This is a genomic window from Azotobacter salinestris (genome assembly GCF_009363155.1).
Taxonomy (GTDB): domain Bacteria; phylum Pseudomonadota; class Gammaproteobacteria; order Pseudomonadales; family Pseudomonadaceae; genus Azotobacter; species Azotobacter salinestris.
On sequence record NZ_CP045302.1, the window covers coordinates 2,363,494 to 2,472,982 of the forward strand.

At 65.6% G+C, this 109,489-nt stretch carries 108 protein-coding genes, 3 pseudogenes and 1 riboswitch (1 of these 112 cut by a window edge); of the genes and pseudogenes, 55 read left to right on the forward strand and 56 right to left on the reverse strand.

The window, feature by feature from the left end; genetic code table 11:
• Positions 1–140 precede the first annotated feature (140 nt).
• Complete coding sequence (gene ligB, locus GCU53_RS11005; protein WP_152387653.1) at positions 141–1,814, forward strand: NAD-dependent DNA ligase LigB; 1,674 nt, start codon at positions 141–143, stop codon at positions 1,812–1,814.
• Positions 1,815–1,909: 95 nt separating this feature from the next.
• Here the strand turns inward: ligB and GCU53_RS11010 are convergent, their stop codons facing one another.
• The gene (locus tag GCU53_RS11010) at positions 1,910–2,353 is read right to left on the reverse strand and encodes a c-type cytochrome (protein ID WP_208845478.1); all 444 of its coding nucleotides are present in this window, start codon (positions 2,351–2,353) and stop codon (positions 1,910–1,912) included.
• A gap of 152 nt (positions 2,354–2,505) precedes the next feature.
• A riboswitch (S-adenosyl-L-homocysteine riboswitch) is annotated at positions 2,506–2,594 on the forward strand.
• A gap of 21 nt (positions 2,595–2,615) precedes the next feature.
• Here GCU53_RS11010 and ahcY point away from each other — a divergent pair.
• The 6 genes from ahcY to GCU53_RS11040 all read left to right on the forward strand — a co-directional run bounded on the left by ahcY (position 2,616) and on the right by GCU53_RS11040 (position 9,616).
• Positions 2,616–4,025, forward strand: a complete 1,410-nt coding sequence (gene ahcY / locus GCU53_RS11015) for an adenosylhomocysteinase (protein ID WP_152387655.1) — start codon at positions 2,616–2,618, stop codon at positions 4,023–4,025.
• Between the two features lie 203 nt (positions 4,026–4,228).
• Positions 4,229–5,074, forward strand: a complete 846-nt coding sequence (gene metF / locus GCU53_RS11020; protein ID WP_152387656.1) for a methylenetetrahydrofolate reductase [NAD(P)H] — start codon at positions 4,229–4,231, stop codon at positions 5,072–5,074.
• A gap of 224 nt (positions 5,075–5,298) precedes the next feature.
• A complete protein-coding gene (gene rhlE2 / locus GCU53_RS11025; RefSeq protein ID WP_152387657.1) occupies positions 5,299–7,086 on the forward strand; it encodes an RNA helicase RhlE2 in 1,788 nt (595 codons plus the stop codon).
• Positions 7,087–7,303: 217 nt separating this feature from the next.
• Complete coding sequence (locus tag GCU53_RS11030) at positions 7,304–8,290, forward strand: hypothetical protein (RefSeq protein WP_152387658.1); 987 nt, start codon at positions 7,304–7,306, stop codon at positions 8,288–8,290.
• The gene (locus GCU53_RS11035) at positions 8,253–9,305 is read left to right on the forward strand and encodes a phosphoribosyltransferase (RefSeq protein ID WP_152387659.1); all 1,053 of its coding nucleotides are present in this window, start codon (positions 8,253–8,255) and stop codon (positions 9,303–9,305) included. Before GCU53_RS11030 ends, GCU53_RS11035 begins: the two co-directional genes overlap by 38 nt.
• A gap of 17 nt (positions 9,306–9,322) precedes the next feature.
• The gene (locus GCU53_RS11040) at positions 9,323–9,616 is read left to right on the forward strand and encodes a hypothetical protein (protein ID WP_152387660.1); all 294 of its coding nucleotides are present in this window, start codon (positions 9,323–9,325) and stop codon (positions 9,614–9,616) included.
• Here the strand turns inward: GCU53_RS11040 and GCU53_RS26075 are convergent.
• Positions 9,525–9,881 (reverse strand): BRO-N domain-containing protein, encoded by a 357-nt coding sequence (locus GCU53_RS26075; protein ID WP_280115876.1) that lies wholly within the window; start codon positions 9,879–9,881, stop codon positions 9,525–9,527. The genes GCU53_RS11040 and GCU53_RS26075 overlap by 92 nt on opposite strands.
• Before the next feature lie 596 nt (positions 9,882–10,477).
• Here GCU53_RS26075 and GCU53_RS11050 point away from each other — a divergent pair.
• From GCU53_RS11050 to GCU53_RS11075, 6 genes are all read left to right on the forward strand, one after another.
• Positions 10,478–10,669 (forward strand): hypothetical protein, encoded by a 192-nt coding sequence (locus tag GCU53_RS11050; protein ID WP_061291112.1) that lies wholly within the window; start codon positions 10,478–10,480, stop codon positions 10,667–10,669.
• A 71-nt stretch (positions 10,670–10,740) separates the two neighbouring features.
• On the forward strand, positions 10,741–13,761 hold the full coding sequence (locus GCU53_RS11055) for a type I restriction endonuclease subunit R (RefSeq protein ID WP_152387661.1): 3,021 nt from the start codon (positions 10,741–10,743) through the stop codon (positions 13,759–13,761).
• A 3-nt stretch (positions 13,762–13,764) separates the two neighbouring features.
• Positions 13,765–15,057 (forward strand): restriction endonuclease subunit S, encoded by a 1,293-nt coding sequence (locus GCU53_RS11060; protein ID WP_152387662.1) that lies wholly within the window; start codon positions 13,765–13,767, stop codon positions 15,055–15,057.
• A 3-nt stretch (positions 15,058–15,060) separates the two neighbouring features.
• Positions 15,061–16,227, forward strand: a complete 1,167-nt coding sequence (locus GCU53_RS11065) for an AAA family ATPase (RefSeq protein ID WP_152387663.1) — start codon at positions 15,061–15,063, stop codon at positions 16,225–16,227.
• Positions 16,224–16,403 (forward strand): virulence RhuM family protein, encoded by a 180-nt coding sequence (locus tag GCU53_RS25730; RefSeq protein ID WP_208845479.1) that lies wholly within the window; start codon positions 16,224–16,226, stop codon positions 16,401–16,403. The genes GCU53_RS11065 and GCU53_RS25730 overlap by 4 nt, the downstream gene beginning before the upstream one ends.
• The gene (locus GCU53_RS11075) at positions 16,400–18,052 is read left to right on the forward strand and encodes a type I restriction-modification system subunit M (protein WP_152387664.1); all 1,653 of its coding nucleotides are present in this window, start codon (positions 16,400–16,402) and stop codon (positions 18,050–18,052) included. Before GCU53_RS25730 ends, GCU53_RS11075 begins: the two co-directional genes overlap by 4 nt.
• Positions 18,053–18,360: 308 nt before the next feature.
• On the opposite strand, the gene GCU53_RS11080 is transcribed toward GCU53_RS11075, so the two are convergent.
• The 16 genes and pseudogenes from GCU53_RS11080 to GCU53_RS11145 form a co-directional block, all read right to left on the reverse strand.
• Positions 18,361–18,585 (reverse strand): hypothetical protein, encoded by a 225-nt coding sequence (locus GCU53_RS11080; protein ID WP_152387665.1) that lies wholly within the window; start codon positions 18,583–18,585, stop codon positions 18,361–18,363.
• 249 nt (positions 18,586–18,834) lie between these two features.
• Complete coding sequence (locus GCU53_RS11085; RefSeq protein WP_152387666.1) at positions 18,835–19,047, reverse strand: hypothetical protein; 213 nt, start codon at positions 19,045–19,047, stop codon at positions 18,835–18,837.
• 100 nt (positions 19,048–19,147) lie between these two features.
• The gene (locus GCU53_RS26080) at positions 19,148–19,519 is read right to left on the reverse strand and encodes a hypothetical protein (RefSeq protein ID WP_244307123.1); all 372 of its coding nucleotides are present in this window, start codon (positions 19,517–19,519) and stop codon (positions 19,148–19,150) included.
• Positions 19,520–19,859: 340 nt separating this feature from the next.
• Positions 19,860–21,665 (reverse strand): DUF927 domain-containing protein, encoded by a 1,806-nt coding sequence (locus GCU53_RS11095; protein WP_152387667.1) that lies wholly within the window; start codon positions 21,663–21,665, stop codon positions 19,860–19,862.
• Positions 21,652–22,635 carry a toprim domain-containing protein gene (locus tag GCU53_RS11100; RefSeq protein WP_152387668.1) on the reverse strand — a complete coding sequence of 328 codons (984 nt, stop codon included), beginning with the start codon at positions 22,633–22,635 and terminating at the stop codon, positions 21,652–21,654. Before GCU53_RS11100 ends, GCU53_RS11095 begins: the two co-directional genes overlap by 14 nt.
• Positions 22,628–22,867, reverse strand: coding sequence for a hypothetical protein (locus GCU53_RS11105; protein ID WP_152387669.1), 240 nt, complete (start codon positions 22,865–22,867; stop codon positions 22,628–22,630). The genes GCU53_RS11100 and GCU53_RS11105 overlap by 8 nt, the downstream gene beginning before the upstream one ends.
• Positions 22,868–22,870: 3 nt before the next feature.
• Positions 22,871–23,149, reverse strand: a complete 279-nt coding sequence (locus GCU53_RS26085; RefSeq protein WP_244307173.1) for a hypothetical protein — start codon at positions 23,147–23,149, stop codon at positions 22,871–22,873.
• 23 nt (positions 23,150–23,172) lie between these two features.
• Positions 23,173–23,346, reverse strand: a complete 174-nt coding sequence (locus GCU53_RS26090) for a hypothetical protein (RefSeq protein WP_167520111.1) — start codon at positions 23,344–23,346, stop codon at positions 23,173–23,175.
• Between the two features lie 79 nt (positions 23,347–23,425).
• Positions 23,426–23,728, reverse strand: a pseudogene (locus GCU53_RS26095) (hypothetical protein); the annotation flags it as partial.
• Positions 23,725–24,555, reverse strand: a complete 831-nt coding sequence (locus GCU53_RS11115; protein ID WP_152387671.1) for a phage antirepressor KilAC domain-containing protein — start codon at positions 24,553–24,555, stop codon at positions 23,725–23,727. The gene GCU53_RS11115 and the pseudogene GCU53_RS26095, both read right to left, overlap by 4 nt.
• Before the next feature lies 1 nt (position 24,556).
• Positions 24,557–24,793, reverse strand: coding sequence for an AlpA family phage regulatory protein (locus tag GCU53_RS11120; protein ID WP_152387672.1), 237 nt, complete (start codon positions 24,791–24,793; stop codon positions 24,557–24,559).
• A 111-nt stretch (positions 24,794–24,904) separates the two neighbouring features.
• Entirely contained in the window at positions 24,905–25,414 is a 510-nt protein-coding gene (locus tag GCU53_RS11125) for a hypothetical protein (protein WP_152387673.1), read from the reverse strand.
• 99 nt (positions 25,415–25,513) lie between these two features.
• Positions 25,514–26,761: a tyrosine-type recombinase/integrase gene (locus tag GCU53_RS11130; protein WP_152387674.1), complete on the reverse strand. Its 1,248-nt coding sequence runs from the start codon at positions 26,759–26,761 to the stop codon at positions 25,514–25,516.
• 220 nt (positions 26,762–26,981) lie between these two features.
• Positions 26,982–27,560, reverse strand: coding sequence for a YceI family protein (locus tag GCU53_RS11135; protein ID WP_152387675.1), 579 nt, complete (start codon positions 27,558–27,560; stop codon positions 26,982–26,984).
• Between the two features lie 16 nt (positions 27,561–27,576).
• Positions 27,577–28,131, reverse strand: coding sequence for a cytochrome b (locus tag GCU53_RS11140; protein ID WP_152387676.1), 555 nt, complete (start codon positions 28,129–28,131; stop codon positions 27,577–27,579).
• Between the two features lie 159 nt (positions 28,132–28,290).
• Positions 28,291–29,781: pseudogene (locus GCU53_RS11145) on the reverse strand (flavin monoamine oxidase family protein); the annotation flags it as partial.
• A gap of 159 nt (positions 29,782–29,940) precedes the next feature.
• Between GCU53_RS11145 and GCU53_RS11150 the strand changes: the two are divergent.
• Complete coding sequence (locus GCU53_RS11150) at positions 29,941–31,347, forward strand: adenosylmethionine--8-amino-7-oxononanoate transaminase (RefSeq protein ID WP_152387677.1); 1,407 nt, start codon at positions 29,941–29,943, stop codon at positions 31,345–31,347.
• A gap of 64 nt (positions 31,348–31,411) precedes the next feature.
• Here the strand turns inward: GCU53_RS11150 and GCU53_RS11155 are convergent, their stop codons facing one another.
• Positions 31,412–31,951, reverse strand: a complete 540-nt coding sequence (locus GCU53_RS11155) for a DUF3087 family protein (protein WP_152387678.1) — start codon at positions 31,949–31,951, stop codon at positions 31,412–31,414.
• Positions 31,952–32,091: 140 nt separating this feature from the next.
• Here GCU53_RS11155 and GCU53_RS11160 point away from each other — a divergent pair, with 140 nt between their 5' ends.
• The gene (locus tag GCU53_RS11160) at positions 32,092–32,811 is read left to right on the forward strand and encodes a 16S rRNA (uracil(1498)-N(3))-methyltransferase (RefSeq protein WP_152387679.1); all 720 of its coding nucleotides are present in this window, start codon (positions 32,092–32,094) and stop codon (positions 32,809–32,811) included.
• 30 nt (positions 32,812–32,841) lie between these two features.
• Here GCU53_RS11160 and GCU53_RS11165 read toward each other — a convergent pair whose 3' ends face one another.
• The 8 genes from GCU53_RS11165 to pilG form a co-directional block, all read right to left on the reverse strand.
• Positions 32,842–33,309 carry a chemotaxis protein CheW gene (locus GCU53_RS11165; protein ID WP_152387680.1) on the reverse strand — a complete coding sequence of 156 codons (468 nt, stop codon included), beginning with the start codon at positions 33,307–33,309 and terminating at the stop codon, positions 32,842–32,844.
• A gap of 43 nt (positions 33,310–33,352) precedes the next feature.
• Positions 33,353–34,363: a chemotaxis protein CheB gene (locus GCU53_RS11170; RefSeq protein ID WP_152387681.1), complete on the reverse strand. Its 1,011-nt coding sequence runs from the start codon at positions 34,361–34,363 to the stop codon at positions 33,353–33,355.
• Positions 34,360–41,202 (reverse strand): hybrid sensor histidine kinase/response regulator, encoded by a 6,843-nt coding sequence (locus GCU53_RS11175; RefSeq protein WP_152387682.1) that lies wholly within the window; start codon positions 41,200–41,202, stop codon positions 34,360–34,362. The genes GCU53_RS11170 and GCU53_RS11175 overlap by 4 nt, the downstream gene beginning before the upstream one ends.
• Positions 41,203–41,223: 21 nt before the next feature.
• Positions 41,224–42,093, reverse strand: a complete 870-nt coding sequence (locus GCU53_RS11180) for a CheR family methyltransferase (RefSeq protein ID WP_152389863.1) — start codon at positions 42,091–42,093, stop codon at positions 41,224–41,226.
• 85 nt (positions 42,094–42,178) lie between these two features.
• A complete protein-coding gene (locus GCU53_RS11185; RefSeq protein ID WP_152387683.1) occupies positions 42,179–44,227 on the reverse strand; it encodes a methyl-accepting chemotaxis protein in 2,049 nt (682 codons plus the stop codon).
• A 183-nt stretch (positions 44,228–44,410) separates the two neighbouring features.
• Positions 44,411–44,953, reverse strand: coding sequence for a chemotaxis protein CheW (locus GCU53_RS11190; protein WP_152387684.1), 543 nt, complete (start codon positions 44,951–44,953; stop codon positions 44,411–44,413).
• Between the two features lie 44 nt (positions 44,954–44,997).
• Positions 44,998–45,363 carry a twitching motility response regulator PilH gene (gene pilH / locus GCU53_RS11195; protein WP_152387685.1) on the reverse strand — a complete coding sequence of 122 codons (366 nt, stop codon included), beginning with the start codon at positions 45,361–45,363 and terminating at the stop codon, positions 44,998–45,000.
• Positions 45,364–45,409: 46 nt separating this feature from the next.
• Complete coding sequence (gene pilG, locus GCU53_RS11200; RefSeq protein ID WP_039808301.1) at positions 45,410–45,817, reverse strand: twitching motility response regulator PilG; 408 nt, start codon at positions 45,815–45,817, stop codon at positions 45,410–45,412.
• 230 nt (positions 45,818–46,047) lie between these two features.
• On the opposite strand from pilG, the gene gshB reads away from it, so the two are divergent.
• The 7 genes from gshB (at position 46,048) to GCU53_RS11235 (ending at position 51,922) form a co-directional block, all read left to right on the forward strand.
• A complete protein-coding gene (gshB, locus tag GCU53_RS11205) occupies positions 46,048–47,004 on the forward strand; it encodes a glutathione synthase (protein WP_152387686.1) in 957 nt (318 codons plus the stop codon).
• 92 nt (positions 47,005–47,096) lie between these two features.
• Positions 47,097–47,990 carry an energy transducer TonB gene (locus GCU53_RS11210; protein WP_152387687.1) on the forward strand — a complete coding sequence of 298 codons (894 nt, stop codon included), beginning with the start codon at positions 47,097–47,099 and terminating at the stop codon, positions 47,988–47,990.
• Between the two features lie 87 nt (positions 47,991–48,077).
• Entirely contained in the window at positions 48,078–48,644 is a 567-nt protein-coding gene (locus GCU53_RS11215; protein WP_425278167.1) for a YqgE/AlgH family protein, read from the forward strand.
• On the forward strand, positions 48,641–49,069 hold the full coding sequence (gene ruvX / locus GCU53_RS11220) for a Holliday junction resolvase RuvX (protein WP_152387689.1): 429 nt from the start codon (positions 48,641–48,643) through the stop codon (positions 49,067–49,069). The genes GCU53_RS11215 and ruvX overlap by 4 nt, the downstream gene beginning before the upstream one ends.
• A gap of 43 nt (positions 49,070–49,112) precedes the next feature.
• Positions 49,113–49,622: a bifunctional pyr operon transcriptional regulator/uracil phosphoribosyltransferase PyrR gene (gene pyrR / locus GCU53_RS11225; protein ID WP_152387690.1), complete on the forward strand. Its 510-nt coding sequence runs from the start codon at positions 49,113–49,115 to the stop codon at positions 49,620–49,622.
• Positions 49,623–49,634: 12 nt separating this feature from the next.
• Positions 49,635–50,651, forward strand: coding sequence for an aspartate carbamoyltransferase catalytic subunit (locus GCU53_RS11230; RefSeq protein ID WP_152387691.1), 1,017 nt, complete (start codon positions 49,635–49,637; stop codon positions 50,649–50,651).
• Complete coding sequence (locus tag GCU53_RS11235; RefSeq protein ID WP_152387692.1) at positions 50,651–51,922, forward strand: dihydroorotase; 1,272 nt, start codon at positions 50,651–50,653, stop codon at positions 51,920–51,922. The genes GCU53_RS11230 and GCU53_RS11235 overlap by 1 nt, the downstream gene beginning before the upstream one ends.
• A gap of 72 nt (positions 51,923–51,994) precedes the next feature.
• On the opposite strand, the gene GCU53_RS11240 is transcribed toward GCU53_RS11235, so the two are convergent.
• From GCU53_RS11240 to GCU53_RS11250, 3 genes are all read right to left on the reverse strand, one after another.
• Entirely contained in the window at positions 51,995–52,396 is a 402-nt protein-coding gene (locus GCU53_RS11240; RefSeq protein WP_152387693.1) for an NINE protein, read from the reverse strand.
• An 81-nt stretch (positions 52,397–52,477) separates the two neighbouring features.
• Entirely contained in the window at positions 52,478–53,623 is a 1,146-nt protein-coding gene (locus GCU53_RS11245; protein ID WP_152387694.1) for a PilT/PilU family type 4a pilus ATPase, read from the reverse strand.
• A 44-nt stretch (positions 53,624–53,667) separates the two neighbouring features.
• Positions 53,668–54,702: a type IV pilus twitching motility protein PilT gene (locus GCU53_RS11250; protein WP_152387695.1), complete on the reverse strand. Its 1,035-nt coding sequence runs from the start codon at positions 54,700–54,702 to the stop codon at positions 53,668–53,670.
• A 71-nt stretch (positions 54,703–54,773) separates the two neighbouring features.
• Between GCU53_RS11250 and GCU53_RS11255 the strand changes: the two genes are divergently transcribed.
• The 10 genes from GCU53_RS11255 to GCU53_RS11300 all read left to right on the forward strand — a co-directional run bounded on the left by GCU53_RS11255 (position 54,774) and on the right by GCU53_RS11300 (position 61,686).
• Positions 54,774–55,466 (forward strand): YggS family pyridoxal phosphate-dependent enzyme, encoded by a 693-nt coding sequence (locus GCU53_RS11255; RefSeq protein WP_152387696.1) that lies wholly within the window; start codon positions 54,774–54,776, stop codon positions 55,464–55,466.
• Between the two features lie 17 nt (positions 55,467–55,483).
• Positions 55,484–56,302: a pyrroline-5-carboxylate reductase gene (gene proC / locus GCU53_RS11260; RefSeq protein ID WP_152387697.1), complete on the forward strand. Its 819-nt coding sequence runs from the start codon at positions 55,484–55,486 to the stop codon at positions 56,300–56,302.
• A gap of 13 nt (positions 56,303–56,315) precedes the next feature.
• The gene (locus tag GCU53_RS11265; protein ID WP_152387698.1) at positions 56,316–56,909 is read left to right on the forward strand and encodes a YggT family protein; all 594 of its coding nucleotides are present in this window, start codon (positions 56,316–56,318) and stop codon (positions 56,907–56,909) included.
• A complete protein-coding gene (locus GCU53_RS11270) occupies positions 56,909–57,208 on the forward strand; it encodes a DUF167 domain-containing protein (protein WP_152387699.1) in 300 nt (99 codons plus the stop codon). Before GCU53_RS11265 ends, GCU53_RS11270 begins: the two co-directional genes overlap by 1 nt.
• A 71-nt stretch (positions 57,209–57,279) precedes the next feature.
• Entirely contained in the window at positions 57,280–58,419 is a 1,140-nt protein-coding gene (gene metX / locus GCU53_RS11275) for a homoserine O-succinyltransferase MetX (protein ID WP_152387700.1), read from the forward strand.
• A gap of 7 nt (positions 58,420–58,426) precedes the next feature.
• Positions 58,427–59,020 (forward strand): methionine biosynthesis protein MetW, encoded by a 594-nt coding sequence (gene metW, locus GCU53_RS11280; protein WP_152387701.1) that lies wholly within the window; start codon positions 58,427–58,429, stop codon positions 59,018–59,020.
• A gap of 62 nt (positions 59,021–59,082) precedes the next feature.
• On the forward strand, positions 59,083–59,502 hold the full coding sequence (locus GCU53_RS11285; RefSeq protein ID WP_152387702.1) for a DUF4426 domain-containing protein: 420 nt from the start codon (positions 59,083–59,085) through the stop codon (positions 59,500–59,502).
• The gene (gene rdgB / locus GCU53_RS11290; RefSeq protein WP_152387703.1) at positions 59,499–60,095 is read left to right on the forward strand and encodes an RdgB/HAM1 family non-canonical purine NTP pyrophosphatase; all 597 of its coding nucleotides are present in this window, start codon (positions 59,499–59,501) and stop codon (positions 60,093–60,095) included. Before GCU53_RS11285 ends, rdgB begins: the two co-directional genes overlap by 4 nt.
• A complete protein-coding gene (gene hemW, locus GCU53_RS11295; protein ID WP_152387704.1) occupies positions 60,092–61,288 on the forward strand; it encodes a radical SAM family heme chaperone HemW in 1,197 nt (398 codons plus the stop codon). Before rdgB ends, hemW begins: the two co-directional genes overlap by 4 nt.
• Positions 61,289–61,362: 74 nt before the next feature.
• On the forward strand, positions 61,363–61,686 hold the full coding sequence (locus tag GCU53_RS11300) for a DUF3392 family protein (protein ID WP_152387705.1): 324 nt from the start codon (positions 61,363–61,365) through the stop codon (positions 61,684–61,686).
• A gap of 113 nt (positions 61,687–61,799) precedes the next feature.
• Here GCU53_RS11300 and trmB read toward each other — a convergent pair whose 3' ends face one another.
• From trmB to GCU53_RS11320, 4 genes are all read right to left on the reverse strand, one after another.
• Positions 61,800–62,522, reverse strand: coding sequence for a tRNA (guanosine(46)-N7)-methyltransferase TrmB (trmB, locus tag GCU53_RS11305; protein WP_152387706.1), 723 nt, complete (start codon positions 62,520–62,522; stop codon positions 61,800–61,802).
• A gap of 89 nt (positions 62,523–62,611) precedes the next feature.
• Positions 62,612–63,406 (reverse strand): thiazole synthase, encoded by a 795-nt coding sequence (locus GCU53_RS11310; RefSeq protein ID WP_152387707.1) that lies wholly within the window; start codon positions 63,404–63,406, stop codon positions 62,612–62,614.
• A gap of 90 nt (positions 63,407–63,496) precedes the next feature.
• Positions 63,497–63,697 (reverse strand): sulfur carrier protein ThiS, encoded by a 201-nt coding sequence (gene thiS / locus GCU53_RS11315; RefSeq protein WP_152387708.1) that lies wholly within the window; start codon positions 63,695–63,697, stop codon positions 63,497–63,499.
• 86 nt (positions 63,698–63,783) lie between these two features.
• Positions 63,784–64,161, reverse strand: a complete 378-nt coding sequence (locus GCU53_RS11320; RefSeq protein ID WP_152387709.1) for a DUF423 domain-containing protein — start codon at positions 64,159–64,161, stop codon at positions 63,784–63,786.
• A 69-nt stretch (positions 64,162–64,230) separates the two neighbouring features.
• Between GCU53_RS11320 and mtgA the strand changes: the two genes are divergently transcribed.
• The gene (gene mtgA, locus GCU53_RS11325; protein ID WP_208845511.1) at positions 64,231–64,944 is read left to right on the forward strand and encodes a monofunctional biosynthetic peptidoglycan transglycosylase; all 714 of its coding nucleotides are present in this window, start codon (positions 64,231–64,233) and stop codon (positions 64,942–64,944) included.
• Positions 64,945–64,956: 12 nt separating this feature from the next.
• Here mtgA and radC read toward each other — a convergent pair whose 3' ends face one another.
• A complete protein-coding gene (radC, locus tag GCU53_RS11330; RefSeq protein ID WP_152387711.1) occupies positions 64,957–65,631 on the reverse strand; it encodes a RadC family protein in 675 nt (224 codons plus the stop codon).
• A gap of 155 nt (positions 65,632–65,786) precedes the next feature.
• Here radC and coaBC point away from each other — a divergent pair, with 155 nt between their 5' ends.
• The 4 genes from coaBC to argB all read left to right on the forward strand — a co-directional run bounded on the left by coaBC (position 65,787) and on the right by argB (position 70,071).
• On the forward strand, positions 65,787–66,995 hold the full coding sequence (gene coaBC / locus GCU53_RS11335; protein ID WP_152389864.1) for a bifunctional phosphopantothenoylcysteine decarboxylase/phosphopantothenate--cysteine ligase CoaBC: 1,209 nt from the start codon (positions 65,787–65,789) through the stop codon (positions 66,993–66,995).
• A gap of 7 nt (positions 66,996–67,002) precedes the next feature.
• Positions 67,003–67,458, forward strand: a complete 456-nt coding sequence (gene dut, locus GCU53_RS11340) for a dUTP diphosphatase (protein WP_152387712.1) — start codon at positions 67,003–67,005, stop codon at positions 67,456–67,458.
• A gap of 176 nt (positions 67,459–67,634) precedes the next feature.
• Positions 67,635–69,032, forward strand: a complete 1,398-nt coding sequence (algC, locus tag GCU53_RS11345) for a phosphomannomutase/phosphoglucomutase (RefSeq protein ID WP_208845480.1) — start codon at positions 67,635–67,637, stop codon at positions 69,030–69,032.
• 136 nt (positions 69,033–69,168) lie between these two features.
• Positions 69,169–70,071 (forward strand): acetylglutamate kinase, encoded by a 903-nt coding sequence (gene argB, locus GCU53_RS11350; protein ID WP_152387714.1) that lies wholly within the window; start codon positions 69,169–69,171, stop codon positions 70,069–70,071.
• Between the two features lie 119 nt (positions 70,072–70,190).
• Here argB and GCU53_RS11355 read toward each other — a convergent pair whose 3' ends face one another.
• Together GCU53_RS11355 and pyrE are read right to left on the reverse strand one after the other, a co-directional pair.
• Entirely contained in the window at positions 70,191–71,645 is a 1,455-nt protein-coding gene (locus GCU53_RS11355; RefSeq protein ID WP_152387715.1) for a DUF3360 family protein, read from the reverse strand.
• A gap of 366 nt (positions 71,646–72,011) precedes the next feature.
• Positions 72,012–72,653: an orotate phosphoribosyltransferase gene (pyrE, locus tag GCU53_RS11360; protein WP_152387716.1), complete on the reverse strand. Its 642-nt coding sequence runs from the start codon at positions 72,651–72,653 to the stop codon at positions 72,012–72,014.
• 80 nt (positions 72,654–72,733) lie between these two features.
• On the opposite strand from pyrE, the gene GCU53_RS11365 reads away from it, so the two are divergent.
• Positions 72,734–73,513, forward strand: coding sequence for an exodeoxyribonuclease III (locus GCU53_RS11365; protein ID WP_152387717.1), 780 nt, complete (start codon positions 72,734–72,736; stop codon positions 73,511–73,513).
• Positions 73,514–73,564: 51 nt separating this feature from the next.
• Here the strand turns inward: GCU53_RS11365 and GCU53_RS11370 are convergent, their stop codons facing one another.
• Positions 73,565–73,933 carry a DUF4870 domain-containing protein gene (locus GCU53_RS11370; RefSeq protein WP_152387718.1) on the reverse strand — a complete coding sequence of 123 codons (369 nt, stop codon included), beginning with the start codon at positions 73,931–73,933 and terminating at the stop codon, positions 73,565–73,567.
• A 16-nt stretch (positions 73,934–73,949) separates the two neighbouring features.
• Entirely contained in the window at positions 73,950–74,669 is a 720-nt protein-coding gene (gene rph / locus GCU53_RS11375) for a ribonuclease PH (protein WP_152387719.1), read from the reverse strand.
• Positions 74,670–74,810: 141 nt separating this feature from the next.
• Here rph and GCU53_RS11380 point away from each other — a divergent pair, with 141 nt between their 5' ends.
• On the forward strand, positions 74,811–75,674 hold the full coding sequence (locus GCU53_RS11380; protein ID WP_152387720.1) for a YicC/YloC family endoribonuclease: 864 nt from the start codon (positions 74,811–74,813) through the stop codon (positions 75,672–75,674).
• A 40-nt stretch (positions 75,675–75,714) separates the two neighbouring features.
• Positions 75,715–76,332, forward strand: a complete 618-nt coding sequence (gmk, locus tag GCU53_RS11385) for a guanylate kinase (RefSeq protein WP_152387721.1) — start codon at positions 75,715–75,717, stop codon at positions 76,330–76,332.
• A gap of 36 nt (positions 76,333–76,368) precedes the next feature.
• Here gmk and GCU53_RS11390 read toward each other — a convergent pair whose 3' ends face one another.
• Positions 76,369–77,172: a sulfite exporter TauE/SafE family protein gene (locus GCU53_RS11390; protein ID WP_152387722.1), complete on the reverse strand. Its 804-nt coding sequence runs from the start codon at positions 77,170–77,172 to the stop codon at positions 76,369–76,371.
• Positions 77,173–77,572: 400 nt separating this feature from the next.
• Between GCU53_RS11390 and rpoZ the strand changes: the two genes are divergently transcribed.
• Genes rpoZ through GCU53_RS11405 form a run of 3 tightly spaced genes read left to right on the forward strand, consistent with a single transcriptional unit; the run spans position 77,573 to position 80,443 of the window.
• Positions 77,573–77,836: a DNA-directed RNA polymerase subunit omega gene (rpoZ, locus tag GCU53_RS11395; RefSeq protein ID WP_152387723.1), complete on the forward strand. Its 264-nt coding sequence runs from the start codon at positions 77,573–77,575 to the stop codon at positions 77,834–77,836.
• A 60-nt stretch (positions 77,837–77,896) separates the two neighbouring features.
• Positions 77,897–80,005, forward strand: a complete 2,109-nt coding sequence (gene spoT, locus GCU53_RS11400) for a bifunctional GTP diphosphokinase/guanosine-3',5'-bis pyrophosphate 3'-pyrophosphohydrolase (protein WP_152387724.1) — start codon at positions 77,897–77,899, stop codon at positions 80,003–80,005.
• Positions 80,006–80,059: 54 nt separating this feature from the next.
• Positions 80,060–80,443, forward strand: coding sequence for a RidA family protein (locus GCU53_RS11405; RefSeq protein ID WP_152387725.1), 384 nt, complete (start codon positions 80,060–80,062; stop codon positions 80,441–80,443).
• Positions 80,444–80,675: 232 nt separating this feature from the next.
• Here GCU53_RS11405 and GCU53_RS11410 read toward each other — a convergent pair whose 3' ends face one another.
• The 6 genes from GCU53_RS11410 to GCU53_RS11435 form a co-directional block, all read right to left on the reverse strand.
• A complete protein-coding gene (locus GCU53_RS11410; protein WP_152389865.1) occupies positions 80,676–81,194 on the reverse strand; it encodes an aspartate carbamoyltransferase in 519 nt (172 codons plus the stop codon).
• A gap of 116 nt (positions 81,195–81,310) precedes the next feature.
• Positions 81,311–81,583: a MoaD/ThiS family protein gene (locus GCU53_RS11415; protein ID WP_152387726.1), complete on the reverse strand. Its 273-nt coding sequence runs from the start codon at positions 81,581–81,583 to the stop codon at positions 81,311–81,313.
• Between the two features lie 16 nt (positions 81,584–81,599).
• Complete coding sequence (locus GCU53_RS11420) at positions 81,600–82,364, reverse strand: HesA/MoeB/ThiF family protein (protein ID WP_244307126.1); 765 nt, start codon at positions 82,362–82,364, stop codon at positions 81,600–81,602.
• Between the two features lie 82 nt (positions 82,365–82,446).
• The gene (gene moeB / locus GCU53_RS11425) at positions 82,447–83,580 is read right to left on the reverse strand and encodes a molybdopterin-synthase adenylyltransferase MoeB (protein ID WP_152387727.1); all 1,134 of its coding nucleotides are present in this window, start codon (positions 83,578–83,580) and stop codon (positions 82,447–82,449) included.
• Between the two features lie 635 nt (positions 83,581–84,215).
• Positions 84,216–85,577: a 4-hydroxybenzoate transporter PcaK gene (gene pcaK, locus GCU53_RS11430; protein WP_152387728.1), complete on the reverse strand. Its 1,362-nt coding sequence runs from the start codon at positions 85,575–85,577 to the stop codon at positions 84,216–84,218.
• A 354-nt stretch (positions 85,578–85,931) separates the two neighbouring features.
• Entirely contained in the window at positions 85,932–86,150 is a 219-nt protein-coding gene (locus tag GCU53_RS11435) for an HP1242/YdcH family protein (RefSeq protein WP_152387729.1), read from the reverse strand.
• Between the two features lie 279 nt (positions 86,151–86,429).
• Between GCU53_RS11435 and GCU53_RS11440 the strand changes: the two genes are divergently transcribed.
• From GCU53_RS11440 to GCU53_RS26535, 4 genes are all read left to right on the forward strand, one after another.
• On the forward strand, positions 86,430–86,987 hold the full coding sequence (locus GCU53_RS11440; protein ID WP_152387730.1) for an AAA family ATPase: 558 nt from the start codon (positions 86,430–86,432) through the stop codon (positions 86,985–86,987).
• Positions 86,988–87,481: 494 nt separating this feature from the next.
• On the forward strand, positions 87,482–88,462 hold the full coding sequence (locus tag GCU53_RS11445; RefSeq protein ID WP_152385958.1) for an IS5 family transposase: 981 nt from the start codon (positions 87,482–87,484) through the stop codon (positions 88,460–88,462).
• Positions 88,463–88,762: 300 nt separating this feature from the next.
• Positions 88,763–89,260 carry a hemolysin E gene (locus GCU53_RS26530; RefSeq protein WP_208845481.1) on the forward strand — a complete coding sequence of 166 codons (498 nt, stop codon included), beginning with the start codon at positions 88,763–88,765 and terminating at the stop codon, positions 89,258–89,260.
• Positions 89,261–89,375: 115 nt separating this feature from the next.
• Entirely contained in the window at positions 89,376–89,789 is a 414-nt protein-coding gene (locus GCU53_RS26535) for a hemolysin E (protein WP_152387731.1), read from the forward strand.
• Positions 89,790–89,921: 132 nt separating this feature from the next.
• Here GCU53_RS26535 and GCU53_RS11460 read toward each other — a convergent pair whose 3' ends face one another.
• The 3 genes from GCU53_RS11460 to GCU53_RS11470 all read right to left on the reverse strand — a co-directional run bounded on the left by GCU53_RS11460 (position 89,922) and on the right by GCU53_RS11470 (position 93,060).
• A complete protein-coding gene (locus GCU53_RS11460; RefSeq protein WP_152385958.1) occupies positions 89,922–90,902 on the reverse strand; it encodes an IS5 family transposase in 981 nt (326 codons plus the stop codon).
• A gap of 217 nt (positions 90,903–91,119) precedes the next feature.
• Positions 91,120–92,100, reverse strand: a complete 981-nt coding sequence (locus tag GCU53_RS11465; protein ID WP_152386229.1) for an IS5 family transposase — start codon at positions 92,098–92,100, stop codon at positions 91,120–91,122.
• 348 nt (positions 92,101–92,448) lie between these two features.
• Positions 92,449–93,060, reverse strand: coding sequence for a helix-turn-helix transcriptional regulator (locus tag GCU53_RS11470; protein WP_152387732.1), 612 nt, complete (start codon positions 93,058–93,060; stop codon positions 92,449–92,451).
• A gap of 313 nt (positions 93,061–93,373) precedes the next feature.
• Here GCU53_RS11470 and GCU53_RS11475 point away from each other — a divergent pair, with 313 nt between their 5' ends.
• Positions 93,374–94,408, forward strand: a complete 1,035-nt coding sequence (locus GCU53_RS11475; RefSeq protein WP_152387733.1) for an IS630 family transposase — start codon at positions 93,374–93,376, stop codon at positions 94,406–94,408.
• Positions 94,409–94,440: 32 nt separating this feature from the next.
• Here GCU53_RS11475 and mgtA read toward each other — a convergent pair.
• A pseudogene (gene mgtA, locus GCU53_RS11480) lies at positions 94,441–97,029 on the reverse strand (magnesium-translocating P-type ATPase); the annotation flags it as partial.
• A gap of 748 nt (positions 97,030–97,777) precedes the next feature.
• Between mgtA and GCU53_RS11485 the strand changes: the two are divergent.
• Together GCU53_RS11485 and GCU53_RS11490 are read left to right on the forward strand one after the other, a co-directional pair.
• Complete coding sequence (locus GCU53_RS11485; RefSeq protein WP_152387735.1) at positions 97,778–99,508, forward strand: glycoside hydrolase family 13 protein; 1,731 nt, start codon at positions 97,778–97,780, stop codon at positions 99,506–99,508.
• Positions 99,509–99,562: 54 nt separating this feature from the next.
• Complete coding sequence (locus GCU53_RS11490; RefSeq protein ID WP_152387736.1) at positions 99,563–100,780, forward strand: aldose 1-epimerase family protein; 1,218 nt, start codon at positions 99,563–99,565, stop codon at positions 100,778–100,780.
• 156 nt (positions 100,781–100,936) lie between these two features.
• Here the strand turns inward: GCU53_RS11490 and GCU53_RS11495 are convergent, their stop codons facing one another.
• Positions 100,937–102,973 carry an AsmA family protein gene (locus GCU53_RS11495; protein WP_152387737.1) on the reverse strand — a complete coding sequence of 679 codons (2,037 nt, stop codon included), beginning with the start codon at positions 102,971–102,973 and terminating at the stop codon, positions 100,937–100,939.
• Positions 102,974–103,200: 227 nt separating this feature from the next.
• Here GCU53_RS11495 and GCU53_RS11500 point away from each other — a divergent pair, with 227 nt between their 5' ends.
• Entirely contained in the window at positions 103,201–104,025 is an 825-nt protein-coding gene (locus GCU53_RS11500) for an alpha/beta fold hydrolase (RefSeq protein ID WP_152387738.1), read from the forward strand.
• Positions 104,026–104,148: 123 nt separating this feature from the next.
• Here the strand turns inward: GCU53_RS11500 and GCU53_RS11505 are convergent, their stop codons facing one another.
• The 3 genes from GCU53_RS11505 to GCU53_RS11515 form a co-directional block, all read right to left on the reverse strand.
• On the reverse strand, positions 104,149–104,340 hold the full coding sequence (locus GCU53_RS11505; protein ID WP_152387739.1) for a CsbD family protein: 192 nt from the start codon (positions 104,338–104,340) through the stop codon (positions 104,149–104,151).
• Positions 104,341–104,550: 210 nt separating this feature from the next.
• Complete coding sequence (locus tag GCU53_RS11510) at positions 104,551–104,802, reverse strand: hypothetical protein (RefSeq protein ID WP_152389868.1); 252 nt, start codon at positions 104,800–104,802, stop codon at positions 104,551–104,553.
• 151 nt (positions 104,803–104,953) lie between these two features.
• On the reverse strand, positions 104,954–105,433 hold the full coding sequence (locus GCU53_RS11515; protein ID WP_152387740.1) for a DUF3429 domain-containing protein: 480 nt from the start codon (positions 105,431–105,433) through the stop codon (positions 104,954–104,956).
• Positions 105,434–105,619: 186 nt separating this feature from the next.
• Here GCU53_RS11515 and GCU53_RS11520 point away from each other — a divergent pair, with 186 nt between their 5' ends.
• A complete protein-coding gene (locus GCU53_RS11520; RefSeq protein ID WP_152387741.1) occupies positions 105,620–106,426 on the forward strand; it encodes an endonuclease in 807 nt (268 codons plus the stop codon).
• Positions 106,427–106,470: 44 nt separating this feature from the next.
• On the opposite strand, the gene GCU53_RS11525 is transcribed toward GCU53_RS11520, so the two are convergent.
• The gene (locus GCU53_RS11525) at positions 106,471–106,698 is read right to left on the reverse strand and encodes a hypothetical protein (protein ID WP_152387742.1); all 228 of its coding nucleotides are present in this window, start codon (positions 106,696–106,698) and stop codon (positions 106,471–106,473) included.
• A 433-nt stretch (positions 106,699–107,131) separates the two neighbouring features.
• Between GCU53_RS11525 and GCU53_RS11530 the strand changes: the two genes are divergently transcribed.
• Together GCU53_RS11530 and GCU53_RS11535 are read left to right on the forward strand one after the other, a co-directional pair.
• Positions 107,132–107,419: a con-10 family general stress protein gene (locus tag GCU53_RS11530; RefSeq protein ID WP_152387743.1), complete on the forward strand. Its 288-nt coding sequence runs from the start codon at positions 107,132–107,134 to the stop codon at positions 107,417–107,419.
• A gap of 270 nt (positions 107,420–107,689) precedes the next feature.
• Positions 107,690–108,241 carry an ATP-dependent Clp protease proteolytic subunit gene (locus tag GCU53_RS11535; RefSeq protein WP_152387744.1) on the forward strand — a complete coding sequence of 184 codons (552 nt, stop codon included), beginning with the start codon at positions 107,690–107,692 and terminating at the stop codon, positions 108,239–108,241.
• Between the two features lie 51 nt (positions 108,242–108,292).
• On the opposite strand, the gene GCU53_RS11540 is transcribed toward GCU53_RS11535, so the two are convergent.
• Positions 108,293–108,454 (reverse strand): hypothetical protein, encoded by a 162-nt coding sequence (locus GCU53_RS11540; RefSeq protein ID WP_244306731.1) that lies wholly within the window; start codon positions 108,452–108,454, stop codon positions 108,293–108,295.
• Positions 108,455–108,748: 294 nt separating this feature from the next.
• Between GCU53_RS11540 and GCU53_RS11545 the strand changes: the two genes are divergently transcribed.
• Positions 108,749–109,489, forward strand: the 5' portion of a protein-coding gene (locus GCU53_RS11545) for a hypothetical protein (RefSeq protein ID WP_244306732.1). The gene runs 87 nt beyond the window's last position; 741 of the gene's 828 nt are visible here — the first part of the coding sequence; the start codon lies at positions 108,749–108,751; its stop codon lies off the right edge, out of view.

Below are 109,489 nucleotides of genomic sequence, written 5' to 3' on the forward strand. Positions count from 1 at the left end.
TCCCCCCTGCCAGGCCGTGACGCCCGTCAAGACTTCGGCAGCCGCGCCTTCGGGCGCGCGGCGCCAGTGCCTAGACTGGAGCGCTCCGCCCGCCGCCGGACCGCCGCGGCGATCGCCCCCTGCCGAGCAAGGATGCCTCGATGACCCGCCGGATCGCGCTTTCCGTTCTTTGTCTGTTCGCCCTCCCCGCGCTCGCCGCGCCCTGCCCCGACTGGCCGGAGTCGCGCGCCGGCGCCGAGCTGGCGGCGCTCGCCGAGCGCCTGCGCCTGTGGGACGACGCGTACCACCACGAGGGCCGCAGTCCCGTGGCGGACGAGCTCTACGACCAGGCCCGCGCCCGCCTGGCCAGCTGGAACCGCTGCTTTCCGCAGCAGGCCGTCGCCGCACCCGAACCGCTCGCCGCCAGCGGTGGGACGCTCCCCCACCCGCTGCCGCACACCGGTCTCGCCAAGCTCGACGAGGGCGCCGTGCAGAACTGGATGGCCAGCCGCGAGGGACTCTGGATCCAGCCCAAGGTGGACGGCGTGGCGGTCAGCCTGGAATACGTCGGCGGACGCCTGCGCCGGGCCATCAGCCGGGGTGACGGGCAGCGCGGGCAGGACTGGACGGTCCACGCCCGCCGCCTGCCGGCGGTGCCGCAGGAAATCGCGGACCGGCGCCATCTGATCCTGCAGGGCGAGTTCTACTGGCGGCTGTCCGGCCACGTGCAGGCCGAGGCCGGCAGCCGGGGTGCACGGGCCAGGGTCGCCGGCCTGCTGGCACGCGACACGCTGGATGAGGCGACGGCCGCCGGGATCGGCCTGTTCGTCTGGGACTGGCCGAACGGTCCGGATGAAATGACGGAGCGGCTGGACGGCCTGGAGCGCCTCGGCTTCGCCGACACGCGCCGCTACAGCCACGCCGTGGCCGACTTCGCCGCGGCGCGCCAGTGGCGCGAGCGCTGGTACCGCGAGCCGCTGCCCTTCGCCAGCGACGGCGTGGTGCTGCGCCAGGGCCGGCGTCCGCCGGGCGAGCGCTGGCGGGCCGAGCCGCCGCACTGGGCGGTGGCCTGGAAATACCCCCTCGCCCAGGCCTTGGCCGAGGTACGGGCGGTACGCTTTCGCATCGGCCGCAGCGGGCGCATCACCCCGGTCGTCGAGGTGCAGCCGGTGCGCCTGGACGACCGGCAGATCCGCCGGGTCGCCCTCGGCTCGCTGCGCCGCTGGCAGGCGCTCGACATCCGTCCCGGCGACCAGGTGGCGATCCGCCTGGCCGGATTGAGCATTCCGCAGGTGGAAAGCGTGGTCTGGCGCGCCGCCGAACGCCCGGCGCAGCCTTCGCCCGATCCGGCCGCCTATCACGCGCTGAGCTGCTGGCGGCCGGTGGCAGGCTGCGAGGAGCAGTTCCTCGCCCGCCTCGACTGGCTGGGCGGCCGGCACGGCCTGGCCTTGGGCGGGATCGGCCGCGGCACTTGGGAAGCCCTGCTGGAAAGCGGCCGGCTCGAGGATCTGCTCGGCTGGCTGGCGCTGGACGAGGCAGAGCTGGCCGAGCTGCCCGGCTTCGGCGAGCGCAGCGCCAGCCTGCTCGCCGAGCGTTTCCGCACGGCCCGGCAGCGCCCCTTCCCGGTGTGGCTGCGGGCCCTCGGCCTGCCGCCGGCCGGCGAGGCGGCGCTGCCGCTCTCGTGGGACGAGTTGGCCGGACGCAGCCAGGAGCAGTGGCAGCGCGAGCCGGGCATCGGCCCCGGCCGCGCCCGCCGGCTGCAGGCCTTCTTCCGGCATCCGGAGGTGCAGGCGCTGCGGCAGCGATTGCAGGCGGCAGGCGTCGAGGGCTTCTAAAGCATGCGCTGGAAAGCGCTGCGACGCCGGGCCGAGCCGCAGGGTGGATAACGGCGCAGCCTTATCCACCAGACACGGTTTCCCCCACGCACCCCTCAGTAGGCGCGGAACTCCCGGTGGCAGGCCTCGCAGGCATCTTCCACGCGCTGCACGTGCGGCGCCAGGGCCCTGGGTTCCAGCGGCCGGGCGGCGGTCGCCGCGACCAGCGCCGCGGTGCTCCGCTCCAGGTCCTCGGCCAGCTGGCGGAAGCGCTCCTGGCGCTGCCAGACCTCGTCGCGGGCGCTGCTGTCCTCTTCCCTGATCTGCGGGAAGTGCTGCCAGGGCTGGCGCGACAGCGCATCGAGGCGCGCCGCGCCGTCGGCGAAACGCTGCTCGTCGAAGCTCAGCCGGCCGCGCAGCATGCCGCCGAGGTCCTCGCTGGTCTTGAGCATCTGCTTGAAGATCGCCTGGCGCTTGCCGAGCGGCGAGTTGGGGTCGACACCGTTGCAGGCGACCAGGGCCAGGGCGATCACGCCCAGCAGAATCGGCTTGAAAGTCATGGCTCGTTCAGGGATGGCTGGCGAAGGGCGGCGATTATCCTCCGCCTCGCCGGCCATTGCACGACCTGCCGCCCCCTTGGGGTTTGCCGGCACAGGCGGCTATAATCGGACGGGTTTTCCACGGCCGACTCCGCTTCGGCCGTTCCCGCCACCCTTCCGAGGGGCGCTGCAGCAGGCCTGCCATCGGCCTGTCAGGCTCGGAAGGGGCGTTTTTCGAACGCATCAACGGCGCCCATTCGCACATTACGAATGGAGACTCTGCATGAGCGCTGTCATGACGCCTGCCGCTTTCACCGATTACAAGGTCGCCGACATTGCCCTGGCCGACTGGGGCCGCAAGGAAATCATCATCGCCGAATCCGAGATGCCGGCGCTGATGGGCCTGCGTCGCAAGTATGCCGCCGAGCAGCCGCTCAAGGGCGCGAAGATCCTCGGCTGCATCCACATGACCATCCAGACCGCAGTGCTGATCGAAACCCTGGTCGCGCTCGGGGCGGAAGTGCGCTGGTCGTCCTGCAACATCTTCTCGACCCAGGACCAGGCTGCCGCGGCCATCGCCGCCGCCGGCATCCCGGTGTTCGCCTGGAAGGGCGAGACCGAAGCCGAGTACGAGTGGTGCATCGAGCAGACCATCCTCAAGGACGGCAAGCCGTGGGACGCCAACATGGTGCTGGACGACGGCGGCGACCTGACTGCCATCCTGCACCAGAAGTACCCGCAGATGCTGGAGAAGGTCCACGGCATCACCGAGGAGACCACCACCGGCGTGCATCGCCTGTACGACATGCTCAAGGCCGGCACCCTGAAGGTCCCGGCGATCAACGTCAACGACTCGGTGACCAAGAGCAAGAACGACAACAAGTACGGCTGCCGCCACAGCCTGAACGACGCCATCAAGCGCGGCACCGACCATCTGCTGTCCGGCAAGCAGGCGCTGGTGATCGGCTACGGCGACGTGGGTAAGGGCTCGGCGCAGTCGCTGCGCCAGGAAGGCATGATCGTCAAGGTCTCGGAAGTCGACCCGATCTGCGCCATGCAGGCCTGCATGGACGGCTTCGAGCTGGTCTCCCCCTACCTGAACGGCGAGAACGACGGCAGCGAGGCCAGCATCGACAAGGCGCTGCTCGGCAGGATCGACCTGATCGTCACCACCACCGGCAACGTCAACGTCTGCGACGCCCACATGCTCAAGGCGCTGAAGAAGCGCGCCGTGGTCTGCAACATCGGCCACTTCGACAGCGAGATCGACACCGCCTTCATGCGTGCCAACTGGGCCTGGGAAGAGGTCAAGCCGCAGGTGCACAAGGTCCACCGCACCGGCCGCGACGGCTTCGATCCGCACAACGACGACTACCTGATCCTGCTCGCCGAGGGCCGCCTGGTGAACCTGGGCAACGCCACCGGCCACCCGAGCCGGATCATGGATGGCTCCTTCGCCAACCAGGTGCTGGCGCAGATCCACCTCTTCGGCGCCCGCTTCGCCGACCTGCCGGCGGCCGAGAAGGCCGGGCGCATCTCCGTCGAGGTGCTGCTGAAGAAGCTCGACGAGGAAGTGGCGCTGGAGATGGTCAAGGGCTTCGGGGGCGTGGTCACCCGCCTGACCGGCCAGCAGGCCGAGTACATCGGCGTGAACGTCGACGGTCCGTTCAAGCCGGACAGCTATCGCTACTGATTCCGTAGGCTGGAAAACGGCCAACGGCCTTTTCCACCTGCCATACCAAGGCGGTGGAAAAGCGCTCCGCGCGTTTTCCACGGGGTGGCCATCCACCCTACGCACAGATGCGACCCCACAGGGTGGACGACCGCAGTCGTCCACCATGACTGTGGCGGCGAACAGCTCCGGCTTTCCGCCCTACACCCGAACGGATCGACTCCATGACACAAGAACGTCGCTACAGCTTCGAATTCTTCCCGACCAAGACCGAGGCCGGGCACGAAAAACTGATGGCCGTGGCCCGCCAGTTGGCCGGCTGCAGCCCCGATTTCTTCTCCTGCACCTACGGCGCCGGCGGCTCGACCCGTGACCGCACCCTCGATACCGTGCGGCAGCTCGACGGCGAGGTGAAGGTGCCGACCGCGCCGCACCTGTCCTGCGTCGGCGACAGCAAGGCCGAACTGCGCAGCCTGCTGAACACCTACCAGGACGCCGGCATCCGCCGCATCGTCGCCCTGCGCGGCGACCTGCCCTCGGGCATGGGCATGGCCAGCGGCGAGCTGCGTCATGCCAGCGACCTGGTGGAGTTCATCCGCGCCGAAACCGGCGGGCACTTCCACATCGAGGTCGCCGCCTACCCGGAGATGCACCCCCAGGCGCGCAACTTCGAGGACGACCTCCGCCACTTCGCCGCCAAGATGAAGGCCGGAGCGAACAGTGCCATCACCCAGTACTTCTTCAACGCCGACAGCTACTTTTACTTCGTCGAGCGGGTACGCAAGCTGGGCGTGGAACAGCCGATCGTCCCGGGCATCATGCCGATCACCAACTACAGCAAGCTGGCACGCTTCTCCGATGCCTGCGGCGCGGAACTGCCGCGCTGGGTGCGCAAGCAACTGGAGGCCTACGGCGACGACCTGGAGAGTATCCAGGCCTTCGGCGAGCAGGTGGTGACCGAGATGTGCGAGAAACTCCTCGCCGGCGGCGCGCCGGGCCTGCACTTCTACACCCTGAACCAGGCCGAACCCAGCCTGGCGATCTGGAACAACCTCGGGCTGCCGCGCTGAAACGCATGCCCGGCACCGCGCGCCCCGACCGGGGCGCCGGAAGCCGTCTGCAACGCACTTCCCAAAAGCGCAGCTCTGTTATACTCCAAGCTTCCGCCAGGCTTGCGCCCGGCTGCTCGGCCGACGCAGGCCCAGCAAGACCGGTCGGGGTCACGCGCTCTCGCGTGATTCGCGCCCGGCACGTTCGTACCTTCGGGCCCCGCCCTAACCAGACAGGATTTCCCATGTCCTTTGCTTCCCTCGGGCTCTCCGAGGCATTGGTCCGCGCCATCGAGGCCGCCGGCTATGCCCAGCCCACTCCCGTGCAACAGCGGGCCATTCCCGCCGTGTTGCAGGGCCGCGATCTGATGGTTGCCGCCCAGACCGGTACCGGCAAGACCGGCGGCTTCGCCCTCCCCGTACTCGAACGACTGTTCCCCGGCGGCCACCCGGACAAGGAACACCGCCATGGTCCGCGCCAGGCCCGCGTGCTGGTGCTGACCCCGACCCGCGAACTGGCCGCCCAGGTGCACGACAGCTTCAAGCTCTACGCCCGTGACCTGAAACTGGTCAGCACCTGCATCTTCGGCGGGGTCGGCATGAACCCGCAGGTCCAGGCCCTGTCCCGCGGCGTCGACGTGCTGGTGGCCTGTCCCGGACGCCTGCTCGACCTGGCCGGCCAGGGCAGTGTCGACCTCTCCCACGTGGAGATCCTGGTGCTCGACGAAGCCGACCGCATGCTCGACATGGGCTTCATCCACGACGTCAAGAAGGTGCTCGCCAAGCTGCCGGCCAAGCGCCAGAACCTGCTGTTCTCGGCGACCTTCTCCCAGGACATCATCAACCTCACCAACAAGCTGCTGCACGATCCCGAGCGCATCGAGGTGACCCCGCCGAACACCACCGTGGAGCGCATCGAGCAGCGCGCCTTCCGCCTGCCGGCCAGCCACAAGCGCGCCCTGCTCGCCCACCTGGTCACCCAGGGCGCCTGGGAGCAGGTGCTGGTGTTCACCCGCACCAAGCACGGCGCCAACCGTCTCGCCGAGTATCTCGACAAGCACGGCCTGCCGGCCGCGGCGATCCACGGCAACAAGAGCCAGAACGCCCGCACCAAGGCCCTGGCCGACTTCAAGAGCGGCGCCATCCGCCTCCTGGTCGCCACCGACATCGCCGCCCGCGGCCTGGATATCGACCAGTTGCCCCATGTGGTCAACTTCGAGCTGCCCAATGTCGAGGAGGACTACGTCCACCGCATCGGGCGCACCGGCCGCGCCGGGCGCAGCGGCGAGGCGATCTCGCTGGTCGCGCCGGACGAGGAAAAACTGCTCAAGTCCATCGAGCGTATGACCCGCCAAAGCATCCCGGAAGGCGACTGGGCAGGCTTTGACCTCGGCGCCGTCGAGGCGGAGAAGCCCGAGCCCCACGAGCCGCGCCCGCCGCGCAACGCCAACGCCGGCCGCAAGGACAAGGGCAAGGACAAGGGCCAGGAAAAACCCCGGGGAAAAACCCCGGGGAAAAACCCAGGAGAAGGCCCGCGGCAAGGACCAGAACCAACAGGCCAAGGGCGCCGTCCGCAGCAAAAGGCCAAGGCGCAGCCCGCTCGCCAGCCGACGGTGCCCAATCTGCCGCCGGATCGCGATCCCGAGGAGTTTCTCGACGACGAGATCGACAACTTCGGCAACCGTGCCGACTACGTCAGCCCCTACCAGAACAAGTCGCAGCGCGGACGCCGTCCGGGCGCGAACGGCCAGCCGGCCGGCGCCAACCGCGGCCAGGCTCAGAACCAGGGTCCGCGCGCTCCGAAGCGCCAGGGCCAGGGCTCCGGCCACGGCCAGCCGCGCCGCGCTCCGGTACCGGCCTACCGCAGTGAGCAGCCCCGCGAGGAAGCACCGCGCAAGCCGGAGCGGCAGCCGCTGATCCTGCACAAGGAATCCAAGAACGATCGCTTCCCCACTGCGGAACAGCTCGACCAGCTCAGCCGCCGCCCGCGCGGCGAGAAGCCGGCACTGCTGACGCGCAACCGCGAGGAGTGAGACAGCACCGCTCTTCAGCCACGAAAAAGCCGGCTTCGCGCCGGCTTGCTTTTTTCTATAAACCGCGTCATTCGTGGACTTAAGCACAAGCACATCGGCCAGACCACACTTTGGCCCACACCTTGGCGAGAGTCTGAGCGCGAAGGGTGCTGCTGATCGTCGTCAGCCCGCCTCGTCGTGGTGGTCGGCAGGGGGAGCGATCAGTTCCGCCCTCCAGGTGATCACCCACGACGCGCAAGCGGCTGGGCGCGACCTGGCCGACTTCGTGCGGCTGGTCCTGCAATCCTTCGGGACTGGCGTCAAGCCGTATATCATCCGCTTTGCCAACGACCTGCGCGACGAGCTTGCCGCAGAATCGACCAACCGACCGAGGCAGAAATCGATGAGCGCGCAGCGATTCAAGGCGATGGCGGCGGCGCTGGCGGCGGTCGAGCGCCAGCAGGGCGGCAAGCCGAACGCGCGCTACTCGGTGCAGATCGGCGGCGAGCGCGTGACCAGCAAGGAGGGCATAGAGGCGGCCAAGGCTTCCGTTGCGAGCGGCAGCGCCGCCGGCATGACCCCCGAGCAGCTGCGCGCGGCGATCACCCGTGGCGATGTCGGGACGATGGTCGGTCGCCTGATCGACGCCGGTCGCGTGGTGATCCATGCCGATGCAAGCGGATTGCCGAGCAGCCTGGGTGCCCTTCCTGCCGGGGTGCAGGCGGCGACCACCACGGATGGCACCATTCACATGGTCGCCAGCAACCTGTCGTCGCGCGCCGCGCCTGCCGTGCTGCTCCATGAGGCCTTCCACAGCGGCGGGCAACGGCTGATTGGCTCCGACGCATGGAGCGACCTGATGCGCCGGCTTTCCGCCCTGTACCGGCAGGCAGAGCGTTCCACCGGCAAAGCGCACGAGATGTTCGACGCAGCCCGCTCGCGTGCTGCTGGCGCCGCTCCGCGCTTGCAGGTTGAGGAGTTCGGGGCCTATGCAGTCGAGGAGTACGCGGCACTGCCGGCAGCCTTCAGCCGCTGGATGGATGACATGCTGGGCGCCCTCAAGGCTTGGGTGCTTCGGCCGCCAGTTCGGCCGGGTGACGCCGGCCCAACTGCGCGCCCTGGCGAAGGATGCGTTGACCTCCGTGGCGTTGCAGGGGGATGGCCGTTCCGATGGACGGGAGGGCGGCTTGTACTCCCGGCGCGGCTGGGGTCAAGACTTCCCTGACGTGGTGCTGGCGCACCCGCTGAGCTTTCTGAACAACCACCCCGACTATTCCGCCGCGAAGGCCGGCGATGATGTCGCGGCGCTGCGCGTGGCGCGCGATGCCGTGATGCCGGAGTTCGTGGAACAGGTGCGGGCGCTGATCCCCGAGGGCATCCGGCCGCGCATCGTGCCGGTTCTGGCTCGCGAGCAGGTGGGGGATAACCGGATTCCTCTGGCTGCGGCGAAGGTGCTCGCCAAGCAGCTTGGGTTGTGCGTTGATACACGACCTATTCAGGTCGAAAAGGTTGGCCGCACCCAAGCGAACGCCTTGGAGCGCATCGCCAACCAGCCGACCTTCGCCGGCCAGGTCGAGCCAGGTGACTACCTGATCCTCGATGACACCCTGACTCAGGGCGGCACCTTGGCGCAGTTGAAAACTCACATCGAGGGCAGCGGCGGTCGGGTGCTTGGGGCCGTCGCCTTGACCGGCAAGAACTACTCTCGCAAACTGACTCTCGACTCCAGCACCTTGGCGGAAATCCGTGGCAAATACGGCGATATCGAATCCTGGTGGCGCGACACCTTCGGCTACGGCTTCGAAGGCCTCACCCAATCCGAAGCGCGAACCCTCCTCACGTTCGACAAGGGACGCCTATCGCCTGACGCAATCCGAGATCGAATCCTTGCGGCAAAGTTTCGAGGCCTCGGCCAAGTGGATGGACGAGCAACTGGCGATCGACCCGGAACTGAAGCATCTGTAGGCCCGGACGACACCCGCTACAGCGTCCGGCCGTCGAAGGCCTTTTCTGTACTGCCGGACGACACCGCGCTGGCGGATGCCACCAAGGCGCTGGACGAGACCCCGCAGTACAAGCCGGATTTCATCGGCCAGCTTCAGCAGGATATCGGCCGGATTGCCAAGTTCATCCTGCACCCTCGCCAGATCGCGGCCCTGCACCAGGAGTTCACGCCGGCCTACACGACCGCCATCGACCAGTTCGCCATGCGCGATTCGATCATCGACGAGTTGCAGTAGACCATGCGGCCTATGACGTGCTGCCGCAGGCCTCGAAGGCGCGCGTCGACGCGGTGCTGGAGCTGGGCCGCCTGCTGTCGATCAGCTACGACGAGAAGGCGCTCGCGGCGGGCGTGGTTAACCCTGGCACCAAGACCGTGGTGAGGTTCACCGAGGGTGGTAAGAGCTACCGGACCAAGGAGAAGTTCGAGGCGCTGCTCTCCGCGCCGGGCGAGGTGGTCAAGCTGGACGCGGCGGAAGCCGAGGCCTATCTCGGCCTGCGCCGGATGTTCGATGCGGCGCTGGACAAGTTCCGCGACCAGACCCTGTAGCCGGCTGCGCGCCAGGCATGACATATGCGCCCGTCTTGCAGATCGACGGCAGCACCTCGGCAACCACCCACTCCTCGAAGCGCTCGGCAGACAGAAGTTGCGACTTCATCACCAAGCGGTACAAGTCGCGCTCGGGGATGATTGTCTGATTCGGGTTTCCGCGTTTTCCATCGCGGATGGCGATAGTATTCGTAGCCTTGCAATGCTTGGCTATGGCGTCAGCGGTATTGGCATACCCCAGCACCTCAGCTACGTCCTTCGCCACAAATCACGGCTCGCCGCCGATGGTCACGACGCGAAGTTGCAGGCCGCTCGCTATCGTCGACGGCCAGGCTGGGGCTGGGAATCGCCGGGTAAGGTGCTGCCACAGTCGTGACTTGCCGAGCCTCGCGCGCGTACTGGTTGCGAAACTTGGGCAGGTGATCTGCAAGCAGCTTGCATGCGTAATTGCATGGATTTGACCACCTATTGCACCTGACTTGGCCATCTCTGTGAGCCGCATAACGGCAGAGATCGGCCGATTCTGTTGAAAAACTCGATTTCCTCGCTCGACCAAGCTGAAAGAAGAGAGTCGGCTTCTCATAAACCGCTGAATAAACAGAGACTTACTATCAGGGGATTGCTCAATCCTTCTCCCTGAAACTCCTTAAAAATCAGTTTTTGGGAGTTTTTCAACAGAATCGGCCAGAAGCGGACAGCACACCAGACCGAATGGATCGCAGTATGAGGGTGTGATGTTTCTAGTGAAGCCGGGCTTATGCAGGCTTCAGTCAGCGCAGCTTCATCAAAGTCATGTATTTGTATTGTTAAGTTAAATACAAAGGCAGTACATTTGCGTGACATCATTGACGAGGCTCTGCCATGTCACGCCTGAAGGACGAAACCCTTTCTATCCGGACCTCCGCCGAAATCAAGCAGCTTTTGCGCTTGGCGGCTGATCGTGAACGCCGCTCGGTCGCGTCGATGGTCGAGATTTTGGTGCTGGAGTACGCGCGCAATCATGACTTGAGTCTGGACCGCCCGGGCGGGGAGCCCCCTAAGGCGAATGCTTGACGTGGCTGTGATACGCCACAGGTAGCCGCCTATCCGCTACACCTACGCTTCCATGACGGCAGGACAGATTCATGACCATCACCGAACACCAGATCGAGCAGGGCCTGCTCGCCAAGCTCGGCGACCTCAAGTACAGCTATCGCCCCGAGATCCGCGACCGAGCTGCGCTCGAAGCCAACTTTCGTGAAAAGTTCCAGCAGCTCAACCGCGTCAATCTCACTGATGAGGAGTTTTCGCGCCTGCTGGAAGAGATCGTTACCCCTGACGTGTTTACTGCCGCGCAAACGCTGCGTATGCGCAATAGCTTTATTCGCGAAGATGGCACACCGCTGAACTACACCCTCGTCAACATCGAAGACTGGTGCAAGAACAGTTTCGAGGTTGTAAATCAGCTGCGGATCAACACCGACAACAGCCACCATCGCTTTGACGTCGTCCTGCTCATCAACGGTGTGCCGGTCGTGCAGATTGAGCTAAAGACGCTGGGCATCAACCCGCGCCGCGCTATCGAGCAGATCGTCGAGTACAAGAACGACCCTGGTAACGGCTTCACCCGCACGCTGTTGTGCTTCATGCAGGTATTTATCGTCAGCAACCGAGATTCCACTTACTACTTCGCCAACAACAACGCCCGGCATTTCAGCTTCAACGCCGATGAGCGCTTCCTGCCCATTTACCAATTTGCTGTGCTGGATAACACCAAGATCACCGGGTTGGATGACTTTGCCGATGCCTTTCTGCCCAAGTGCACACTCGGCCAGATGATCAGCCGTTACATGGTGCTGGTTGCCAGCGAGCAGAAATTGCTCATGATGCGGCCCTACCAGATCTATGCCGTCAAAAACATCGTTAAATGCATCGAAGAAAACAGCGGCAACGGCTACATCTGGCACACCACCGGCAGCGGCAAGACGCTCACCAGCTTCAAGGCCTCCACCCTGCTCAAGGCCAATCTGAACATTGAAAAGTGCCTCTTCGTGGTCGACCGCAAAGACCTTGACCGCCAGACCCGCGAGGAATTCAACCGTTTCCAAGAAGGCTGCGTCGAGAGCAACACCAACACTGGCGAGCTCGTCCGCCGCATGCTGTCGGACGACGCAGCCGACAAGGTCATCGTCTGCACCATTCAGAAGCTTGGCCTGGCGCTGGACGAGGGCAGCAAACGTAACAAAAGCCGCGAAAAGCGTGGGCTTGCCACCTATGCCGAGCAGCTCGAAGCGCTGCGCGAAAAACGCATCGTCTTCATCTTCGACGAATGCCATCGTTCGCAATTCGGCGAGAACCATCAGGCTATCAAGGAGTTCTTCCCCAAGGCCCAGCTTTTCGGCTTCACCGGCACGCCTATCTTCGAGGCCAATGCCAGCGTCAAGCAGATCAGCGGTGAAACCCAGACACTCAAGACCACGCAGGACCTCTTCCAGCAGTCCCTGCACGAATACACCATCACCCACGCGATTGAAGACCGTAACGTCCTGCGCTTTCACGTCGACTACTACAAGCCCGACGGAAAGAATCCGCCCAAGCCTGGTGAAGCCCTGGCCAAGCGTGCCATCGTCGATGCCATCCTCGCCAAGCACGATGCTGCTACGGGTGGGCGCAAGTTCAACGCGATTCTGGCCACGGCCTCCATCAATGACGCCATTGCCTATCACGCGCTATTTGAAGAGGCCCAAGCCGAGAAGCTGCAGGCAAACCCCAGCTTCGTGCCGCTCAATATCGCCGCCGTGTTCTCACCGCCGGGCGATGTGAGTGCTGATGTGCGGCAGTTGCAGGAAGACCTGCCCACCGAGTTGGAAGACAACAAGCAGGAACCGGACGCCAAGAAGGCAGCGCTGCAAGCCATTATCGCCAGCTACAACGCCCGCTTCGATACGAACCACCGCATCGAGGAATTCGACCTCTACTATCAGGACGTGCAGCAGCGCATCAAGGATCAGCAATGGCCGGATGCTGACCTGCGCAAAGCCAACCCTAAGGCCCCGCAACACAAGATCGATATCACGATAGTCGTCGATATGCTGCTCACCGGCTTTGACAGCAAGTACCTCAACACGCTCTACGTCGATAAAAACCTCAAGCACCACGGCCTCATTCAGGCCTTTAGTCGCACCAACCGCGTGTTGAATGACACCAAGCCTTTTGGCCACATCCTCGACTTCCGTGGACAACAAGAGGCGGTGGATGCTGCCATCGCGCTTTTCTCCGGCGCGAAGGCCGATGAGGCGCGCAAGATCTGGCTGGTGGACAAAGCCCCTGCTGTTATCGAAAAGCTGCAAGAAGCCGCACTCGGTCTGCAAAGCTTTATGCAGGCATACGGGCTTTCAGGCAAACCCGAAGAGATCGCCACCCTCAAGGGCGACGAAGCCCGCATCGGCTTTGTCGAAGTCTTCAAGCAAGTGCAGAAGCTGCAAACCCAGCTCGACCAGTACACCGACCTCACCCCCGAGCAGGAAGCCGCTATCCAGGCCACTCTGCCCCCGGACGAACTTAACGCCTTTCGTGGCCAGTACCTGGAGACGGCCAGACGCCTGCGGGACGAGCGGGCCAAGCCCGGTGATGACAAGCGCGAGCAGCTGGAGCAGCTCGATTTCGAGTTCGTGCTCTTCGCTTCCGCCACCATCGATTACGACTACATCATGAAGCTGATCGCCGACTTCTCCACTAAGAAGCCTGGCAAAGCCACCATGAGCCGCGAACAACTGGTCAGTCTGATCGCGAGCGACGCCAAGTTTATCGACGAGCGCGAGGACATTACCGAATACGTGATGAGCCTCAAGGCCGGCGAGGGCCTGGACGAGCGCGCCATCCGCGCCGGCTATCAGCAATTCAAGGCGGTGAAAGCCACCCGCGAACTGACCGAGCTCGCTGCCAAACACGGTTTGCCAACTGCGGCACTGCAAAGCTTTGTGGGCGAGGTACTGGAGCGCCGCATCTTCGACGGCGAACAGCTCACCGAATTGCTCGCCCCGCTGGAGCTGGGCTGGAAGGCCCGCACGCAGAAGGAACTGGCCTTGATGAGCGAGCTGGTGCCGATGCTGAAAAAGCGCGCAGGAGGCAGGGATATCTCGGGCCTTCAGGCGTACGAGGATTGATCGATGGAGAAAGAAGATAAGGCAGCATTAGTGCCGAAGTTGCGGTTTCCGGAATTTCGGAATGCAGAGCCATGGAACCGATTGCCCCTTAGCGAGCTGCTTCGCGAACGTAAGCAACGAAATAGGGACTTGAGGTTTGGACCTAGGGAAGTGCTATCTGTATCTGGTGATCATGGGTGTGTAAATCAAATCGAGCTTTTGGGGCGATCTTATGCAGGCGCCAGCGTCAAGGAATACCATGTTGTCGAAACAGGAGACCTTGTTTACACCAAGAGCCCGCTTAAAAGAAATCCCTATGGAATCATTAAAGAAAACAAAGGTAAGCCGGGCATTGTCTCTACACTCTATGCTGTTTACCACGTTACCAAAAAGGGACATCCGGCCTATTTAGATTATTTCTTCTCCAGTGACTACAACCTGAATAGTTATTTGCAGCCTATTGTAAGGAAGGGCGCGAAGAACGACATGAAGGTGAACAATGCAGCGGTGCTGACTGGGGAAATATGGGCTCCCCAAATAGAAGAGCAGCGAAAGATCGCTGACTGCCTGAGCTCGCTGGGCCAGCTGGTTTCCGCTCAGAGGCAGAAAGTCGAGGCTTTGAAGACCTACAAGCGCGGCCTGATGCAGCAGCTTTTCCCCTGCGAAGGCGAATCCCGCCCCCAGTTCCGCTTTCCTGAGTTCCGTACTCAGCCAGAATGGGACGCGCTGCGAATTGCTGAGCTTAAGCCCTTTGTCACGAGTGGTTCGCGCGGCTGGGCTGCTTACTACGCGAATCACGGTTCGCTGTTCGTGCGAATCACGAACCTTTCGAGAGATTCGATTTCACTGGACCTGACTGACTCTAAATTCGTGAACTTGCCATCTGGGGCGAGCGAAGGAGTTCGCACGCAACTCAGAACCCATGACATCTTGATATCTATCACTGCCGATATTGGGATAGTCGGATACGTCGATGATAATGTTCCATCTCCTGCTTACATTAATCAGCACATCGCTCTAGTGCGATTCGAAAATACCAACGTGTGTAGCAAGTTTGTGGCCTATTTCTTGGCTTCGGACGCTGCTCAGCGCAGTTTTCGTTCCTCTACTGATAATGGTACGAAGGCCGGAATGAATCTAATCGGCGTTCAAAGCATGCCACTGTTGCTCCCAACGCTTCCAGAGCAGCAACGAATCGCTTCCTTTTTGTCCAGCCTCGATAGTCAAATATCTGCCGAAGCCCAAAAGCTTCTCGTGCTGAAAGCCCACAGCAAGGGGCTCATGCAGTGTCTATTCCCCTCACCGGAGGAGGTTTAGCGCATGACCGTTGCGACTTTTCCAAGCCTTCACGACCTCGCACAGCAACTCCGCAGGGAGATGGAGCAAAAGAAGTTTGTGCTGCTCTACGCATATAACGGCACCGGCAAAACGCGGCTATCAGTAGCATTCAAGGACTTGGGCAAAAGGCCAGTTCAGCTGGAGCCTCTGCTAACGGAAGCGGGCGAGCCTATCGAGGCAGAAGATGGAACCACGATAGGGGTGGAAGGCATTCAAGGCGACACGCTCTACTTCAACGCCTTCACTGAAGACCTGTTCCACTGGGACAACGATCTGCAGAACGACCGCGAGCGGGTGCTGAAGATCAACCGGGACTCGCTCTTTTTCGCTGGATTGGGCGAGCTGGAGATGGACAACCGCATCCGTCCGCTGCTGAATCGCTACGCCGACTTCGATTTCCGCATCGACACCGCCGAGTGGGAGGTGAGCTTCTCACGCGAAGTGGAAGTTGAAGGGGTGAGGACGGTCGCGGAAGACATCAAGGTTTCGCGCGGCGAAGAGAATATCTTCATCTGGTGCTTCTTCCTTGCCATCGTGCAGCTCGTGCTCGACGGGGCTGAGGCCTACAAGTGGGTGAAGTACGTCTACATTGATGATCCGATTTCATCGCTGGACGACAATAATGCCGTGACTGTCGCGCACCATCTGGCGCAGATGCTCACGGCTTCGTCCGAGCGGGTGAAAACGGTGATTTCCACCCATCATGTGTTGTTCTTCAACGTCTTGTGCAACGAGCTGAAGAAGTCGCGCAAGTACTTCCTAAGCCGGGATGCGCGATCAGGTAGTTACCTGATTTCCGAGACCGATAGCACTCCGTTTCTATATCACTTGGCGTCGCTGGTTGAGCTGCATGAGGCGGCACGTTCCGGCGCGCTGTACACGCATCACTTCAACATAATGCGCCGTGTGATGGAGCAAACCGCCTGCTTCTTTGGCTATGCCAAGTGGGAGGAGTGCATCAAGCCCGAGGCAGACGATCCGAATAAAACGCTCTACAAGCGCGTGATCGATTTAATGAGCCATGGTGACTATTCGCTTTATGAGCCAAGAGAAATGCTGCCGGAGAACAAGGAACACTTTGGCAGGGCGCTGAGGCAGTTCATCAGCACGCACCCTTTCAGCCCCACACTCTTTGGTGGAGCACCATGAGCGAACTGATCCTCTACACCCCCGAAGACGAGCGCGATCAAATCAAACTGCGGGCCAAGGATCACACGGTTTGGCTCTCGCAGCGCGAAATAGCTGAGCCACGTCAGGCCGACGCGCAAGACGATGCCGAACTCAAGGCACTGGAAAACACACTCATGAAACGACCCAAACCATGACCGAACAAGACCAGAAGCAGCTAGGCAAAACCCTCTGGGCGATTGCCGACCAATTGCGCGGATCGATGAACGCTGACGATTTCCGCGATTACATGCTGTCCTTCCTCTTTCTGCGCTACCTCTCGGACAACTACGAGCAGGCTGCAAAGCGGGAGCTGGGGCCGGATTATCCGGACGTGACGCCAGACGTAATGGAACAGACCGAAGCCACGACACCGCTTCAAATCTGGTACGAAGAGAACGCCAGCGATGTGGCGGCGTTCGAGAAGCAAATGCGTCGCAAGGTGCACTATGTGATCGAGCCAGACTACCTGTGGGGCAATATCGTTTACCTGGCCAAAACGCAGAGCAGCTTGCTGCTCGACACCCTGCAAAGGGGGTTCAAGTACATCGAGAACGAGTCCTTCCAGAGCAACTTCCAGGGCTTGTTTTCAGAGATCAACCTTGCGTCTGACAAGCTGGGTCGTCAGTACTCGGAACGCAACAATAAGCTGTGCTCGATCATCTCGGAGCTGGCGCGTGGCATGTCGCTGTTCTCCACCGATACCGACACGTTGGGCGATGCCTATGAGTATCTGATCGGCCAGTTTGCGGCGGGCTCGGGCAAGAAAGCGGGTGAGTTCTACACGCCGCAGCAGGCTTCAAAAATTCTGTCGGCCATCGTAACGCTCGACGGCCAGGCGCCTGAGACAGGTCCGCGCAAGAAGCTGGAGAGTGTGTTCGATTTTGCCTGTGGCTCGGGCTCGTTGCTGTTGAACATCCGGCACCGCATGAAGGACGCGGGCGGTAGCATCGGCAAGATCTACGGGCAGGAATACAACGTCACCACCTATAACCTGGCGCGCATGAACATGCTGCTGCACGGGGTTAAGGACACCGAGTTCGAGATCTACCACGGCGACACACTGACCAACGCCTGGGACTTCCTGCGCGAGACCAATCCGGCGAAGAAACCGCAGTTTGATGCGGTGGTGGCCAATCCGCCATTCAGCTATCGCTGGGACCCGAGCGACGCCATCAGCGAAGACATGCGCTTCAAAAACCATGGTGTGGCGCCCAAGAGCGCGGCGGACTTCGCCTTCCTGCTGCACGGGCTGCACTACCTGAAGGATGACGGCGTGATGGCCATCATCCTGCCGCACGGTGTGCTGTTTCGGGGCGGAGCGGAAGAGCGTATTCGCCGCAAGCTACTGCAGGATGGACACATCGATACCGTGATCGGACTGCCGGCCAATCTGTTTTATTCAACGGGTATCCCGGTCTGCATCCTGGTGTTGAAAAAGTGCAAGAGATCGGATGATGTGCTGTTTATCAACGCGGCCGAGCACTTCGAGAAGGGTCGGAACCAGAACCAGCTGGCAGACCGGCATATCGACAAAATTATCGAGATCTACAAGCAACGCCCTGATGAAGTGCCGCGTTATGCGCGACGGGTAAGCATGCAAAAAATCGAGGAGAACGACTTCAACCTGAATATCTCGCGTTACGTCAGCACGGCAGTTGCCGATGAAGAGATTGACCTGACGGCCGTGCATGCCGAGCTTGTGGCACTGGATCAGAAGATCAAGACCGCCACCGATAAACACAATGAGTTCCTCAAGGAACTTGGGCTGCCACCGTTGCCCTACGGCTCCGAGGTATCACGATAAGTACCGCGATTTGGTTCTTGCGCTCTGTGATTGCGCCAAGGCCGACGAGCAGCGCGCGAGCCTTACGGATGGCTCCATCCGAGTAAAGGCCGAGCAGTCCGCGACGAAGATCCTCGACGGTATGGAATTGATTTGGCCATTGTCTCTGCCATTATTTGAATTACCCGCTCCCACGTCGTCGCGGGTACGCGAAGCGGCGGCGTGCGTAGGCCTGTCGGTAGCTCTCCCTGCCGCTCGTCCATCGGGCCTTTTCTCATAACCCGTTACCACCCAGGCGTTGCTTCCTTCCCGCTTGGTCATCCAGACGATCATGTCGTCGTGTTCCACGCCCCACGGGTAGTCTTGCCGACTGCTATCCGGTTGAACTCTTCCCCCTTGGCGATCGCTTCCACCACCCCATCGAGCAACCGCAAAGCGCCTTCAGCGCTCTTGCTATCCTTGCGCTGGCGGGCCTCGATAATATGGGAAAGCCCCCTTGCACCGGCGGTTTTGCCTGATAGCTTGGCTGCCTCTATGCCCTTCTTGTTGGTCACGCGCTCGCCGCCGATCTGCACCGAGTAGCGCGCGTTCGGCTTGCCGCCCTGCTGGCGCTCGACCGCCGCCAGCGCCTCCTTTGTCTATTTCGGTCTATTTCAGATGCTGGGCCTCGCACGCGCGCGTATTGCTCTCAAAACTCGGGCAGGTGCTCTGCAAGCAGCTTGCTGGCCAAGCTCGCGCGCGACGACTGGTCTCGAAATCATCAAAGCCAGCCGCCTTTCAGGACTCCGAAAATCAGCAGCGACTTATGCAGCCCCAAGGCGCTGCCGGTCTGCCAGGTCGCGCGCCAGCTTCTCCTCGATGGCCAGGCGCACGAACTCCGACCTGTTGCCCTTGGCCGGATGCTTGCTCCCGTAGGGGGGGCCGATCAGCCGATCAATGGCTTCCACCGTGTCCAGTTCGACGGAAACGATAAGGCGCGTCTTGGGCTGGTCGAAAAATAACCTGTTCTTGCTCATTGCTTGTTCCTCGCACTCAAGGGCTTCAGATCATGGCGGCCAGCGGGGAGTGACATCAACTCGGGTTGCCCCGGCCGCCTCGGGTTCGCACGGCTGGCGGTCAGCTCCAGGGCGTGGCGTCGTAGATGGCGCGCAGCTCGGCACCAAAGGCGCAGTGGCGACCATTGGGCGCGTAGCAGGCGCGGCAGCTCATCAGGTGGGCATGGTATTGGTCGCGCGCCTCTCGCCATGCTGGCGACGCCGTAGCGGCTGTGCGGATGACGTGCTGCGGCTCGTCGACCTGCTGCTCGACGATGGCGGCTTGCTGCTCCGCCGGCGCTGGTCGGTCGGTCCGGGTCGGGCGGATGCTGGCCGTCTTGGCGGTCTGTGCGTCAACAGCTGTCGGTGCGCTGGCGATCTCCACCAGGGAGATCGGCTGATGATCGGCGGCAGACTCCTCCAACTGATCGAACAACTTCGCCAGCAGGCTCATGCGCACCTCCTCGCATCAGCCCAAGCACCATATACACACGTTTGAAAAATCGTGGCAACAACGGCAACGGCGGCAACGCCTAGTGCCACGCGGCCTCCAGGGTGGCAATCCGTTGCCACTGACTTTTCGGGTGGCAACAGACAGAACGTAACGACATAAGAAAGTGATAGCTTATATTCACAAGGTGATGTGTGTTGCCACCTGTTGCCACTTCTTTTTTCTATGTGGCAACGGCTGGAGGCCGCGTTATCCCTGGCTGTTGCCATCGTTGCCGCCGTTGCCACCGATTTCAGGTTCCTATGTGCATGTAATTGGCTGAATCGGGGTTGAGTACGGGCGATCATGGCTGGCCTCCGTCGTTCTCCAAGCGCTCTGGGTCGATGACGTACAGCCGCGCTTGGCCGCCTCCGGGAAGGCGATAGTTCTTGGTGTGGCGCTTCTTGTCGCCGTCCCGCTTGGCCAGCACGCCGGCCGCCTCCAACGCCTTGACGATCCGTGCCAGGCCGAAGCCTGCGGCCGCCTCGATCAGCCCGGACTTGTTGAATAGGTACAGCCGGCGATTCGGCTCGATCTCCCAGTACCCGGCGCGGTCGAACACCCGGCTTTCCACCTCGCTTGCGTTCACGTCAGAGAACCGGCTGCTGCCATGGCGCTCGATGAAGCTGGCGATGCCGGCGAGGATCTGCCGGTCCTCGGCGTTGCCGCTGCCCACCCGCTCCAGCCATTCGCGGTAGAGCAACTGGCTGTCTTTCAGGCTGGTGCCGGTCGGCCAGGGCAGCAGTCCATAGGCGATGGCCAGCTCGCCGGCCAGGGCGATGACGGCGAAGCGGTCGGCCACCCGTCCGGCCTGCGCGCTGTCGGATTGGAACTGGGCGCGCACCTTGTCGAAGTCCTTCAGCATCTCGTCGCGGTCGTAACCGGCGATCAGTTTCTCGACGAAGGCCTGGCCCAGGTGCCCGTAGTGCTGGCCAGCAGCAACGGTCAGGGCTCGGTGGAAGCTCTCCCCGTCCATACCGTGAACATCATCGAATGCGCGGTACGTGCGGGTGCCGGCGTTCACGTCCACCATGCGCAGCTCGGCGCCGGCATGGGCCGGGTTGCCGCCGATGGCCGCATGCTCGGAGAGCGAGCGCTCGCCGCTGGAGATGGTCAGCAGGCGCCAGTGGAGCTTGGCGCGTCCTTCGCGCTCGCGGGTCATGGTGCCCTTGCCTTGGCCGTTCGCCAGAGCGTAGGCCATCTCCTGAATGCGGCGCGCATCGGCGCGCGTGATCTCGTCCAACGGCAACAGGGTGTCGTTGCGCGAGGCGGCTTCGATTTCCAGCCCGCCCTTGGTCATGTCCCAACTGGCGGCGAACACACCAGGGTCGCCCCACACCGAAGCGCCGATCAGTTGCGCCAGCGACTTCCCGCTGGAGCTGTCGCCGACCAGGTGGACGCCGCCACCGTTCACGCCGACCTTGCTCAACAGCGGACCGGCCAGCGCACAGCCGACGGCCATGGTCAGCACCGGGTTGCCCAGGCAGCGGGCAGCAACCAGGCTCTGCCACTGCGCCAGCTCACCCTTGGAGGCATAGAGGTTCGGCACTCGGCCGGATGACTGGTAGCGCACGCCGTCGCCGCCGATGGTGCGGTGGGGCAGCACGAACACCCCGGACGCATGCCAGCCCGGCCGGCTGGTGGTGACGATGGTCTGGCGGGGCCGCTGGTCGAGCAGGTACTCCATGAGGCGGCCACGCTGGCGCGGGGCGATCTCCGCGCCCATGGCGAACAGGGCGCGCCGGATTTCCTCGCCGCTGCCGCCAAGCATCTCCATGGGCATGATCCACTCCCTTTCGCCTCTGTCCGTCACCAGGCGCAGCAGGCGGCCGGCGGTGTCGTCGTCGCTGTTGACGGTACGCGCCTCGACGAACACCGGCGAAGCGATCCATTCGTCGCGCAGGGGGCGCTCGCTACCGTCGCTCGGCTCGGCCTCGTCGTCTTCCTTGGTGCGCCGGTAGCCGTGCCAGTACACGCCCGGCTTGAGCATGGCGCCATTCTCGTTTTGCACCCGCCCCGCATAGACGCCCCAGCAGGGGCGCTCTGGCGTCACCGTGGGCGGCATGGGTTTGGTGATGAGGGTCAGTGCGGGTGCTTCAGGCTTGCTCATGGGCGGCCCTCCAGGTGGCAAGGTCGTTGAAGTCGGACAGGTGGAGCGGTTCATCGCCGCGCCAGGCGGGAAAGGTCACTTCGGCACCGATGGTCAGGGCCGCGTCATTCGCGGCGTCGCGGCCGGTGTTGCCCTCGGTCTGGCGGTCGTCGTCGCCGGCGATGACCAGCTCGGCATCGGGGTAGTGCCGTTGCAGGTACTGCCCGACCGCAAGCAGGTTGCCGGCGTTCATAGCGCAGGCGACGGCGGCACCTTCGTACTCGTGGAGCGTCGCCCCGGTCGCCCAGCCCTCGCAGATGTAAAGCGGCTTGCCTGGCTCCGGGTGGCCCAGCAACGAATAGGCGCCCTTCACCCTGCCGCCGGACAGGAAGCGCTTGCGGCCATCCGGGTAGATGCGTTGCAGGTTCACCAGCGCCTCGTTGGCATACAGCGGGATCAGCAGCACGTCGCCTTGCTGGCGGGCGTTATGCGACTGAATGCCCTTGCGGACCAGATACGGGTGATCGGGCGCAGCCGGGGCGCTGGCGCTCCACAGGCGTTGCGCCTCGACGGCGGCGGCCTGCTGGCGCTGATACTGCTCGGCCTCGTCCTGCTGCTGGCGCTGCTTCCGCTGACGGGCGATGCGCTGGCGCTCTGCCTCCTCCTGCAAGAAGTCGCGCTTCGGCTGGCCGTAGACGGGGATGCCAAGACGCTCGGCGATCATCAAGGCGGCATCCATCTGTCCGCAGCGGAGAAGGTAGGCGAGCAGCGACACGAAGTCGCCGCCACCGTCGCCGCTGGCGAAGTCATGCCAGCGGCCGGACTCCAGCGACACGGAAAAGCTGCCGGGATGGCGGTCGCCGCGCGTGGGGTTGCGCGCCCACCACTCGGCGCCCTTGCGCTTGCCATCCGGCAGCCATTCGGAGAGAAGGCTGTCTACGGCAGCGAGGGCGGCCTCCGCGACGCGCTGGATAAAAGAGGCGTTATTCATGGTTGTCGCCCTCGATGCCCTCCAGGCGGGCGACCAGCGCCACGGCCAGCCGCTCGGCAGCAACCTGCCAGGCGGTCATGTCCTCGGGCGAACATCCCTCTGCGGTAGCACGGTGGAGCGCCTGCTGCGCTTCGCGGATCAGCTCCAGGTGGCGCGGGGCGAACAGTCCGGCGGCTTTCTCCGGACAAGCCGATCCCGTCGCCACCGACTGGCAGCGTTGAAAATCAGTCATGGGTTAGTCCTCGCGCTGGGTGTTGCGGCGGTTGCGCTCGATGTCGATCCCGCTGCCGGTGTCGGCCAGCTTGGCGGAGAGCTTCCCGAGCGATTCAAGCAGCCAGCCCAGGTCGTGGATCGCAGCAGGATCGAGGCCTTGATTGCTCGATGCGGCGCCCGCCAGCAGGTTGCCGATGGCGGCGATCCCGTGACCGAGGGTCAAGGAATAGCTATCGGCCGCCATGGCTGCGGCTTCCAGCTTCTCCGGACTCATGGCCTGGATGGCCTCAAAGTTCGGCATCAGAGAGTTCCAGTTGGGGCAGCTCATTGCACACCGCCTTGCGCTTCCAGGGCGCGGGCTTTGGCCATGTGGTCGTTGTAGCGGCGCAGGCGGACGGACAGGGACGAATTGGCATGCAGGGCGGCCAAGGCCATGGCCCGATGCGCGGCGGCACGTTGTCGGAGTGCGGACGGATTGAGGGCGGGGTCGTGCTTCATGGGGTGCTGCTCCTTTTGCTGAGTAGGAGCTACCACCAGCCGCTGCGAAACGGTGATTGGTGGCAGCCGTGCGTGGGTTCGCAGTACCGGGGCAAAAGGAACCCGGCGCACCCGAAGGTGCCCCACACACGGCCACCATAGAGCAGCATTGCGGACGCAAAAAAAGAGCGCCTGCAATGGTCTTGGGGCGCTTGTGCGCCTTTTGCTTTCTCGGGCTGCGAAACCCGGCCACGGGACTTACCGTGACCTGCGCAGAGTAGCGATGGAGGGGGCGATTGGCAATGGCCGGAAGCAGGTGGGTAAAGAACACCAGCGCGGCAATGGCCTGGCGCATGTGGTCGATGGCGAAGACGCCGAGGAGGAGCAGGGCCTGGATGGTCATGCGCGGCCCCTCGCGGAGAACGGGTCTTCCATGCGCCGGCGCCACAGGCCAGCGATCCACTCGATACCCTTCGGCGTGAACAGTGCCTGCTTGAATGTGTGGTTGTTGCGCTCGTTGATGCCGATCTTCACCTTGAAGTAGCCAGCTTTGATACGCGGCTGGTATGGCGTCCACTCACCGTTAAGGAGATGCATGATCCGCTGGTCTACCAGGAACCTGCGAAACTCACGTTCGTTGGCATCCAGAAGCTTGGCGACTTGGCGGAAGGTCATGAGGCCGTCAGCCTTAGCGTAGCTATCAAAGAACTCGACAGCCGGTTTTGCTGCCTCAAGATCGGAGATGGCATGGTCGCGCTCGGCGATGGCCTGAATTTTCTCGCGTTCGCTGGCCAAGGCCATTTCCAGAAGCTCCAGGCGCGAAAGTTCGGCCGGAGCAGCAGCATGGCGGAAATAGCTCTTCACCAGTTGGCGATAAACTTTCCAGGCAAGATCATCATTGAGGCTCTTCACCAACATCAGGTAGCCCGATTCGGTCAGCAAGATCAGGCCACGCGACGGGACTTCAATTCCAAAAGTACGAATTTCGTACTTTTGAGAATGGGGCACCAAAAAATAGTCCTCCTCATCGATCATGGTGGTCTTGTTCTTGTTGAAGTTGCGCTTCGCAGTACCCTTCGGGCGCTTGTGAACCTCATCGATCATGGCCAGCGTGACAACTCGCTGGCCTTGGTACTCGACGATGGACATCTGATGGTCGCGGATAGCGATGGTGGTAGACTGGCCTTGCGACGGGCTGCTCTGCCGGTAGAGGGAGTGGCCTTCTTCCATTTTAAGCCTCCCCGTCCAGTTGCTCGTTAATCCAGGCTTCCACCTCCAAGGAATCCCAGCCGGAGGCATTCGAGCAAGCGATGCGCCGAGCCTTGGGAAAGCGCCCCTCCTTCATCAGCTCGTAGATTTTGGTGCGGCCAAAGCCCGTGGCGGCTTTCACTTCCGGCAACCGCATGATGCGGCGCTGGATGCGATGCGCGGCACGCTCAGCGGCCAGTTCGCGATTGGGTACAGCCATCGGTCGTTACCTCTTGACTTGTAGCGCTGTGCTACGGATGGCTGCGGATGGAATTACATTCTTGCGGTCGGTACTAAACCACCATAAAGCGCTTTATGGTGGCAGTGGGGTTTAGTCTGGCCCTATCGTCTCCCGAAGCTGCTCGTCGGTACAGGTTTCAAGCTCTTCGCGGTATTTCGCGTAGGCGCGCTCAACCGTCCTTTCGCTATTTTCATCAGGGAAGAAGCGGTCTGCCGTTTCTCCTATCGCCTGCTCCCATGTTTTCTTTTTCCGCATTAGCAGCATCACGCTTGCCGCTGCCGGCACGTCGCGTTCTATCGTATCCGGGCGCTCGTATCCGCCCCTCACCAGTTTTAAACCAAAGGCCTGGTCGGCAGATTTGCCCGCGACAATGCCCGCAAACACGTGCGCCATCAGGTCATGGAGAATGTTCTTGTCGTATGAAAGGCCGTTGCTCATGCGCTCATGGAAATACTCGATGATGCTTCGAGCGGCCACCGGGTCATGGCCAGTCTTGAGAAACGATAGCTCGGCGGCCAACTCCTCATGCTTAACGTCTGCCCCTCTCAGCCATGGATCATCGAGGGCAATGTCTTCCTTCTTCACCTTCTTCTTCGCCATCTTCACGCCTCCCAGGCGCTCCCATCTTGAATAGGTCGGCCAGCCAGGCGGGTGGGAAGTCCGCTTTTCGGGAGCGACCCTAGGCTGGCCGATATTCGGTCAGGCGCGCTTGAAGTCGCCTTGAATGACGTTCTCTGCTGGCGGGCTGGTGATGAACCTCGCCCACTCGGCCATCAAGGCACGGCGCTTCTCGAAGAAGTCGGAGCGGGAATAGGCGCCCTCGGTCTGGTTGCGCTCGTCATGCGCCAGCGCCAGTTCGCAGACCTCTCGCGGATGATGGGTTCGCTCGCCGGACCAGTCTCGGAAGCTGGAGCGGAAGCCGTGGCGGGTCACGTCGGCATGCCCCAGGCCGTGAAGCAGGTTGCGGATGGCGTTGGCGTGCATGACGCCGCTCTTGCCGCGACCGGGGAATAGATAGGGGCTGCCCTCGATGCGCGGAAGCTGGCGCAGCAGCTCGACAACCTCGGCCGCCAGGGGGATGTCGAAGGCTTGGCGCATCTTCATCCGCTCGGCAGGCAGCGACCACACGCCTACCTCCAGGTCGATCTCGGCCCACTCGGCGAAGCGGACCATGTGCAAGCGGGCGCCGGTCAGGATCAGCAGGCGGGCCGCCACGGCGTCGTAGGTGTCGATCTCGGCCAGCCTGGCCATGAGCGCCGGCACCTCGCGCCATGCCATCGCCGGAAAGTGCTGGCGCTTCCTCGCCTTCTTCTTCTCCGCCTTGCTCAGCAGGTTTTCCAGATGCCCACGCCAGCGGGCTGGGTTCTCGCCGGAGCGCAGACCTCGGGCCTTGGCGGCGTCGAGTATCTGCTCGATCTGCCCACGCACTTCATCGGCGGTGCGAGCCTTGTCGGCCCAGATCGGTTGCAGCACCAGCAGCACCTGCTCCGTGTCGATCTCGTCGGCGGGCAGCATGCCCACATGAGGGAAGGCGTACAGCTCCAGCTTGCGCAGCCAGCCTCGGCGCCACTTGTCCGACCAACTCGCCCCGTGCGCCGCCATGAAGTCGGTGGCCAGCTTCATGAAGGGCATGCGCTTGGCCTCCCGGAGTCGCTGGGCTTCCCGGTGCGCCTCCCGCTCGGCATCACGGGCTGCAAGGGGATCTTTGCCCACGGCGGTCAGCTTGCGAGCGTCGGCAGCTAGGGCGCGCGCATCGGCTAGGCTGACCTCGGGATAGCTGCCCAGCCCCATGTAGCGGCTCTTGCCGGCGATCTTGTATCGGAATATCCAGCTCGCCCCGCCGGTCCTGCCCACCTTGAAGTACAGCCCCGCCCCGTCGCTGGTCATCCCAGGCGTGCCGGCTTTCTCCAGGCTCGCCACGGTCTTTGCGTTAAGGGTTCCCGCCATATCGCCCTTCTCCTTCTGTGATCGCCAGCCAACACCTTTCAGCCCACACCTTGGCCCACACCTTGGCAGAGGATTTAGGCGGTATTGAGCGGACGCTTGCGGACGGATGATAGGCGGGAAGTCCCGTAGAATCTAGGGTCTGCGGAAAGGGGCGAAAAATGGCGAACAGTAAAAAAGCCGGCTTCGCGCCGGCTTTTTCGTGAATGGCACCCCGATCCGCCTACTGGCGAACGCCCTCCATCGAGAGGATCAGCTCCACCTCCTGGGAGGCCGGACCGAGATCCTTCTGGATATCGAAGTCCTTCAACTTCAGCCTGGTACGGCCCTCGAAGCCGGCCCGGTAGCCGCCCCAGGGGTCCTTGCCTTCGCCGATGAACTTGGCGGCGATCACCACCGGCCTGGTCACGCCGTTGAGGGTCAGGTTGCCGGCGATGTCGAAAGTATCTTGCCCGGTGGATTTGACCGAGGTGGACTCGAAGGTCGCGGTCGGGTGCTTTGCGACGTTGAGGAAATCCGGGCTGCGCAGGTGCTTGTCACGCTCGGCGTGGTTGGAGTCGACACTGGCGGTCTTCAGGTTCACCTGCACCTTGCTCGCTTCGGGCTGAGCAGCGTCGAAGCTGAAGTTGCCGTCGAAGTCGCGGAAGGTGCCGTACAGCCAGCTGTAGCCCAGGTGGCTGATCTTGAAGTTGACGAAGGCATGCTGGCCTTCCTTGTCGATCACGTAGTTGACGGCCATGGCCTGGCCGGCGCCCAGCAGGGCGGAACCCAGTGCCAGAGCGGCGAGAGTCTTCTTCAGCATGAATGTTCTCCTTAGGTTAGCGGGGAGCGCGTCCGAGCATGCGGAGCAGGGTCGTGTCACGGTCAATGAAGTGGTGTTTGAGGGCGGCCAGGGCATGCACGACGGCGAGGCCGACCAGGGCCCAGGCGAGCAGTTCGTGCACCTCGCCGGCGACGTCTTCCTGGTTGGGCAGGCCGCTGAGCAGCGCCGGCACCTCGAACCAGCCGAACACCGAGATCGGCCGGCCATCGGCGGTGGAGATCAGATAGCCGCTGATCGTCAGTGCGAACAGGCCGAGGTAGAGCAAGGCGTGGCCGGCGTGGCTGCCCAGCCGGGTCAGGGGGCCGTGGTTGGGCAGGGCCGCTGGCGGCGGGCTGACGAAGCGCCAGGCGAGGCGCAGCAGCATGACCAGGAACAGCAGGATACCGACGCTCTTGTGGATGTCCGGAGCCGTGCGGTACCAGGCGCTGTAGTAGTCCAGGCCGCGCATCCACAGGCCCAGGCCGAACAGGCCGAAGACCGTCAGCGCCACCGCCCAGTGCAGCAGGATGCTGACCAGGCCGAAACAGAAGGGGGAGTTGCGCCATTGCATGTGCGACATTCCTTGATTCGGGGATGTGCACAGCCTAGCGGCTCAATTATCGATTTAAAGCGGAATTTTTCGCTTGGAAAGATCGAATCGTTCGATATCCGAACGCCCCGGCGCGGCAACGGAAGCCGCGCCGGAGGTCCGTCAGCGGAACAGCTGGGCCAGGCGGGCGAAGAAGCCGGGCTTGCGCTCGCCCTCGGCCGGCGCCTCGGCTGCGACCTTGGGCGGTACGGCCGCCGGCTGGTCCAGCCGGGTGATCTGCGGCGCTGGCACCGGCCGTCCTGCGTACAGCTCGCGCAGTTGTCCGGCGGCGCGCTTGCCGCTGCGCAGGGCGCCCTCCAAGGTACCCGGATAGAGCGGGTCGGTATGCTCGCCGGCGAAGGCCACGCGCTCCAGCGGCTGCTCCCAGAGCCGCCAGTAGCGGCTGATCTGCCCCGGCCCGTAGGCCAGGTAGGCGCCGACGAGGCCGCTGTCGCCGCTGTAGCGGCGGATCTCGTAGCCGGTGAAGGCGCCGCGGGCCTTGGGGTAGTGCTCATGCAGACGGATCAGCAACTGGTCGGCCACCTGGCGGTCGCCGAAGGCCTTGAGCAGGCGGGCATTGTCGCCGGACAGGTTGATCAGTACGTTGGCGCCGCCCCTGGTCGCCGGCTCGACCCACAGCATGCCGAGGCCCTGGTTGCTGTAGATGTTGCCGCTCAGGCGCGCCTTGCTCTCCCATACCGGGCTCTTGAACTTCAGCAGCAACTGGTCGCGCCAACCGTAGCTGGTGCCCTGCAGCGCGCCGCGGTGCCGCTCCGGCAGCGTTGGGCTGAACTGGATCTGCCCCAGGGCGCGCAGCGGCACGGCCAGTACCAGGTAGTCGGCGCTGTAGCCAACGTCCCCGGCCTTGACCGTCACGCCCGTGCGGTCCTGGCTGATGGCCGACACCCGCACGCCGGTCTTGACCGTCTTCAGCGCCTTGACCAGGGCCTGGGCGAGCACCTGGCTGCCGCCGGGCAGGCGGGCGGCGCGCAGCTCGCCCGTGTCGATGCCGCGGTAGACCCGGGTCTGCTGGGCGAGGTAGAGCAGCGACAGGCGCGACGGCTCGTCGTAGTGCGAGCGGATGCGCTGGTTGACCAGTTGGCGGGCGGTGATCGGCAGTTTCAGCTCGTCCAGCCAGCGCGCCGCGTTACCCTGGTCGAGGGCGAACAGCTTGCGGTCGGAGGCCGGGTCGAGCGGGTCCTTGATCGACGCCGCCAGCGCGTCGATCGCCTGCTCGTAGCGCTTCAGTCCCTCGGCGGTGGCCGGCTGCTGCTTCGCCAGCTCGGCGGCGCTGAAGTAGGTGCCGTCGATCAGGTAGCCGGTGCCGCGCACCGCCTCGGGAACCGGCTGGGCCTTCAGCTTGAAGTGCGCGAGGTAGTCGTTGAGCAGCGGCTGCACCCTGGCGCTGCCGATCCATTCGTCGCCGGCCAGGCTGGAGCGGCCGCCGGCGCTGGCGCGGGCCTCCAGCAGGGTGACCTGCCAGCCGTCGCGCTGCAGCTCCCAGGCCGCGGCCAGACCGGCCAAGCCGCCGCCGACGACCAGTGCCGTCGGCTGTTTCTCCTTGCCCAGCACCACCACGCTGAACAGCCCCATCCCGACAAGTGCGGTCCCCCGCAGCCAGCTTCGGAACATGTTTTCCCGCCCCCGATTCAATGAGTTGTCGCACACCCCCGTGCGCGCGGCGCGAGCATACGCGAGCGCCCTGCTGGCAGCCAGCCATGGCCGGCATCGGGCAGCAAAGCCCGACGCGCCTCTGCTAGGCTCTCGCCGATCGTTTCCAGGAGAGTTTTCATGAGCCTCAACGCCGACTGGATGCAGCGCGACCTCGCCGTGCTCTGGCATCCCTGTACCCAGATGAAGGATCACGAACGCCTGCCGCTGATCCCGATCCGCCGCGGCGAAGGAGTGTGGCTGGAGGACTTCGACGGCAAGCGCTATCTGGATGCGGTCAGCTCCTGGTGGGTGAACGTCTTCGGCCATGCCAATCCGCGGATCAACGCGCGCATCAAGGAGCAGCTGGAGAGCCTGGAGCACGTGATGCTGGCCGGCTTCAGCCATCGGCCCGCGATCGAGCTGTCCGAGCGGCTGGTGGCGATCACCCCGGCCGGGCTGGATCGGGTCTTCTACGCCGACAACGGCTCCTCGGGGATCGAGGTGGCGCTGAAGATGAGCTTCCACTACTGGCGCAACTGCGGCCGGGCGGAGAAGAAGCGCTTCGTCACCCTGACCAACAGCTACCACGGCGAGACCGTGGCGGCCATGTCGGTGGGCGACGTGGCGCTCTTTACCGACACCTACAAGCCGCTCCTGCTGGACACCTTCAAGGTGCCGAGCCCGGACTGCTACCTGCGCCCGGACGGGGTGAGTTGGGAGGAACACTCGCGGACCATGTTCGCCCACATGGAGCGGACACTGGCCGAGCATCACGGCGAGATCGCCGCGGTGATCGTCGAGCCGCTGATCCAGGGCGCCGGCGGCATGCGCATGTACCACCCGGTCTACCTCAAGCTCCTGCGCGAAGCCTGCGACCGCTACCAGGTGCACCTGATCCACGACGAGATCGCCGTCGGCTTCGGCCGCACCGGCACCCTGTTCGCCTGCGAGCAGGCCGGCATCGCCCCGGATTTCCTGGTGCTGTCCAAGGCGCTCACCGGCGGCTACCTGCCGATGGCCGCGGTGCTCACCACCGACACCGTCTACCAGGCGTTCTACGACGACTACGCCACCCTGCGCGCCTTCCTGCACTCGCACACCTACACCGGCAACCCGCTGGCCTGCGCCGCCGCACTGGCGACCCTGGACATCTTCGAGCAGGACGACGTCATCGAGAAGAACAAGGCGCTGGCCGCGCGCATGGCCCAGGCCACCGCCCACCTGAAGGATCATCCGCACGTCGCCGAGGTGCGCCAGACCGGCATGGCCCTGGCCATCGAGATGGTCGCCGACAAGGCGGGCAAGACCCCCTACCCCTGGCAGGAACGCCGCGGTCTCGCCGTCTACCAGCATGCCCTGTCGCGCGGCGCCCTGCTGCGCCCGCTGGGCAGCGTGGTGTACTTCCTGCCGCCCTACGTGATTACCCCGGCAGAGATCGACTTCCTCGCCGAGGTGGCCGGCGAGGGCATCGACCTGGCCACCCGCTCCGCCATCAGCGTGGCGCTGCCGGCCGGCGCGCCGGCGACCTTCCACGATCCGGGCTGAGCAGGCCCGGCCTCGCCTGTCCCGGTGCACCCGCGCCTGGGCAGGCGGCAGCGTTTCTCCGGGATTATTTCTTGCGCACCGGGAAGGCCCTCTTCACCTCCTCGACCCAGCCGGGATACAGGCAGGCCTGCCCGGTATCCAGCCCCTGTGCCTCCATCGCCGCCTTGTGCCGGTCGATCTCGGGGACCATCTGGCTCAGGGCGCTGGAGTTGCCATCGAGCCGGTACATCTGGGCGAGGCCCAAGTGATAGAAGCGCAGCAGCCGCATGGCCTGCGGATCGCCGGCGGCCACGCCCTGCTCGACGCAGTGCATGATGTTGGTGACGCTCATCAGGCTGCGCTTGAGCTGCCAGCCATATACCGCTGCAGCCATCCACGGCTGCCGGCTCAGGTAGCCGCGCAGGATCGCGGCGGTGACGATCGCCCCGGCGATCACCCCGCCGAGGTTGTAGCGCAGGTTGTCGCCGCCCGGCGTGCCGAACAGCTGCACCGCCAGGGTCGACAACCCCATCCCCAGCACGGCGAAGATCGCCACCACGATCAGGCTGCTCTTGCGGGTCTGCGCCCGGTACTCCTCGGGACTCCACGGCTGGATCTCGAACATCGCCACTCCTTTCCTCTTGAATCGCCCAGGCCGGGCCGCCGCGGTTTTTCGCAGGATTCGCCGGCCGCCGCAAGCCTCTACAGCCGGCTGGCGGCAGCGGTTAAGCTTGCCGGCCCTGTTCCTGCCGACCGGATGATCCGATGCGCCTGTCCCGTTTCTTCATCGACGCTCCCCTGTCCCTCGGCCGCCATGAGCTGCCGGAAGCCCAGGCCCACTACATCGGCCGGGTGCTGCGCCTGGCGGCCGGCGACGCCGTGCAACTGTTCGACGGCAGCGGCAGCGAGTTCCGTGGCGAGCTGGTCGATGTCGGCAGGAAGCGCGTACAGGTGGAGCTGCGCGAACAGCTTCCCGGCCTGGCCGAATCACCGCTGCGCATCCACCTGGGCCAGGGGCTGTCACGCGGCGAGCGGATGGACTGGGCGATCCAGAAGGCCACCGAGCTGGGCGTGGCGGAAATCACCCCGCTGGTCAGCGAGCGCTGCGAGGTGCGCCTGAAGGACGAGCGCGCGGACAAGCGCCTGGCCCACTGGAGGCAGATAGCCGTCAGCGCTTGCGAACAATGCGGCCGCTCGGTGCTGCCGACGATCCACCCGCCCGTGCCGCTGGGCGACTGGCTGGCACTTGCCCAGGCAGAGCTGAAGCTGGTCCTGCATCCGGTCGCCGAACCCTTGACGAGCCATGTCCGGCCGGCCTCGCTGGCCTTCCTGATCGGCCCCGAGGGCGGCCTGTCCGAGGCGGAGGTGGACGAGGCGCAGCGTGCCGGCTATCGGGCCGCCCGCCTCGGTCCGCGGGTGCTGCGCACCGAGACGGCGCCAGTGGTGGCGCTGAGCGTGGCCCAGCAGCTGTGGGGAGACTTCTGAGCCGTCCGCGCACCGGACAGGCGCCGCCATTCAGATCAGCCCGGCATCCGCCAGCTTCCGCTCCAGCGCCTCAAGGTCGGGAATCCGCGCCACGCCGCCCTCCACCTGCACCACCGCCAGCTCCAGCGGCGCCAGCGCGGCTTCGGCGCGCGGCAGGCGGGCGTCGACCTTGAGCGAGCGCGGGATGCCCTGCAGCAGCAGGGCCAGGAACTTCACCCGCGGCCGCCCGCCGAGGGCGTTGAACACCGCTACCCGCGGCGTCGCGCCGAGCTGCGCCTGCCCGCCGCTGGCGGCCTCGAAGGACAGCAGCGGCAGACGCAGATCGCGCCAGCCGATCTGCCCGAGCAGCCAGGGCGGCAGATCGGCAGCGGTCTGCACGCCGCGGTAGGGGATGATCTCGGCCACCGCCACGTTGGGCAGCAGCAGGGTCCGGTCGGCCAGCGGCAGCAACAGGGCGGTCAGGCTGTCGGCACTGTTCGGGTTTGCAGCTTGATTCATGGGTGCTCCTGCAGGTTCGGTGCGTGGACCCGGGCCTCGTTCCTCATTCGGCACACTCCTCGGCCAGCCGCTGCACCAGGGCCTCGGCCAGCTCCCGCGGGGTTCCGCTGAGCTGGCTGTAGCCGGCTTCGCGCAGGCTGTCCGGCATGCTCGAACAGGCACAGCTGCTGGCCCGCTGGGTCCAGATCTCGCCGCCCTGGCGGCGCACGTAGGCGGCCGCCGCGGTGCCATCACTGCCCATGCCGCTGAAGGCGATCACCCCGCAGCGCGGGCCGAACTGGCGGGCCAGGTTGAGCATCATCTGGTCGATCGACGGGCTGTAGGGCTCGGGCCACGGGCGCTCGGCGATCGACAGCGAGCCATCCTCGGCAAAGCCCAGCTCACGACGGATCGGCGCCACCACCACCTCGCCGCAGCACAGCGGTCCGCCGTGGCGCGCGGGCACGACCTGCCACTGGCTGTGCCGGCCGACCGCCCGGGGCAGGGCCGACTCGAAGGAGGGATCGATGTGCTGGGCATAGACGAAGGCGACCGGCAGGCCGCCGGGCAGCGCGTCGAGAAAGGCCTTGACCGCCTCCGGGCCGCCCAGGGAGGCCGCCAGCAGCCAGACCTGGCAAGGCGGCTGGCCGACCGCCAGCGGGCTCTCACGCAGCGTCGCCGGCAGCGGCAGCCGACTCGGGCGCTGGCCCTCGTCGAGCAGCGCCGCAAGGGTCGGCCCGACCGCCTCGGCCGGGTCGCGCACCAGCCGCTTGAGCTTGCCGATCAGCCGCCGCTCCCAGCGTGGATAGTGCTCCGAGTGACGCTCCGGCGCCTGCCCCTGGCCGAACAGCACTGGCACCTGGCTGCTTTCGAGCAACTCGTCGAGCTGCGGCGTGTCCTCCAGCTGGGCCAGGTCGACCAGCCAGAGATCCGCCGCGCAGGACGCCAGGGTTTGCGCGTCGAGGCGCGTCGGGTCGCTGTTGAGCACCACCTCATAGCCGTTGCCGGCCAGCGCCTGCTGCAGCACATGACGCTGCAGCGAGGTGTCGGCGATCACCGCGATACGCGCGCTCATCGTGCTTCAGGCTCCTTGACCAGCCGGCGGATGGTTTCCAGCAGCAGCGCCTCCTGATAGGGCTTGCCGAGATACTCGTTGACGCCGAGGCCGAGCGCGCGGTCGCGATGCTTCTCCCCGGTGCGCGAGGTGATCATGATGATCGGCAGGTCCTTGAGACGCTCGTCGTGGCGCACCCGGGCAGCCACCTCGAAGCCGTCCATGCGCGGCATCTCGATGTCCAGCAGCATGACGTCCGGGCGCCGCTCCTGCAGCTGAGCGAGGGCATCGGCCCCGTCCTTGGCGGTCATGCAGTCCATGCCGTGGCGCTCCAGCAGGCGCCCGGTGACCTTGCGCACGGTGACCGAATCGTCCACCACCATTACCAGCAGCGGCCGCTCCTTCTCGGTCTCGGCAGGCGCCTGGGGCTGGATCGGCGAGATCAGCTGCAGGCTGGCCTGGCGCTCGCGCAGGGTCGCCAGCAGGTCGAGAATCACCACCACCCGGCCATCGCCGAGGATGGTCGCGCCGGAGATTCCCGGCACCACGGCGAACTGCGGCCCGAGACTCTTCACCACGATTTCGCGGGAGCCGGCCAGACCGTCCACCTGCACCGCCACCGCCTGCTCGCTGGAGCGCATCAGGATCACCGGCAGCGGCATGTGCTGGCCGGCCAGCCTGGGTTGCTGACCGTTGTCCAGCAGCTCGCCGAGATAGCGCAGCTCGTAGCGCTTGCCGGCGTACTCGAGCCCCGTCTGGTCCTTCTGGCCGTCGGCGCGGCGCGCGTAGAGCGCCTCCAGCTCGCGGGGTGCCACCCGCACGATGCCCTCGATGGTGTTCAGCGGCACTGCATAGAGGTCCTCGCCGGCGAGCACCATCAGCGCCCGGTTGATCGATACGGTGAACGGCAGGCGGATCAGGAAGCGGGTTCCGGCGCCGGGGGTCGATTCGATGCTCATCGAGCCGCCGAGTTGCTTGACCTCCGAGTGCACCACGTCCATGCCGACGCCGCGCCCGGAGATCTGCGTGACCCGGTCCGCCGTGGAGAAGCCCGCCTCGAGGATGAACTGCAGCACCTCATGGTCGGACAGCTGGGCGTCGGGCTTCATCAGCCCGCGCTCGACGGCCTTGCGGCGCACCGCATCGAGGCGGATGCCGCCGCCGTCGTCGGCCAGGGTGAGCAGGATGTCGCCGCCCTCGCGCAGCAGCTCCAGGCGGATGCTGCCCTGCTCCGGCTTGCCAGCGGCACGGCGCGCCTCGGCCGGCTCGATGCCGTGGTCGATGGCGTTGCGCAGCATGTGCTCCAGCGGCGCGACGATGCGCTCCAGCACGCTGCGGTCCATTTCCCCTTCGGCGTTGCCGACGCTGAACTCCACCGGCTTGCCCAGCTCGCCGGCGACCTGCCGGACCACCCGGCGCAGACGCGGAAGCAGGCGCTCGAAGGGCACCATGCGGGTGCGCATCAGGCCTTCCTGGAGCTCGGTGTTGACCCGCGCCTGCTGCAGCAGCAGGGTCTCGGCGTCGCGGCTGCGCGCCGCCAGGGTTTCCTTGAGGTCGAGCAGGTCGGAAGCGGATTCGAACAGCGAGCGCGACAGCTGCTGCAGCTGCGAGTGACGGTCCATTTCCAGCGGGTCGAAGTCCTCGTAGCCGGCGCGCTCGGCCTCGGCCTGGTAGCGGCTGAGGATCTGCGCCTGGGTTTCGGTGTCGAGCCGGCGCAACTGGTCGCGCACCCGTTCGATGGTGGATTCCATCTCGGCCAGGGTGAAGACGATGTCGCTCACCTGCTGCTCGACCCGGCCACGGAAGATCGAGGTTTCCCCGGCCAGGTTGACCAGGCTCTCCAGCAGATCCGCCGGCACCCGGACCATCTCCTGCGGCGCACGCTGGGCGGCGGCTTCCCGGGCGGCCTCGGCGGCCCGCTGCACGAACGGCAGGACCTTGGCCGCGGCGACGGCGGCGAACGCATCGCTGGCGGCGAGCAGCAGGCCGCCCGGCAGTTCCGCCCGCATCGCCACGGCCGGCTCGGGCTCCACGGGCGCAGCGCCAGTCTCGGCCTGCCGCTCGGCCGGCAGTTCCGGCACGACCGTCTCCGGCATGCTCGGCTGCGGAGCGGCGACCTCCGGCGTCCCGGCGCACCAGTCGCGGATCGCCGCGATCAGCGCCTCGCCATCCTGCAGCGGGCGCCGCTCGCGTACCGCCTCGAGCATCCCGGCGAGCCGGTCATGGCAGGCCTGCAACAGCCCGGCGAGCGCCGGGCCGGCCGTCAGCCGGCCATCGCCGAGTCCTTCGTAGAGGAACTCCAGTTCGTGGGCGAGATCGCCGATCTCGCGGATCTCGGCCATCCGCGCTCCACCCTTGAGGGTGTGCAGGTCGCGCTGCAGGGCTTCCAGGGCCGCACGGTCGGTGGTGTTCTCCAGCCAGTGCTGGAGGGCGGTAGCGGCGCTTTCGAGGATGTCGAAACCTTCCTCGAGGAAGATCTCCACCAGCTCGAGATCGTAATCCGACACCACGAACCCCGGAGGCGGACTCTCGACTCCAGGCGATGGCACCGGCGGAGCCGTGGCACCGGTCGGTGCGTCCTCGCCGGTGAAGAAATCGATCCGCGGCATGTCGAATCGCGCTGTCTCCACGGCGGCCTCGAAGGGTTCGGCGAATGCCGGCGCCTCGCCGGCCGACTCGAGGACCACCGGCTCCAGCGCCTCGGCCAGAAGGCTGCGGGCCTCGGGGCTGGCCGCCGCGATCTGCCGGCGCCAGCCCTGCAGGGCCAGGATCAGTTCCTGCGGCTCGCCGAGCGGCAAGCGGGCCTGCAGTCGCTCGACGAGCAGCGCCAAGCGGTCGTGGCTGCGCTCCAGCAGCTCGCCGAGCCCCGCCAGATCCGGATGGGCATGCGCCAGCAGGTGTTCGTAGAGACTCTCCAGTTCATGGGCGAGATCGGCGATCGGCGCGACACCGGCCATCCGCGCGCCGCCCTTGAGGGTGTGCAGATCGCGCAGCAGGGCGGTCAGCGCCAGGCTGTCCTCCGGCTGGCGCAACCAGCGCTGCAGCGTCTGGGCGGCGCTGTCCAGCAGATCGACCGCCTCCTCGAGGAACAGCGCGGTCAGATCGTCGTCCGGACCGGCCTCGTCCGGCAGGATGGCGTCGAAGGTCGGGGCGGCCGGCTCGGACTCCAGCCTGGCGCTTTCCAGCTCGCCCGGCTCCACATCGGGCAGCCCCAGGTCGTCCAGGCCCAGCGCATGGAAGGCAGACACGGACGTCTCGCTCGCCGCAACTGCAGGTGCCGGCTCCGCCGTCTCGACCGGCCAGGCCTCGAGCGGTACCAGCGACAAAGATTCGGGACCTGCGGCTTCCGCCGTGCCCCGTTCGAGCGGCTCCGCACCGGCGAGATCCAGCTCGTGAAGCAGCGGGATGGATGGCTCGTCCACCTGCATGCCATCCGCCAACTCTGGCGTCTCGCCCGGCAAGGCCTCCAGCGGCACCATGGCCACCTGCCCGGATGCAGGTTCGACGAGCACCGCCCCGGGCTCGTCCGGAGCGGCTACGGACCTTTCCGCCTGGCACTCATCCGCGTCGCCCGGCTGCGGCTCGGCCGGCATCTCCAGCAGGGCCTGCAGGGCGGCCACGCGCTCGGGCTGCGGCGTCACCTCCAGGGCGGCGGCGACCTGGTCGAGCATGCCGATCAACGCCTCGTGGGCGGCTTCGGCCTCGTCGAAGAAGCGCTCGCCGGGGCTCAGGCGGTCAGCCTGCACGGCGTCGTACAGGGCCAGCAGGGCCTGGCAGAGCGCATCGATCTGGGGCAGCTCGGCCTGCCGGGCGCCGGCACCGAGGGTGTCCAGCTCGCCGAGCAATGCGGCGAGCGCCGGCGGCTGCTCCGGCCGGGCTCGCCAGTGGCGCAGCAGAGCCTCGGCGTCCAGCAGGGTATCCATGTCCTCGGCCAGGAAGCGGCCGATCTGCCGCGGGTCGCGTACTTCGCCGCTGTCGTCCTGCCAGCCCTCCTTGGCCGCCTCGAGGCGCTCCTGATGCAGCCGCCTGACCGCGTCGAGAAAGGCCGCACTGCCCTCGATGGGCGCCAGCGGCCGGCCGTCGAGCTGTTCCAGACCGCGCCGCAGCAGTTGCGCCGCGCGCTCGAGCAGCTCGACCTCGGCCAGATCGATGAGGATCAGGTTGGTCTTGAACTCCTTGACCAGCCGCTCCAGCGGCATGGCGATCTCGGCGATCGGCAGGAGGCCGGCCATGTGTGCGCTGCCCTTGAGGGTGTGCAGGGCGCGCTGCAGATCGTCGGTGACGCCCTGCGGCAACTCCTGGGCGCAGGCTTCGAGGAAGCGATCGAGGGTCTGCAGGTGGGTGACCGCCTCGTTGCGGAAGATTTCCAGCAACTGCGGGTCGAGCGCCTCGGCGGCTGCATCGGCGGCCGGCTGCGCGGCAGCCTGCCCGGCCTGGGCGGACAGGGCCGGCTCCTGGCCGAGAGCCAGGGCGTGGGCGATGGCCGCCAGGCGGTCCACGTCGTCGCGCTGGCACTGCGCCTTGGCGGCGAACTCCTCGACCAGCGCCGGCATCAGCGCCAACACGTCGGCCACCGCCTGCTGCACCGCGGCGGCCGGCTGGATGCTGTGGTCGATCACCCGGTTGAGCAGGTTCTCGATGGACCAGGCCAGCTCGCCGATGATCAGCGCACGGACCATGCGCCCGCTGCCCTTGAGGGTATGGAAGGCACGGCGGACCTCGGTCAGCGCCTCCTTGTCCGTACTGTCGGCACACCACTGCGGGAAGTATTCGCCGAGGGTCTCCAGCACCTCGCCGGCTTCCTCGATGAACACCTCGAGCAGGTCCTCGTCCACCGGCGCCTCGTCGGCCGGCGGCGGCAGCAGGCTCGCCGGCACCTCGCCGGCCGGTGGATTGATCGGCTGCACGGGCGCCGCCAGCACCTCGGCGAGGGTCGGCTGCGGCTCGCCAGATCCGGCCGGTGCAGCCGGGGCCTCGCTGGCGGCCTGCGGGGGCGCGGCCTCGGGCATGGCCGGCGTCTCCGGTACCGCATCCGGCACATCGACCGCTGACCGGTCTGCCCCAGTGACTTCCAGCTGCCCGGCGGGCTCTACCGACTGGGTCACAACCGAAGCTGGAGCCAGAGCCGGCTCGACCTCGGTTGGCGCCACGACATCGCGGTCCAGGATCGACGGCTGCGCCATCAGCGGATAGCCGAGGCTGGCCAGGCTTTCCTCGGCCACGTCGAGCAGCCGCTCGCTGGCGCTGCCGTGGTCCTCGCTCAGGCGCTCGAGGTAATACTCGATGCCGGTGATGGCATCGGCCAGGGTGTCCAGACTCTGCCAATCCGGGACCACCCGACCGACCAGCAGCTGCTCCTGGATGTAGCGGTTGCAGACATCGAGCAGTGCGGCGGCGCGGGCCAGCGGAATCATCGCCAGCCCGCCGCGGACCTGTGTCAGCAGCACCGGCACGCGCTGCAGGTGTTCGTGGTTCCACTGCGAGGCGATGAACTCGATGATCGCGTCCTTGGCCTGTTCAAGGCCGGTGCGCGCCTCCTTGATCACCATCTGGTGGATCTGCGCCACGTCGGTGGTGGGCAGCAGGTGCTCCTCGCGGCTGCGCTCCTCGGCGGTGCCGACCATGCCGGCGAGGGTCGCCTCGACGTACAACAGCGCCCCGGCGACATCCATCAGCACGGCATCGCCCGGCTCCTGTCGGCCCTGGGCCAGGTTGCGGATGGTCTCGAGCTGGCCGAGGACGATCTTGCGCGGCTGGCCGAAACCGAGCACGCCAAGGGTGTCGCCGACCTGCTTGAGCGGCGGCAGCAGCGCCTCCAGCTCGGCGAGCTGGCGACGGTCGCTGCGCACGAAGAGATCCAGGCTGTCCTTGACCCGCACCAGCTCCTCGCAGAGGGCGGCGACCACCGAGCGCATCGCGTCGCGGTCCGGGCCGGCCAGGCGCGCGCGCTCCTCGTCCACCACGCCGCTGTCGGGCAGCACCTCGTCGAGCCGGTAGCGCGCCTTCAGCGCCTGCAGGCGCGCACCGCCGGCCGGAGCCTTGGCGACGTAGAACAGCAGGCTTCTGAGCAACTCCTCCGGCGCCGGCTGGTTGATGCCGTCGATGCCCTGCTCCACCAGCCGCTTGAGCTCCTTCTCGACCTGGCGCAGCAGATCGCGCAGGGCGCTGCCCTGGCTCACGCTGCCATCGCTCAGGCCCTCGACCAGCGCGGCGGCGATCTCCCACAGGGGACCGAGCGGCGCCTGGCGGCACAGGCTTTCCAGACGAGCGAAGACCTTCGCCAGATAGCCCAGGTTGGTGCGCACGTCCTGATCGCGGATGACCCCGACCAGCGCCAGTTGCAGCATCTGTCGCAGCTTGCGCAGCAGGGTCGCGGTCTCCGGAGTGCGCAGGGCGGCCAGGGCCGTCTCCGACAGCGGTGCAGGACCACGGAGATCGGGCGTGAACAGGCTGGCCTCCGAGAGCAGGCCCTCGCCGCGGGCGGCGCGCAGGTCGTTGAGCAGCGGCAGCACCACCAGCGGCAGGTCGCGGCGCGCCGTCTGGATCCGCTCAAGATAGACCGGCAGTTGCAGGATGGCCTGCATCAGCACTTCCAGCGCCTCGCCGCGGCTCCCCGTGCGGCCGTCCAGCATGGCCTGGGCGAGCTGCTCCATTTCCTCGGCGAGCAGCGCCGCGCCATAGAACTCGACCATCTGCAGGGTACCCTGCACCTGGTGGATGTAGGCCAGACAGAAGCGTATCCGCGATAGATCCTGCGGGCTCTCGACAAAGGCCTCCAGGGCATGCCGGGCCTGTTTCAGGGTCTCCGCGATCTCGCCCTTGACCCATTCCAAGGCGACATAATCGTGCCGATCACCCATAGCGACTCCAGTCAACGTGAACTACCCCCTGCGGGTGAAGGCCAGTACCAGAGGGTCGGCCACCGGCACCAGGTCCGGATGCTGCCAACCGACCACCTCGCCCACTCCGATCACCAGGAGTCCACCCGGTGCCAGGCGCTCGGCCAGCCGGTTGAGGATCTCGCGGCGACGCCAGCGACGAAAGTAGATCAGCAGGTTCTGGCAGAAAATGACGTCCATGCCGGACATCGGCGCCTTGGCCAGGTCCAGCACGTTGAGGCGAGTGCCGCATACGCGCGACGCCAGCCCCGGCAGAATCCTGTAGCGCCCGTCCGGGTGGGCGGTGAAATAGCGCTCGCGCAGCGTTGCATCGAGGCGCTCCAGCTTGAGCGCCGGATACAGCCCGCGGCCCAGCTTTTCCAGGGCGCTGCGGCTGATGTCGGTGGCCGTGACGCCGAAGCGCTCGGCCGGGGCCGCGACCTCGCCGCCCAGCACTTCCATGGCGGTGATGGCCAGCGAGTAGGGCTCCTCGCCCGTGGAGCAGCCGACGCTCCAGAAGGCCCAGGGGCGCTGCATCCCGTCCGCCGCCAGGCGCGCACGCAGATAACGCTCGAGCAATGCGAACGATGGCGCATGGCGGAAGAAGCAGGTTTCCTGGACGGTCAGGCGGTCGAGCAATTGCAGCCACTCCAGCGCGCCCCGCGGCCCGTCGATGACCCGTCGGTAGTAGCTGGCGTAGTCGCTCAGGCCCAGTTCGCCCATGCGGGCGCTCAGGCCGATCTGCAGGAAGCGCTTGCGCTGCTCGTCGAGCACCAGGCCGCAGCGCTGCTCGAGCAGGCGCTGCCAGTCGCGGAACTCGGCCGCGGACATCTCGGCCGAGGTTTTCATCGCCCAGGCGCCTCTTGGCTGTATAGCCCGAATTTCGTTCATGCGCACCCGGCAGCCCGCGCGGGGCCGCCGCCTCGTTGTCGGTATCGGTCCGGAGCGGTCTGGCGGCTCAGAGCGTGTCCGCGGTTTCCGGGAGGGTGAAGCCGGACACCGACTTGCGCATCTCGCTGGCCAGCTTGGCCAGGCTGCCGATGCTCATGGCGGTGGCGCTGGTACCGGCGGAGGTCTGCGAGGTGATCTCCTGAATCACGAACATGGTGTTGGAGATGTGGCCGGCCGAGGAGGCCTGCTGGCGCGCCGCGTTGGAGATGTTCTGGATCAGCGCGGCGAGGGTTTTTGAGACCTTCTCGATCTCTTCCAGGGCGACCCCGGCGTCCTGCGCCAGACGGGCACCGCGGACCACTTCGGTGGTGGTCTGCTCCATGGAGATCACCGCCTCGTTGGTATCGGTCTGGATGGTCTTCACCAGCGCCTCGATCTGCTTGGTCGCCGCCGAGGAGCGCTCGGCGAGACGCTGCACCTCGTCGGCCACCACCGCGAAGCCGCGGCCCGCATCGCCGGCCATGGCCGCCTGGATCGCAGCGTTCAGGGCGAGGATGTTGGTCTGATCGGCGATGTCGTTGATCAGGCTGACGATGTCGCCGATCTCCTGGGAGGACTCGCCGAGGCGCTTGATCCGCTTGGAGGTGTCCTGGATCTGCTCGCGGATGTTGTCCATGCCGGTGATGGTGTTGTGCACCACCTCGTTGCCCTTGTTGGCGATGGCCACGGAGCGCTCCGCCACCGCCGAGGATTCCGCGGCGTTTGCCGATACCTGGTCGATGGACACCGCCATTTCGTTGACCGCCGCCGAGGCGCCGGCGATTTCCTGGGCCTGGTGCTCGGAGGCCTCGGCCAGGTGCATCGCGGTCGCCTGGGCTTCCTGGGCGGAGCTGGCCACCTGCTGCGCCATCTGGTTGATGGTCTCCACCAGTTCGCGCAGCTGGTCGATGGAGTAGTTGATGGAGTCGGCGATGGCGCCGGTGAAGTCCTCGGTCACGGTCGCCGCCACGGTCAGGTCGCCGTCGGCGAGGTCGGCGATCTCGTCGAGCAGGCGCAGGATCGCGGCCTGGTTGCGCTCGTTCTTCTCCGCGGTTTCGATCAGCCGCTGGCGGGTGCCCTGCATCATGACCAGGGCGATCATGACGATGGCCGCCACCATCAGCACGACCAGCACGTAGCCGGCCACGGAGGTCAGCTCGCGCTCGTCGGCCAGTCCTTCGAGGCTGAGGGCCAGGGTCTTGGCCTTATCCAGCAGGGTCTGGGAAACGGCGAAGACCGCATCGACCGATTCGCGCACCTGGAGCAGCTCCGGCGAGGCCTCGAGGATCTCGTCCACCGAACCGGTGACGAACTGGAACAGCTCGGCGATTCCGGCCAGACGCTCGAGCGCCCTGGGATCGCTGACCCGGGAAATGCCCTGGGCCGGATTGCCGTGACGCATGCCGTTGAGCACGCGACCGAATTCCCCGGTGTCGTCGCCGAAGCGGTTGGCGGCCTCGATCGCATCCTTGCCGCCAGCAAGCACCATCTTCACCGAGGCGAGAATCCGCTCGGCCAGCAGCGCCTGGCGCTGGGCCAGCGCCACCTGGACAGCCGGGGCGCCGCCGGCCACCAGGCTTTCGACCACCTTCTCGTACTCGGCCTGCAGCTGCGGCACGGTTTCGGTCAGGGTCGCCGCCACCGCATGCAGGGACAGGATGGCCTTCTGGCTAGCGAGGATGGTGGCGCTGTTGGTCTTCAGGGAGTCCCAGTCGGCCTGCACCGCCGCCATCGTATCCTGCACCGAGAAGGGTGCCGGCGGCAGGTCGTTCTTCTCGTCGCCATTCTTGAGGGTGTTCCAGCGCTGCTCGAAGTCCATGCTGGACTCCTTGAGCAGGGCGAAGGCCGGCCCGTTGCCGGCCGCCGCCTCGCCGGCGTTCGTGGCGATGCGCTGGGACAGTACGCGCAGCTCGCCGGCATGGGCGATGTATTGCTGGTCGTTGACCGCCTGGGTGTTGAGGTAGGTGAAGATGGCGAACAGCAGAATGATGGAAACGATCAGGACTGCGAAGAATCCGGCCAGCCAGGCGCTGCTGCGCAGGCTCATCCATAGAGAGTCCGTGTTGTGTCTTTGCATGCTTCCCCCGTCTTACCCCGCAGAACGACGGTCCCCTGTACCGCCGATGAGCCGGCCCGTGGCCGACCCGACATTGAGCAGCGCCCGCCAGGAGCGCCGTTGAGGGCAAAGGTCGCACCCTTGCCATCCCGGGCCCGTCCAGAATGGTCCCGGTATCTTTTCGATAACGGACGGGACGTCCGGCTAGTGCCGCGACGCCACGTCGAGAAAGCTGGCATTGCGTGCCAGTGCGTGTGGACTGAACACCAGCCATGGCTGCTCGCACTGGAACACCCCGAGGATGAACGGTTGGATCGTCGCCTCCAGAGGCGGCAGCCGCTCGGCGAAGGTCTCCACCGGAAAGTGCTGCAGGCCGTAGACCTCGTCGACGATCAGTCCGGCGAACACCTCCTGGCAATCCACCACCAGAACCCGGCGCTGCTTGCGCAGGGACGCCGCCTCGCGGCCGAAGAACTCGCACAGGTCCATGATCGGTAGCAGGCGCCCGCGCACGTTGGCCACCCCCCTCACCCAGCTCTTCACGCCCGGCAGCGGGGTGTAGCGCGGCTCGTGCAGCACCTCGCTCACCTCGCCCATGGATGCGACGAACAGCCGCTCGCCCATGCGGAAGCCGATGCCGGTCCAGCTCTGCGCCGTCTCCTGCTGGGCAGGCAGCACGGCGGCCAGCGAACGGCAACGCCGGTCGATCTCGAGCAGGAGTTGAAAGGGCGTGTCTGCAGGCGACATTCGACCTGGGCCTTATGCGCGGTAACGAGGGCGCCGGGCAGGCATCAGCCGACCAGCACGGCGTTCAGGGTCTTGAGCAGGGTGTTCTCTTCCACCGGCTTGGTCAGGTAGTCGCGGGCGCCCTGGCGCTTGCCCCAGACCCGGTCGGTCTCCTGGTCCTTGGTGGTGACGATGATCACCGGGATATGGCTGGTCTCGGTGTCCTTGGTCAGTTGGCGGGTCGCCTGGAAACCGTTGAGACCCGGCATGACGATATCCATCAGCACGGCGTCCGGTTTCTCCTGGCGGGCCAGGGCCACGCCATCGGCACCGTTCTCCGCCTTGAGCACACTGTGCCCGTGCTTCTCGAGCATGGCGGCCAGCTTGTACATCTCGGTCGGCGAGTCATCGACAATCAGAATTCGAGCCATGGATTTCCCCATACGGAATAAGGCGGCGCGGCTCTGCGGCCGGCACTCAGGATGCTTGCTCTACCGGGACGAAATCGGGCACATGGGCCCTGATCGCGCCCAGCAGCTCTTCTTTGCTGAAGGGCTTGGTCAGATATTGATCGGAGCCGACAATGCGTCCCTTGGCCTTGTCGAACAGGCCGTCCTTGGAGGACAGCATGATCACCGGCGTGGACTTGAATGCACTGTTGTTCTTGATCAGGGCACAGGTCTGATAGCCGTCCAGGCGCGGCATCATGATATCGACGAAAATGATCCGCGGATGGCCATCGGCGATCTTGGCCAGGGCATCGAAGCCGTCCACGGCGGTGATGACCTCGCATCCCACCTTTTTCAGCAGGGTTTCCGCAGTGCGACGAATCGTCTTGGAATCGTCGATCACCATGACCTTCAAACCGTCGGAATGCTGTTCCATATTCGCCTACCGGGCTCCGCCGAGCCGTTGACCACGCGTTGCTCCCAGGCCTCTGGGACTTGCCGGCGAAGGACCACCCTATCGCCGGGATGTTTTAGCACACTCGCTCCGCCCCCAAACGTGCACTCGCTCAAGGTTTTCTTGACCGAGCGCCGGGCCGACGCCAATCTGGGCCCCTCTCTTTTGCACCCCGGCCGGACTGCCGGCCGCCTTTCCCCGGAGGACACCCCATGAGCATTCGCCTCGGGATCGTCATGGACCCCATCGCGCAGATCTCCTTCAAGAAGGACAGCTCGCTGGCCATGCTGCAGAGTGCGCAGGCACGCGGCTGGTCGCTGCACTACATGGAACCGCAGGATCTCTACCAGCGCGGCAACGAGGCGCGGGCGCGGATGCGTCCCCTCAAGGTGTTCGACGACCCGACGCACTGGTTCGAGCTGCAGGAGGAGAACGACACCCCCCTGGGCGATCTGGACGTGATCCTGATGCGCAAGGACCCGCCCTTCAACAGCGAATACGTGTACGCCACCTACCTGCTGGAGCTCGCCGAAAAGGCCGGCTGCCTGGTGGTCAACCGCCCGCAGAGCCTGCGCGACTGCAACGAGAAGTTCTTCGCCACCCAGTTTCCGCAGTTCACGCCGCCGACCCTGGTGAGCCGGCGTGCCGACATTCTGCGCGAGTTCGCCGCCGAGCACGGTGATGTCATTCTCAAACCACTGGACGAGATGGGCGGGGCCTCGGTGTTCCGCCACCGCCAGGACGACCCCAACCTGTCGGTGATGCTGGAGGTGCTGACCGAGCACGGCACCCGGCAAATCATGGCGCAGCGTTACCTGCCGGCGATCAAGGACGGCGACAAGCGCATCCTGATGGTCGACGGCGAACCCGTCCCCTACTGCCTGGCGCGCATTCCGGCCCCCGGCGAAACCCGCGGCAACCTGGCCGCCGGCGGCCGCGGGGTGGCCCAGCCACTGACCGAGCGCGACCGCGAGATCGCCGCCCACGTCGGCCCCGAGCTGCGCCGGCGCGGCCTGCTGTTCGTCGGCCTCGACGTGATCGGCGAGCACCTGACTGAAATCAATGTCACCAGCCCGACCTGCATCCGCGAGATCGACAATGCCTACGACACACGCATCGGCGAGCGCCTGATGGAGGTGATCGCCCAGAGACTGGCAGCCAGGCGCTGAGCCACCGGGGCGACGAAGCTGCAGCCTGGTTCATAGACTTTTCGCCGCCCCCTCGGCAGACTGCGCGGCAATCCGTAGCCAGCCGAAGAGCCATGACCGCAGCCTCTCCTCCGCCCGTACCCGCCCGCCCCGGCGTCCGTCCCGCGGATCGCCTGGGCCTGACCCTGGTCCTCGCCGTACTGCTGCATCTGGCCCTGATCCTCGGCCTGAGCTTCGAGCTGCCCAAGCCCACCGAGGTCAGCAAGACCCTGGAGATCACCCTGTCCACCTTCAAGAGCGAGGAGAAGCCCAAGGAGGCCGACTTCCTCGCCCAGGACAACCAGCAGGGCAGCGGCAGCCTGGAGCATCAGGCCAAACCCAAGACCAGCGAGACCGCTCCCTTCCAGGACACCGAGATCAACCAGGTCGCCCCGCCCCCCGCGGCACCGCCGGCAGCGCCCAGGCAGGAACCGAAGGCGGCGGTGGCGACGCACAAGCCGCAGCCGGAAAAGACCCCTGTCAAGCGCGAGCCGACCAGGCCGGCGCCGCCCGCACCGACGACGCCGACCTTCGACAGCGCCCAACTGTCCAGCGAGATCGCCAGCCTGGAGGCCGAACTGGCCGATGAGGTCCAGCGCTATGCCAAGCGTCCGCGGATCCACCGCCTCAACGCGGCCTCGACCATGCGCGACAAGGGCGCCTGGTACAAGGACGAATGGCGCCGCAAGGTCGAAAGGATCGGCAACCTCAACTATCCCGAGGATGCCCGCCGCCAGCATCTCTACGGCAGCCTGCGCCTGCTGGTGTCGATCAACCGCGACGGCACCCTCTACGAAGTGCTGGTGCTGGAGTCCTCCGGCGAGCCCGTCCTGGACCAGGCGGCGCAGCGCATCGTCCGCCTGGCCGCGCCCTACGCCCCCTTCACCGGGGACCTGGCCGACATCGACCGGCTGGAGATCATCCGCACCTGGCGCTTCGAGCGCGGCGACCGGCTGTCGAGCAACTGACGCCGGATCGAGCACGCAGGCTCGCAGCTCGCCCCCTGTGCCACTCTTGAAGCCTGCGCCCTGAAGTTCGAAACTAGGCCGATGAAGATGAATACAGCCCCCCAGTACCTGAAGAACCATTTCCTGATCGCCATGCCGCACATGGCCGATCCCAACTTCACCCAGGCCCTCATCTACCTGATCGAACACAACGATCAGGGCGCCATGGGCCTGGTGGTCAATCGCCCGAGCGAGCTCGACCTCGGCCAGGTGCTCGACCAGTTGCGTCCGGACAGCCCGTCCCGCGAAGACCGCCGCAGCCTGCCGATCCACACCGGCGGCCCGGTGCAGACCGACCGCGGCTTCGTCCTGCACGAGCCCGGCTACAGCTTCCAGGCGACCCTGGAACTGGACGGGTTGGCGCTGTCCACCTCCCAGGACACGCTGTTGGCCATCGCCGACGGCAGCGGCCCGGCACGCAACCTGATCGTCCTCGGCTATGCCGGCTGGGATGCCGGCCAGCTGGAGGCCGAACTGCTGCAGAACACCTGGCTGACCTGCCCGGCCGATCCCGCCATCCTCTTCGACACCCCGGCCGAACAGCGCCTGCCCGCCGCCGCGGCCCGACTGGGCATCAACCTGACCCTGCTGACCTCCCAGGCCGGCCACGCATGAGCGGACTGCGCCTGCTGCTCGGCTTCGACTACGGCACCCGGCAGATCGGCGTCGCCGTCGGCCAGGCGATCACCGGCCAGGCCCGCGAGCTCTGCGTGCTCAAGGCGCAGAACGGCGTGCCCGACTGGAGCCAGATCGAGAAGCTGGTCAAGGAGTGGCAGCCGGACGCCATGGTCGTCGGCCTGCCGCTGAACATGGACGGCACACCGAGCGAGATGAGCGAGCGCGCCGAGCGCTTTGCCCGCCGCCTGCACGGCCGCTTCAATCTGCCGGTGCATACCCACGACGAGCGCCTGACCACCTTCGAGGCCAAGGGGCATCGCCTGGCCCAGGGTCAGCGCGACGGCTATCGCCAGCGCCCGGTGGACGCCCTGGCGGCCGCCCTGTTACTGGAAGGCTGGCTGGCAGAGCGCCCGGCTGGCTGAAATCGCGGCGCCGCGACCCGCGGCGCACCCAAGGAGACCGCCCATGACCCTGCCCGACCCCGCTGCGCTGCTGCCCAGGATGGCCGCCGAGCTGAAACGCCACCTGCAGACCCATCGCATCGACACGCCACGCTTCGTCGGCATCCACACCGGCGGCGTCTGGGTCGCCCAGGCGCTGCTGGCCGCCCTCGGCAGCGAGGAGCCACTGGGCATGCTGGACGTGTCCTTCTACCGCGACGACTTCACCCAGAGCGGCCTGCATCCGCAGGTACGCCCCTCCGCGCTGCCCTTCGAGGTCGAAGGCCAGCATCTGGTGCTGGTCGACGACGTGCTGATGACCGGCCGCACCGTGCGCGCCGCCCTCAACGAACTGTTCGACTACGGCCGCCCGGCCAGCGTGACCCTGGTCTGCCTGCTCGACCTCGACGCCCGCGAGCTGCCGATCCGTCCGGACGTGGTCGGCCAGACCCTGTCGCTCGCCCCCGACGAACGGGTAAAATTGCTCGGCCCCGCACCGCTCGCCCTCGAGCGCCAGGTTCTTGCCCCACTTTAAGAGTTCCCCGCGATGACGCCGAACGACGCCAAGCGCCCGCTGCAGCTCAACGACCAGGGCCAGCTGCGCCATTTCCTTTCGCTCGACGGCCTGTCCCGCGAGCTGCTGACCGAGATCCTCGACACCGCCGACTCCTTCCTCGAAGTCGGCACCCGCGCCGTGAAGAAGGTCCCGCTGCTGCGCGGCCGCACGGTCTGCAACGTGTTCTTCGAGAACTCCACGCGTACCCGCACTACCTTCGAGATGGCCGCCCAGCGGCTGTCCGCCGACGTGATCACGCTCAACGTGTCGACCTCCTCGACCAGCAAGGGCGAAACCCTGTTCGACACCCTGCGCAACCTCGAGGCGATGGCCGCCGACATGTTCGTCATCCGCCACGCCGACTCCGGTGCCGCGCACTTCATCGCCGAACACGTCTGCCCCGACGTGGCGGTGATCAACGGCGGCGACGGCCGCCATGCCCACCCGACCCAGGGCATGCTCGACATGCTGACCATCCGCCGCCACAAGGGCGGCTTCGAGAACCTCTCGGTGGCCATCGTCGGCGACATCCTGCACTCGCGGGTGGCGCGCTCCGACATGCTCGCCCTGCGCACCCTCGGCTGCCCGGACATCCGCGTGATCGGCCCGAAGACCCTGCTGCCGGCAGGGCTCGAGCAGTACGGCGTGCGCGTCTTCCACGACCTGGCCGAAGGCCTCCGGGACGTCGACGTGGTGATCATGCTGCGCCTGCAGCGCGAGCGCATGCAGGGCGGCCTGCTGCCCAGCCAGGGCGAGTTCTACCGCCTCTACGGCCTCTCCACCGCGCGCCTGGCGCTGGCCAGGCCGGACGCCATCGTCATGCACCCGGGACCGATCAACCGTGGCGTGGAGATCGAGTCGGCAGTGGCCGACGGCACCCAGTCGGTGATCCTCAACCAGGTCACCTACGGCATCGCCGTGCGCATGGCGGTACTGTCCATGGCCATGAGCGGGCAGACCGCACAGCGCCAGCTCAATTCCGAATCCACATCCGAGGAGCAGATCTGATGCGTACCCGTATCCTCGGCGCCCGCGTCATCGACCCGGCCAGTGGCCTGGACCAGGTTGCCGACCTCTACCTGGCCGACGGCAGGATCGCCGCCGTCGGCCAGGCGCCGGCCGCCTTCGAGGCTGAACAGACCCTCGATGCCCGCGGCCTGATCGCCGCGCCCGGCCTGGTCGACCTGTCGGCCGCCCTGCGCGAGCCCGGCTACAGCCGCAAGGGCAGCATCGCCAGCGAAACCCGCGCCGCGGCCGCCGGCGGCGTCACCAGCCTGTGCTGCCCGCCGCTGACCAAGCCGGTGCTGGACACCCCGGCGGTCGCCGAACTGATCCTCGATCGCGCCCGCGAGGCCGGCCATACCAAGGTCTTCCCGGTCGGCGCGCTGACCAGGGAGCTGGCCGGCGAGCAGTTGGCCGAGCTGGTCGCCCTGCGCGATACCGGCTGCATCGCCTTCGGCAACGGCCTGGCCAGCTTCGCCAGCAGCCGCCACCTGCGCCGCGCCCTGGAATACGCCGCCACCTTCGACCTGACCGTGGTGTTCCACTCCCAGGACGCAGCCCTCGCCGAGGGCGGCCTCGCCCACGAGGGACCGATGGCCAACTTCCTGGGGCTGGCGGGCATTCCGGAGACGGCGGAAACCGTGGCCCTGGCCCGCGACCTGCTGCTGGTCGAGCAGACCGGTGTGCGCGCCCACTTCAGCCAGCTCTCCAGCGCCCGCGGCGCACAGATGATCGCCGAGGCCCAGGCCCGCGGCCTGCCGGTGACCGCCGACGTGGCGCTGTACCAGCTGATCCTCACCGACGAGGCGCTGGCCGACTTCTCCAGCCTCTACCACGTGCAGCCGCCGCTGCGCTCGCGCGCCGATCGCGACGGCCTGCGCGAGGCGGTGCGCAAAGGCACCATCCAGGCCATCGCCAGCCATCACCAGCCCCACGAGCCGGATGCCAAGCTGGCCCCGTTCGGCGCCACCGAGCCCGGCATCAGCAGCGTCGAACTGCTGCTGCCGCTGGCCCTGAGCCTGGTCCAAGAAGGTGTGCTCGACCTGCCGACCCTGCTCGCGCGCCTCACCAGCGGCCCGGCCCGGGCCCTGCGCCTGCCGGTCGGCGCCCTGGCCGCCGGCGCCCCGGCCGACCTGGTGCTGTTCGACCCCGAAGCCGCCACCCTGGCCGGCGAACGCTGGCTGTCCAAGGGCCGCAACTGCCCGTTCATCGGCCATGTCCTGCCCGGCGCGGTGCGTTACACCCTGCTCGACGGGCGGATCAGCTACCAGGCCTGAGCGCATCCCCGACGACCTGCGCCATCTGCAAAGACGAGGCCCGCCAACCGGCGGGCCTCGTCTTTGCTGGGATCAATAGCTCCGTTGGGCGTTGCGCAGGGATACCTGCTCGTTCAGCGTCCAGAAATCGTAGAGCACGCCGATCAGGAACAGGCCGCCGGTCAGCAGGTAGAGCAGGCCGGTGAGCCACTTGCCCAGGTACATGCGGTGCACGCCGAAGACGCCGAGGAAGGTCAGCAGGAGCCAGGCGATGTTGTAGTCGGTGGAGCCGGCATGAAAGCGCAGGTCCGCCTCGCGGTCCATCGACGGGATCAGGAACAGGTCGATCAGCCAGCCGATGCCGAGCAGGCCGAGGGTGAAGAACCAGATCGTCCCGGTCAGCGGACGGCCATAGTAGAAGCGGTGCGCGCCGAGAAAGCCGAAGATCCACAGCAGGTAGCCGACGAGCTTGCTGTGGGTGTCCTGAAGCTGCATGACGAATCTCCCGAAAGAGATTCAGGATGGGCGAAGGCGGCCGCGGCGGCAAGGGCCCTGCCCTGCGGCAGCTCCGGCCCTTCAGCGCATGCGCCGGCCGGTGTCCTCCTCGCTGGCCTGCAGGCTGAGGCCCTCGGCCACGCTCTCCAGGTGCCGGCTGTCGGTCTCCGACTCCAGCTTGATCATCAGGCGCAGGTCGTTGGCCGAGTCGGCATGGCGCAGGGCTTCCTCGTAGGTGATCTCGCCCTGGCTGTAGAGCTGGTACAGCGCCTGGTCGAAGGTCTGCATGCCCTGTTCGGTGGAGCGCTTCATCACCGCCTTGAGCTCGTGGACCTCGCCCTTGCGGATCAGGTCGGCGACCAGCGGGGTATTGATCAGCACCTCGATCACCGCCCGGCGCCCCTTGCCGTCCGGCGTCGGGATCAACTGCTGGGCGACGATGGCGCGCAGGTTCAGCGACAGGTCCATCCATACCTGGCGGTGGCGGTCGGCCGGGAAGAAGTTGATGATCCGGTCGAGCGCCTGGTTGGCGTTGTTGGCGTGCAGGGTGGCCAGACACAGGTGGCCGGTTTCGGCGAAGGCCACCGCGTAGTCCATGGTCTCGCGAGTGCGGATCTCGCCGACCATGATCACGTCCGGCGCCTGGCGCAGGGTGTTCTTCAGCGCCACCTCGAAGGAGTCGGTATCGATGCCCACCTCGCGCTGGGTGACGATGCAGCCCTGATGCTGGTGGATGAACTCGATGGGATCCTCGATGGAAATGATGTGGCCGCTGCTGTTCTGGTTGCGATAGCCGATCATCGCCGCCAGCGAGGTGGACTTGCCGGTGCCGGTGGCGCCGACGAACAGCACCAGCCCGCGCTTGGTCATCGACAGCTCGCGCAGCACCTCGGGCAGCTTGAGCTCGTCGAAGGTCGGGATGCGCGTCTCGATGCGGCGCAGCACCATGCCCATCAGGTTGCGCTGGTAGAAGGCGCTGACCCGGAAGCGGCCGATACCGCGGGCGCTGATGGCGAAGTTGCATTCGTGAGTCGCGGCGAACTCGCGACGCTGCTGCTCGTTCATCACCGCGAACACGGTTTCCCGGGCCTGCTCCGGCGACAGCGGGTGGCGGGTCACCGGCACCAGGCGCCCGTTGAGCTTCATCGACGGCGGCATGCCCGCAGTGATGAACAGATCGGAGGCGCCCTTCTCCATCATCAGGCGCAGCAGCTTTTCGAATTCCATGGTCGTGGTCGCCTGTCGCGCCCGCGCAAGAAGCGGCGCCTGGTCTAGAAGTTGTCGGGAATCTTCGCCTTCTCGCGGGCGCTCTCGCGGGTGATCATGCCCCTGGACAGCAGGTTCTTCAGGCACATGTCCAGGGTCTGCATGCCGATCGAGCCGCCGGTCTGGATCGCCGAGTACATCTGCGCCACCTTGTCCTCGCGGATCAGGTTGCGGATCGCCGGGGTGCCGATCATGATCTCGTGGGCCGCCACCCGGCCGCCACCGACCTTCTTCAGCAGGGTCTGGGAAATCACCGCCTGCAGCGATTCGGAGAGCATCGAGCGGACCATCGACTTCTCTTCCGCGGGGAACACGTCGACCACCCGGTCGATGGTCTTGGCCGCCGAGGTGGTGTGCAGGGTGCCGAACACCAGGTGGCCGGTTTCCGCGGCGGTCAGCGCCAGGCGGATGGTTTCCAGGTCGCGCATCTCGCCCACCAGGATGACGTCCGGGTCCTCGCGCAGCGCCGAACGCAGCGCCTCGGCGAAGCCCAGGGTATCGCGGTGCACCTCGCGCTGGTTGATCAGGCACTTCTTCGATTCGTGGACGAATTCGATCGGGTCCTCGATGGTGAGGATGTGGTGGTGCTTGTTGGCGTTCAGATAGTCGAGCATGGCCGCCAGGGTGGTCGACTTGCCCGAGCCGGTGGGGCCGGTGACCAGCACCAGGCCGCGCGGCACCTCGGTGATCCTCTTGAACACCTCGCCCATCCCCAGATCGTCCATGCTCAGCACGCGCGAGGGAATGGTCCGGAACACCGCGCCGGCACCGCGGTTCTGGTTGAAGGCGTTGACCCGGAAGCGCGCCACGCCGGGCACCTCGAAGGAGAAGTCGGTTTCGAGAAACTCCTCGTAATCCTTGCGCTGCTTGTCGTTCATGATGTCGTAGATCAGCGCGTGCACCTGCTTGTGATCCATCGGCGGCAGGTTGATGCGGCGCACGTCGCCGTCGACGCGAATCATCGGCGGCAGACCGGCGGAGAGGTGCAGGTCCGACGCGCCCTGCTTGGCGCTGAAGGCGAGCAGCTCGGTAATGTCCATGGGGATCCCCAATCACAAACAAGTGGGTAGAATGCCGCGACCACCGGCGGCCCGGGCAGGAAACGGCACAAATGTCCACGATCCCAGAGAGTGTTGCAAAGGTTCGCGCGCGTATCCGTGAGGCGGCGCAAGCTTCCGGGCGCGATCCGCAGGACGTGCACCTGCTGGCGGTGAGCAAGACCAAGCCGGCGGGCGTCCTGCGCGAAGTCTTCGCCTGCGGCCAGCGCGATTTCGGCGAGAACTACCTGCAGGAGGCCCTGGCCAAGCAGGCCGAGCTGGCCGACCTGGAGCTGACCTGGCATTTCATCGGCCCGATCCAGTCCAACAAGACCCGCGCCATCGCCGAGCACTTCGCCTGGGTCCATTCGGTGGACCGCCTGAAGATCGCCCAGCGCCTGTCCGAACAGCGCCCGGCGCAGCTGCCGCTGCTGAACATCTGCCTGCAGGTCAACGTCAGCGGCGAGGCGAGCAAGTCCGGCTGCACGCCCGCGGAACTGGCGGAACTCGCCGGCGCCGTGGCGGAGCTGCCCAACCTGCGCCTGCGCGGGCTGATGGCGATCCCCGAGCCGACCGACGACCCGGCTGTCCAGCGCGCTGCCTTCGCCCGCCTGCGCGCGCTGAAGGACGGCCTCGCCCTCGATCTCGACACCCTCTCCATGGGCATGAGCCACGACCTGGAGGCCGCCATCGCCGAAGGCGCCACCTGGGTCCGCATCGGCACCGCCCTGTTCGGCACCCGCGACTACGGGCAGCCTTCCCGCTAGAGAAAGGAAAATCCCCCATGACCGACACCCGCATCGCCTTCATCGGCGCCGGCAACATGGCCGCCAGCCTGATCGGCGGGCTGCGCGCCCAGGGCGTGCCGGCCGCCGCGATCCGCGCCAGCGACCCGGGCGCCGAGCAGCGCGCGCGCATCGCCGCCGAGCACGGCATCGAGCTGTTCGCCGACAACGCCGAGGCCATCGCCGGCGCCGACGTGGTGGTGCTGGCGGTCAAGCCGCAGGTGATGAAGGCGGTCTGCCAGGCACTCGCCGCCCACCTGCGCCCGGAGCAGCTGATCGTCTCCATCGCCGCCGGCATCACCTGCGCCAGCCTCGAATCCTGGCTGGGCGAGCGCCCTGTGGTGCGCTGCATGCCGAACACCCCGGCGCTGCTGCGCCAGGGCGTCAGCGGCCTGTTCGCCAACGCCCGGGTCTCCGCGCCCCAGCGCCAGCAGGCCGAACAACTGCTCGGTGCGGTCGGCCTGGCCCTGTGGCTCGACGAGGAGCGCCTGATCGACGCCGTCACGGCGGTATCCGGCAGCGGCCCGGCGTACTTCTTCCTGCTCATGGAGGCCATGACCGCCGCCGGCGAGCGGCTCGGTCTGCCGCGCGACACCGCCGCGCAGCTGACCCTGCAGACCGCCCTCGGTGCCGCGCGCATGGCCACCGAAAGCGGCGTCGACGCCGCCGAACTGCGTCGTCGGGTGACCTCGCCGAACGGCACCACCGAGGCGGCAATCAACACCTTCCAGGCCGGCGGTTTCGAAGCCCTGGTGCAGCAGGCGCTGGACGCCGCTGCCCGACGCTCCGCCGAACTGGCCGAACAGCTGGGCCAATAAGGAACTTCATCCGATGAATGGAATGAACACTGCAGTCATCTACCTCGTGCAGACCCTCGGCAGCCTCTATCTGCTGGTCGTCCTGCTGCGCTTCATCCTCCAGTTGGTGCGCGCCGACTTCTACAACCCCCTCAGCCAGTTCGTGGTCAAGGCCACCCAGCCCTTGCTCAAGCCGCTGCGGCGGGTCATTCCCGGCTTCGGCGGGCTGGACTTCGCCTCCCTGGCGCTGGCCATCCTGGTCCAGCTGGCGCTGATGATCGGCGTCCTGCTGCTGATGGGCTACGGTGTCGGCGGCTATCTGCTGCCGCTGCTGGTCTGGTCGGCGATCGGCGTCACCTCGCTGTTCCTCAAGGTGTTCTTCTTCGCCCTGATCGTCAGCGTGATCCTCTCCTGGGTCGCCCCCGGCAGCTACAACCCGGCCGCGCAGCTGGTCAACCAGATCTGCGAGCCCCTGCTGTCGCCGATCCGCCGCGTCCTGCCGAATCTCGGCGGGCTGGACATCTCGCCGATCTTCGCGTTCATCGCGCTGAACCTGATCGACATGCTGGTGATCAACAACCTCGCCGCCATGAGCGGCATGCCGCGGGCACTCAGCCCCTTCCTCTGATGAGCTGGTACCGTTGGGACGGCGAGGACCTGATCCTCGCCTGCCACCTGCAGCCCAAGGCGAGCAAGGACGAATTCGCCGGGCTGCATGGCGACCGCCTGAAGATCCGCCTCACTGCCCCGCCGGTCGAGGGCAAGGCCAACGCCCACCTGCTGGCCTTCCTCGCCGGCGCCTTCGGCGTGCCGAAGAACCAGGTGAGCCTGGAAAGCGGCGAGTTGAACCGCCAGAAGCGGGTGCGCATCCGCCAGCCCCGCCAGCTTCCCGCGCTGCCCGGCCTCTCCCCGCGGCCGGGCAGTTGACCGGCCGCCGCGTGCTTGCCGCCGCTGTCGGCGCTCTTTAGACTGGCGTTCTTTTTTGCGAGAGCAGGGGCCTGCGATTGGCTTTTCCCGAAGATTCTGTCGGTCTGGTTCGCCCGCAGATGCTGCACTTCAGCGAACCGCTGACGCTCGCCTGCGGACGCAGCCTGAGCGATTACGAACTGGTCTATGAAACCTACGGCGAACTCAACGCGGCGCGCAGCAATGCGGTGCTGATTTGTCACGCCCTGTCCGGCCATCATCATGCCGCCGGCTACCACAGCCCCGAGGATCGCAAGCCCGGCTGGTGGGACAGCAGCATCGGCCCCGGCAAGCCCATCGATACCCGCCGCTTCTTCGTCGTCAGCCTGAACAACCTCGGCGGCTGCAACGGCTCCACCGGTCCCGGCAGCCTCAACCCGGCGACTGCCCGGCCCTACGGCGCGGACTTCCCGGTGGTGACGGTGGAGGACTGGGTACACAGTCAGGCGCGCCTGGCCGACGCCCTGGGCATCCAGCAGTGGGCCGCGGTGGTCGGCGGCAGCCTCGGCGGCATGCAGGCGCTGCAGTGGACCATCAGCTATCCCGAGCGGGTGCGCCATTGCCTGGCGATCGCCACGGCGCCCAAGCTGTCGGCGCAGAACATCGCCTTCAACGAGGTGGCGCGCCAGGCGATTCTCTCCGATCCGGACTTCCACGGCGGCCATTTCCAGGAGCATGGGGTGATCCCCAAGCGCGGTCTGATGCTGGCGCGCATGGTCGGCCACATCACCTACCTGTCGGACGACGCCATGGGCGAGAAATTCGGCCGCGAGCTGAAGACCGACCAGCTCAACTACGACTTCCACAGCGTCGAGTTCCAGGTGGAGAGCTACCTGCGCTATCAGGGCGAGGAGTTCTCCGGGCGCTTCGACGCCAACACCTACCTGCTGATGACCAAGGCGCTGGACTACTTCGACCCTGCCGCCGCGCACGGCGACGATCTGGCGAAAACCCTGGCGGTGGCCCGGGCCGACTTCTGCCTGATGTCCTTCACCACCGACTGGCGCTTCTCGCCGGCCCGCTCACGGGAGATCGCCGATGCGCTGATCGCCGCCGGCAAGAACGTCAGCTACCTGGAAATCGACGCGCCGCAGGGCCACGATGCCTTCCTGATGCCGATTCCCCGCTATCTGCAAGGGTTCCGCAGCTACATGAACCGAATCGCGGTATGACACGCCCATGAGAGCCGATCTGGACATCATCCAAGAGTGGATTCCCGCCGGCAGCCGGGTGCTCGACCTCGGCTGCGGCGACGGCGAGCTGCTGGCCCGGCTGCGCGAGCACAAAGAGGTCAGCGGCTACGGCCTGGAGATCGACCCGCAGAACATCGCCGCCTGCCTCGACAAGGGCGTCAACGTGATCGAGCAGGACCTGGACAAGGGTCTCGGCAACTTCGCCGCCAACAGCTTCGACGTGGTGGTGATGACCCAGGCGCTGCAGGCCGTGCACTACCCGGACCGCATTCTCGAAGAGATGCTGCGGGTCGGCCGTACCTGCATCATCACCTTCCCCAACTTCGGCCACTGGCGCTGCCGCTGGTACCTGGCGAGCAAGGGACGGATGCCGGTTTCCGAGTTCCTGCCGTACACCTGGTACAACACGCCGAACATCCACTTCTGCACTTTCAAGGACTTCGAGGCGCTGTGCCGGGAGCGCCAGGTACGGGTGCTGCAGCGCCTGGCCGTGGACCGCGAACACCGACATGGCTGGGCCAGCCGCCTGTGGCCTAATCTGTTAGGTGAAATCGGCATCTACCATGTCAGCCGCCGCTGACCGCCGCCGCGGCGACACGGCCCAGTGCCCTCGCCCCGAGCTCTTCCGGTAAGGAGATCGTCATGCGTCGCCCAGTCCTGTTCCTGCTCGCCCTCTGTCTGTCGCTGCCGGCTGTCGCCGCCGAGCGCCTGCAGAAGTTCGCCGACGTCGATGTGCATTACAGCGCCTTCAATTCCAGCTTCCTGCAGCCGGAGATCGCCAGTGCCGCCGGCATCGTCCGCGGCCGCACCCAGGGTGTGCTCAACGTCTCCGTGCTCAAGGACGGCAAGGCCCAGCCCGCGACGGTCAAGGCCCAGGTACGCAACCTCCTCGGGCAGAGCCGCTCGCTGAGCTTCCGCGAAGTCCGCGAGGGCGAGGCCATCTACTACCTGTCGCAGTTTCCCTTCGAGAAGGAGACCCTGCACTTCAAGGTCGACGTCCAGAGTGGCGGCGGTCCCCTCAACAGCTTCGAGTTCGCCCAGGAATTCTTCCCCGACGAATGATGACTCTCTCCCAACTGGTACTGGCCAGCCATAACGCTGGCAAGCTCAAGGAACTCCAGGCCCTCCTGGGCGATGCCGTCCAGGTGTGCTCGGTCGGCGAATTCAGCGACGTCGAGCCGGTGGAAACCGGCCTGTCCTTCGTCGAGAACGCCATCCTCAAGGCCCGCCACGCCGCCCGCGTCTCCGGCCTGCCGGCGCTGGCCGACGACTCGGGCCTGGCGGTCGACGCCCTGGGCGGCGCGCCGGGCATCTATTCGGCGCGCTATGCCGGCGGGGGCGGCGATGCGGCCAACAACGCCAAGCTGCTGGAAGCGCTCCGCGACGTGCCGGACGCCGAGCGCGGCGCCCAGTTCGTCTGCGCCCTGGCCCTGGTGCGGCATGCCGAGGACCCGCTGCCGATCCTCTGCGAGGGCCTCTGGCACGGGCGCATCCTGCACGCCCCGCGCGGTGCGCAGGGCTTCGGCTACGATCCGCTGTTCTGGGTGCCGGAATGCGATTGCGCCAGCGCCGAGCTGGCACCGGCGGAGAAGAACCGCCTGAGCCACCGCGCCCGCGCCATGGCGCAGCTCAAGCAGCGGCTGGGGCTGGCATGAGCCACCAGCCCTCTCCCCCCGCTCCTCTCCCGGAGGGCGGGGAGAGGAAAAGCGGATTCCAGCTGCCGCCCCTGGCGCTGTACGTCCACATTCCGTGGTGCGTGCGCAAGTGCCCGTACTGCGACTTCAACTCCCACGCCGCTGGCGCCGAACTGCCGGAGGACGCCTACGTCGACGCCCTGCTCGCCGACCTCGAGGCCGACCTGCCGGCCGTCCACGGCCGCGAGCTGGTGTCGATCTTCCTCGGCGGCGGCACGCCCAGCCTGTTCTCGGCGCGCGCCCTCGACCGCCTGCTGCAGGGCGTCAATCAACGCCTGACGTTCGCCCGCGATATCGAGATCACCCTCGAGGCCAATCCCGGCACCTTCGAGCAGGCCAAGTTCGCCGACTACCGCCGCCTCGGCATCAATCGCCTGTCGATCGGCGTGCAGAGCTTCCAGACCGCGCAGCTCCAGGCCCTGGGCCGCATCCACGACGGCCTCGAGGCGATCCGCGCCGCCGAGATGGCGCGGCGCGCCGGCTTCGATAACTTCAACCTCGACCTGATGCATGGCTTGCCGGGCCAGGACGTGGCCGGCGCGCTGGCCGACCTGCGCCAGGCCCTCGCCCTGGGGCCGACGCACCTGTCCTGGTACCAACTGACCCTGGAGCCGAACACCCTGTTCTGGAGCCAGCCGCCGGAGATTCCCGAGGACGACCTGCTCTGGGACATCCAGGAGGCTGGCCAGGCGCTGCTGGCCGCCGAAGGCTTCGTCCAGTACGAAACCTCGGCCTATGCCCGGGACGGCCGGCGCGCGCGGCACAACCTCAACTACTGGACCTTCGGCGACTTCCTCGGCATTGGCGCTGGCGCCCATGCCAAACTCAGCGATCCGGATGCACGCATTCGCCGCATCTGGAAGACCCGCCTGCCCAAGGATTACCTGGCTCCAGACAAGCGCTTCCAGGCCGGAGAGCGCCTGCTGGAGCCCGACGAGCTGCCGTTCGAGTTCATGATGAACGCCCTGCGTCTGACCGAGGGCGTGCCGGTGGAGCTCTTCAGCGCGCGCACGGACTTGCCGCTTGCCAGCATTGCCGCCCCCTGCGCCGCCGCCCGTGACGCTGGCCTTCTGGAAATGGATCCGCGCGTCTTGCGAGCGACCGCCCGCGGCCAGCTGTTTCTCAACGACCTGCTGCAGCACTTCCTGCCATAAGCCTGTCCGGAATCGCAGGCCTGCCACGCGGCAGCGGTTAGACTCGGCGCTCCGTCCGCTGCCAAGGAGAGCCCATGGACCTGCTGCTCGACTTCCTCGTCACCCTCTCGCGCTGGTGCCGCGGCCACCTCGACGAGATCGCCCTGGCCCTGGTCGCCGCCCTGTTGGTGCTGTTCGGTCCACGGCTCAACGCCTGGCTGCAGCATCGGGTCGGCGGCCTGAACTTCATGTTCCGTACTCTGCTGTTCGTGGCGCTCTGCACCCTGGGCTACGGCATGCTGATCGTCCACGCCACGCCCTGGCTGGCCAAGGGATTGGCGCAACTGAACAACCATCTGCTGGCGCCGGCACTGATCCTGGTCTTTGTCTGCATCGGGGGGATCGCCGCAAGGCGCTGAACACTGCGCCATGGTGATAGGCCGGAAAACGCGCGCAGTACTTTTCCACCATGAGAGTATCGAGGAAGGTGGAAAAGGCCTGCGGCCTTTTTCCACCCTACGCCACGTCCGGCTCAATCGACGCGCTGGAACTTCAGATCCCACACTCCGTGCCCGAGGCGCTCGCCGCGGCGCTCGAACTTGGTCACCGGGCGCTCCTCGGGGCGCGGCACGTAGGCGCGGTCCTCGGCCAGGTTGCGGTAGCCGGGCGCGGCATTCATCACTTCCAGCATGTGCTCGGCATAGGGCTGCCAGTCGGTGGCCATGTGCAGCACGCCACCGACCTTCAGTTTCTGCCGCACCAGCTCGGCGAACGCCGGCTGGACGATGCGCCGCTTGTGATGGCGGCTCTTGTGCCACGGGTCGGGAAAGAACAGCAGCACGCGGTCCAGGCTGGCGTCGGCCACGCACTGGCGCAGCACGTCCAGCGCATCGCAGCTGTAGACGCGCAGGTTGGTCAGGTTCTGCGCCAGGGCGCCGTTGAGCAGGGCGCCGACACCGGGCTTGTGCACCTCGACGCCGATGAAGTCCTGCTCCGGCGCACTTGCCGCCATCTCCAGGGTGGAATGGCCCATGCCGAAGCCGATCTCGAAGGTGCGTGGCGCATGGCGTCCGAACACCTGGTCGAAGTCGCGCAGGCCATCCTCCAGGGACAGGCCAAATTTCGGCCAGCCCTGTTCGAGGCCGCGCTGCTGGCCTTCCGTCATGCGCCCGGCGCGCATCACGAAACTCTTGATGGTGCGCAGGCGCGGCGCTTCGTCGGCGGTTTGCGGCGCTTGTTGGATTTCGTCGGTCATAACGCTTCCTGAAAAGACAAACGAGCCCTGCCCTTGCGGGCAGGACTCGCTTCGCTGAACGCGGGCGACGCCGGGCGCCGCCCGGCAAATTAACGGATCAAGCCTTCCAGCGGCGACGAGGCGCTGGCATAGAGCTTCTTCGGCATGCGTCCGGCCAGATAGGCCAGGCGCCCGGCCTCGATCGCGTGCTTCATCGCCCGGGCCATCAGCACCGGGTCCTGGGCGTGGGCGATGGCGCTGTTCATCAGCACCGCCTCGCAGCCCAGCTCCATGGCGATGGTCGCGTCCGAGGCGGTGCCCACGCCGGCATCCACCAGCACCGGTACCGTCGCCTCCTCGAGGATGATCCGCAGGTTGTAGGGATTGCAGATGCCGAGACCGGTGCCGATCAGGCCGGCCAGCGGCATCACCGCGATGCAGCCCATTTCCGCCAGCTGGCGGGCGATGATCGGGTCGTCGCTGGTGTAGACCATCACGTCGAAACCGTCCTTGACCAGCACTTCGGCGGCCTTGAGGGTCTCGATCACATTGGGGAACAGGGTCTTCTGGTCGGCCAGCACCTCCAGCTTGACCAGCTTGTGACCGTCGAGCAGCTCGCGGGCCAGGCGGCAGGTGCGCACCGCCTCCTCGGCGCTGTAGCAGCCGGCGGTGTTCGGCAGGATGGTGTAGCGCGCCGGGCTGATCACGTCGAGCAGGTTCGGCTCGCCGGGGTTCTGGCCGATGTTGGTGCGGCGCACTGCGACGGTGACGATCTCGGCGCCGGAGGCCTCGATGGCCTGGCGGGTCTCCTCGAGATCCTTGTACTTGCCGGTGCCGACCAGCAGGCGCGAGGTGTAGGTGCGGCCGGCCAGGGTAAAGGGCTTGTCGTTGCGAGCGGGACTCATGGGGATTTCCTCCTGAGCAGGCGGTTGAAAGGGTGGTGCCGGAGCGCCGTCCCGCGGTCGGGCCGGGCGCGAAGGTGCTTCAACGACCTGCTAACCACCACCAATGGCATGCACCACCTCTACCCGGTCGCCCTCGCGCAAGGCGGTAGCGGCGTGCAGGCTGCGGGGCACGATATCGAGATTGAGCTCGACCGCGACGCGCCGGCCGGCCAGATCCAGACGGGCCAACAGGTCGGCGACGGTCTGGCCATCGGCAAGTTCGTAGGGTTCGCCGTTCAACTGAATGCGCATGACGGATTCACTGCGTCTGGAAGGTTCGGCATTCTAGCCCCGATCCGCGGCGATCACCAAGGCAGCGGCAGGGGGCTACCCGTCGTTCAAGCCGACGTGCCCAGGCGCCAGCCGGCCACCCCCAGGCACAGCCAGCCGAGGAGGAAGACCAGACCGCCGAATGGCGTGACCAGCCCGAGCTTGTAGCCGCCCAGGGTGAGCAGGTAAAGGCTGCCGGAGAACATCAGGATACCCAGGCCGAAGAGGATGCCGGCCGCCGCCAGCAGGCGTCCCGGGCGGTGCAGGGCGAGCAGGCCGGTGCCGAGTAGCGCCAGGGCATGGAACTGCTGGTAGTGCACGCCGGTCTGGAACACCTCGAGGTATTCCGGGGTCAGCAGACCGCGCAGACCATGGGCACCGAAAGCGCCGAGGGCCACGCCGGCAAAGCCGAACAGGGCCGCCAGCACGAGAAAGACACGCGCCATGAAGGAACTCCGGACAGAAAAGGCGGGGCCGCTATAATGGCCCGCCCGACCGCCTCGGCCAAGTCGACCATGCCCCGCTCTCTGCTCCGCCGCTTGCTGCAATTGCCACTCTGGCTCGCCGCCGGCTCCATCCTGATAGTGCTGAGCCTGCGCTGGGTGCCGCCACTGGGCAGCGCGCTGATGGTGGAGCGCAAGATGGAATCCTGGCTGGACGGCCAGCCCATCGAGCTGCAACGGGAATGGCGCCCCTGGGCGCAATTGCCGAACGACCTGAAAATGGCGGTGATCGCCGCCGAGGACCAGCATTTCGCCGAACACTGGGGCTTCGACCTCGCGGCGATCCGCACCGCCCTGAAGCACAACGAGCTGGGGGGTACGCTGCGTGGGGCCAGCACCCTCAGCCAGCAGGTGGCGAAGAACCTGTTCCTCTGGTCCGGACGCAGCTGGCTGCGCAAGGGCATCGAGGCCTGGTTTACCGCGCTGATCGAGCTCTGCTGGTCCAAGCAGCGGACTCTCGAGGTCTACCTGAACACGGCCGAATGGGGCGACGGCGTGTTCGGCGCCGAGGCCGCCGCCCGCCATCATTTCGGTATCGGCGCCTCCTCCCTGTCGCCCCGCCAGGCCAGTCTGCTCGCCGCCGTCCTGCCCAATCCGCGTCGGTGGAGCGCATCCGCGCCGAGCGCCTACGTCAATCGCCGCGCCGACTGGATCGCCCGGCAGATGCGCCAGCTGGGCGGCAGCGCCTATCTCGAGCGTCTCGGTGGGCCGCATCCGTCCCGCTGAGTACGCGACGGCCTACAGCCAGCCGTGCTCGGCCATGGACAGCGGCTCGCCGTCGCCAACGATGAAATGATCGAGCACCCGCACGTCGACCAGCGCCAGCGCCTCCTTCAGTCGCAGGGTCAGGCTGCGGTCCGCCTGGCTCGGCTCGGCGACGCCGGAGGGGTGGTTGTGGGTGAGGATCAGCGCGGCGGCGTTGTGGGCCAGGGCGCGCTTGACCACCTGGCGCGGATAGACGCTGGCGCCGTCGACGGTGCCGTGGAACAGCGCCTCGAAGGCCAGCACCCGGTGCTTGGCGTCGAGGAACAGGCAGCCGAAGATCTCGTGGGGTTCGTGGCGCAGACGCGCCTTCAGGTAGTCGCGCACCGCCTGCGGACTCTCCAGCGCCGGATCGCGGCGCAGGCGCTCGGCCAGATGGCGGCGCGACATTTCCAGCACCGCCTGCAACTGGGCGAACTTGGCCGGGCCGAGGCCGAGGCGCCGGCTGAACGAGGCGCGGTCGGCCTCGAGCAGGGCACGCAGGCTGCCGAAGTCGTTCAGCAGATGACGGGCCAAGTCCACCGCACTCTGCCCGGCGACCCCGGTGCGCAGAAAGATCGCCAGCAGCTCGGCATCGCTCAGTGCCGGCGCCCCCTGTTCCAGCAGTTTTTCCCGCGGCCGCTCCGGCGCCGGCCAGTCCCGAATGCTCATGTCACCTCCCTGTCGAGCCGCCCCGCTGTTCCCGGTGCAGGGCTGTGCTATCTTAGCCGGCATTTTGTGCCCGGCCGTGATGGGGAGCACGCTCGGGCAGTCCGACTGCCCGGAAGCCGGGGCACGCGATCATGACGACAAAGCAAGGCAGGCCTATGCAGCGGCTGTATCGGAAACGCATCGTCCTGGGCGTCGGCGGCGGCATCGCCGCCTACAAGAGCGCGGAGCTGGTCCGCCGCCTGCGCGACCAGGGTGCGGAAGTCCATGTGGTGATGACCCGTGGCGGACGCGAGTTCATCACCCCCCTGACCCTCCAGGCCCTGTCCGGCCATCCGGTGCATCTGGATCTGCTCGATCCGGCCGCCGAGGCGGCGATGGGCCATATCGAGCTGGCCAGGTGGGCCGATCTGGTGCTGATCGCGCCGGCTACCGCCGACCTGCTGGCGCGCCTGGCCCAGGGCGTGGCCGACGACCTGCTGACCGCCCTGGTGCTGGCCACCGACGCGCCGGTGACCCTGGCCCCGGCGATGAACCAGGCCATGTGGCGCGACCCGGCGACCCAGGCCAACGCACAGACCCTGATCGGGCGCGGCATGCGCCTGTTCGGCCCGGCCGAAGGCAGCCAGGCCTGCGGTGACGTCGGCCCGGGACGCATGCTGGAGCCCGCGGAACTCGCCCAGCGGGCCGCCGACTGCTTCGAAAGCGGCCGGCTGACTGGCCGCCATGTGCTGATCACCGCCGGACCGACCCGGGAAGACATCGACCCGGTGCGCTACATCACCAACCACAGCTCCGGCAAGATGGGCTTCGCCCTGGCCGAAGCCGCCGCCGAGGCCGGCGCCCGGGTCACCCTGGTCAGCGGCCCGGTGCACCTGCCGACGCCGGACCGGGTCGAGCGCATCGACGTGATCAGCGCCCGCGACATGCTCGCCACCTGCGAGGCGGCGATGCCCTGCGACCTCCTCATCGCCGCCGCGGCGGTGGCCGACTATCGCCCCCAGGCCATCGCTTCGCAAAAACTGAAGAAAGACCCGGACAGCGACGACGGCCTGATCCTGCAGCTGGTGCGCAATCCGGACATCCTCGCCAGCCTGGCGCAGCGCCCCGACCGCCCGTTCAGCGTCGGCTTCGCCGCCGAGACCGAAAACCTGCTGGAGTACGCACTGCGCAAGCTGAAGGCGAAGAACCTCGATCTCATCATTGCCAACGACGTGGCAAACCCCGGCATCGGCTTCAACAGCGAGGAAAACGCAGTCAGCGTGATCGACCGCGCCCAGCAGGAAACCCGCTTCGACCAGACGAGCAAGGGCAAGATCGCCCGCCAACTGATCGCTTTCATCGCCGACCGCTTCGACCAGACCTGACCCTCTCATGCACAGCCTTCAAGCCAAGATTCTCGATCCCCGCCTAGGCAGCGACTATCCGCTGCCGGCCTATGCCACCGCCGGCTCCGCCGGCCTCGACCTGCGCGCCATGCTTCAGGAGGAACTGACCCTGGAGCCGGGGCAGACCACCCTGATTCCCACTGGACTGGCCATCCACATCGGCGATCCGAACCTGGCCGCGCTGATCCTGCCGCGCTCGGGGCTCGGCCACAAGCACGGCATCGTCCTCGGCAACCTGGTCGGCCTGATCGACTCCGATTACCAGGGCGAACTCATGGTTTCCTGCTGGAACCGCGGCCAGAGCACCTTCCGCATCGCGGTCGGCGAGCGCATCGCCCAGCTGGTGCTGGTGCCGGTGGTGCAGGCGCACCTCCAGTTGGTCGAGGCGTTCGACGAGAGCCAGCGTGGTGCTGGCGGATTCGGTCATTCGGGCAGCCAGTGAGCGGAACTCCGCGCCATCCCGACCATCCAACCTGCGGGCCGGCACCGCACGCTAACGGACTGGTCTCTTGCTCGCCGAGCCGGTCGCAGGCCGCTGTATTCAACGACATGCTCGACATGGACATCCTCGAAGTAACCCGGACCGCCGGTCCGGAAATATCGGAGCCCCACCCCCGCATGAACAGCTTCCAGAAAGCCCCCTCCCTGCCCGCCAGCATCTTCCGGGCCTACGACATCCGCGGCGTGGTCGGCGACAGCCTGACCCCGGAAGCCGCCTACTGGATCGGTCGCGCCATCGGTTCGGAAAGCCTGGCCAAGGGCGAGCCGAACGTCTCGGTCGGGCGCGACGGCCGTCTGTCCGGCCCGGAACTGGTCGAGCAGCTGATCCGCGGCGTGCGCGACAGCGGCTGCACCGTCAGCGACATCGGCATGGTGCCGACCCCGGTGCTCTACTACGCGGCCAACATCCTCGCCGGCAAGTCCGGCGTGCAGCTCACCGGCAGCCACAACCCGCCGGACTACAACGGCTTCAAGATCGTCGTCGCCGGCGATACCCTGGCCAACGAGCAGATCCAGGTACTGCGCGAGCGCATCGAGACCGGCGACCTGACCGCCGGCGAAGGCCGCGTCGAGCAGGTCGACGTGCTGGAGCGCTACTTCGAGCAGATCCGCGGCGATATCCGCCTGCCCCGCAAGCTGAAGGTGGTGGTCGACTGCGGCAACGGCGTCGCCGGGGTGATCGCCCCGCGCCTGATCGAGGCGCTCGGCTGCGAAGTGATCCCGCTGTTCTGCGAGGTCGACGGCAACTTCCCCAACCACCACCCGGATCCGGGCAAGCCGGAGAACCTGGAAGATCTGATCGCCAAGGTCGCCAGCGAGAAGGCCGACCTCGGCCTGGCCTTCGACGGCGACGGCGACCGCGTCGGCGTGGTGACCAACAGCGGCGCCATCATCTATCCCGATCAGCTGCTGATGCTCTTCGCCAAGGATGTGGCCTCGCGCAACCCGGGCGCCGAGATCATCTTCGACGTCAAGTGCACCCGCCGCCTGACCCCGCTGATCAAGGCCAGCGGCGGCCGTCCGCTGATGTGGAAGACCGGCCATTCGCTGATCAAGAAGAAGATGAAGGAAAGCGGCGCCCTGCTCGCCGGCGAGATGAGCGGGCACGTGTTCTTCAAGGAGCGCTGGTTCGGCTTCGACGACGGCATCTACAGCGCCGCGCGCCTGCTGGAGATCCTCGCCAAGGATTCGCGCAGCGCCGACCAGGTGTTCGCCGACTTCCCGGTCGACCTCTCCACCCCGGAGATCAACGTCAAGGTCACCGAAGAGAGCAAATTCACCATCATCGAAGCGCTGCAGCGCGACGCCCAATGGGGCGCAGACGCCGAGGTGAGCACCCTCGATGGCGCGCGCGTCGACTATCCGAAGGGCTGGGGCCTGGTCCGCGCCTCCAACACCACGCCGGTGCTGGTGCTGCGCTTCGAGGCCGAAAGCGCCGAGGAGCTGCAACGCATCCAGGAAGTGTTCCGTGCGCAGCTCTATAATGTCGTCCCGGATCTGAAGCTGCCGTTCTAAATCCGGCCGGCATGCCGAGGCCGACTCTCGCCGCCAGGCGGGCGTCGGCCTTTCGCCATTTGGACGGCGACCGATTCTCCTTCGACGCCAAGGCGTCGGACGCATTCATTCCAGTCTCTGTTCAGCGGAGTTCAGCATGACCCTCAGCCGTGATGCCGCCACCCAAGTCGCCAAGGTTCTCTCCGAAGCACTGCCCTACATCCGCCGCTTCGTCGGCAAGACCCTGGTGATCAAGTACGGCGGCAACGCCATGGAGAGCGACGAGCTGAAGACCGGCTTCGCCCGCGACATCGTGCTGATGAAGGCGGTCGGCATCAATCCGGTGGTGGTGCACGGCGGCGGCCCGCAGATTGGCGACCTGCTCAAGCGCCTGTCCATCGAGAGCCGCTTCGTCGACGGCATGCGCGTCACCGATGCGCAGACCATGGATGTGGTGGAAATGGTCCTCGGCGGCCAGGTGAACAAGGACATCGTCAACCTGATCAACCGCCACGGCGGCAGCGCCATCGGCCTGACCGGCAAGGACGCCGGCCTGATCCGCGCGAAGAAGCTCAAGGTCACCCGCCAGACTCCGGAAATGACCCAGCCGGAAATCATCGACATCGGCCAGGTCGGCGAGGTCGAGTCGGTCAACACCGGATTGCTGAACATGCTGGTGCAGGGCGACTTCATTCCGGTGATCGCGCCGATCGGCGTCGGCGCCGACGGCGCCTCCTACAACATCAACGCCGACCTGGTCGCCGGCAAGGTCGCCGAGGCGCTCAAGGCCGAGAAGCTGATGCTGCTGACCAACATCGCCGGCCTGATGGACAAGGAAGGCCGGGTGCTCACCGGCCTGTCCACCGAGCAGGTCGACGCCCTGATCGCCGACGGCACCATCTACGGCGGCATGCTGCCGAAGATCCGCTGCGCCCTCGAGGCGGTCCAGGGCGGCGTGACCAGCGCGCACATCATCGATGGCCGGGTGCCCAACGCAGTGCTGCTGGAGATCTTCACCGACACCGGCGTCGGCACCCTGATCACCAACCGCCAGGGCTGAACACAGCGAAGGCCCGGCTCCGCGCGGAGCCGGCCTGCGCCGACGACGCGGAACGAAAAAGGGGGAGCCGAAGCTCCCCCTTTTTCTTGCCGGATGCCATCCCGGCCGGTGCAGGCGCCTTACAGCAGTGCCGGAATGCCCGGGATCTGGCCGATGGCTGCCAGGATGCCGGTCAGCAGCAGGAACACGACGGACGGGATGATCCAGCGGTGCACGGCGCCCATCGCCTGTCCACGTTCCTTGTCACCGATCAGGCCCAGGTTGTCCAGCAGCATGGTCAGCGACCAGCCGAAGGCCGGGTTCACCAGCGCCGAGGAGAAGATCACCACGGCCGCAGACTGGGAGGTCTTGCCCTCGCGGGTCATCTGCATGCCGGCTTCCAGCAACGGCAGGTAGACGCCGACCAGCAGCGCCACGCTCAGCACCGGCGGCCAGACCGCCAGGTCCATCGGGTAGCCCCAGATCGCGGCCACGATGCAGAGCAGACCGGTCAGGATGGCGCCGGCCGGGATCGGCCGCTTGGCGATGGCCGCCGGTACCATGTAGGTACCCCAGGAGGAAGCCAGGTTGCCACCACCCAGGGAGGTGCCGACAATCTGGCGCGCCGCAGCGACGCACATGGTGTCGTCGATGTTCATCAGCACCCGGTCGGAGCCTTTCGGGTAGTTCAGCTCCTGGAAGACCCGGTGGCCCAGGAAGTCCGGGGACCACATGGCCACGGCGAGGATGGCGAAGGGAGCGACGGCCAGGAAATGTTCCATGTTCGGCAGGCCCATCTGCCAGCCGGTGGTCTCACCCCACCAGTAGGCCGGATTCAGGTTGGGAATGCCCGGCTCGGTCTTGAACTCGAAGGGCGCTCCCAGGGCAAAGGCGATTACCGCCGCCAAAGCGCAACCCAGGGGAATGGCCAGCCAGCGCAGCCTGACGTGCTCCAGATAGGCATACAGCACAATGGTGGCGAAAACCACCACGAAGGCGATGTACGCCATGTCGAAACCTTCGGCCCAGGCGAACAGCTTCTTGATCTGGCCGACGATGCCGATGAAGCCGAGATACAGCAGCAGGCCGCCGCAGACCCCGTCGCTGGTCAGACGCGCCATCAGGCTGCCGCCCTTCAATATCCCCAGCATGAAGCCCAGCACGCCGACCATGATGCCGAAGGCCATCGGGTGGCCGCCAGCGGCCATGATCAGCGGAATCAGGGGAATCAGGGGGCCATGGGTACCGGCCAGGTTGGCCGTCGGGTTGAGGATGCCGGAGAAGAGGATCACGAACAGCAGCGCGACGATCAGCATCTCATAGCGAACGTTCTCGATCACGAAGGCATCGCCAAGGCCCAGGGGGGCGGCGAAGGCACCGGCCACGGCGGCGACCATCACGATCTTGCCGATGGTCGCGGCCATCGCCGGAACCCAGTCCTCCAGCTCGAAGCGGTAATCGCGGAACGGCAGGTTCACTCGCCAGCGCTTCGGCGCCATGATCTTCAGTTCGTGATCCAGGTATTCCGATCGCGACGCGAAGCATTCCTTTGGCCTATGTAGATCGCGATAACTTATCTCATTGTAATCAGTCATATTTTTTAACCATCCAGAAAATTTAGATGACGGGACAGGCCGGCCACGGCCAACTTGACCCGACTAATCTTTTTGTTGTTATTCAGGCAGTGACCCATCCCGCGCGGGCGCACACGGCATCGCGCGACCACGGATCGGTCGATTCAAATTCGGATGGTCGAAGCTGTGAGGCGGATCGGCGTGACGAATCACGCCGGGGGACAGCAAGCGGGAGCAACGCGGTACCGGGGGCCTCAGGCGCCGACTATCAGCCAACCGAACTGGCCTGACGGGCCTGCAACGGCCCCGAACAGGCATGCCAATCCAGAAAGCGAATATTTGGCGCGATTATCGGCGCCCCGAAGCCGCCCAGCTATCAGCTATTGGTCAAATGCCGTATTGCGCGCGGTAGGCTTCCACGGCCGGCAGATGGCGCTTGAGTTCGGCATCTTCGGCCAGATACTCCAGCACGTCGGAGAGGGAGGCGATGCTGACCACCGGCATGGCGAAGTCGCGCTCGACCTCCTGGATCGCCGACAGCGCACCCTGACCGCGCTCCTGCCGGTTCAGCGCGATCAGCACGCCGGCCGCCTGGGCACCCTGGCCCTGGATGATCTGCATCACCTCGCGGATCGCCGTGCCGGCGGTGATCACGTCATCGACGATCAGCACCCGGCCGGCCAGGGGCGCACCGACCAGGGTGCCGCCCTCGCCGTGATCCTTGGCCTCCTTGCGGTTGAAGCACCAGGGAAGATCGCGGCCATGGTGTTCGGCCAGCGCCACCGCGGTCGCCGCGGCCAGCGGAATGCCCTTGTAGGCCGGGCCGAACAGCACGTCGAAGGGAATGCCGCTGTCGACCAGGGCCGCGGCATAGAAGCGCCCCAGCCGCGCCAGCGCCAGACCGCTGTTGAACAACCCGGCATTGAAGAAATAGGGACTGGTCCGCCCCGACTTGAGGGTGAACTCGCCGAAGCGCAGCACACCGCGCTCGATGGCGAAACGAATGAATTCGCGCTGATAGGCCTGCATGAGAAGTCCCGATAGGCACGGATTTAGCTATATGCTCCGAGGTCGGGTATCATACACGCTGGTTTTTTTGGGGGCCATGTATGCGGATCATCAGTGTAAACGTCAATGGTATTCAGGCTGCCGTCGAGCGTGGCCTGCTCAGCTGGCTGCAAGCCCAGAATGCCGACGTGATCTGCCTGCAGGATACCCGCGCCTCCGCCTTCGAACTGGACGATCCGACCTACCAGCTGGACGGCTACTTTCTTTATGCCAGCGAGGCGGAAATCCCCAGCCAGGGGGGAGTCGCACTCTATTCGCGGCTGCAGCCCAAGGCGGTGATCGGCGGCCTCGGCTTCGAGACGGCCGATCGCTACGGGCGCTACCTGCAGGCGGACTTCGACAAGGTCAGCATCGCCAGCCTGCTGTTGCCCAGCGGGCAGGGCGGCGACGAAAACCTGAACCAGAAGTTCAAGTTCATGGACGACTTCGCCCATTATCTGGACAAGCAGCGGCGCAAGCGTCGCGAGTACATCTACTGTGGCTCGCTGTACGTGGCACACCAGAAGCAGGACGTGAAGAACTGGCGCGACTGCCAGCAACTGCCCGGCTTCCTGGCGCCGGAGCGCGCCTGGATGGACCAGATCGTCGGCCACATGGGCTACGTGGATGCCCTGCGGGAAACCAGCCGCGAGGGCGACCTCTACAGCTGGTGGCCGGACAGCGAACAGGCGGAGATGCTCAATCTCGGCTGGCGCTTCGACTATCAGCTGCTGACCCCGGGCATGCGCCGCTTCGTGCGCAACGCCCGCCTGCCCCGGCAGCCGCGCTTCTCCCAGCACGCCCCGCTGATCGTCGACTACGACTGGCTGCTGAGCCTGTAAGCGACGCCACTTCAGAAAAAAGCCGGCCATGCCGGCTTTTTTCTGGTCCGTTCACTTCACCAGACGCAGACAGAAGGGATAACGCCAGGCCTCGCCGGCATTCGCCCGGATGCCGGCGATGACCACCAGCACCAGCGTCGTCAGATTGACCAGCAGCATCAGCGGGAAACCGATGAAGATCCAGGCCAGCGCGCCGCAGAGCATCATCAGGATGCTGTAGGTGATCTGGAAGTTGAGCGCTTCCTTGCCGTGCCAGTCGACGAAGGGGTCGCGGTCCTTCTGCAGTTGCCAGACGATCAGCGGCCCCAGTACGTTGCCGACCAGCGGCGCCAAGAACCAGAAGAACGCCGCGTAGTGGCAGAGCATCGCCCAGCGGCGGGCCTGGGGATCGGGCAGCGGGACGAGCAGCGGCGAATGCATGGAGGCTCCCGGAAGATCAGTCGGCCAGCACGGCGCGCTGCAGCTCGAACAGCTCGCGGATGCCCTGGGTGGCCAGGGCCAGCATGGCGTTCAGCTCCTCCGGCTGGAAGGGTTCGCCCTCGGCGGTACCCTGCACCTCGATGAAGCCGCCGGCATCGGTCATCACCACGTTGAGGTCGGTCTCGGCGTCGGAGTCCTCGGGATAGTCCAGATCCAGGATTGGCTCGCCCTGGTAGATGCCCACGGAGACCGCCGCGACCATCTGCTTCAGGGGATCGCCCTTCAGCGCGCCGCGCCTCTTCAGCACCGCCAGGGCATCGACCAGCGCCACCATGGCGCCGGTGATGGAGGCGGTGCGGGTGCCGCCGTCGGCCTGGATCACGTCGCAGTCGACGTACAGGGTGTTCTCGCCCAGCTTGCTCATGTCCAGCGCAGCGCGCAGCGAACGGCCGATCAGCCGCTGGATCTCCAGGGTGCGCCCGCCCTGCCGGCCCCGACTGGCCTCGCGCGCGGTACGCTCGCCGGTGGCCCGCGGCAGCATGCCGTACTCGGCAGTCAGCCAGCCCTTGCCCTGGCCCTTGAGGAAACGCGGCACGCCGGACTCGGCACTGACCGTGCAGATCACCCGGGTGTCGCCGAACTCCACCAGCACCGAGCCCTCGGCATGCCGGGTGTAGTTGCGGGTGATACGAATCGGACGCAACTGGTGGGGCGCACGGCCACTGGGACGTTTCATCTGGGCTTACCTGTACGGTCGGGAAAATTTGCCGGCCATTATAGGGCGCCCATCGTCAGTCGGACACGCCGATTGGGCCGCGGCGACGCACTGCGCTACAATCCGTTCCCTTTAAATACGACGATCCGAGAGGTAGACACCATGGCGCACAGCATGACTGCCTTCGCCCGCGCCGAGCGGGCCGGCGCCCACGGCACCCTGAGCTGGGAGCTGCGCTCGGTCAATCATCGCTATCTCGAACCGCACCTGCGTCTGCCGGAGGCCTTCCTCGACCTCGAAGGCGCCCTGCGCGACGCCCTGCGTCAGGCGCTGTCCCGTGGCAAGGTCGAATGCACCCTGCGCTTCGACGAGGGCAGCGCCGGACAGCCGCTGCAGATCGACCGCGAGCATGCCAACCAGTTGGTGGCCGCCGCCGAAGGCATCGCCGCCCTGATCCGCCAGCCGGCGCCGATCAACCCCCTCGACGTGCTGGCCTGGCCCGGCGTGCTGGTCGCCAACGCAACCGATCACCAGACCCTCGGCGCGGAAGCCCTGAGCCTGTTCGACGAGGCCCTGGCCCAGCTCAAGGCCGGCCGCGGCCGCGAAGGTGCAGAGCTGGCCCGACTGCTCGAGGAGCGCCTGGACGCCATGCTCAAGGAGGTCGAGAGCCTGCGCCAGCTGGTGCCGCAGATGCTCGCCAACCAACGCCAGAAGATCCTCGATCGCTTCCGCGACGCGCAGCTGGAACTGGATCCGCAGCGTCTCGAACAGGAGCTGGTGCTGCTCGCCCAGAAGAGCGACGCGGCCGAGGAGCTGGATCGTCTCTGCACCCACATCGCCGAAGTCCGCCGCGTACTCAAGGACGGTGGCACGGTCGGCCGCCGGCTGGACTTCCTGATGCAGGAACTCAACCGCGAAGCCAACACTCTTGGCTCCAAGGCCTTCGACCCCCGCTCCACGCAGACCGCGGTCAACCTCAAGGTACTGATCGAGCAGATGCGCGAGCAGGTGCAGAACATCGAGTGAAGCCCCCTTCCCCACGAGAAACCGCGCTCAGGAAACGCCCATGTCCGCCACCGGCACCCTCTACATCATTTCCGCACCTTCCGGCGCCGGCAAGACCAGCCTGGTCAAGGCCCTGATCGACGCCCTTCCGCAGGTCCGGGTATCGGTTTCCCACACCACCCGCAACATGCGCCCGGGCGAGGTCGAAGGGGTGAACTACCACTTCGTCGACCGTCCGACCTTCCTCGGCATGCTCGAGCGGGGCGAATTCCTCGAACACGCGGAAGTCTTCGGCAATCTCTACGGCACCTCGCAGCTGTGGCTGGAACAGACCCTGGCCGAGGGCTACGACCTGATCCTGGAGATCGACTGGCAGGGCGCCCAGCAGGTCCGCAAGCTGCTGCCCCAGGCGCAATCCATCTTCATCCTGCCACCGAGCCAGGAAGCCCTGCGCCACCGGCTGACCAACCGCGGCCAGGACAGCGACGAGATCATCGAGCGACGCATGCGCGAGGCGGTCAGCGAGATGAGCCACTACGTGGAATACGACTACCTGGTCATCAACGACAACTTCGCCCACGCCCTCGAGGACCTGAAGTCGATCTTCCGCGCCCGCCAGCTGCTGCAGGAGACCCAGCAACGCCGACACGGCAGCCTGCTCGCCGAACTGCTGGCCTGAAGCCGCGCGCCTGCGCGGCCTTGGCCGCCGGGCGACTCAGTGCCGGTGCAGGAAGGTCTTCAGCGCGGACACCAGCAGGATCACCCCGAGCAGGACCATCAGCAGCCGCGTCGGCACCACGCCGAGCAGCAGGCCGCCCAGGGCGGCGCCGAGGATCGAGCCTGCCGCCATCCAGCCGAACAGCGGGCGCTCCCGGCCGAGGATGGCGAAGGCGCCGGAGCGGCTGTAGCGGGCAAAGCCGACGACCATGGTCGGCAGACTGACCATCAGCGACAGACTGCCGGCCAGCTTGATGTCCACGCCATAGAGCAGCACGATGGTCGGGATCAGCAGTTCGCCGCCGGCCACCCCCAGCAGGGCCGCCACCACGCCGATGCCGAGCCCGGCCAGCAGGCCGGCGAGCAGTTGCAGCGACGCCGAGGCGAACAGCGGCGCGCTGCCGTCGTGCAGGCCGAAGGCAGCCTCGCTCAGCATCACCAGAGCCAGCCCCACCAGCATGACCATGACGACACGGTCGAGCCACTGGCGCGACAGGCGCAGGGCGTGCCCGGCCGCCCACCAGGCGCCGACCAGGCTACCGGCCAGCAGGTTCAGGGCGATCCCCAGATGCTCCGCCAGCTGTTCCAGCGGAATGCCACCGCTGCGAGACAGCAGGGCCGCAGCGACCACCACCAGACTCATCGCCTTGTTGAAGATGACCGCTTCCAGGGTTTCCAGGCGGAACAGCCCGACCAGCACCGGCAGGCGAAACTCCGCCCCGCCCAGACCGATCAAGCCGCCCAGGCTGCCGATCAGCGTGCCGGCGAGGAAGCCCTGGCCGCTGCGCAAAGGAGTCTGCATGGATTCAACTGCTTTCATGTCGTGCACTCACCGATATGCATGTGAATAAATAACGCACGCACTTTCAGCAAGAAGCACGCCATCCACCAAAAGCTCGGGTGACAGCTTACACAGGACATGGCGCTGCCAGCTGCAACCCTTGATAGCCGCCGGATTTCGCTATATATGCAAGGAAATCACGCAGTCCCCAAGGAAACCGGCGCGCCCGGTGCAGCGCCGGACCCTCCGCCCCTGCCGCTGTCGGCTTTGCTACAAAACCGACAGCGGTGGCCGGTCCGCCACGGCCATGCCGACGACCACAGGGCCATTTGGCCCTTCCCTTCGAAGTGGCGTTTTCCTAGACTATCCAGTCCGCTTGCCCATTTGGGTACCGCCACACTCATTCGTCACGAGGAACACCATGGCCCGCGTTACCGTTGAAGACTGCCTGGACAACGTCGATAACCGCTTCGAGCTGGTCATGCTCGCCAGCAAGCGCGCGCGCCAGCTGGCCACCGGCGGCAAGGAGCCGCGAGTACCCTGGGAGAACGACAAGCCCACCGTGGTCGCCCTGCGCGAGATCGCCGCGAGCCTGGTCGACTATAACGTCATCGCCCAGGACGAGATCGTCGCCGAGGAGCCGCTGTTCGCCGCCTTCGAGGAAGACACCAACGAGGCCCTGTAACGCGATGTCCGACAGCGGTCGCAGCACGGGAGCAGTATCCGCTCGCCAGGGGGGACGCCCTTGGCCAGCATAGAAACCCTTGCCGATCGGCTCCTGACCTACCTCGCCCCGGACCAGGTCAACCTGGTCCGCCGGGCCTATTATTACGCCGAGCAGGCCCACGACGGCCAGCGCAGGCGCAGCGGCGAACCCTACGTCACCCATCCCCTCGCCGTCGCCAACATCCTCGCCGACATGCACATGGACCATCAGAGCCTGATGGCCGCGATGCTCCATGACGTGATCGAGGACACCGGCATTCCCAAGGAAGCCTTGGTCGAGCAATTCGGCGAAACCGTCGCCGAGCTGGTCGACGGGGTCAGCAAGCTGACCCAGATGAAGTTCGAGAACAAGGCCGAGGCGCAGGCCGAGAACTTCCAGAAGATGGCCATGGCCATGGCCCGCGACATCCGCGTGATCCTCGTCAAGCTGGCCGACCGCCTGCACAACATGCGCACCCTCGACGCCATGCCCTACGAGAAGAGCCGGCGCATCGCCAAGGAGACCCTGGAAATCTACGCGCCCATCGCCAATCGCCTGGGCATGCACAACATGCGCGTAGAGTTCGAGGACCTGGGCTTCAAGGCCATGCACCCGATGCGCTCGGCGCGCATCCGCCAGGCGGTGCGCCGCGCCCGCGGCAACCGCAAGGAAATCGTCACCAAGATCGAACGATCGCTGGTCGCCTGCCTCGAGCGCGAGGGCCTCGACGGCGACGTCAAGGGCCGCGAGAAGCACCTCTACAGCATCTACAAGAAGATGCGCGGCAAGCGCAAGGCGTTCAACGAGATCATGGATGTCTACGCCTTCCGCATCGTGGTCGACAAGGTCGACACCTGCTACCGCGTGCTCGGCGCCGTGCACAACCTCTACAAGCCGCTGCCCGGCCGCTTCAAGGATTACATCGCAATCCCCAAGGCCAACGGCTATCAGTCGCTGCACACCACCCTGTTCGGCATGCACGGCGTGCCCATCGAGATCCAGATCCGCACCCGCGAGATGGAGGAGCTGGCCAACAACGGCATCGCCGCCCACTGGCTGTACAAGTCCGGGGACGAGGACCCGATCAGGGGCAATCACGCGCGCGCCCGGCAATGGGTGAAGGGCGTGCTCGAGCTGCAGCAGAGCGCCGGCAACTCGCTGGAATTCATCGAGAGCGTGAAGATCGACCTGTTCCCCGACGAGGTCTACGTGTTCACGCCCAAGGGCCGCATCATGGAGCTGCAGAAGGGCTCCACCGCGGTCGACTTCGCCTACGCGGTGCACACCGACGTCGGCAACAGCTGCATCGCCTGCCGCATCAACCGCCGCCTGGCGCCGCTCTCCCAGCCCCTGGAAAGCGGCTCCACGGTGGAGATCGTCACCGCCCCGGGCGCGCGGCCGAACCCGGCATGGCTGAACTTCGTGGTCACTGCCAAGGCGCGCACCCATATCCGCCATGCTCTCAAGCAGCAACGCCGCTCGGAATCCATCAGCCTCGGCGAGCGCCTGCTCAACAAGGTACTCGCCGGCTTCGACGCCAGTCTGGAGCAGATCCCCGAGGAGCACATCCGCCAGGTGCTCGACGAATACCGCATGGAAGTCTTCGAGGACCTGCTGGAGGATATCGGTCTCGGCAACCGCATGGCCTACGTGGTGGCCCGCCGCCTGCTGGCCAGTGAAGGCGAGGAGTTGCCCTGCGCCGAAGGCCCGCTGGCGATCCGCGGCACCGAGGGCCTGGTGCTGAGCTACGCGCGCTGCTGCTCGCCGATCCCCGGCGACCCCATCGTCGGCCATCTGTCGGCGGGCAAGGGCATGGTCGTGCACCTGGAAAACTGCCGCAATATCGGCGAGATCCGCCACAACCCGGAAAAATGCATCCCGCTGACCTGGTCCAAGGACGTCAGCGGTGAATTCAACGTCGAGCTGCGCGTCGAGCTGGAACACCAGCGCGGCCTGATCGCTCTGCTCGCCGGCAGCGTCAACGCCGCGGACGGCAACATCGAGAAGATCGGCATGGACGAACGCGACGGCCGTACCAGCGTGGTCCAGTTGGTGGTCAGCGTGAAGGACCGCATCCACCTGGCCCGGGTGATCAAGAAGCTGCGCGCCCTCAAGGGCGTCATCCGCATTACCCGCGTGCGCGCCTGAGCGCGAACTCCGGCCCGCACGTCCCGCTCAGAACATCCCCCAAAGGAGCTCCCCATGAGCAAGATCGTGATCAACACCGACAAGGCGCCTGCCGCCATCGGCACCTATTCCCAGGCGATCAAGGCCGGCAGCACCGTCTACCTGTCCGGACAGATCCCCCTCGACCCCAAAACCATGGAACTGGTCGAAGGCGACTTCGAAGCCCAGACCGTGCAGGTGTTCGAGAACCTCAAGGCGGTCGTCGAGGCGGCCGGCGGCTCGTTCGCCGATCTCGTCAAGCTGAACATCTTCCTCACCGACCTGGCCCACTTCGCCAAGGTCAACGAGGTCATGGGCCGCTACTTCGCGCAGCCCTACCCGGCCCGTGCCGCCATCGGCGTCGCTTCCCTGCCGCGCGGCGCGCAGGTGGAAATGGACGGCATCCTGGTTCTCGACTGAGCCCCGCGGGCGGAGCCACCGCTCCGCCCCCATCAGGCCACGCCCGGCACATCTGCGATACAGAATGCCTGACCTGCCCTCCGCTGCCGTCAGCCAGGCCCCTCCCCTTCGACGGAGAAACGGCCCGATCCTTCCTCGAAGAGCCCGAGCCGCCGCGTCTCCCGCCTGCATGCCGAGGCGCCGGCAGCGGGGACGCACTCGCCCCGCTTCGGCTTTCGGTGGAGGAAGGCGGTCAGTGCATCGAGTGGTGATGGGCGGAATGCCCCTCCACGGCATCCTTCCCGTGGTCGCTCAGCTGGGCGCCTATCCAGCTATGGATCGCATGGACCAGCTCGGGCCGGGCGGCGGCGAACTGAAGCTGCGCACCGCCCTGGATATCGGTGTATCTCACCGACATCTCCCCCGGCTCGGCATTCCTGAGCGCCTCGAGGCCCGGCATGTCGCGGCCGTGGATGGTTTCCGGCCCGGAAAAGTCCCGATTCGCGAACTGATCGCCGATCTCCTTCAGATGCTGGCGGATCAGCGCCAACTGAGCGGAATCCGCACCGTCCTTCAGGACGACTTTCTGGATGCCGCCGTCGGCTGTTCTTTCGAAGATGTGAGTGGTTTGACTCAAGGCGAAGGGCATCACCTGGGCACCGCGCTGGGCGACATCCGCCTGGCGCTCGGGCGAGGCCGACGATGCGAACGCATTGCCCGCAAGACATGCCGCGATACCCAGTACCGACAAGAGCTTCAACGATCTTTCCATGGAACCCACAATAGCCTCCTGCACATCGAGTGCACATTCAACGCTTCAACGAATAACCACCATCATTGCCGATCCCGGCAGGTTCCGGAATCGGCCGAGGACTCCCGGGGCAGGTACTAGCCACCAGCCATTGCCGAGACGATGAAGACCTCGTCACGGGCATCGAGAGCCGTCTCCATTCCACCGAGCCCCTTGATGTCCTTTCCATTGACGAAAATCCGGATGTATTTCTTCAGGCTGCCGTCCTGGCCATGAAGCTGGGCGCTGAATCCCGGGTATTGCGCATCGACTTCCGTCAGCAGCGCATTGACGGAGCCTGCCCCGACCTCCAGTTTGGACAGATCCCTGACGAACTTTCTGAAGGGCGCGGGCACGAAAAGGGTAGGCATTGTTTTTCTCCTGGAATCAGTGGTTCTGGCCCGCCCCGCAGGCAGGACAATCCTTCACACGCTCGATCTCGAGATATCTGGTCGTATTCGACTCGAGGTCGAAGAACCAGAGCACGTTCTTGAGCGGTTGCCCGAAGCCGGTCAGCACCTTGATCGCCTCCATGGCGATGGTCGTCCCGACCATCACGGGACCGGGCCCGATGGCCGGGAAAACCTTCATGTCCGTCCAGTACTCGGGCTTTTCCGGAAACACGCATCTCAGGCAGGCGGTCTCGCCGGGAATGAAGGTGCTCGCATAGCCCTCCATACTGAACATCGCGCCCATGCACACGGGTTTCCCCTGCTTCATGGCCTCGTCGTTCATCAGGTAGCGCTCCTCGAACATGGGCGCGCCATCCACCACCACATCGGCCTGGGCGACGAGGCCGGCGACGTTTTTCTCGTTGATGTACTCGTTCACCGTGACGATCTCGACTTCCGGGTCGATCTGCCTGAGCTTCTCCGCCCACGCCTCCGCGCACGGCCTGCCCAGGTCGGCGGGGGTGATCAGTTGCCAGCGGTTGAGGTAGTCCGGAACCACCTCGCCACCATGCGCCAGGATCAGGCGGCCCACGCCGGCACGCACCAGATTCATCGCCGCGGTGCCGCCCACGCCGCCCACGCGGGAAACCAGAACAGTGGAGCCTTTGAGGCGCAACTGCCCCGCCTCGCCGAAGCCCTCGATCCGCAACTGCCTGGAGTAACGCTCCCTATCGAACTCGCTAAGCACCTTAGTCTGCATGAGATTCCTTCAATCGCTCACCAACCCAACAATGAGCCGTCCCCATCGGCGACGCCGAAAGGGAAGCTCGAGACATGACTCATCAATAAAGGGGCATGGCCCCGTCGACTTCCGCGGCCCAGGCCCGCAGGCCGCCGCGCATGTTCCAGGCCTTGTGGAAGCCCTGCCCCCTGAGGATTTCCAGGGCCTTGCGGCCACGCGCACCCATCAGGCAATAGACGATGATTTCCTTCGAGGGGTCCAACTCCCCACAGCGCGCAGGGAGCTCGTTCAAGGGCACATGCACGGCCCCCTCGATCCGGCAGATGTCCCACTCGTGCGGCTCCCGCACATCCAGCAGGAGCACCTCTCCGGTCTTCCTGGACCGGGCGGCCGCCTCGATGGCAGCGATCTCCGCGAGGGACTCGCCGCTTGCAGCGGCCGAATTGCAGAAAGCCTGATAATCCTGAAGCGCCGTGATACTGGGCGAAGTACCGCAGATGGGGCAGTTGGGATCCTTCTCGATCTGCAGCTCGCTGGCCCGCATGCCCAGGGCATCGAACATCAGCAGCCGCCCGACGAGGGGATCACCGATACCCAGGATCTGCTTGATGACCTCGGTCGCCTGAACGACGCCCAGCAGGCCCGGCAGCACGCCCAGCACCCCTCCTTCGGCACAGCTCGGTATTTCTCCGGGCGGTGGTGGCTCGGGATACAGGCATCGATAGCAGGGCCCCTCCTTGGCATGGAAAACCGAAGCCTGCCCCTCGAACCTGAAGATGCTCGCATGGACATTGGGTTTGCCCAGCAGCACGCACACATCATTGGTCAGGTAGCGCGTGGAGAAATTGTCGGTGCCGTCGGCAATGATGTCGTACCGGGAGCAGATATCGAACGCATTCTCCGCGGTGAGCATGGTTTCATGCTCGATGATTTCGATATGCGGATTGAGGTTCCGGAGCTTTTCGGCGGCTGAAGTTATTTTCGGCTTGCCGACATCGGAAGTATGGTGAATGACCTGCCGCTGCAGATTGCTGTAATCGACGACATCGCTGTCGACGAGCCCCAGATGCCCAACGCCTGCGGCAGCCAGATACAGGGCCAGCGGAGAGCCCAAGCCTCCCGTGCCGACGCAGAGAACCTTCGCACTCTTTAGTTTTAATTGCCCTTCCAGACCCACTTCCGGCAATAGCAGATGCCGGCTGTATCTGTTGACTTCCTGATTCGAGAGACCCATTGAGCCTGTCCTTGCAGATGATCAAGCAGAAATAGCGACCAGCCTATTTCTTGTCCTTATAGATTTTTTCGCAGCAGACTCAACCAAATAATCTAACGCAAAGCAATGCCCCTTCAGGAATTTCCATCCGACACCGACATGGCGCTGTATTTTTAAATACATAAAAATTCTGCATAAGACCTTTATTAGACGCAAACCTAGAACTATGCCGCTTCATGGCGCCAATCATTTTCTAGAGCATTGAATATATTGAAAGACAAGGGTCATTCCGCCCCTGACAAATTATGGGCTGCAACTCCGAACGGTTCGCCGCGCCTCTCTAAGACACTTGAAGTTTGGGATCGACTGTTATCGCCACCAGCAAAAAGGTGATATGCGTCACAAATCCAGAAGAATGCCCAGGCTTATTCCGAAACCCTCCCGTACAGCCTGCGCTGTTCGGCATGGAGGAACCGGATGAAGTTAGGAGCCCACTTCAAGGATGCGGTGTTATTTCCCCGACAGCTGAACGGGCACCGTCTGGCATGCTGCGCGGGACTTGTCTGCGGCAGGCTGCGCCAGCCTCTTTCGAGCGCTGATGAAAAGGGCCCGCCGGATGGCATCGCGGCGAGCCCTCGAAGCGTCGCAGGCAGGACTCAGGTGGCGTCGGCGTGGCTGACCAGCCCCTTGACCAGAATCGCTGCGCTGGCGATGCCGGCCGGCAGCAGCAGGGCGCTGAGCACCTCCTCGAAGGTCCAGCCGAGACCGAGCAGGGTCGCGCCGATCCAGGCGCCGAGGATGGCGCCGAAGCGGCCGATGCCGAGCATCCAGGACACGCCGGTGGCGCGGCCCTGGGTCGGGTAGAAGCGCGCGGCCAGGGAGGGCATGGCCGACTGCGCACCGTTGACGCTCATCCCGGCGAGCAGTATCAGGGTCGCCAGCAGGGCGGCCTGGTCCAGGCTCTGGCCGACCGCCCAAGTGAACAGCCCGGCCATCAGGTAGAACAGGCCGATCACCTTGTGCGGGTTCATGCGGTCCATCGCCCAGCCGACCGCCACCGCGCTGAGCACGCCGCCGAACTGGAACAGCGCGCCGACGAAGGCGGCCCGCTCCATGCTCGCGCCGCTGTCGCGCAGCAGCGTCGGCAGCCAGCTGGTCAGCAGGTAGACGATCACCAGCCCCATGAAATAGGTGAGCCAGAGCAGCAGGGTGCCGGCGCGGAAGCTGCCGCCGAAGATCACCGCGAAGACGCTGCCGGCCTTTTCCGTGCGCTGCTCGGGGATGCTGAAGCCTCTGGCCAGTGCCGCCTCCTCGCCGATCGGCCGCAGCACCCGGCGGACGCGCTCGACGTCACCGCCGCGCGCCACCAGGTAGCGGGCCGACTCCGGCAGCCAGAACAGCAGCGCCAGCGCCAGGACCAGCGGCAGCACGCCGCCGACCACCAGCAGGCTGTGCCAGCCGTAGGCCGGGATCATCCAGGCGGAGACGAAGCCGCCACCGGCCATGCCCAGGTTGAAGCCGCAGAACATGCTGGTCACCAGCAGCGACTTGTGACGCACCGGGGTGTATTCCGACAGCAGCGTGGTGGCGTTGGGCATGGCCGCGCCGAGGCCCAGGCCGGTGAGAAAGCGCAGCACCACCAGCTCGCCGACATTGTTGCTGTAGGCCGAGGCCAGGCTGAACAGCAGCGCCGAGCCGATCAGCACGCCCTTGCGGCCGAAGCGGTCGGCCAGCGGACCGGAGCAGAGTGCGCCGAACACCATGCCGATCAGCGCGGCGCTCATCACCGGGCCGAGGCTGGCACGGTCGATGCCCCAGTCCTGGACCAGCGCCGGGGCGATGAAGCCCATGGCGGCGGTATCCAGGCCATCGAGGAAGACGATCAAAAAGCACAGCAGGACGACGCGCCACTGATAGAGACTCAGCGGCCGGGAATCGATGAAGGTTTGTACGTCGAGGATTTCCGGGGCGCGGCCGGGCCCGGCGGCCTCGCCTGGAAGCGCAAGGGGGGTGCTCATGGGAATCTCTCTTGTTGTTGTCGGGATAGAGCGCACCCAAAGCTACGACCGTCCCGAACGGTAGAACAAGCCGATAATCGCCTTAGTGTTCGATAGCCGAACGACACTTCCTGCAACGCCCTTGCGTTGCCGCCGCCTAGCCCTGTCGCGACCGGTCGAGGTCGCCAGCTCCGGGACGGGTACCACACGCGATAACGGCACCGATTCTCTCGAAGCGACCAGCACTGCTTGCATCAACCGGGCGTTCTGCCGGTCGGCGTTTTTTCTGGCGGCACCAGTGGGAATCGAACGGGTCTGCCCCGGGAGGCGGGACGAAATCGCTCCCCACCGAACGGCGGGGAGCTGACGGGGGCGTTATACCGTTGCTGCGCCCTTGAGGATCCCATACAGCTGATCCTTCAGGCCCAGCTTCTCCTTCTTCAGGTTTTCGATTTCCACCGGCGTGCCCGGCTCGATGTGCGCCTCCATGTTCTTGATGCGCTGGTCCAGCTCGTTGTGCGCGTTGAACAGGCGTGCGAAATGCGCATCTTCGGTCTTCAGGCGGGAGATCAGATCGCGGTACTCGGGAAACATGGAAACTCCTGGATTCACAACTGTTGGGATACCACGGCAAGTGCGCGGACTATCCGTCGGAGCACGGCCAGACGCGCTGCCCGGCCCGGACGCTGCAGTACCGGCGAGACCCTGGATGCAGGTCTCGGTTACATCCTGACACCCGGAATCGCGGCCGCCCTTGACCGGCGTCAGGCCGCCTGGAGGATGCGGGAGCGCACCTAGACAACGAACGAACGCCGGCCCCGTTCGTGCCCGACCGCTTATGCTGATGACAGGCCCTCCGACAGGAACTCCATCATGGCCCGGTTCATCGTCATCGAATCCCTGGACGGCGTAGGCAAGACGACCCTGGTCCGCAACCTGGCCGCCGCACTCGGCGGAATCGCCATGAGCATGCCCGGACCGGCGGTGAAGCCGCTGCGCGAGCAGATCCACGCCATGCTGGGCGACACCGGGATCGCCCACGCCCTGTTCTACCTCGCCATCGCCGCCGCCGAGGGCGCCAGGGCGCGGGCCGCGGCGGACGCCGGCCAGACCGTGGTGATGGACCGCTTCCTGGCCTCCACCCTCGCCTACGCAAAGGCCCGCGGCGTCGAAGCCGACTTCGACGCCCTGCTCCCGGCCCTGCCGCGCCCGGACGTCTCGGTGCTGCTCACCCTGGACGAGGACGAACGCATCCGCCGCCTGGGCACCCGCGGGGAAATGAGCGTCGCCGACATCCAGAGCCTGGACCCGGTGTTCCGCGGCGTGGTCATGACTGAGCTCAGGGCGCGCTGCGATCTGCAGGTGGATGTGACGGGGGCGGATGAGGACGAGGCGGTGCGGCGGGTGATTGGGGCGGTTGGCTGCCTGTAGGGCTACCGCACAGTTGGTGACGCTGCTTGTCCTGTCGAACCTGGGGAAGTGCGAGAACCTCTGCTGGTGGTACGCCCGTAATAAGGGAAAACACCTCGTCACATGCTCTTCAGGGTGGAAAACAAACTTGTATTGACACACAAACCTGCACCTCCGCCCTTGGCGAGCAGAACAGGATCAAAAGTCAGGCCCACTTCAAATTGTCCTCAGCAACTAGACATTCACCCATATGAGGGAAAACCGGCACTTTGCTCATGATGATGGCGAATTCTACGTTCTCCCTCATGCCTACTTGATAACTGCGCGGAGGGCGTGACGGCATTCGATATCACCCTGCTGATTAGCAGGGTATGGCGGGCCTGGCATTTTCAATAATATCCGGCTTGATCTGGTGGCATTGATTAATGGCACCGTGATGCCAGCCATTAAGGAAATCCTGAAAAAGACTTCCCGATTCTGGTGAAATACACCCGCTCCCTTGTCCGAGTTTCCCGATGAAGCAACTGTCCTTCGCCGATGCCGAGTATGCCGGCAAGCGCAAGCAGACCCGCCGCGAGCGCTTCCTGCTCGAGATGGACCAGGTGGTGCCGTGGCAGGGGCTGATCGCCCTGATCGAGCCCTACTATCCCAAGGGCGAAGGCGGTCGGCCCGCCTACCCGCTGGCAGCCATGCTGCGCGTGCACCTGATGCAGAACTGGTTCGGCTACAGCGATCCGGCGATGGAGGAAGCGCTGTACGAAACCACTCTCCTGCGCCAGTTCGCCGGCCTGAGCCTGGAGCGCATCCCGGACGAAACGACCCTCCTCAACTTCCGTCGCCTGCTGGAGAAGCACGAACTGGCCGGGGGAATACTGGAGGTGATCAACGGCTATCTGGGCGAGCGCGGACTGTCGCTGCGCCAGGGCACCATTGTCGACGCCACCCTGATCCATGCGCCGAGCTCGACGAAGAACAAGGACGGCAAGCGCGACCCGGAAATGCACTCGACGAAGAAGGGCAACCAGTACTACTTCGGCGCAAAAGCTCACATTGGTGCCGACGCTGAGTCGGGTCTGGTGCACAGCGTGGTGGTCACGGCAGCCAACGTGGCAGATGTCACCCAAGTCGACCAACTGCTGCATGGCGAGGAAAACGTAGTGAGTGCCGATGCGGGCTATACCGGCGTAGAGAAGCGCCCCGAGCATGAAGGTCGGCAGGTCATCTGGCAGGTCGCGGCCCGGCGCAGTACCTACAAGAAGCATGGCAAGCGTAGCGCCTTATACAAAGCGATCCGCAAGATCGAGAAGGCCAAGGCCCAGGTACGAGCCAAGGTCGAACATCCGTTCCGCGTGATCAAGCGCCAGTTTGGCTACACCAAGGTGCGCTTCCGGGGATTGGCCAAAAACACGTCACAGTTGGTGACGCTGTTCGCCTTGTCGAATCTGTGGATGGCGCGCCGATATTTACTGGCGAATGCAGGAGAGGTGCGCCTGTAATGCGGGAAACGGTTGCTGCGACGTGCTCGCGGCAGCTAAAAAACGCAGAAACGAGCGGGTGATCTGATCGTTTTTGATCGATTCTCCGCTTTCAAAGTCGGCGGGGGGCTGAAGTCAGCCAGAAATACATGACTACTTCAGACCATCCTTAAAAAGATGCTGCATTCGTGCATTACATCTCGGAAATGATGCGGCTTTCAAAGTGTATTTGGGCAAAGGGGGACTTTCAAGGTTTCCCCGGGCTCGATATCAAGCCGACAGGCAACAGTCTTCCTTCAAGAACAAGCCAAGGGGTCGAAAGTGGTAGCCGAAGCACAAGCCGTAGTGGAAATAGTAAAGGATGGACTTGAGGCAGGCGACAAGGCGCTTGATCTGTATAACAAGATTCTCGACCAATTGATTCCGTGGAAGACTTTCGAGGAAACCGTAGACAATCTGACGAAATACGAGAAGGACTATTCGAACGCGGCCGGGGAAATTGTCGCCCAAGTCAAGACCTTGCTGCTGAATAGCCGCGATGAATACTTCAAGGCGACACAGTCGGTATTCGAGTGGTCTAGCGTGGCCTCCCAACTGCTCACAGCATATTTGCAGTTGTTCGAAAATTATAACGAGGAAAAGGCGAAGGCTCAGAAAAGCATCCTGCTCAAGGTGCTTAATGACGGCATTGACAAGATGACAGTAGCACAGGCCTCGCTCCATGCCAGCTCCAAGAGCTTCAACGATGCCTCTGGTCATATCTCATCCCTGCGCACCCAGCTGAACAACGATTTCGTGGAAGGAAGCAATTACTATTAATCCGGCAATACGAAAGCACAAATAAGGCTCATACCAGTATCGGCATATATCCTTGATTTTCAAGGAGAAACCAAAATACAGAAAGTGCCCTATTGTATTGCCGGATTAATACGACATGCAGGTCGATAAGCTCCGCAACCAAGCTTATGGTGGCGCAGCTGTAGGCCTGGTGCTTGGTCCGTTCGGCCTCCTCATAAGCTACAGCATCGCCGCTAGCGTCCTGGAAGGAAAGCTGATTCCCGAGTTGAAAAAGAAGTTCGAGGAGGTGAAAGAGCATTTCAGGACAAACGAGGGTATTGTCTCGAAAGCCTCCGATGACATTGATGGTGCAAAAACCAAACTTCAGGAAGAGATTGGCATCATCGGCGACATGAAGAGCCAGACGGAAACGACCAGTCTGTATGTCGAATATGACGACCTCATGCTTAATCTGTTGAAAGAGTCCGCAGGGAAGTTGATCGACCAGTGCTCGATGTACATCGAGCGGCATGGTGCAAGGGGCTTCGCGCTTAAGGATGGTCTGAAGTAGTCATGTATTTCTGGCTGACTTCAGCCCCCCGCCGACTTTGAAAGCGGAGAATCGATCAAAAACGATCAGATCACCCGCTCGTTTCTGCGTTTTTTAGCTGCCGCGAGCACGTCGCAGCAACCGTTTCCCGCATTACAGGCGCACCTCTCCTGCATTCGCCAGTAAATATCGGCGCGCCATCCACAGATTCGACAAGGCGAACAGCGTCACCAACTGTGACGTGTTTTTGGCCAATCCCCGGAAGCGCACCTTGGTGTAGCCAAACTGGCGCTTGATCACGCGGAACGGATGTTCGACCTTGGCTCGTACCTGGGCCTTGGCCTTCTCGATCTTGCGGATCGCTTTGTATAAGGCGCTACGCTTGCCATGCTTCTTGTAGGTACTGCGCCGGGCCGCGACCTGCCAGATGACCTGCCGACCTTCATGCTCGGGGCGCTTCTCTACGCCGGTATAGCCCGCATCGGCACTCACTACGTTTTCCTCGCCATGCAGCAGTTGGTCGACTTGGGTGACATCTGCCACGTTGGCTGCCGTGACCACCACGCTGTGCACCAGACCCGACTCAGCGTCGGCACCAATGTGAGCTTTTGCGCCGAAGTAGTACTGGTTGCCCTTCTTCGTCGAGTGCATTTCCGGGTCGCGCTTGCCGTCCTTGTTCTTCGTCGAGCTCGGCGCATGGATCAGGGTGGCGTCGACAATGGTGCCCTGGCGCAGCGACAGTCCGCGCTCGCCCAGATAGCCGTTGATCACCTCCAGTATTCCCCCGGCCAGTTCGTGCTTCTCCAGCAGGCGACGGAAGTTGAGGAGGGTCGTTTCGTCCGGGATGCGCTCCAGGCTCAGGCCGGCGAACTGGCGCAGGAGAGTGGTTTCGTACAGCGCTTCCTCCATCGCCGGATCGCTGTAGCCGAACCAGTTCTGCATCAGGTGCACGCGCAGCATGGCTGCCAGCGGGTAGGCGGGCCGACCGCCTTCGCCCTTGGGATAGTAGGGCTCGATCAGGGCGATCAGCCCCTGCCACGGCACCACCTGGTCCATCTCGAGCAGGAAGCGCTCGCGGCGGGTCTGCTTGCGCTTGCCGGCATACTCGGCATCGGCGAAGGACAGTTGCTTCATCGGGAAACTCGGACAAGGGAGCGGGTGTATTTCACCAGAATCGGGAAGTCTTTTTCAGGATTTCCTTAAGGATGGTCTGAAGTAGTCATGTATTTCTGGCTGACTTCAGCCCCCCGCCGACTTTGAAAGCGGAGAATCGATCAAAAACGATCAGATCACCCGCTCGTTTCTGCGTTTTTTAGCTGCCGCAAGCACGTCGCAGCAACCGTTTCCCGCATTACAGGCGCACCTCTCCTGCATTCGCCAGTAAATATCGGCGCGCCATCCACAGATTCGACAAGGCGAACAGCGTCACCAACTGTGACGTGTTTTTGGCCAATCCCCGGAAGCGCACCTTGGTGTAGCCAAACTGGCGCTTGATCACGCGGAACGGATGTTCGACCTTGGCTCGTACCTGGGCCTTGGCCTTCTCGATCTTGCGGATCGCTTTGTATAAGGCGCTACGCTTGCCATGCTTCTTGTAGGTACTGCGCCGGGCCGCGACCTGCCAGATGACCTGCCGACCTTCATGCTCGGGGCGCTTCTCTACGCCGGTATAGCCCGCATCGGCACTCACTACGTTTTCCTCGCCATGCAGCAGTTGGTCGACTTGGGTGACATCTGCCACGTTGGCTGCCGTGACCACCACGCTGTGCACCAGACCCGACTCAGCGTCGGCACCAATGTGAGCTTTTGCGCCGAAGTAGTACTGGTTGCCCTTCTTCGTCGAGTGCATTTCCGGGTCGCGCTTGCCGTCCTTGTTCTTCGTCGAGCTCGGCGCATGGATCAGGGTGGCGTCGACAATGGTGCTCTGGCGCAGCGACAGTCCGCGCTCGCCCAGATAGCCGTTGATCACCTCCAGTATTCCCCCGGCCAGTTCGTGCTTCTCCAGCAGGCGACGGAAGTTGAGGAGGGTCGTTTCGTCCGGGATGCGCTCCAGGCTCAGGCCGGCGAACTGGCGCAGGAGAGTGGTTTCGTACAGCGCTTCCTCCATCGCCGGATCGCTGTAGCCGAACCAGTTCTGCATCAGGTGCACGCGCAGCATGGCTGCCAGCGGGTAGGCGGGCCGACCGCCTTCGCCCTTGGGATAGTAGGGCTCGATCAGGGCGATCAGCCCCTGCCACGGCACCACCTGGTCCATCTCGAGCAGGAAGCGCTCGCGGCGGGTCTGCTTGCGCTTGCCGGCATACTCGGCATCGGCGAAGGACAGTTGCTTCATCGGGAAACTCGGACAAGGGAGCGGGTGTATTTCACCAGAATCGGGAAGTCTTTTTCAGGATTTCCTTAAACACGTGGCCTGATCGGGCTCAAGGAAACTCCGGACAAGTCGGCACCGATCCGGCAATGCCCCGCTTGATCCGTTTCCGCCCGGGCAAACCCAGGGGTGTATCCAGAAACCAGGGCTTTGCCCTGGTTTCTGCGGGCATCATCCCGGCCGTAGCCGGGCTGAAAGCAGATTCGACCGGCGATTGGCTGAGAACGGCTTGCCTGTTCGGAGTCTCCCAAGGTGTTGCACTCAGATCTTGCCGCCGCCGTCTTTGAGTGAGCCCCATGGATCAACTGTCATTCAGCGCTGGACGGGCAGGTTCACGCCTGAACGCTGACTCAACCACAAGCTCATCAGTCCTGCCCGTCCCCGTACACCAAACTTCCGGAATATGCTGGTGACATATGAGTGAGTGGTGGAAACGGCCAGCCCCAGACGCTCGGCGATTTGTTTTTCCGTGGCCTCGGTCAAGAGCAGCTGCAGTACTTTACGCTCGTATGGCGCCAAAGGAACGGAGGCCAGCTGCAAACCGCGGTTCAACATCTGCCCGAGCCTCAACTCAGTAATATCGCGAGCAACCCCGACACGCAGTCGCTCCGTCTCCAGCCATCGTGCGGACCACATCACATGGACTTCGCGGCCGCCTTTATGGAGGTAGCGATTCTCAAAACCGACCCGCTGCCCACCAGTCATGACCCGACTGGCCTCTTTCAGGGTCCTGTCGCGCTCCGTCGGCACGACAAAATCGATGATGAAATTATCGACCATCTCCTCTGGCCTATAGCCAAAAACACCCTCGCAAGCGGCACTGGCATAGGTTATGCGACCACCAGTGCTTACCATGAACACTACGTCTGGCAACATATCTGCAATATTGGCAATTTCTTCCCGATTGCTTTTAATTATAGCCATTGAACATACCATTTACCTTGTCAAATACAACAAACTCGAATAGAACAAAGAGAACTGCCAAGAATTCGGTCAGGTAAATTATCTCCTCCCGAGCCTCAGGATAATCAATTGGAATTTGATGTAGCTTGTGCGAATACTGTCAAATTACTGTTCGGCAAATGACCGCACATTATGTAGCTGGAAAACCGGCCATTTTTCAATTCTGATCGAATCTGCTCGCACCGGCCTGGAACCAATCACGGCCATTTCGCTGAAACATCCCTCGTTTACTAATTTTATCGAAAGTATTGTCATATTGAGGGATAATACTCCGATGAAATGCAAACGAAACTCCGACGGTCGAGCAATCGACCACCATTCCCTTCAGGTCATGCGTCAGCAGGCGATCAAGGCCGTTCGCGAAGGGCAGACCGTCCAAAGCGTGGCGGCCGCTTTCGGCGTCAATATCCGCAGCGTCTTTCGCTGGCTGTCCGACTTCGCCAATGGCGGACAGAACGCCCTGCTCGCCAAGCCGGTTCCCGGACGTCCCCCCAGGATCAGTGCCGAGGAAATGCGCTGGCTGGCACAGGCCGTTCGGGACCACTCGCCGCTGCAATACCGTTTCGAGTTCGGCCTGTGGACCTTGTCGCTGATCGCCGAATTGATCCGCCGCCAGTTCGGCAAGACGCTGTCGCTGTCCGCCGTGAGCCGGATCATGAAGCTGCTCGGCTTCACCGCGCAGAAACCCTTGCATCGCGCCTGGCAGCAGGATGCGGCGCTGGTGCGCCAGTGGGAAAACGAGACCTGGCCGGCGATTCGGGCCGAGGCCCGTGCAGCGGGGGCAAGGATCTACTTCGCGGACGAGTCGGGCCTGCGCTCCGACTACCATGCCGGCACGACCTGGGCACCGCAGGGGGAAACGCCGGTGGTCGAGGTGACCGGCCGACGCTTCTCGGTGAACATGCTGTCGGCGGTCGGGACGCGCGGCGAGTTCCGCTTCATGCTGCACGACGGGACGGTGACGGCCAGCGTGTTCCGCGAGTTTCTCAAGCGCCTGCTGATCGGTGCCGAGCAGCCGGTCTTCGTGATCGTCGATGGCCATCCGGTGCACAAGGCCCGGCTGGTCAGGGCGTTCGTCGAAGAACAGGCGGGGCGCCTGAAACTCTTCTATCTGCCGCCGTACTCGCCGCAGTTGAACCCGGACGAGCAGGTCTGGGGGCACGTCAAGCGCAGTGTGTCCAGGCGTCTTGTGCAGAACCGGGAAGAGATGAAGAGGTTGGCACTGGGTGCGCTGCGTAGAATCCAGAAGTTGCCGGAGTTGGTGAAGTCGTTTTTTCGCCACCCGGACTGCCGATATGCAGCAGCATGACATTACTTTAAAAAAGGCTAGTAACTCGAGCCCTACCCCACTCCTCCCCGATACCTCCGCGCCGCACTCCTCGGCCTTCTCGCCGCCGCATAGAACCGCCGCTTCACCGCCTCCGAGGCCGCCGCATAGAGCAGGGTGATCAGCACGATGGTCGCCAGCAGCGCGGGCGGCAGGGGGACGAGGTCGAACCAGGTGCCGGCCGGGGTGTAGGGCAAAAGCACGGTGAGCAGCATCACCGCCAGGGTGCTGGCCAGCAGCAGGCGGCCGGGGCGGCTGCGGTAGAAGGGTTTGTAGGTGCGTACCACGAAGATGATCGCCAGTTCGGTGAGCAGCGACTCGACGAACCAGCCGCTGCGGAACAGCTCGGGCCGCTCGCCGACGAAGTGGAACAGCACGCCGAAGGTCAGCAGGTCGAAGGCCGAGCTGACCAGGCCGAACACCAGCATGAAGTTGCGCACCTCGCGGAGGTCCCAGTGGTGCGGGGTGCGCTCCCATTCGCGGTCGACGTTGTCGCCGGCGATGCCCATGGCCGGGATGTCGGAGAGGAAGTTGTTGAGCAGGATCTGCTTGGCCAACAGCGGCAGGAAGGGCAAAAACAGCGAGGCCAGGGCCATGCTGATCATGTTGCCGAAGTTGGCGCTGGTGGTGATGAAAATGTACTTGAGGGTGTTGGCGAAGGTGTGGCGGCCCTCGTCGATGCCCTGGCGCAGCAGGTCCAGGTCGTGGCGCAGGAGGACGAAGTCGGCCGCCTCCCTGGCCACGTCCACCGCCTGGTCCACCGAGACGCCGACGTCCGCCGCGTGCAGCGCCGGCGCGTCGTTGATGCCGTCGCCGAGAAAGCCGACCACGTGGCCGGTCTTCTGCAGGGCGAGGATGATCCGCTCCTTCTGGTTGGGGTCGACCTCGGCGAACAGCGCCACCTGCGGCGCCAGGTTGAGCAGCGCCTCGTCCTTCATCTGCAGCAGCTCGCCGCCGGTGATCACCCGCTCGGCCGAAATGCCGACCGCCTCGGCGACGTGGCGGGTGACCAGGCGGTTGTCGCCGCTGATGATCTTCACCGCCACGCCGAGCCAGCCGAGTGCCTGCAGGGTGTCGCGCACGCCGGGCTCGGGCGGGTCGAAGAACAGCAGGAAGCCGGCGAAGGCCAGTTCGCGCTCGTCGCTCTCGGCGTAGCGCGCCTGGCGCGCCAGCCGCCGGCTGGCCAGGCCGAGCACCCGGTAGCCCTGGGCGCTCCACTGCGCGTAGCGCTCGCGGATGTCGGCCAGCGTCGCCTCGTCCAGCGGCGCCGCCGCCTCGCCCTCGCCGATCCGCGTGCAGCGCTCCAGCACCTTGTCCAGCGCGCCCTTGACGATCATCAGCGCCTCCCTGTCGGCGCTCTCGACGACCAGCGCGAGGCGCTTGCGCACGAAGTCGTAGGGGATCTCGTCGAGCTTGCGAAAGGCGCCGAGATCCAGGCCCTGCTCCTGCGCCGTGGCGACCAGCGCGGCGTCCAGGGAATTGGCCAGCCCGGTCTGCAGGCTGGCGTTGAGGCAGGCGAGCAGCAGGCAGCGGTCCGAGGGCGTGCCGTCGGGGGCCAGCGCGCCGTCGAGCTGCACCACCCCGCGGGTCAGGGTGCCGGTCTTGTCGGTGCACAGCACGTCCATGGCGCCGAGGTTCTCGATGGCGTTCAGATGGCGCACGATCACCCCGCGCCGGGCCATGCGCTGTGCGCCCTGGGCCAGGGTGATGCCGAGGATCGCCGGCAGCAGCTCGGGGGACAGGCCGACCGCCAGGGCGATGGCGAACAGCAGGGTGTCCACCGTGGGCCGCCCGAGCAGGATGTTCGCCGCCAGCACGCCGACTACCATCAGCAGCATCACCTTGAGCAGCAGCGCGCCGAAGTGGCGCAGGCCGCGCTCGAACTCGGTTTCCGGCGGGCGCAGGCTCAGGCTGCGGGCGATCTGCCCGTACTCGCTGTCGGCACCGGTGCGCACTGCCAGCAGGGTCGCCGTGCCGCTGCGCAGCGAGCTGCCCATGAACAGGCAGTTGCTCCGCTCGACGAGGCTGGCCAGGGGCTCGGCGAGGCCCGGCTGCTTCTCCACCGGGAAGGTCTCGCCGGTCAAAAGACCCTGACTGGCGAAGCAGTCGCGGGCTTCCAGCACCAGCCCGTCGGCGGGAATCAGGCTGCCGGCGGACAGCTCGATCACGTCGCCCGGCACCACCTCGCCGGCCGGGATCTCGACCGGCACGCCGTCGCGGCGCACCCGGGCGGTGATCGCCACGCGCCGGCGCAGCTGCTCCAGGGCGCTGGAGGCGCGGTATTCCTGCCAGGTGCCGAGCAGCGCGCCGACCAGCACGATGGCCAGCACGATGCCCGCGTCCAGCCAGTCGTGGACCACCAGCGAGACCACGCTGGCGAAGATCAGGATCAGCACCAGCGGGCTGCGCAGCTGTTCGAGGAAGATTCGCGGCAGGCCCCGGGAGCGGTCCTGCTCTGGCGTCCTGCCGGCGCCTTGACGGGTGGCTGCGGCGGCGCCGGAGAGACCCTCGGGGCGGCTGTCCAGGGCAGCGAAGGCCTGCGCCGGCGTCCAGCTCCACCAGGGCTCGCCGGGTTCCGCCGGGTTCCGCCGGGCGCTTGCCCTGCGGCGCGCGCAACGCGCGACGGAGGTTCAGCCAGCGCGAAAAACCGCTGCCGAGAACACCGGCGGACGAATCCATGTCGTCGGAAGTGCTCATGCTTCCCCCGTACCGGCGAAAGCCGGCATGCCCCTACAGCGTAGCCAGCACGGCAGTCGCCCGGTACGAGGCGCGCGGTCGCGTTCCCCGGCCACACGGGACGGCCTGCGGCGAGCCTTTTTCGCGCTCGGCCACCGGCGGCCGACCGGCGCGATCCGCACGGCTGCCGACCCGAACGTGCCAATATCTGTTTTTATCTTGATGAATCGTTTTACCTGAAAAGAACTCCGGTGAAAAACCTTAAAATTGCAGGTGTCTTGTCAAACGAGAATCCCCCTATTAAGGTAGCGATACCCCGACAGGGGGCCCCTTGCCGGCCCAGCCCCGGCAGACGACAAGAACAACAAGACGGCGACGACGCGCCCGGGCCTGCGGCCCACCAAGACAGCGTTGTCTCCAGAACAAGGTGTCCCATGGTTGCAGTCATCCAGGTGCCCGCGCCCGCAGGCGATATCCCAGCCCCTTGCTCCCTGAATCCTCTTCGCCCCCATGCCGGCGAAGGCGGCGACGCGCCTTCCGGTGCTTTCATTCGCCGTGCCCGGCCGCCTCGTTCGGGCGACCTCCGGCCCCAATGCCGGCGGCCCTGAAGGCAGCCACGCACTACGCCAAGAAACACGCCCTACCTACCAACAATCCCAAGAACAGGAAGCTTGTATGTTTCGTCGAAAGTTCCTAGCCACCACACTTGCGACTGCTGTCGCCCTGTCCCTGTCCTCCCTCTATGGCAGCGCCTACGCCGCCGATGCCACGACCGTCCAGAGCGACGAGAACTGGGCCCGCAACTCGGTGATCTACCAGATCTATCCGCGCTCCTTCGCCGATGGCGACGGCAACGGCATCGGCGACATGTCGGGCGTCATCTCGCGGCTGCCCTACCTGGACAAGCTGGGCGTGGACGCGCTCTGGCTGTCGCCCTTCTACAAATCGCCCCAGGCCGACGCCGGCTACGATGTGGCCGACTACCGGGTGGTCGATCCGATGTTCGGCAGCACCGAGGAGTTCGAGCGCCTGCTGAAGGAGGCCCATGCCCGCGGCATGAAGGTGATCGTCGACCTGGTGCCCAACCACACCTCCGACGAGCACGCCTGGTTCCAGGCTGCGCTGAAGTCCAAGCCCGGCAGCCCCGAGCGTGCCCGCTACATCTTCCGCGACGGCCGGGGCGAGAACGGCGAGCTGCCGCCCAACAACTGGCCGAGCGTGTTCGGCAAGGCCGCCTGGGACCGGGTGCCGGGCGAGAAGCAGTGGTACCTGCACCTGTTCGACAGCAAGCAGCCCGACCTGAACTGGGACAATCCGGAGGTGCGCGCCGAGTTCGAGAAGGTGCTGCGCTTCTGGCTGGACCGCGGCGTGGACGGCTTCCGCGTCGACGTGGCGCATGGCCTGATCAAGGAGAAGGGCTTGGCCGATCTGCCGATCGAGGAAGGCCGGGAGAACGCCGGCGCGCTGGTCGGCCCCATGTGGGATCAGGACGGTGTGCACGAGATCTACCGCTCCTGGCGCAAGGTTCTCGACCAGTACCCCGGCAAGCGCATCATGGTGGCCGAGGCCTGGGTCAGCCCGCGCGAGCGGCTGACCCACTACATCCGCTCCGACGAGATGGACCAGGCGTTCAATTTCGAATACCTGATGACCAAGTGGGAGGCAGGTGCCTTCAAGGACATCATCAACAGCTCGATGGCCCTGACCGCTACGGTGGGCGCACCGACCACCTGGGTGACCTCCAACCACGACACCGTGCGCGCCCCTTCGCGCTACGGCCTGAAGGAACTGGGCGCCCATGCCCTGCCCGGCAACGGCATCGGCCCCAATACCCCGCAGCCGGACGAGGCGCTGGGCCTGCGCCGGGCCCGTGCCCTGGCCATGCTGACCCTGGCCCTGCCCGGTTCGACCTACATCTACCAGGGCGAGGAACTGGGCCTGCCCGAGCACACCACCATGGAAGGCAAGTACCGTCAGGACCCCATGTTCCTGCGCACCAAGGGCGAGGAAGTCGGCCGCGACGGCTGCCGCGTGCCGCTGCCCTGGAAGGCGGACGCCCCGTCCTTCGGCTTCGGCCCGGGCGACAAGACCTGGCTGCCGCAGCCGGCCTCCTATGCGCGCTATGCCGTGGACCGCCAGGAAGGCGCCGCCGATTCCACACTGAACCTGTATCGCAGGATCCTGGAGCTGCGCCATGACCACAAGCTGGGCGACGGCAAGCTGCAGTGGGTCGACGCCGGCAAGGACGTGCTGGCCTTCGACAATGGCGACCTGCGCGTGCTGATCAACATGGGAACACAGGCCGCAGCGCTGCCGGAAGGCAGCCAGGTGCTGCTGTCCAGCGAAGCGCTGTCGGAGGCGGGCAAGCTGCCGGGTAATACTGCGGTCTGGCTGAAACGGACGTAATCGCAATCCGGGGCAGCTTCGCGGCTGCCCCACAACAAGAAAAGAAGGGTCATCATGAACAAGCTTTCCTGCCTCATCGGCCTCGCCGCTATCGTCGGCACCACCTCTGCCCTGGCCCGGGACTATGTCCTGCTCGATACCGACAAGCCGGCGCAGAACTGGAAGATCGACAGCCAGCAGCTGGGCATCAAGACCGACAAGCCGTTCTCGGTCAGCCTGCGCACCCTGCACGGCGGACTCCAGGAGGGCGTCAGCCTGATCGACATCGATACCGGCGCCATGACCATCACCGTGGTGCCGACCCGCGGCATGAACGTGCTGCGCGCAGTGGCCGGCGACGTCCGCATGGGCTGGGACTCGCCGGTCAAGGATGTGGTCAACCCGGCATTCATCGAGCAGAACGGCCGCGGCGGCCTCGGCTGGCTCGAGGGCTTCAACGAGCTGGTCACCCGCTGCGGCTACGAGTGGGTCGGCCACCCTGGCATGGACAACGGCGAGCTGCTCACCCTGCACGGCCGGGCGGCGAACATTCCGGCCACCCGGGTGGTGCTGAGCATCGACGAGCAGCCGCCGTACGCCATCCGCCTCAGGGGCGAGCTGAAGGAGCAGGCGTTCAAGAAGGTCGACTTCAGCGTCGCCACCGAGCTGAGCACCACGCCGGGCGCCACGGGCTTCGTCATCGACGACACCCTGACCAACAACGGCGACTATCCCAAGGAATACCAGGCGCTCTACCACAACAACTTCGGCACCCCGCTGCTCGAGCAGGGCGCGCGCCTCGTCGCCCCGGTCAAGCAGGTCTCGCCGTTCAACGCCAAGGCCCGCGGCGACCTCGCCGACTGGCAGACCTACCGCGGCCCGACCAAGGACTACGACGAGACCGTCTACAACCTGGTGCCCTACGGCGACGCCAAGGGCGACACCCTGGCCGTGCTGCACAACCGGGCCGGCGACCGCGGCGTGCGGGTCGACTACAACGTCCAGCAGCTGCCGGTATTCTCCCTGTGGAAGAACACCGACACTGCCGGGCAAGGCTACGTCACCGGCCTCGAGCCGGGCACCAGCTTCTCCTACAACCGCCGCTTCCAGCGCCCGCTCGGCCTGGTGCCGAGCATCGGCCCGAAGGAGCAGCGCCGGTTCCGGGTCGGCTTCGCCCTGCTCGCCGACAAGGCCGCGGTGGACCAGGCCGTGCAGCGGGTCAACGAGGTCCAGGCCGGCCGGCCGACCGAGGTGCGCGAAGCACCGCTGGTCGATCTGACCAAGGAGCCGTGAGGCCCTGCCGCAGGAGCGGCTTCGTCGGCGATCGGCGGTAGCCCCCAGGGCATCGCCGACGAATGTGCGCCTAACGGGGCGGGACCTCCAAAGATCGGCGCTGCTGCCTGCCCCTCTCCCCCGGAAGAGGGTTGGGGAGAGGGGCGAAGGCGGCCCTCAATCCGCCTGGCTGGTCCTCATCTGCTCGAGCATGGGTCTGCAGCGGTTCGGCTGCTCGGCGCTGGGTGCGATGAGCGCGAGCAGGCCGGCCACCGGAGCGACGGTGGCGCCGAGCACCACCATGCCGGCACCGCGCGCGATCAGGCCTTCGGAATGCACGCCCGGGTCCGGGTCCTTGAGGGTGCCGCGCACGTACAGCGGCGAGCGCAGCGAGATGATCCGCACGCCCTTGGACTTGGGCACGATGTCGAGGTCCATCTTCTCGCTCTTGAAGTCGACCGAGCCGTCGACGTTGACCACCGCGTTCTCCGTGTCGAAGACGAACAGCCGCGGGGTCGCCAGGCCGTTCTTGAAGCCGATATCCGCCGCTGCGCAGTTGATCGCCACCTCCTCGTCGCCGAACAGGCGCTCGACGATGTAGCTGCCGACGTTCAGCCCGGCGAGCTCCATCAGCGCGCGACTGATGGTGCCATCGTTGACCAAAAGCTTCAGCTCGCCGTCGGCCGAACCGAGCAGGGCCGCCACCGAGTTGCCGGTGCCGCTCAGGCGGGCGTCGCCGTTCAGCTCGCCGAGGCTGTCGCGCATGGTCTCGACGGTGGGGAACAGGCGCTTGAGCTCGAGACCGCGGATGCTCATCCGCACCCGGCCGTCCAGGGGCGTCTGCCGGCCGTCGAGGGCGACCGTGGTGTCCAGGCGTCCGCCGGCAACGCCCAGGCGCAGCGGGTCGAGGCGCAATCTGCCGTTCTCGAGCTGCACGTGGGTGGACAGGTCGGTGATCGGCAGCGCCTTGCGCCGGACGATGCGCTTGCCCTCGAAGCGCACGTCGGCGTCCATGTCGCGCCAGCGCTCGGTGCGGAACTCCTCCACCGGCAGGGCCTTGTTCGGCGGCTGCTTGGACTCCTCGTCCTCGGTGTCGGCGCCGATCAGCGGGCCGAGGTCGCGGAACAGCAGCTGCTTGGAGGTCAGCTCGCCGGACAGTTTGGGCCGTGGTTTGCTCGCCACGTAGGCGAGGTTGCCGTGAATGTCGCTGTCGCCGATCTTGCCGCTGAAATCGCGGTAGCGGTATTCGGCGCTTTCCGGGTCGCGCAGGTCGGCGGTCAGCCGTCCCCCGGTGGAATAGGCGGCGGTGTCCGGCAGGGTCACGCCGATCAAGGGATGGAGGTTGGCCAGGCTGTCGCCCGACAGGCGCAGACGCAGGTCCAGGGCGCTGAGCTTGCGCGGCGAGACCAGGGTGCCCTCGGCGCGGAAGCGGGTTTTCCCGGCGCGCAGGTCGACCTGCACGGGAAACGGCAGCCCGGCGTCCTGCAGGGCTAGCAGCCCGCCGACCTTGCCTTCGCCGGAGAGCGGCTGGCCCTGGTAGCGGCCTTGCGCCGTCCAGGCGAAGGCGTAGTCCTGGGGCCGGGCGCCCTCGCCGATGGCGCGCTCGGCCTGGGCCTCGCCGACGATCTGCTCGAAGGGAATCGGCGCGCCGAGGGGCGCGACCTCCGCCTCTAGATCGGCCTTGAGCACCTGGTCGTCCACCCGCAGCCGGGCGCGGTCGAACTGGACGGTGCCGATGTCCAGGGTCCAGGGCGAGGGTTCCTTGTCCTCGGCCTTGTCGTCCTGGTCGAAGGTCCAGTTGGCGCGGCCGTCGGCCAGCCGCTCCAGGTTGGCGTCCGGCCCGGTCAGCACGATGTGCGGGATGCGCACGGTCTTGCCCAGCAGGGCCAGCGGCGACAGGTTCAGCTCGACCCGCTCGAGGGTGACGAAATGCTCGCTGTCGGCCCACTCCGGATTGCCCAGGCGCAGCGCCTCGGCGCTGATGTGCGGCCAGGGCACCCAGGCCTGCCAGCCGGACTCCTGCGCCGGGCGCCGCCAGCTCACCGCCAGGTCGCCCTCGATGGCGAAGGGGCGGTTCAGGGCCTCGGAAACCTGCGCGTTGATCCGCGGTTTGAGCCGGTTCCAGTCGAAGGTCGCGACGAGCACGACCAGGGCGGCGATCAAGACCGCCAGACCGCCCAGTACCCAGGCGAGGATCTTTCCGCTACGTGCCATGCCGTTCTCCGGCTGCCCGGGCCTGCGGCGCGGGCAACGTTTTTTTGTATCGACTGGCGGAAGGCGGCGATGACTCCTCCCGCAGTGATGAATGGTCTTCGGCCCGCACCATCGCTCGTCCGTGGAGTCGTAATCGGTAGCCCCGGCCGGGGTGCTGGCGGGCAGGGAGGCTTCGCCCTTCCGAGGCAACGCCAGTACGGCCACAGCCCACACGAGGAAATCCGCACATGTCCATCCTGACGCTCCAAGACGGCACCACCCTCTTCTACAAGGACTGGGGATCGGGCCAGCCGATCGTCTTCTCCCACGGCTGGCCGCTCTGCGCCGATGCCTGGGATGCCCAGATGCTGTTTCTCGGCCAGCGCGGCTACCGGGTGATCGCCCACGACCGCCGCGGCCACGGCCGTTCGGAACAGACCTGGGACGGCAACACCATGGACCAGTACGCCGACGACCTGGCCGAGCTGCTGGAAGCGCTGGACCTGCACGACGCCGTGCTGGTCGGCCACTCCACCGGCGGCGGCGAGGTGGCCCGCTACATCGGCCGCCACGGCACGGCGCGGGTCGCCAAGGTGGTGCTGCTGGGCGCGGTGCCGCCCCTGATGCTGAAGACCGCCGACAATCCCGACGGGGTGCCGAAGGAGGTGTTCGACGGCATCCGCCAGGGCGTCCTGGAGAACCGCGCGCAGTTCCTCAAGGATCTGCCGACCACCTTCTACGGCTTCAACCGCCCGGGGGCGAAGGCGTCCGAAGGCCTGCGCGACGCCTTCTGGCTGCAGGGCATGAGCGCCGGGATCAAGCCGGTCCACGACTGCATCGCGCAGTTCTCCGAAACCGACTTCACCGAGGACCTGAAGAAGATCGACGTGCCGACTTTGATCGTGCACGGCGACGACGACCAGATCGTGCCGATCGAGGCCTCGGCCAGGCGCGCCGCGCAGCTGGTGCCGAACGCCGTGCTGAGCGTCTACCCGGGCGGCTCGCACGGCCTGGCGCAGATCGAGGTCGAGCGCTTCAACCACGACCTGCTGCGCTTCGTCATCGAGGGCTGAGGGGGGCCCGGACAAGACAATGCCCGCTTTCGCGGGCATTGACAGAAGCGGGGGCTGGGCGGCGTCGTGGTGTATGGACCGATGTGCAGGGGATGTGTCCGGTCCGTTGCGCCGCCCCTAAACTCAGGCCCGATCGATACCGCGCTTGATCGAGTCCTTGACCTCGCCTTTCACCTGCTGGCCCTTGCCCCGGGACTCCTGAGCGCGGCCTTCGTTTTCCAGGGCCGGATTGTCGGTGGCGCCACCGACCCCCTTCTTGATCTTGCCGGCGGCTTCGTTGGCATTGCCTTTGATCTTGTCGGAAGTGCTGCCCATTTTGTCGTCTCCTTATTTCAATGAGTGACACCTGAATGGACCGGCACGGCGAAGCGATAGTTTGGTGAAGCCGGACGAACGGTAGAGGCGTGGCGCCGGGAAAGGCGGGACGGCAGTTGCGCGTCTATCCCCCCTCTCCCCGGCCGGGAGAGGGAGCTGCAAGCCGTCATGTCCGAAGAAGCCGGGCAATGGCCAGGTAGGTGATGAGATCTAAAGGCCTCGCGCGGTACGTGGCTGTTCATCCTGATCTTTCACCAGGCACTCGCGCATCCGCGCCTGCAGCCAGGCCTTCTCCTGCTCGGCGCTGCGCGCCAGCACGCGCTGCTGGTACAGCGCCAGGCGCCGCTTGCGCTCCACGGCCGAGAGCCCGTCCCAGCCGGCGAACAGCCCGGCATCGTCCTCCAGGCTCTCCTGCGGGGGAGCAGGGGTACGCAGCCAGCGCCCCAGACAGACCCCGAGCATGAACAAGGCAACACAGGTGAAAAAAACGAAAAGTACGATACCCAGTATCATCAGCCGCCCTCCCTGGCAGTGCGATTCGTAACAGCTTATTACATATTTTTGCTGTGACCGTCCGCCCCTGCAAAAGTGCTCCGCCGCTCGGCGCCTGCCGTCATTGCGCCGCGAACAGGACGCCGCCCCAGGCGACCAGCAGGCTGACGGTGACGGCGATGGTCAGCGGCTTGCGCAGCTGCCGATACCAGGCCGGCGCCAGCCCCAGGCGAATCGCCTGCAGGTCGGCCAGATACAGCAGGACGAAGGCCAGCAGCAGCAGCGGAATAGCCACGGCCACCGACAGCCGGAACGACACCGCCAGCCAGCCGACCAGCGGCGGAATGACCGACAGCCCCAGCTGGGCCAGCGCCCGCCTGTCGCCCCGGTCGGCGCCAGCGCACATGGCCAGCCCCCAGTGGATGGCGCCCATGAAGGAAAGGATCACCGCCGCGTAGTTCAGCAGCGCAGTCAGCACCAGCGGCTTCCAGTTCGCAGGAACGAGCCACAGGGCCAGCGCGCCGACGACGAAGGGGAGTAGCCCGGCGAACCCCAGCAGGCGGCTCAGATACGGGGGATGGGCATTGTGGTTCAGGGGCATCGGTATCCCTCGTCCTCAAGCATGGCACGCCAGCCGGTCATGGCCTGCCGCCATGGAGCCGGCCCCGTCTCCCGCCGCCCATTCGCCGCTCCCCGCAGGCCCGCGTGGGACCGGGCCGATGGATAGGGGGACGACGGCCTCGCTAGAATCGTCGCCCCTCCCCGATCGACTGATGGAACCACGTCGATGAACAACTCGGCTGCAAAGAAGATAGCGTCCCTGCTTTCCGGCATCGTACTGGCCGTTGCCGGCGTCCATTTCACCGATATAGGCCCCCCCGAGACCTTCGGCGCAGCGAAGAAGATCGCCCAGGACATCCATGCCGACGAGCCGCTGACCTTCTATTGCGGCTGCCGCTACCAGGGCAATCGCGTCGACCTCGCCAGTTGCGGCTACCGCCCGCGCAAGAATCCGCAGCGCGCCAGCCGGCTGGAGTGGGAGCACGTGGTGCCCGCCTGGGTCATCGGCCATCAGCGCCAGTGCTGGAAGAAGGGCGGACGCGACCACTGCACCGCCAACGATCCGGTCTTCGCGCGGGCCGAGGCTGACCTGCACAACCTGGTGCCGGCGATCGGCGAGGTCAACGGCGACCGCAGCAACTTCGCCTTCGGCATGCTGGACAAGGCGACCGGCCAGTACGGCCAGTGCCGGATGGTCGTCGACTTCCAGGCACGCAAGGCCATGCCGCGCGAGGAGGTGCGCGGCGCCGTGGCGCGCATCTACCTGTACATGCACGACCGTTACAGGCTGCGCCTGTCCCGGCAGGACCGCCAGTTGTACGAGGCCTGGAACCGCCAGTACCCGGTCACCGCCCAGGAGCGCCGGCGCAACCAGGAAGTCGCCTGCCAGATGGGCTGGGGCAACCCCTACGTCGGCGAGGTCGAATTGTGGCGGTGCGGCGTCGACGGGCTCATGACCGGCCTGCTCGGCACCGTCCGGCGCATCGTGCCGGACGGTCTGGGCGATGCCCTCGGCGCCCTGCTGAAGCGCTGAGCGGAACGCCCTGCGCCGGGCCGCCCGCCCGGAAATCCCCGGTCTCAACGCGGGTTGGGCTGATCGTCCAGCTCCGCCTGCCTGTCCGGGTCCATGTCGATCTGCTCGCGCTCCACCACCGTCTCGTCGTTGGGCTCCAGCGGGATCTCGCCTTCGTTGCCGGGCAGTTCGTCGATGCCCGGCTCCCTGTCCGGGTTCAGGTCGGTGCGCCCCGGACTCAGCGGGCCGGGCGATCCCGGATAGGGGGTGGTCTTGTCTCGATCGCTGTTCATAAGCACCTCCCGAGAGAGTCTCCATGGCTTAGAGGGTCGGCGGGACACGGGCGTTCGGGGGCCTTGCGACCGTCCGTCACGATGACGGAGCACAACATGCTCGGTGCCGGACAACCACCGATACATATAAAGTCCGAAGGGTTATTTCGAATGCCTTTTGCATATCGAGGCGAAGCGGCGGGCGAAGATTGGAAGACCTGATATCAGGCAGCTATTCTGCCAAATCAATGGAGCCGTCTTTATCGGCACGCAGCGGGATAGCCGGTAGAACCAGTGCCAGCGAAGAACGCATCACCCTGTGCGATATGGATCGCACCGGAAAAAAGGTGGAACTGCCTGCGCCAATGCGACTCCATAACAGTGAGTGTCGCTGATAAGGGTAAACGAAGCGAGGCACTCTACTTGTTGTTTGCCTAACTGATTGGAGGTCGTCATGACTGAAGATAAAGGTAACAAAGGTAAGATGAGTGTAAGCGAAGCGGGCCGCAAGGGCGGTGAGACAACTGCCGCCACCCATGACCGCGAGTTCTACCAGGAAATCGGCAGCAAGGGCGGCCAGCAGAGCGGAGGCAACTTCAGGAACGATCCGGAGCGCGCTTCCGAAGCCGGCAGCAAGGGCGGTCACAACAGCGGTGGAAATTTCGCGAACGACCGCGAAAAGGCCTCCGAGGCCGGCCGCAAAGGCGGCCAGCGCAGCCACGGCGGCGGCCGCAAGAGCTGACCCGGGCAGAGCGGAAGCTTCGGCTTCCGCTCATCCCCCATGGCCTGAGCAAGGCTGTTCCCGAGCATTCAAGGTTTCCATGACTCGAAGTATCGGAGGCAAGCCCCTGCCAGCGTCATGGCCCGTTCGAAGGGTAGCGGTCATCCGGGCAGTGGGACCGCATCCCAGCAAGAGGCGACGGCACCAGTCGCAAAACAGAAGATGCCGGAGCAGGAACATGGCGAATGTCATGAAGAGCCATGGTGACGCCAACCACGAGAGTAGTAATAGATGACCAGTCACATCATCCACTTCACGGGTCCGATAAACTCCTCGACGTGCGGGCAGCTTATCAACAAGTGCTCCCAGGCCATAAAGCAGGATGCCTCCGAGATCACCATAAAGATCGCCACCATGGGCGGAGAATGCAGTTACGGCTTTTCTCTTTATAACTTTCTGCTCTCTCTTCCCGTGCCGGTCAATACCCATAATCTCGGCACCGTCGAGTCCATGGGCAATATCATCTTTCTCGCCGGGCAACGACGCACCGCCTGTCAGCACAGCAAGTTCCTCTTTCACCCCTTCCACTGGACCATCCACGGCTCGGTCGACCACGCCAGGATGTCCGAATACGCTATGAGCCTGGACTTCGACCGGGTCCTCTATGCACGCATCGTCGCGGAACGCACCCTCGGCGCCATGGACCCTCTGGACGTTTCCCAGTACCTGACCGCCGACTCGAAGATCCTCACCCCCGACGAGGCCATCTCGGCCGGCCTCATCCATGCCATCGAAGACGCCGGCATGTCCGCCAACACGACCAGCTGGTGCATCCACTCCTGACACGGCGACGCGAAGCGACTCGCGGCGCCGTGGCGCACCCGCCTCAGGGTTTCAGCACGGGTTCTGCTCTTCCCGCTCCACGTGCTCCGGCTCCATTTCTCCCCGCTCCTCGTGCCTTATCACCGCTTCGTCGTAGGAGTTCGGCGGGATCTCGCCCTCGTCGACACTGGACTCGTCGTCGTCCGGGTTCAGCTCGGAGCGCCCCCGGCTCATGGGGTCACAGGGCCCCGGATACGATATTTCTCTGCCTCGCCCATGACTCATAACCACCTCCGCCGGCCCGGCTCGAATAGGGCCTTGATGAATTAGAGAGGCGGCGGGATCGAAGCGTTCGAGAGGGGCATGACCGTCCGTCCCGAGGCTGGACCCGGCGTCCTGCGCGGCCGGTCCGCCCGGGTGGCCTGCGTATTCGCACCACCCGCCGGCGGCACGCAAGCTTTGGCGAAACCCACGCAGGCGACTCTCCCATCGCCCCGCAAGACCGAATTCGCGTAGGGTGAACATGCCTTGACCACTCCCCTGAGGCCGATCATGCAGTACCTGTTCGTGCTCGGCGCACGCGACCCCGAGATGACGATCATCGAGGGCCTGGTCCACCGGGCCGGGCACAAGGTCGCCTATGCCATGGCCGGGGAACGGCGTGTCCATGCCGGCAATGCCTATGCCGCCGAGCGGACCTCGGCGCGGCCGGGCCAGCATCGCGGCCCCATCGTCTGGGTCGAATGCGCGCTGGCCGACGACAGCGTGCCGCGGGATAGGGTGGTCGACCATCACCGCGAGGGCGACCCCGGCTTCAGCATGCCGCCCGAGCGCTTCTGGGAGGGCGCCTCGCTCGGCCAGGTCTGCAGCCTGCTCGGCATCGAGCCCTCTCAGGAGCTGCGCCTGGCCGCCGCCGCCGACCACTGCCTGAACGCTGCCTATCTCGGCCGCTGCCCCGGCATCGCACCCGAGCAGATGCGCGCCTGGCGGCTGGCCTCCCGCGCGGCCTGGCAGAAAGTCAGCCCCGAGCTGCTGGCCGAGCGCATCGAGGCGGCCATCGCCCAGCTGCAATCGCTCGAGCGGCTGCGCGTGGGCCGCTTCGAATTCGCCGACGCCCTGGACCGGGAAATCCCGGAAATCTCCGAAGCCTCCGCCATCCTCGGCATCGCCGTGATGTACACCCTGGCCGAGCCGCGCTCCAGACGGATCAAGGTCGGCGCGCTGAACGGCACCCCCGAGATGCTGGAAGCCTGGATGGAGTTCGCCCGC

What these genes read in the sequence shown, in the direction of transcription:
- ligB (WP_152387653.1), top strand. Translation starts at nt 141, where the DNA reads ATGACCCGCCGGATCGCGCTTTCCGTTCTTTGTCTGTTCGCCCTCCCC.
- GCU53_RS11010 (WP_208845478.1), bottom strand. Translation starts at nt 2,353, where the DNA reads ATGACTTTCAAGCCGATTCTGCTGGGCGTGATCGCCCTGGCCCTGGTC.
- ahcY (WP_152387655.1), top strand. Translation starts at nt 2,616, where the DNA reads ATGAGCGCTGTCATGACGCCTGCCGCTTTCACCGATTACAAGGTCGCC.
- metF (WP_152387656.1), top strand. Translation starts at nt 4,229, where the DNA reads ATGACACAAGAACGTCGCTACAGCTTCGAATTCTTCCCGACCAAGACC.
- rhlE2 (WP_152387657.1), top strand. Translation starts at nt 5,299, where the DNA reads ATGTCCTTTGCTTCCCTCGGGCTCTCCGAGGCATTGGTCCGCGCCATC.
- GCU53_RS11050 (WP_061291112.1), top strand. Translation starts at nt 10,478, where the DNA reads ATGTCACGCCTGAAGGACGAAACCCTTTCTATCCGGACCTCCGCCGAA.
- GCU53_RS11055 (WP_152387661.1), top strand. Translation starts at nt 10,741, where the DNA reads ATGACCATCACCGAACACCAGATCGAGCAGGGCCTGCTCGCCAAGCTC.
- GCU53_RS11060 (WP_152387662.1), top strand. Translation starts at nt 13,765, where the DNA reads ATGGAGAAAGAAGATAAGGCAGCATTAGTGCCGAAGTTGCGGTTTCCG.
- GCU53_RS11065 (WP_152387663.1), top strand. Translation starts at nt 15,061, where the DNA reads ATGACCGTTGCGACTTTTCCAAGCCTTCACGACCTCGCACAGCAACTC.
- GCU53_RS25730 (WP_208845479.1), top strand. Translation starts at nt 16,224, where the DNA reads ATGAGCGAACTGATCCTCTACACCCCCGAAGACGAGCGCGATCAAATC.
- GCU53_RS11075 (WP_152387664.1), top strand. Translation starts at nt 16,400, where the DNA reads ATGACCGAACAAGACCAGAAGCAGCTAGGCAAAACCCTCTGGGCGATT.
- GCU53_RS11085 (WP_152387666.1), bottom strand. Translation starts at nt 19,047, where the DNA reads ATGAGCAAGAACAGGTTATTTTTCGACCAGCCCAAGACGCGCCTTATC.
- GCU53_RS26080 (WP_244307123.1), bottom strand. Translation starts at nt 19,519, where the DNA reads ATGAGCCTGCTGGCGAAGTTGTTCGATCAGTTGGAGGAGTCTGCCGCC.
- GCU53_RS11095 (WP_152387667.1), bottom strand. Translation starts at nt 21,665, where the DNA reads ATGAGCAAGCCTGAAGCACCCGCACTGACCCTCATCACCAAACCCATG.
- GCU53_RS11100 (WP_152387668.1), bottom strand. Translation starts at nt 22,635, where the DNA reads ATGAATAACGCCTCTTTTATCCAGCGCGTCGCGGAGGCCGCCCTCGCT.
- GCU53_RS11105 (WP_152387669.1), bottom strand. Translation starts at nt 22,867, where the DNA reads ATGACTGATTTTCAACGCTGCCAGTCGGTGGCGACGGGATCGGCTTGT.
- GCU53_RS26085 (WP_244307173.1), bottom strand. Translation starts at nt 23,149, where the DNA reads ATGCCGAACTTTGAGGCCATCCAGGCCATGAGTCCGGAGAAGCTGGAA.
- GCU53_RS26090 (WP_167520111.1), bottom strand. Translation starts at nt 23,346, where the DNA reads ATGAAGCACGACCCCGCCCTCAATCCGTCCGCACTCCGACAACGTGCC.
- GCU53_RS11115 (WP_152387671.1), bottom strand. Translation starts at nt 24,555, where the DNA reads ATGGAAGAAGGCCACTCCCTCTACCGGCAGAGCAGCCCGTCGCAAGGC.
- GCU53_RS11120 (WP_152387672.1), bottom strand. Translation starts at nt 24,793, where the DNA reads ATGGCTGTACCCAATCGCGAACTGGCCGCTGAGCGTGCCGCGCATCGC.
- GCU53_RS11125 (WP_152387673.1), bottom strand. Translation starts at nt 25,414, where the DNA reads ATGGCGAAGAAGAAGGTGAAGAAGGAAGACATTGCCCTCGATGATCCA.
- GCU53_RS11130 (WP_152387674.1), bottom strand. Translation starts at nt 26,761, where the DNA reads ATGGCGGGAACCCTTAACGCAAAGACCGTGGCGAGCCTGGAGAAAGCC.
- GCU53_RS11135 (WP_152387675.1), bottom strand. Translation starts at nt 27,560, where the DNA reads ATGCTGAAGAAGACTCTCGCCGCTCTGGCACTGGGTTCCGCCCTGCTG.
- GCU53_RS11140 (WP_152387676.1), bottom strand. Translation starts at nt 28,131, where the DNA reads ATGCAATGGCGCAACTCCCCCTTCTGTTTCGGCCTGGTCAGCATCCTG.
- GCU53_RS11150 (WP_152387677.1), top strand. Translation starts at nt 29,941, where the DNA reads ATGAGCCTCAACGCCGACTGGATGCAGCGCGACCTCGCCGTGCTCTGG.
- GCU53_RS11155 (WP_152387678.1), bottom strand. Translation starts at nt 31,951, where the DNA reads ATGTTCGAGATCCAGCCGTGGAGTCCCGAGGAGTACCGGGCGCAGACC.
- GCU53_RS11160 (WP_152387679.1), top strand. Translation starts at nt 32,092, where the DNA reads ATGCGCCTGTCCCGTTTCTTCATCGACGCTCCCCTGTCCCTCGGCCGC.
- GCU53_RS11165 (WP_152387680.1), bottom strand. Translation starts at nt 33,309, where the DNA reads ATGAATCAAGCTGCAAACCCGAACAGTGCCGACAGCCTGACCGCCCTG.
- GCU53_RS11170 (WP_152387681.1), bottom strand. Translation starts at nt 34,363, where the DNA reads ATGAGCGCGCGTATCGCGGTGATCGCCGACACCTCGCTGCAGCGTCAT.
- GCU53_RS11175 (WP_152387682.1), bottom strand. Translation starts at nt 41,202, where the DNA reads ATGGGTGATCGGCACGATTATGTCGCCTTGGAATGGGTCAAGGGCGAG.
- GCU53_RS11185 (WP_152387683.1), bottom strand. Translation starts at nt 44,227, where the DNA reads ATGCAAAGACACAACACGGACTCTCTATGGATGAGCCTGCGCAGCAGC.
- GCU53_RS11190 (WP_152387684.1), bottom strand. Translation starts at nt 44,953, where the DNA reads ATGTCGCCTGCAGACACGCCCTTTCAACTCCTGCTCGAGATCGACCGG.
- pilH (WP_152387685.1), bottom strand. Translation starts at nt 45,363, where the DNA reads ATGGCTCGAATTCTGATTGTCGATGACTCGCCGACCGAGATGTACAAG.
- pilG (WP_039808301.1), bottom strand. Translation starts at nt 45,817, where the DNA reads ATGGAACAGCATTCCGACGGTTTGAAGGTCATGGTGATCGACGATTCC.
- gshB (WP_152387686.1), top strand. Translation starts at nt 46,048, where the DNA reads ATGAGCATTCGCCTCGGGATCGTCATGGACCCCATCGCGCAGATCTCC.
- GCU53_RS11210 (WP_152387687.1), top strand. Translation starts at nt 47,097, where the DNA reads ATGACCGCAGCCTCTCCTCCGCCCGTACCCGCCCGCCCCGGCGTCCGT.
- GCU53_RS11215 (WP_425278167.1), top strand. Translation starts at nt 48,078, where the DNA reads ATGAATACAGCCCCCCAGTACCTGAAGAACCATTTCCTGATCGCCATG.
- ruvX (WP_152387689.1), top strand. Translation starts at nt 48,641, where the DNA reads ATGAGCGGACTGCGCCTGCTGCTCGGCTTCGACTACGGCACCCGGCAG.
- pyrR (WP_152387690.1), top strand. Translation starts at nt 49,113, where the DNA reads ATGACCCTGCCCGACCCCGCTGCGCTGCTGCCCAGGATGGCCGCCGAG.
- GCU53_RS11230 (WP_152387691.1), top strand. Translation starts at nt 49,635, where the DNA reads ATGACGCCGAACGACGCCAAGCGCCCGCTGCAGCTCAACGACCAGGGC.
- GCU53_RS11235 (WP_152387692.1), top strand. Translation starts at nt 50,651, where the DNA reads ATGCGTACCCGTATCCTCGGCGCCCGCGTCATCGACCCGGCCAGTGGC.
- GCU53_RS11240 (WP_152387693.1), bottom strand. Translation starts at nt 52,396, where the DNA reads ATGCAGCTTCAGGACACCCACAGCAAGCTCGTCGGCTACCTGCTGTGG.
- GCU53_RS11245 (WP_152387694.1), bottom strand. Translation starts at nt 53,623, where the DNA reads ATGGAATTCGAAAAGCTGCTGCGCCTGATGATGGAGAAGGGCGCCTCC.
- GCU53_RS11250 (WP_152387695.1), bottom strand. Translation starts at nt 54,702, where the DNA reads ATGGACATTACCGAGCTGCTCGCCTTCAGCGCCAAGCAGGGCGCGTCG.
- GCU53_RS11255 (WP_152387696.1), top strand. Translation starts at nt 54,774, where the DNA reads ATGTCCACGATCCCAGAGAGTGTTGCAAAGGTTCGCGCGCGTATCCGT.
- proC (WP_152387697.1), top strand. Translation starts at nt 55,484, where the DNA reads ATGACCGACACCCGCATCGCCTTCATCGGCGCCGGCAACATGGCCGCC.
- GCU53_RS11265 (WP_152387698.1), top strand. Translation starts at nt 56,316, where the DNA reads ATGAATGGAATGAACACTGCAGTCATCTACCTCGTGCAGACCCTCGGC.
- GCU53_RS11270 (WP_152387699.1), top strand. Translation starts at nt 56,909, where the DNA reads ATGAGCTGGTACCGTTGGGACGGCGAGGACCTGATCCTCGCCTGCCAC.
- metW (WP_152387701.1), top strand. Translation starts at nt 58,427, where the DNA reads ATGAGAGCCGATCTGGACATCATCCAAGAGTGGATTCCCGCCGGCAGC.
- GCU53_RS11285 (WP_152387702.1), top strand. Translation starts at nt 59,083, where the DNA reads ATGCGTCGCCCAGTCCTGTTCCTGCTCGCCCTCTGTCTGTCGCTGCCG.
- rdgB (WP_152387703.1), top strand. Translation starts at nt 59,499, where the DNA reads ATGATGACTCTCTCCCAACTGGTACTGGCCAGCCATAACGCTGGCAAG.
- hemW (WP_152387704.1), top strand. Translation starts at nt 60,092, where the DNA reads ATGAGCCACCAGCCCTCTCCCCCCGCTCCTCTCCCGGAGGGCGGGGAG.
- GCU53_RS11300 (WP_152387705.1), top strand. Translation starts at nt 61,363, where the DNA reads ATGGACCTGCTGCTCGACTTCCTCGTCACCCTCTCGCGCTGGTGCCGC.
- trmB (WP_152387706.1), bottom strand. Translation starts at nt 62,522, where the DNA reads ATGACCGACGAAATCCAACAAGCGCCGCAAACCGCCGACGAAGCGCCG.
- GCU53_RS11310 (WP_152387707.1), bottom strand. Translation starts at nt 63,406, where the DNA reads ATGAGTCCCGCTCGCAACGACAAGCCCTTTACCCTGGCCGGCCGCACC.
- thiS (WP_152387708.1), bottom strand. Translation starts at nt 63,697, where the DNA reads ATGCGCATTCAGTTGAACGGCGAACCCTACGAACTTGCCGATGGCCAG.
- GCU53_RS11320 (WP_152387709.1), bottom strand. Translation starts at nt 64,161, where the DNA reads ATGGCGCGTGTCTTTCTCGTGCTGGCGGCCCTGTTCGGCTTTGCCGGC.
- mtgA (WP_208845511.1), top strand. Translation starts at nt 64,231, where the DNA reads ATGCCCCGCTCTCTGCTCCGCCGCTTGCTGCAATTGCCACTCTGGCTC.
- radC (WP_152387711.1), bottom strand. Translation starts at nt 65,631, where the DNA reads ATGAGCATTCGGGACTGGCCGGCGCCGGAGCGGCCGCGGGAAAAACTG.
- coaBC (WP_152389864.1), top strand. Translation starts at nt 65,787, where the DNA reads ATGCAGCGGCTGTATCGGAAACGCATCGTCCTGGGCGTCGGCGGCGGC.
- dut (WP_152387712.1), top strand. Translation starts at nt 67,003, where the DNA reads ATGCACAGCCTTCAAGCCAAGATTCTCGATCCCCGCCTAGGCAGCGAC.
- algC (WP_208845480.1), top strand. Translation starts at nt 67,635, where the DNA reads ATGAACAGCTTCCAGAAAGCCCCCTCCCTGCCCGCCAGCATCTTCCGG.
- argB (WP_152387714.1), top strand. Translation starts at nt 69,169, where the DNA reads ATGACCCTCAGCCGTGATGCCGCCACCCAAGTCGCCAAGGTTCTCTCC.
- GCU53_RS11355 (WP_152387715.1), bottom strand. Translation starts at nt 71,645, where the DNA reads ATGACTGATTACAATGAGATAAGTTATCGCGATCTACATAGGCCAAAG.
- pyrE (WP_152387716.1), bottom strand. Translation starts at nt 72,653, where the DNA reads ATGCAGGCCTATCAGCGCGAATTCATTCGTTTCGCCATCGAGCGCGGT.
- GCU53_RS11365 (WP_152387717.1), top strand. Translation starts at nt 72,734, where the DNA reads ATGCGGATCATCAGTGTAAACGTCAATGGTATTCAGGCTGCCGTCGAG.
- GCU53_RS11370 (WP_152387718.1), bottom strand. Translation starts at nt 73,933, where the DNA reads ATGCATTCGCCGCTGCTCGTCCCGCTGCCCGATCCCCAGGCCCGCCGC.
- rph (WP_152387719.1), bottom strand. Translation starts at nt 74,669, where the DNA reads ATGAAACGTCCCAGTGGCCGTGCGCCCCACCAGTTGCGTCCGATTCGT.
- GCU53_RS11380 (WP_152387720.1), top strand. Translation starts at nt 74,811, where the DNA reads ATGGCGCACAGCATGACTGCCTTCGCCCGCGCCGAGCGGGCCGGCGCC.
- gmk (WP_152387721.1), top strand. Translation starts at nt 75,715, where the DNA reads ATGTCCGCCACCGGCACCCTCTACATCATTTCCGCACCTTCCGGCGCC.
- GCU53_RS11390 (WP_152387722.1), bottom strand. Translation starts at nt 77,172, where the DNA reads ATGCAGACTCCTTTGCGCAGCGGCCAGGGCTTCCTCGCCGGCACGCTG.
- rpoZ (WP_152387723.1), top strand. Translation starts at nt 77,573, where the DNA reads ATGGCCCGCGTTACCGTTGAAGACTGCCTGGACAACGTCGATAACCGC.
- GCU53_RS11405 (WP_152387725.1), top strand. Translation starts at nt 80,060, where the DNA reads ATGAGCAAGATCGTGATCAACACCGACAAGGCGCCTGCCGCCATCGGC.
- GCU53_RS11410 (WP_152389865.1), bottom strand. Translation starts at nt 81,194, where the DNA reads ATGGAAAGATCGTTGAAGCTCTTGTCGGTACTGGGTATCGCGGCATGT.
- GCU53_RS11415 (WP_152387726.1), bottom strand. Translation starts at nt 81,583, where the DNA reads ATGCCTACCCTTTTCGTGCCCGCGCCCTTCAGAAAGTTCGTCAGGGAT.
- GCU53_RS11420 (WP_244307126.1), bottom strand. Translation starts at nt 82,364, where the DNA reads ATGCAGACTAAGGTGCTTAGCGAGTTCGATAGGGAGCGTTACTCCAGG.
- moeB (WP_152387727.1), bottom strand. Translation starts at nt 83,580, where the DNA reads ATGGGTCTCTCGAATCAGGAAGTCAACAGATACAGCCGGCATCTGCTA.
- pcaK (WP_152387728.1), bottom strand. Translation starts at nt 85,577, where the DNA reads ATGAGCACCCCCCTTGCGCTTCCAGGCGAGGCCGCCGGGCCCGGCCGC.
- GCU53_RS11435 (WP_152387729.1), bottom strand. Translation starts at nt 86,150, where the DNA reads ATGTTTCCCGAGTACCGCGATCTGATCTCCCGCCTGAAGACCGAAGAT.
- GCU53_RS11440 (WP_152387730.1), top strand. Translation starts at nt 86,430, where the DNA reads ATGGCCCGGTTCATCGTCATCGAATCCCTGGACGGCGTAGGCAAGACG.
- GCU53_RS11445 (WP_152385958.1), top strand. Translation starts at nt 87,482, where the DNA reads ATGAAGCAACTGTCCTTCGCCGATGCCGAGTATGCCGGCAAGCGCAAG.
- GCU53_RS26535 (WP_152387731.1), top strand. Translation starts at nt 89,376, where the DNA reads ATGCAGGTCGATAAGCTCCGCAACCAAGCTTATGGTGGCGCAGCTGTA.
- GCU53_RS11460 (WP_152385958.1), bottom strand. Translation starts at nt 90,902, where the DNA reads ATGAAGCAACTGTCCTTCGCCGATGCCGAGTATGCCGGCAAGCGCAAG.
- GCU53_RS11465 (WP_152386229.1), bottom strand. Translation starts at nt 92,100, where the DNA reads ATGAAGCAACTGTCCTTCGCCGATGCCGAGTATGCCGGCAAGCGCAAG.
- GCU53_RS11470 (WP_152387732.1), bottom strand. Translation starts at nt 93,060, where the DNA reads ATGGCTATAATTAAAAGCAATCGGGAAGAAATTGCCAATATTGCAGAT.
- GCU53_RS11475 (WP_152387733.1), top strand. Translation starts at nt 93,374, where the DNA reads ATGAAATGCAAACGAAACTCCGACGGTCGAGCAATCGACCACCATTCC.
- GCU53_RS11485 (WP_152387735.1), top strand. Translation starts at nt 97,778, where the DNA reads ATGTTTCGTCGAAAGTTCCTAGCCACCACACTTGCGACTGCTGTCGCC.
- GCU53_RS11490 (WP_152387736.1), top strand. Translation starts at nt 99,563, where the DNA reads ATGAACAAGCTTTCCTGCCTCATCGGCCTCGCCGCTATCGTCGGCACC.
- GCU53_RS11495 (WP_152387737.1), bottom strand. Translation starts at nt 102,973, where the DNA reads ATGGCACGTAGCGGAAAGATCCTCGCCTGGGTACTGGGCGGTCTGGCG.
- GCU53_RS11500 (WP_152387738.1), top strand. Translation starts at nt 103,201, where the DNA reads ATGTCCATCCTGACGCTCCAAGACGGCACCACCCTCTTCTACAAGGAC.
- GCU53_RS11505 (WP_152387739.1), bottom strand. Translation starts at nt 104,340, where the DNA reads ATGGGCAGCACTTCCGACAAGATCAAAGGCAATGCCAACGAAGCCGCC.
- GCU53_RS11510 (WP_152389868.1), bottom strand. Translation starts at nt 104,802, where the DNA reads ATGCTCGGGGTCTGTCTGGGGCGCTGGCTGCGTACCCCTGCTCCCCCG.
- GCU53_RS11515 (WP_152387740.1), bottom strand. Translation starts at nt 105,433, where the DNA reads ATGCCCCTGAACCACAATGCCCATCCCCCGTATCTGAGCCGCCTGCTG.
- GCU53_RS11520 (WP_152387741.1), top strand. Translation starts at nt 105,620, where the DNA reads ATGAACAACTCGGCTGCAAAGAAGATAGCGTCCCTGCTTTCCGGCATC.
- GCU53_RS11525 (WP_152387742.1), bottom strand. Translation starts at nt 106,698, where the DNA reads ATGAACAGCGATCGAGACAAGACCACCCCCTATCCGGGATCGCCCGGC.
- GCU53_RS11530 (WP_152387743.1), top strand. Translation starts at nt 107,132, where the DNA reads ATGACTGAAGATAAAGGTAACAAAGGTAAGATGAGTGTAAGCGAAGCG.
- GCU53_RS11535 (WP_152387744.1), top strand. Translation starts at nt 107,690, where the DNA reads ATGACCAGTCACATCATCCACTTCACGGGTCCGATAAACTCCTCGACG.
- GCU53_RS11540 (WP_244306731.1), bottom strand. Translation starts at nt 108,454, where the DNA reads ATGAGCCGGGGGCGCTCCGAGCTGAACCCGGACGACGACGAGTCCAGT.